At 56.2% G+C, this 115,343-nt stretch carries 92 protein-coding genes, 1 tRNA gene and 1 pseudogene (2 of these 94 running past the window's edge); 44 read left to right on the plus strand and 50 right to left on the minus strand.

Annotated elements, in window-relative coordinates:
• Positions 1-857, minus strand: the 5' portion of a protein-coding gene (locus FHG12_RS02625) for a cytochrome P450 (protein ID WP_139514142.1). The gene continues 523 nt to the left of window position 1, outside the view; 857 of the gene's 1,380 nt are visible here — the first part of the coding sequence; the start codon lies at positions 855-857; the stop codon falls past the left edge of the window.
• A 195-nt stretch (positions 858-1,052) separates the two neighbouring features.
• On the opposite strand from FHG12_RS02625, the gene FHG12_RS02630 reads away from it, so the two are divergent.
• A complete protein-coding gene (locus tag FHG12_RS02630) occupies positions 1,053-1,364 on the plus strand; it encodes a hypothetical protein (RefSeq protein ID WP_139514143.1) in 312 nt (103 codons plus the stop codon).
• A 166-nt stretch (positions 1,365-1,530) separates the two neighbouring features.
• Here FHG12_RS02630 and FHG12_RS02635 read toward each other — a convergent pair whose 3' ends face one another.
• Positions 1,531-2,511 carry a polyprenyl synthetase family protein gene (locus tag FHG12_RS02635; protein WP_139514144.1) on the minus strand — a complete coding sequence of 327 codons (981 nt, stop codon included), beginning with the start codon at positions 2,509-2,511 and terminating at the stop codon, positions 1,531-1,533.
• 124 nt (positions 2,512-2,635) lie between these two features.
• Here FHG12_RS02635 and FHG12_RS02640 point away from each other — a divergent pair, with 124 nt between their 5' ends.
• From FHG12_RS02640 to FHG12_RS02650, 3 genes are all read left to right on the plus strand, one after another.
• Positions 2,636-3,508, plus strand: a complete 873-nt coding sequence (locus FHG12_RS02640; protein WP_139514145.1) for an alpha/beta hydrolase family protein — start codon at positions 2,636-2,638, stop codon at positions 3,506-3,508.
• Positions 3,508-4,038, plus strand: a complete 531-nt coding sequence (gene folK, locus FHG12_RS02645; RefSeq protein ID WP_139514146.1) for a 2-amino-4-hydroxy-6-hydroxymethyldihydropteridine diphosphokinase — start codon at positions 3,508-3,510, stop codon at positions 4,036-4,038. Before FHG12_RS02640 ends, folK begins: the two co-directional genes overlap by 1 nt.
• A 92-nt stretch (positions 4,039-4,130) precedes the next feature.
• On the plus strand, positions 4,131-4,481 hold the full coding sequence (locus FHG12_RS02650) for a hypothetical protein (protein WP_139514147.1): 351 nt from the start codon (positions 4,131-4,133) through the stop codon (positions 4,479-4,481).
• Positions 4,482-4,591: 110 nt separating this feature from the next.
• Here the strand turns inward: FHG12_RS02650 and fabD are convergent, their stop codons facing one another.
• The 3 genes from fabD to FHG12_RS02665 form a co-directional block, all read right to left on the minus strand.
• The gene (gene fabD / locus FHG12_RS02655; RefSeq protein ID WP_139514148.1) at positions 4,592-5,479 is read right to left on the minus strand and encodes an ACP S-malonyltransferase; all 888 of its coding nucleotides are present in this window, start codon (positions 5,477-5,479) and stop codon (positions 4,592-4,594) included.
• A gap of 168 nt (positions 5,480-5,647) precedes the next feature.
• A complete protein-coding gene (locus FHG12_RS02660; RefSeq protein ID WP_139514149.1) occupies positions 5,648-5,959 on the minus strand; it encodes a hypothetical protein in 312 nt (103 codons plus the stop codon).
• Positions 5,960-6,044: 85 nt separating this feature from the next.
• Positions 6,045-8,870 (minus strand): T9SS type B sorting domain-containing protein, encoded by a 2,826-nt coding sequence (locus FHG12_RS02665; protein ID WP_139514150.1) that lies wholly within the window; start codon positions 8,868-8,870, stop codon positions 6,045-6,047.
• Between the two features lie 234 nt (positions 8,871-9,104).
• Here FHG12_RS02665 and FHG12_RS02670 point away from each other — a divergent pair, with 234 nt between their 5' ends.
• From FHG12_RS02670 to FHG12_RS02700, 7 genes are all read left to right on the plus strand, one after another.
• Complete coding sequence (locus FHG12_RS02670; RefSeq protein ID WP_139514151.1) at positions 9,105-9,872, plus strand: succinate dehydrogenase cytochrome b subunit; 768 nt, start codon at positions 9,105-9,107, stop codon at positions 9,870-9,872.
• Positions 9,873-9,916: 44 nt separating this feature from the next.
• Positions 9,917-11,830, plus strand: a complete 1,914-nt coding sequence (locus FHG12_RS02675) for a fumarate reductase/succinate dehydrogenase flavoprotein subunit (RefSeq protein ID WP_139514152.1) — start codon at positions 9,917-9,919, stop codon at positions 11,828-11,830.
• A 144-nt stretch (positions 11,831-11,974) separates the two neighbouring features.
• Positions 11,975-12,730, plus strand: coding sequence for a succinate dehydrogenase/fumarate reductase iron-sulfur subunit (locus FHG12_RS02680; protein WP_139517663.1), 756 nt, complete (start codon positions 11,975-11,977; stop codon positions 12,728-12,730).
• Positions 12,731-12,836: 106 nt separating this feature from the next.
• Entirely contained in the window at positions 12,837-13,364 is a 528-nt protein-coding gene (locus FHG12_RS02685) for an NADPH-dependent FMN reductase (protein WP_139514153.1), read from the plus strand.
• 652 nt (positions 13,365-14,016) lie between these two features.
• Positions 14,017-14,751, plus strand: coding sequence for an MbnP family protein (locus FHG12_RS02690; protein ID WP_139514154.1), 735 nt, complete (start codon positions 14,017-14,019; stop codon positions 14,749-14,751).
• A 27-nt stretch (positions 14,752-14,778) separates the two neighbouring features.
• Positions 14,779-15,837 (plus strand): cytochrome-c peroxidase, encoded by a 1,059-nt coding sequence (locus FHG12_RS02695; RefSeq protein WP_139514155.1) that lies wholly within the window; start codon positions 14,779-14,781, stop codon positions 15,835-15,837.
• A 65-nt stretch (positions 15,838-15,902) separates the two neighbouring features.
• Entirely contained in the window at positions 15,903-16,904 is a 1,002-nt protein-coding gene (locus FHG12_RS02700; RefSeq protein ID WP_139514156.1) for a hypothetical protein, read from the plus strand.
• 1 nt (position 16,905) lies between these two features.
• Here the strand turns inward: FHG12_RS02700 and FHG12_RS02705 are convergent, their stop codons facing one another.
• A complete protein-coding gene (locus FHG12_RS02705; RefSeq protein WP_139514157.1) occupies positions 16,906-18,183 on the minus strand; it encodes a voltage-gated chloride channel family protein in 1,278 nt (425 codons plus the stop codon).
• 198 nt (positions 18,184-18,381) lie between these two features.
• Between FHG12_RS02705 and FHG12_RS02710 the strand changes: the two genes are divergently transcribed.
• Both FHG12_RS02710 and FHG12_RS02715 read left to right on the plus strand, forming a co-directional pair.
• Positions 18,382-19,506 (plus strand): cytochrome-c peroxidase, encoded by a 1,125-nt coding sequence (locus FHG12_RS02710; RefSeq protein ID WP_139514158.1) that lies wholly within the window; start codon positions 18,382-18,384, stop codon positions 19,504-19,506.
• A gap of 180 nt (positions 19,507-19,686) precedes the next feature.
• A complete protein-coding gene (locus tag FHG12_RS02715; protein ID WP_139514159.1) occupies positions 19,687-22,206 on the plus strand; it encodes an outer membrane beta-barrel family protein in 2,520 nt (839 codons plus the stop codon).
• Between the two features lie 352 nt (positions 22,207-22,558).
• Here FHG12_RS02715 and ftsZ read toward each other — a convergent pair whose 3' ends face one another.
• The 14 genes and pseudogenes from ftsZ to mraZ all read right to left on the minus strand — a co-directional run.
• Positions 22,559-24,064, minus strand: a complete 1,506-nt coding sequence (gene ftsZ, locus FHG12_RS02720) for a cell division protein FtsZ (protein ID WP_139514160.1) — start codon at positions 24,062-24,064, stop codon at positions 22,559-22,561.
• Between the two features lie 105 nt (positions 24,065-24,169).
• Positions 24,170-25,540 (minus strand): cell division protein FtsA, encoded by a 1,371-nt coding sequence (ftsA, locus tag FHG12_RS02725; protein ID WP_139514161.1) that lies wholly within the window; start codon positions 25,538-25,540, stop codon positions 24,170-24,172.
• Positions 25,541-25,627: 87 nt separating this feature from the next.
• Positions 25,628-26,341: a cell division protein FtsQ/DivIB gene (locus FHG12_RS02730; protein ID WP_230471263.1), complete on the minus strand. Its 714-nt coding sequence runs from the start codon at positions 26,339-26,341 to the stop codon at positions 25,628-25,630.
• Positions 26,342-26,375: 34 nt separating this feature from the next.
• A complete protein-coding gene (murC, locus tag FHG12_RS02735) occupies positions 26,376-27,800 on the minus strand; it encodes a UDP-N-acetylmuramate--L-alanine ligase (RefSeq protein ID WP_139514163.1) in 1,425 nt (474 codons plus the stop codon).
• Positions 27,797-28,942 carry an undecaprenyldiphospho-muramoylpentapeptide beta-N-acetylglucosaminyltransferase gene (gene murG / locus FHG12_RS02740; RefSeq protein WP_230471264.1) on the minus strand — a complete coding sequence of 382 codons (1,146 nt, stop codon included), beginning with the start codon at positions 28,940-28,942 and terminating at the stop codon, positions 27,797-27,799. The genes murC and murG overlap by 4 nt, the downstream gene beginning before the upstream one ends.
• Before the next feature lie 62 nt (positions 28,943-29,004).
• Positions 29,005-30,198, minus strand: coding sequence for an FtsW/RodA/SpoVE family cell cycle protein (locus tag FHG12_RS02745; RefSeq protein ID WP_139514164.1), 1,194 nt, complete (start codon positions 30,196-30,198; stop codon positions 29,005-29,007).
• A gap of 27 nt (positions 30,199-30,225) precedes the next feature.
• Positions 30,226-31,599 carry a UDP-N-acetylmuramoyl-L-alanine--D-glutamate ligase gene (murD, locus tag FHG12_RS02750; protein WP_139514165.1) on the minus strand — a complete coding sequence of 458 codons (1,374 nt, stop codon included), beginning with the start codon at positions 31,597-31,599 and terminating at the stop codon, positions 30,226-30,228.
• Positions 31,600-31,631: 32 nt separating this feature from the next.
• Positions 31,632-32,852, minus strand: a complete 1,221-nt coding sequence (gene mraY, locus FHG12_RS02755; RefSeq protein ID WP_139514166.1) for a phospho-N-acetylmuramoyl-pentapeptide-transferase — start codon at positions 32,850-32,852, stop codon at positions 31,632-31,634.
• 70 nt (positions 32,853-32,922) lie between these two features.
• Positions 32,923-33,138 carry a hypothetical protein gene (locus tag FHG12_RS02760; RefSeq protein WP_139514167.1) on the minus strand — a complete coding sequence of 72 codons (216 nt, stop codon included), beginning with the start codon at positions 33,136-33,138 and terminating at the stop codon, positions 32,923-32,925.
• A 5-nt stretch (positions 33,139-33,143) separates the two neighbouring features.
• Positions 33,144-34,631, minus strand: a complete 1,488-nt coding sequence (locus tag FHG12_RS02765) for a UDP-N-acetylmuramoyl-L-alanyl-D-glutamate--2,6-diaminopimelate ligase (RefSeq protein ID WP_394348433.1) — start codon at positions 34,629-34,631, stop codon at positions 33,144-33,146.
• Between the two features lie 35 nt (positions 34,632-34,666).
• Positions 34,667-36,973: a penicillin-binding protein gene (locus FHG12_RS02770; RefSeq protein WP_139514168.1), complete on the minus strand. Its 2,307-nt coding sequence runs from the start codon at positions 36,971-36,973 to the stop codon at positions 34,667-34,669.
• The gene (locus FHG12_RS21050) at positions 36,957-37,721 is read right to left on the minus strand and encodes an FtsL-like putative cell division protein (RefSeq protein ID WP_174805786.1); all 765 of its coding nucleotides are present in this window, start codon (positions 37,719-37,721) and stop codon (positions 36,957-36,959) included. The genes FHG12_RS02770 and FHG12_RS21050 overlap by 17 nt, the downstream gene beginning before the upstream one ends.
• Before the next feature lie 145 nt (positions 37,722-37,866).
• Positions 37,867-38,808 (minus strand): 16S rRNA (cytosine(1402)-N(4))-methyltransferase RsmH, encoded by a 942-nt coding sequence (gene rsmH, locus FHG12_RS02780; protein ID WP_139514169.1) that lies wholly within the window; start codon positions 38,806-38,808, stop codon positions 37,867-37,869.
• Positions 38,809-38,827: 19 nt separating this feature from the next.
• Positions 38,828-39,278: pseudogene (mraZ, locus tag FHG12_RS02785) on the minus strand (division/cell wall cluster transcriptional repressor MraZ); the annotation flags it as partial.
• A 298-nt stretch (positions 39,279-39,576) separates the two neighbouring features.
• Between mraZ and FHG12_RS02790 the strand changes: the two are divergent.
• The 3 genes from FHG12_RS02790 (at position 39,577) to FHG12_RS02800 (ending at position 42,891) form a co-directional block, all read left to right on the plus strand.
• Positions 39,577-40,032, plus strand: coding sequence for an HYC_CC_PP family protein (locus tag FHG12_RS02790; RefSeq protein WP_139514171.1), 456 nt, complete (start codon positions 39,577-39,579; stop codon positions 40,030-40,032).
• 92 nt (positions 40,033-40,124) lie between these two features.
• Positions 40,125-42,419, plus strand: coding sequence for a TonB-dependent receptor (locus FHG12_RS02795; RefSeq protein ID WP_139514172.1), 2,295 nt, complete (start codon positions 40,125-40,127; stop codon positions 42,417-42,419).
• A 97-nt stretch (positions 42,420-42,516) separates the two neighbouring features.
• Positions 42,517-42,891 carry a heavy-metal-associated domain-containing protein gene (locus tag FHG12_RS02800; protein WP_139514173.1) on the plus strand — a complete coding sequence of 125 codons (375 nt, stop codon included), beginning with the start codon at positions 42,517-42,519 and terminating at the stop codon, positions 42,889-42,891.
• A 90-nt stretch (positions 42,892-42,981) separates the two neighbouring features.
• Here FHG12_RS02800 and FHG12_RS02805 read toward each other — a convergent pair whose 3' ends face one another.
• Positions 42,982-43,581, minus strand: a complete 600-nt coding sequence (locus tag FHG12_RS02805) for a hypothetical protein (RefSeq protein WP_139514174.1) — start codon at positions 43,579-43,581, stop codon at positions 42,982-42,984.
• Between the two features lie 228 nt (positions 43,582-43,809).
• On the opposite strand from FHG12_RS02805, the gene FHG12_RS02810 reads away from it, so the two are divergent.
• On the plus strand, positions 43,810-44,547 hold the full coding sequence (locus FHG12_RS02810; protein WP_139514175.1) for a LytR/AlgR family response regulator transcription factor: 738 nt from the start codon (positions 43,810-43,812) through the stop codon (positions 44,545-44,547).
• Here the strand turns inward: FHG12_RS02810 and FHG12_RS02815 are convergent.
• The 13 genes from FHG12_RS02815 to FHG12_RS02875 form a co-directional block, all read right to left on the minus strand.
• A complete protein-coding gene (locus FHG12_RS02815; RefSeq protein WP_139514176.1) occupies positions 44,528-46,651 on the minus strand; it encodes an ATP-binding protein in 2,124 nt (707 codons plus the stop codon). The genes FHG12_RS02810 and FHG12_RS02815 overlap by 20 nt on opposite strands.
• Positions 46,652-47,035: 384 nt before the next feature.
• The gene (locus FHG12_RS02820; RefSeq protein WP_230471265.1) at positions 47,036-47,779 is read right to left on the minus strand and encodes a fatty acid desaturase; all 744 of its coding nucleotides are present in this window, start codon (positions 47,777-47,779) and stop codon (positions 47,036-47,038) included.
• Positions 47,780-47,821: 42 nt separating this feature from the next.
• The gene (locus FHG12_RS02825; RefSeq protein WP_139514177.1) at positions 47,822-48,670 is read right to left on the minus strand and encodes a 4-hydroxy-3-methylbut-2-enyl diphosphate reductase; all 849 of its coding nucleotides are present in this window, start codon (positions 48,668-48,670) and stop codon (positions 47,822-47,824) included.
• 272 nt (positions 48,671-48,942) lie between these two features.
• Positions 48,943-49,470: a hypothetical protein gene (locus FHG12_RS02830; protein ID WP_139514178.1), complete on the minus strand. Its 528-nt coding sequence runs from the start codon at positions 49,468-49,470 to the stop codon at positions 48,943-48,945.
• Between the two features lie 18 nt (positions 49,471-49,488).
• The gene (locus FHG12_RS02835; RefSeq protein WP_139514179.1) at positions 49,489-50,331 is read right to left on the minus strand and encodes a phytoene/squalene synthase family protein; all 843 of its coding nucleotides are present in this window, start codon (positions 50,329-50,331) and stop codon (positions 49,489-49,491) included.
• Between the two features lie 37 nt (positions 50,332-50,368).
• The gene (locus tag FHG12_RS02840) at positions 50,369-51,847 is read right to left on the minus strand and encodes a phytoene desaturase family protein (RefSeq protein WP_230471266.1); all 1,479 of its coding nucleotides are present in this window, start codon (positions 51,845-51,847) and stop codon (positions 50,369-50,371) included.
• A gap of 221 nt (positions 51,848-52,068) precedes the next feature.
• Positions 52,069-52,584 carry a sigma-70 family RNA polymerase sigma factor gene (locus tag FHG12_RS02845; protein WP_139514180.1) on the minus strand — a complete coding sequence of 172 codons (516 nt, stop codon included), beginning with the start codon at positions 52,582-52,584 and terminating at the stop codon, positions 52,069-52,071.
• Positions 52,585-52,871: 287 nt separating this feature from the next.
• On the minus strand, positions 52,872-53,774 hold the full coding sequence (locus tag FHG12_RS02850; protein ID WP_165699285.1) for a MerR family transcriptional regulator: 903 nt from the start codon (positions 53,772-53,774) through the stop codon (positions 52,872-52,874).
• A 13-nt stretch (positions 53,775-53,787) separates the two neighbouring features.
• Positions 53,788-54,288: a sterol desaturase family protein gene (locus FHG12_RS02855; protein ID WP_139514182.1), complete on the minus strand. Its 501-nt coding sequence runs from the start codon at positions 54,286-54,288 to the stop codon at positions 53,788-53,790.
• A 118-nt stretch (positions 54,289-54,406) separates the two neighbouring features.
• Positions 54,407-55,225, minus strand: coding sequence for an enoyl-CoA hydratase/isomerase family protein (locus FHG12_RS02860; RefSeq protein WP_230471267.1), 819 nt, complete (start codon positions 55,223-55,225; stop codon positions 54,407-54,409).
• A 186-nt stretch (positions 55,226-55,411) separates the two neighbouring features.
• A complete protein-coding gene (locus tag FHG12_RS02865; protein ID WP_139514183.1) occupies positions 55,412-57,637 on the minus strand; it encodes a ComEC/Rec2 family competence protein in 2,226 nt (741 codons plus the stop codon).
• Positions 57,638-57,732: 95 nt separating this feature from the next.
• The gene (locus FHG12_RS02870; RefSeq protein ID WP_139514184.1) at positions 57,733-58,179 is read right to left on the minus strand and encodes a GNAT family N-acetyltransferase; all 447 of its coding nucleotides are present in this window, start codon (positions 58,177-58,179) and stop codon (positions 57,733-57,735) included.
• 196 nt (positions 58,180-58,375) lie between these two features.
• The gene (locus FHG12_RS02875) at positions 58,376-59,467 is read right to left on the minus strand and encodes a PhoH family protein (protein ID WP_139514185.1); all 1,092 of its coding nucleotides are present in this window, start codon (positions 59,465-59,467) and stop codon (positions 58,376-58,378) included.
• Positions 59,468-59,597: 130 nt separating this feature from the next.
• Here FHG12_RS02875 and FHG12_RS02880 point away from each other — a divergent pair, with 130 nt between their 5' ends.
• From FHG12_RS02880 to FHG12_RS02905, 6 genes are all read left to right on the plus strand, one after another.
• Complete coding sequence (locus FHG12_RS02880; protein ID WP_139514186.1) at positions 59,598-60,374, plus strand: SAM hydrolase/SAM-dependent halogenase family protein; 777 nt, start codon at positions 59,598-59,600, stop codon at positions 60,372-60,374.
• A gap of 141 nt (positions 60,375-60,515) precedes the next feature.
• On the plus strand, positions 60,516-60,815 hold the full coding sequence (locus FHG12_RS02885; protein WP_139514187.1) for a putative quinol monooxygenase: 300 nt from the start codon (positions 60,516-60,518) through the stop codon (positions 60,813-60,815).
• A gap of 90 nt (positions 60,816-60,905) precedes the next feature.
• Positions 60,906-61,442, plus strand: a complete 537-nt coding sequence (gene hscB / locus FHG12_RS02890) for a Fe-S protein assembly co-chaperone HscB (RefSeq protein WP_139514188.1) — start codon at positions 60,906-60,908, stop codon at positions 61,440-61,442.
• Positions 61,443-61,460: 18 nt separating this feature from the next.
• Positions 61,461-61,542, plus strand: a tRNA-Leu gene (locus FHG12_RS02895).
• 101 nt (positions 61,543-61,643) lie between these two features.
• Positions 61,644-63,734, plus strand: coding sequence for a tetratricopeptide repeat-containing sensor histidine kinase (locus tag FHG12_RS02900; protein WP_139514189.1), 2,091 nt, complete (start codon positions 61,644-61,646; stop codon positions 63,732-63,734).
• A 244-nt stretch (positions 63,735-63,978) separates the two neighbouring features.
• Entirely contained in the window at positions 63,979-64,704 is a 726-nt protein-coding gene (locus FHG12_RS02905) for a LytR/AlgR family response regulator transcription factor (RefSeq protein ID WP_139514190.1), read from the plus strand.
• 63 nt (positions 64,705-64,767) lie between these two features.
• Here FHG12_RS02905 and FHG12_RS02910 read toward each other — a convergent pair whose 3' ends face one another.
• Positions 64,768-67,770, minus strand: coding sequence for a glycosyltransferase family 117 protein (locus FHG12_RS02910; protein ID WP_139514191.1), 3,003 nt, complete (start codon positions 67,768-67,770; stop codon positions 64,768-64,770).
• A gap of 293 nt (positions 67,771-68,063) precedes the next feature.
• Between FHG12_RS02910 and FHG12_RS02915 the strand changes: the two genes are divergently transcribed.
• Together FHG12_RS02915 and FHG12_RS02920 are read left to right on the plus strand one after the other, a co-directional pair.
• Complete coding sequence (locus tag FHG12_RS02915; RefSeq protein WP_139514192.1) at positions 68,064-70,487, plus strand: prolyl oligopeptidase family serine peptidase; 2,424 nt, start codon at positions 68,064-68,066, stop codon at positions 70,485-70,487.
• 586 nt (positions 70,488-71,073) lie between these two features.
• Entirely contained in the window at positions 71,074-71,496 is a 423-nt protein-coding gene (locus FHG12_RS02920) for a BLUF domain-containing protein (protein WP_139514193.1), read from the plus strand.
• A 34-nt stretch (positions 71,497-71,530) separates the two neighbouring features.
• Here the strand turns inward: FHG12_RS02920 and FHG12_RS02925 are convergent, their stop codons facing one another.
• Positions 71,531-72,004, minus strand: a complete 474-nt coding sequence (locus FHG12_RS02925; RefSeq protein ID WP_139514194.1) for a MaoC family dehydratase — start codon at positions 72,002-72,004, stop codon at positions 71,531-71,533.
• 246 nt (positions 72,005-72,250) lie between these two features.
• Here FHG12_RS02925 and FHG12_RS02930 point away from each other — a divergent pair, with 246 nt between their 5' ends.
• Positions 72,251-73,756, plus strand: a complete 1,506-nt coding sequence (locus FHG12_RS02930; RefSeq protein ID WP_139514195.1) for a pyridoxal phosphate-dependent decarboxylase family protein — start codon at positions 72,251-72,253, stop codon at positions 73,754-73,756.
• A 32-nt stretch (positions 73,757-73,788) separates the two neighbouring features.
• On the opposite strand, the gene FHG12_RS02935 is transcribed toward FHG12_RS02930, so the two are convergent.
• From FHG12_RS02935 to FHG12_RS02960, 6 genes are all read right to left on the minus strand, one after another.
• Entirely contained in the window at positions 73,789-74,706 is a 918-nt protein-coding gene (locus FHG12_RS02935; protein WP_139514196.1) for a DUF6929 family protein, read from the minus strand.
• Between the two features lie 38 nt (positions 74,707-74,744).
• Complete coding sequence (locus tag FHG12_RS02940) at positions 74,745-76,775, minus strand: RICIN domain-containing protein (RefSeq protein ID WP_139514197.1); 2,031 nt, start codon at positions 76,773-76,775, stop codon at positions 74,745-74,747.
• Between the two features lie 149 nt (positions 76,776-76,924).
• On the minus strand, positions 76,925-77,137 hold the full coding sequence (locus tag FHG12_RS02945) for a hypothetical protein (RefSeq protein WP_139514198.1): 213 nt from the start codon (positions 77,135-77,137) through the stop codon (positions 76,925-76,927).
• A gap of 640 nt (positions 77,138-77,777) precedes the next feature.
• On the minus strand, positions 77,778-78,425 hold the full coding sequence (locus FHG12_RS02950; RefSeq protein WP_165699286.1) for a response regulator: 648 nt from the start codon (positions 78,423-78,425) through the stop codon (positions 77,778-77,780).
• A 340-nt stretch (positions 78,426-78,765) separates the two neighbouring features.
• Complete coding sequence (locus FHG12_RS02955; protein WP_139514200.1) at positions 78,766-80,070, minus strand: amidohydrolase family protein; 1,305 nt, start codon at positions 80,068-80,070, stop codon at positions 78,766-78,768.
• An 81-nt stretch (positions 80,071-80,151) separates the two neighbouring features.
• Positions 80,152-83,202, minus strand: coding sequence for an amidohydrolase family protein (locus tag FHG12_RS02960; protein WP_139514201.1), 3,051 nt, complete (start codon positions 83,200-83,202; stop codon positions 80,152-80,154).
• A 200-nt stretch (positions 83,203-83,402) separates the two neighbouring features.
• Here FHG12_RS02960 and FHG12_RS02965 point away from each other — a divergent pair, with 200 nt between their 5' ends.
• Positions 83,403-83,618 carry a hypervirulence associated TUDOR domain-containing protein gene (locus FHG12_RS02965; RefSeq protein ID WP_139514202.1) on the plus strand — a complete coding sequence of 72 codons (216 nt, stop codon included), beginning with the start codon at positions 83,403-83,405 and terminating at the stop codon, positions 83,616-83,618.
• A 96-nt stretch (positions 83,619-83,714) separates the two neighbouring features.
• Here the strand turns inward: FHG12_RS02965 and FHG12_RS02970 are convergent, their stop codons facing one another.
• Entirely contained in the window at positions 83,715-85,298 is a 1,584-nt protein-coding gene (locus tag FHG12_RS02970) for an amino acid permease (RefSeq protein WP_139514203.1), read from the minus strand.
• A gap of 302 nt (positions 85,299-85,600) precedes the next feature.
• Between FHG12_RS02970 and FHG12_RS02975 the strand changes: the two genes are divergently transcribed.
• The 4 genes from FHG12_RS02975 to FHG12_RS02990 all read left to right on the plus strand — a co-directional run bounded on the left by FHG12_RS02975 (position 85,601) and on the right by FHG12_RS02990 (position 92,672).
• Positions 85,601-86,086 (plus strand): hypothetical protein, encoded by a 486-nt coding sequence (locus FHG12_RS02975; protein WP_139514204.1) that lies wholly within the window; start codon positions 85,601-85,603, stop codon positions 86,084-86,086.
• Between the two features lie 317 nt (positions 86,087-86,403).
• Positions 86,404-87,780, plus strand: a complete 1,377-nt coding sequence (locus FHG12_RS02980; RefSeq protein ID WP_139514205.1) for an MBL fold metallo-hydrolase — start codon at positions 86,404-86,406, stop codon at positions 87,778-87,780.
• A gap of 109 nt (positions 87,781-87,889) precedes the next feature.
• Positions 87,890-89,107: an exonuclease SbcCD subunit D C-terminal domain-containing protein gene (locus FHG12_RS02985; protein ID WP_139514206.1), complete on the plus strand. Its 1,218-nt coding sequence runs from the start codon at positions 87,890-87,892 to the stop codon at positions 89,105-89,107.
• A gap of 133 nt (positions 89,108-89,240) precedes the next feature.
• A complete protein-coding gene (locus FHG12_RS02990; RefSeq protein ID WP_139514207.1) occupies positions 89,241-92,672 on the plus strand; it encodes an SbcC/MukB-like Walker B domain-containing protein in 3,432 nt (1,143 codons plus the stop codon).
• Between the two features lie 2 nt (positions 92,673-92,674).
• Here the strand turns inward: FHG12_RS02990 and FHG12_RS02995 are convergent, their stop codons facing one another.
• Entirely contained in the window at positions 92,675-93,730 is a 1,056-nt protein-coding gene (locus FHG12_RS02995; RefSeq protein ID WP_139514208.1) for a DUF6687 family protein, read from the minus strand.
• A gap of 66 nt (positions 93,731-93,796) precedes the next feature.
• Complete coding sequence (locus FHG12_RS03000; protein WP_230471268.1) at positions 93,797-94,123, minus strand: HNH endonuclease; 327 nt, start codon at positions 94,121-94,123, stop codon at positions 93,797-93,799.
• A 239-nt stretch (positions 94,124-94,362) separates the two neighbouring features.
• On the opposite strand from FHG12_RS03000, the gene FHG12_RS03005 reads away from it, so the two are divergent.
• The 5 genes from FHG12_RS03005 (at position 94,363) to FHG12_RS03025 (ending at position 99,168) form a co-directional block, all read left to right on the plus strand.
• Positions 94,363-94,812, plus strand: coding sequence for a hypothetical protein (locus FHG12_RS03005; protein ID WP_139514209.1), 450 nt, complete (start codon positions 94,363-94,365; stop codon positions 94,810-94,812).
• A gap of 152 nt (positions 94,813-94,964) precedes the next feature.
• Complete coding sequence (trxA, locus tag FHG12_RS03010) at positions 94,965-95,270, plus strand: thioredoxin (protein ID WP_139514210.1); 306 nt, start codon at positions 94,965-94,967, stop codon at positions 95,268-95,270.
• Positions 95,271-95,453: 183 nt separating this feature from the next.
• A complete protein-coding gene (locus FHG12_RS03015) occupies positions 95,454-97,757 on the plus strand; it encodes a TonB-dependent receptor (protein WP_230471269.1) in 2,304 nt (767 codons plus the stop codon).
• A gap of 35 nt (positions 97,758-97,792) precedes the next feature.
• Complete coding sequence (locus FHG12_RS03020) at positions 97,793-98,641, plus strand: DUF4249 domain-containing protein (protein ID WP_139514212.1); 849 nt, start codon at positions 97,793-97,795, stop codon at positions 98,639-98,641.
• 83 nt (positions 98,642-98,724) lie between these two features.
• Positions 98,725-99,168, plus strand: coding sequence for a lipocalin-like domain-containing protein (locus tag FHG12_RS03025; RefSeq protein ID WP_139514213.1), 444 nt, complete (start codon positions 98,725-98,727; stop codon positions 99,166-99,168).
• A gap of 69 nt (positions 99,169-99,237) precedes the next feature.
• Here the strand turns inward: FHG12_RS03025 and FHG12_RS03030 are convergent, their stop codons facing one another.
• From FHG12_RS03030 to FHG12_RS03040, 3 genes are all read right to left on the minus strand, one after another.
• The gene (locus tag FHG12_RS03030; RefSeq protein ID WP_165699287.1) at positions 99,238-100,059 is read right to left on the minus strand and encodes a purine-nucleoside phosphorylase; all 822 of its coding nucleotides are present in this window, start codon (positions 100,057-100,059) and stop codon (positions 99,238-99,240) included.
• Between the two features lie 79 nt (positions 100,060-100,138).
• Positions 100,139-101,893 (minus strand): signal peptide peptidase SppA, encoded by a 1,755-nt coding sequence (sppA, locus tag FHG12_RS03035; protein ID WP_139514214.1) that lies wholly within the window; start codon positions 101,891-101,893, stop codon positions 100,139-100,141.
• A gap of 86 nt (positions 101,894-101,979) precedes the next feature.
• Positions 101,980-103,317 carry a replication-associated recombination protein A gene (locus FHG12_RS03040; protein ID WP_139514215.1) on the minus strand — a complete coding sequence of 446 codons (1,338 nt, stop codon included), beginning with the start codon at positions 103,315-103,317 and terminating at the stop codon, positions 101,980-101,982.
• Between the two features lie 102 nt (positions 103,318-103,419).
• Between FHG12_RS03040 and FHG12_RS03045 the strand changes: the two genes are divergently transcribed.
• Positions 103,420-104,358, plus strand: a complete 939-nt coding sequence (locus tag FHG12_RS03045; protein ID WP_139514216.1) for a DMT family transporter — start codon at positions 103,420-103,422, stop codon at positions 104,356-104,358.
• 85 nt (positions 104,359-104,443) lie between these two features.
• Here the strand turns inward: FHG12_RS03045 and lpdA are convergent, their stop codons facing one another.
• Positions 104,444-105,838 carry a dihydrolipoyl dehydrogenase gene (gene lpdA, locus FHG12_RS03050; protein WP_139514217.1) on the minus strand — a complete coding sequence of 465 codons (1,395 nt, stop codon included), beginning with the start codon at positions 105,836-105,838 and terminating at the stop codon, positions 104,444-104,446.
• A gap of 236 nt (positions 105,839-106,074) precedes the next feature.
• On the opposite strand from lpdA, the gene FHG12_RS03055 reads away from it, so the two are divergent.
• Positions 106,075-106,827: a tetratricopeptide repeat protein gene (locus FHG12_RS03055; protein WP_139514218.1), complete on the plus strand. Its 753-nt coding sequence runs from the start codon at positions 106,075-106,077 to the stop codon at positions 106,825-106,827.
• 8 nt (positions 106,828-106,835) lie between these two features.
• Here FHG12_RS03055 and FHG12_RS03060 read toward each other — a convergent pair whose 3' ends face one another.
• On the minus strand, positions 106,836-108,080 hold the full coding sequence (locus FHG12_RS03060) for an NAD(P)/FAD-dependent oxidoreductase (protein WP_139514219.1): 1,245 nt from the start codon (positions 108,078-108,080) through the stop codon (positions 106,836-106,838).
• Positions 108,081-108,181: 101 nt separating this feature from the next.
• Here FHG12_RS03060 and fabG point away from each other — a divergent pair, with 101 nt between their 5' ends.
• The 6 genes from fabG to dnaK form a co-directional block, all read left to right on the plus strand.
• Positions 108,182-108,931 carry a 3-oxoacyl-[acyl-carrier-protein] reductase gene (gene fabG / locus FHG12_RS03065; RefSeq protein WP_139514220.1) on the plus strand — a complete coding sequence of 250 codons (750 nt, stop codon included), beginning with the start codon at positions 108,182-108,184 and terminating at the stop codon, positions 108,929-108,931.
• A gap of 113 nt (positions 108,932-109,044) precedes the next feature.
• Positions 109,045-110,220, plus strand: coding sequence for an MFS transporter (locus FHG12_RS03070; RefSeq protein WP_139514221.1), 1,176 nt, complete (start codon positions 109,045-109,047; stop codon positions 110,218-110,220).
• A 147-nt stretch (positions 110,221-110,367) separates the two neighbouring features.
• Positions 110,368-112,443, plus strand: coding sequence for a VWA domain-containing protein (locus tag FHG12_RS03075; RefSeq protein WP_230471270.1), 2,076 nt, complete (start codon positions 110,368-110,370; stop codon positions 112,441-112,443).
• Positions 112,444-112,506: 63 nt separating this feature from the next.
• Positions 112,507-112,989, plus strand: coding sequence for a hypothetical protein (locus tag FHG12_RS03080; protein ID WP_139514222.1), 483 nt, complete (start codon positions 112,507-112,509; stop codon positions 112,987-112,989).
• A gap of 122 nt (positions 112,990-113,111) precedes the next feature.
• Positions 113,112-113,855 carry a pseudouridine synthase gene (locus FHG12_RS03085; RefSeq protein WP_139514223.1) on the plus strand — a complete coding sequence of 248 codons (744 nt, stop codon included), beginning with the start codon at positions 113,112-113,114 and terminating at the stop codon, positions 113,853-113,855.
• Between the two features lie 420 nt (positions 113,856-114,275).
• Positions 114,276-115,343, plus strand: partial view of a molecular chaperone DnaK gene (dnaK, locus tag FHG12_RS03090; protein ID WP_139514224.1) — the 5' portion only. Its footprint extends 870 nt past the window's final position; 1,068 of the gene's 1,938 nt are visible here — the first part of the coding sequence; the start codon lies at positions 114,276-114,278; its stop codon lies off the right edge, out of view.

A 115,343-nucleotide genomic window follows, 5' to 3' on the forward strand; every position in this document is an offset into this window, starting at 1 on the left:
AGCAAATGCCACACCCACGAAAGGGCATTGGCCGAGGTTTCGTGTCCTGCCACGAGCAGAATGGCAGCTTCGTCGAGCACCTGCGTTTCCGTCATGGGCTGGCCGGAATCTTCGTAGCGGGCATCGAGCAGCATTTGCAGCAAGTCGTCGTGCGTTTCGCCGCTGCGCTGACGCTCCCGGATGTACTTCAGCATCAGGCGGCGCAGTTCGGCGGCATACTGGTCGTGACGGCGATACTGGCCGGTTACGGTAAGCCACGGAAACAAATACGGCTGCCGAACGCTGCGCACGTAAAACGCCTGTATCGCCGTGATGAGCCACGCCATTCGCTGCAATTCGGCCTCGGGCAGATTGCTGCTAAACACCGAGCGCGCAATGATGCGAAACGTCAGGGTCGTCATCATCTCGTGCACCGGCGCTTCCACAGCCCCACCCTGCTGCGCGGCCTGTTTTTTCAGCGGGTCCAGGCAATCGTCGATTACGCTCAGCATCAGGTCAGTAAGCGCGGCAACGCGCTGGCGGTGAAAGCCGGGCTGAATCAGGCGGCGCTGTTGCAGCCAATAGTTGCCCTCGCTGGTCAGCAGGCCGTGCCCCATGTAGCGGGCAAAGCCCAACGACATCCACGACTTCGGGAAGTTGCGGTGGTTTTTCTGCAAAACGTGCTGAATCAGGCCCGGATCGCGGGTCAGCAGCGATTTCTGCACGCCGCCCAAATACATGATCAACGAATCGCCAAGCTCGTTGAGGTACGAGTCGAGCATTGGCAACGGATTGGCTGCCAAGGCCATAGAGTTGCGCAAGGAGCGCAGGCGCGGCACCACCGGCAACCGTCCAACAACAGGTGAAGTAGCGGGCATAAGGAAATTGTGAGGGCTATTCCTAAAGGTAAATACAAGCCCCGAACGCTGCTAGTGTGTCTTGGTCTGGCTGAGCCGATTGCGGCTGGGCTTCACCTTTTTGAGATGCCTTGCGTACACTTCCCAACAAGCGCCGCCTCACGAGCGCCGCCGATGCTCTCGCTCCTTTCTCCAACACCAACTTCTTTCCCGCTTATGTGGATTCAGCAAAAACCCAACACCCCTGCTCCCGTCGATGAACTTCAGGGCCGCACCGTCGGATTGAAATTCGAGTGCAATAAGTGTCACACCGAAGTATTTACAGACCTGATTGGCGTGCCCGCACCCGACTTGCTGGCCAACTCAATGGAAGACGACGGGCAGTATGAAAAAGAAGAAGTAAAGTGCCCCAGCTGCGACATGACGCACGAAATCACCGTGAAAAGCACCTTCGACGGCGTGATGTTCGACGTTTCGGAAGTAGCACAAGGCAGCGTAAGCTACCAGGTAGCCGAACCGGAAGTCTAGTCTGAACCACGGATCGCGGCAACTCTGCCGAGAAGCAGCCGACCCCTGTCAACTCATAAAAAGAGTTGTCCTGGATATCCAGGACAACTCTTTTTATAATCACTTGATTATCAATTTATTACCCAATACAAGGCATTGCCTGCTGTAGCCCGATCTTACGATACCGCTACTTCTCCCGCTCGATGGTGTAGTTGATCAACTGCTCTAGCGAGGTGCGAGAGGGTGACTCTGGAAAATTGCGCAGCAACGTCAGGGCCTCGTCGCGGTAGCGTTGCATGGTAGCAATGGCGTAGTCTAGGCCACCGGATTTCTTCACGAAATCAATTACGGCTTGCACGCGGTCTTTGCGGCCGTCGTTGTTTTGCACGTTGAAAATAACGCGGCGCTTCGTGAGCCAATCGGCTTGCTGCAAGGCATATATGAGCGGCAACGTCATCTTTTTCTCTTTGATGTCGATGCCGACGGGCTTGCCGATTTCGTCGGTGCCGTAATCAAACAAGTCGTCCTTGATCTGGAAGGCAATGCCGACTTTCTCCCCAAACAGGCGGGCCCGCTCAATGGTGGCTTTGTCGGCGCCGGCCGAAGACGCTCCTACCGCGCAGCACGACGCAATCAGCGAAGCGGTTTTCTGGCGGATGATTTCGAAGTACACGTCTTCTGTGATGTCGAGGCGGCGCGCCTTTTCGATTTGCAGCAACTCGCCTTCGCTCAACTCCCGTACCGCATTCGACACGATTTTGAGCAGATCGTAGTCGTCGTGCTCCAGCGACAATAGCAGGCCTTTCGACAGCAGGTAGTCGCCGACCAGAACCGCTATCTTGTTCTTCCACAGGGCATTAATGGAAAAGAAGCCCCGGCGGTAATTCGACTCATCTACCACATCGTCGTGCACCAGCGTAGCCGTGTGCAGCAGTTCGATGAGCGCCGCGCCCCGGAAAGTAGCTTCGGGCAGTGGGTCGCCGCCGCAGATTTTGGCCGTAAAAAACACGAACATCGGCCGGATCTGCTTGCCTTTGCGCTTCACGATGTAGCCCATGATCTTGTCGAGAAGCATCACCCGGCTTTGCATGGAAGCGCGGAATTTGCGCTCAAATTCCTCCATGTCGGCCGCAATAGGGGCCTGTATTTGATCCAGGGATACTTTCATCGACGGGTAAAGGCGGTGCAATGATACGGGGCGGCGCAACGGTTTCCTAACCTCGCAGTATCCGTAGCGGTTTTAGCCTCGTACTTTCACTACGATTTGTTCACCCGCACTTTTGCTGAAGAAAATGTCCGTCGATACGTCACCTGTTGTTGTTGAGTTTCTGCTGAGCAGCACCCGCCACACCCGCCCCTTCGCCGCCGACGCTCGCTACGTGCCCACTGGCCAGCCCAAACCAGTGGTGGTGTTTGTGCACGGCTTTAAAGGCTTCAAAGACTGGGGCCATTTCAACGTGCTCGCCGACTATTTTGCCCACCACGGCTTTGTGTTCGTGAAGCTGGACCTGTCGCACAACGGCGTGGTGCCCGGCGGCACCGGCGACCTCGAGGACATGGAGGCTTTCGGTCAGAACAATTTCAGCCTGGAGCTTGACGACCTGGGCATCTTACTGGATCGCCTGCACGAGCCAAATGGTACGCCCGTTCCGGCAGCAGAAATGGATTTGTCGCGCTTGTATTTGGCGGGCCACAGCCGCGGCGGCGGGCTGGTGATGCTGAAAGCGGCCGAAGACGCACGCGTGCGGGCCGTAGCCGCTTGGGCACCCATCAACGACATCGACCAACGCTGGTCGGAGGACATCATGCGGCAGTGGAAGGAAAACGGTGTGCAGTACGTAGACAACTCGCGCACCGGCCAGCGCATGCCCATGTACTATCAATTGGTAGAAGATTATTTCGCCAACAAGCAGCGCCTCGACATTCCGCGCAACGTGCGCGAAAAGCTCCGCCAGCCCTTATTTATTATCCACGGCGATCAGGACGAAACGCTGCCAGTAGAAATGGCGCATGCCCTGAAAAGCTGGAAACCCGAAGCTGAGTTGGTGATCGTGCCGGGGGCCGGGCACATGTTCGGCGGCAAACACCCCTGGGACGAAAACCACCTCCCTGCGCAGGCGCAGGAAGTTGCCGACCGCACCATTGCCTTCTTTCGCGGGCTATAATGGCAGAAGCTAATTTTTCCACGGCTTACCTCCTGCTTGGTGGCAATCTCGGTGACCGAGCCGCCACTCTACGGACAGCTATTCAGCTGCTAAACGCGTCGGCCGGACGTGTGGTGGCGGTATCGGGAGTATACGAAACGGCGGCTTGGGGCCTAGAAGATCAGCCTGCTTTTCTCAACCAAGCCGTGCAGCTCGCAACGACCTTACGCCCCGAGCAGTTGCTGGCGGCATGTTTGCAAATAGAACAGCAAGCCGGCCGCGAGCGCCGCATCCGTTGGGGCGCCCGCACCCTCGATATTGATATCTTATTGTATGACAATGAGATAGCAGATACACCTCAGCTCCAAGTACCCCATCCGCGCCTGCCAGAACGCCGCTTTGCGTTGGTGCCGTTAGCCGAAATTGCGGCGGAAGTGCTGCATCCGGTACTGGGCAAAACCGTGGCGGAGTTGCTGGCGGAATGTGCAGATGAGTTGGAGGTAGTGCAGGTCGAGAAGAAAGTCGATAATGGTCGACTTGGCTCTCATTAAATTTGCATTTGCAAATCTGTACTCCATTGCCAGTATCAGATAACCCAATTAATTTAAAAACAAGGTTTAACTAAAAGCATGAATAGAAAAGCATGAATAGATTAGAAGGCAGGTTGAAAAAGGAATTATACTTAGACAAGTTTGTCTTCACTGGCCTCACAAATTTGAACACTGGGTTTGATGTACCTTCAATTAAATACTTTTCAGCGCTAGACTTCGAGATTGTTTTAAAACGAGTTCGACAGCTTGGCTTAGGAATTTATGGGATCGAGCCTTGGAAAAATGGTGAATATTACTGGGCTGTGACTTACGAAGAAGTTACAAATGACCCTACAGATCCTTCTTGGTATATCAAAGCGTTTGAAGATTTCAAAAAAGACGAAGAAGAATTGCAGTACGCAGCAACTTACTATATACCTGATGGGATTTTGACTGAAGAATAAACCAAAATTGCGTTGCTGGCGCACGCCAGCAGCACTACCAGGCTACGGAAACAAGAACGCCCCTCTGAAATTTTCGGAGAGGCGCTTCTTATAAAAGAAATCCCCGGCAGTTACACCGCTGCCGAACTCAACGCGGCGGCCGGAACAATCTTCTTCACCAAGCCTTGCAGCACCTTGCCGGGTCCGCATTCCACGAAATCAGTGGCGCCGTCCTGAGCCATGCGCTGCACGAGCTGCGTCCAGCGGACGGGCGCGGTGAGCTGGCGCACCAGGTTCTCGCGGATTTCGTCGGGGTCGCGGTGCGGGAGTGCGTCTACGTTTTGGTACACGGGGCAAATTCCGACCGAAAACTTGGTTGTTTCAATAGCCTGAGCCAGAGCCGCTTCCGCCGATTGCATGAGGGGCGAGTGAAACGCGCCGCCTACAGGCAGCGGCAAGGCGCGCTTGGCACCGGCGGCTTTGAGTTGCTCGCAGGCAATTTCCACGCCCCGCCGCGAACCCGAAATCACAAGTTGGCCGGGGCAGTTGAAGTTGGCAGCCACTACCACATCGCCGCCCTGGCTGATTTCGGTGCAGATGCGCACGACCACATCATCGTCGAGGCCGAGGATGGCGGCCATCGTGCCGGGCTCTACCTCGCAGGCAGTTTGCATGGCTTGAGCGCGCTGAGCTACGAGCTGCAAAGCATCTTCAAACTTGAGCACCTGCGCGGCTACCAGCGCCGAAAATTCGCCCAACGAATGTCCCGCGACCATGTCGGGCAGCAGGTCGTTCATCACGGCGGCTTGCGCTACGGAGTGCAGAAAAATGGCTGGCTGCGTGACGTTGGTTTGGCGCAAATCTTCGTCGGTGCCTTCAAACAGGATGTCGGTCAGGCGGAAGCCGAGGATGTCGTTGGCCTGATCCATAAGCCGGCGGGCGATGGGCTGCTGCTCGTAGAGGTCGCGGCCCATGCCCATAAACTGGCTGCCCTGACCGGGGAAAATGACTGCTTTCATGAAATGGAAGTATGCAGAATGGGTGGGAAACACAGATTTGGCGGATGCTTTCTGGAGGGCAGGCCGCCTGTAGTCGGAGCGCAAACTGCACAAATCGGGCGTCATGCCCAAAAGGAATTGCGTATTAGTCTCCAACGGATAATATATAACTCATTTATAATCAATTATTTATCTATATGGCCGTTGGTAGGCCGTTCCGGTGCGTTTGTCCACTACAATGAGTCCTTCACGGGGCCATGTCAGTACGTTGCGCTTGAAAAAGACCAGCCATTCGGCCGGCTCTTCCTTCACCCGAATCGAATCGAGGAAATAGTCGCCGGCTATGGGCTGTTGTTTGAGGTAGAGCGTAGCCACCTTCACGGCCTCCTGCCGGGTCTGGACAATGGCTTCGCGCCGGGATACCGAGTTATCCGGGCTTGTGTTGACGCAGCCACTGAGCGCAAACGCCAGTCCTACTACGAAAAGCAATGCCTTGACCATGTTCAAAAAAATAAGGGCGACCTACTTGGGCCGCCCTTTTATAATCCTATCTCTTTCAAAAGGTTGCGAAAGAGCAGCTTGAAGTTTAGCGGTTGATCTGCACCCAACCCTTGAAGGTTTTCTTGGTGCTCTTCAGGTCGGCAAACTCCACTTCGGCCTGGTAGTAATACATGCCTTCCGCCACGGCCGGACCGCGCCCGCCTTCGTTGGCCGTACCGCCACCGTTCCAGTTGATGAGCGGATCGGCCGAGCTTTCGTAGATCTTGACGCCCCAACGGTTGAATACCGTGAAATGCGTCCGCCGGATGGGGCTGGCGACTTTCGGGCGGAACGTGTCGTTGATGCCGTCGCCGTTGGGCGTGAAGATGTTGGGCAGCAAGAACAACAAACAGTTGTCGTTGCACACCTCGTTGCTGCGGGCGCTGGCCTGTCCGCTGGCATCGACTGCCTGCACCTGGTAGCAACCGGCCAGTGTGGTAAGGTTGCGGTGAGCATAGCTGAGCACCTTCACCGAGTCAATCTGCCGATACGACCCGCCCTGCGTAGGACTGAAGAAGATGCGGTAGAAAGCAATCTCACGGTTGCAGTTGGGCGGCAGGTTGGTGTTCAGCGTCCAGGTAAGGAAGTTGGTGTAAACCTGCGAGTTGCCTGTGGTGGCCGGCAAATTGAACAGGTTGGCGCTCAGGCTGTCGCAGTTGGTAGCCTTCAGCGAGAGCACCGGCGTACACGGCACGGGCTGCACGCACACCTGCTGGCTCAGGTTGACGAGGTTGGTGGGCAAGCCAGTCCCGTAGGTACCGGTAGTGCGCACGTAGTAACACGCCGGCTGCCCCGTCACGAACGGCCCCGGATCGGTGTAGCTGCCGCCGGTGGCAGTGCCGGTTACCGTAGCCACTTGCACAAAGTTGCCGGCCGCATCCTTGCGAAACACCACTGTTGGGCTGAGCGTGTTGTTCCACGGTACATTGTGGGTCCAGCTTAAGGCCACGCGGCCATCGGACCCAATGGTGCCCTGCGCAAATATGCTCGAAGCGGGTCCGGCCGTCTCTTTCAGCTCTGTGTTAGTGGGCGAACTACTGAAGAACTCTAGTCGGTATGTATAGCCCGTAGTAAGCGTATTGATAGGACCGTTGACGAATACTGTATCGTTCAGATTACCAGTGGTATACACCTGCGTAAACGCCGTGCTCTGGCCGGTGGCCCGCAACAAACGGTAGCCGTATGGCTGTGCAAAGCCAGCGCTACTGGTGGGCTTGGTCCACTTCACGGTGATCTGGCCGGTGGTGGCGTCGGTTTTGTCTACGGTTACGTTGGTGAGCAGCGCTGAGCGGCCCGTCAGCGTAACACAGGTTTCCTGGGAGGCAATGCTTGCCCCACCGCCCGGCAGCGGGAACACGGCATAGATGCGGTAGCAATACGTTTTGCCCCGCTCCAGGCCCTGCCCGTTGCGGTCGTCGCGAAAGGCTTGCGTAGAGGCACTCACCGCCCCGATTTGCGTATAGCCTTTGTCAGCCGGGATGCCGGTTTCGCAAGGTCCGGGGGTCCAGTTAGAAGGTCCTTCCCGACGGTAAATCAGGATCTGGCTGGCATTCTGACACACGTAGCGGTCCCAATTCAATACCGCGATGGCGCTGCCGGGCTGCAAGGTGGCTTGCAAGTTCTGCGGCGGCGGTCCCACGACCGTGATGCGCATTACTTTCTCGTCGATCAGCGACTGACTGGATTGCGCAGGTTGGTCTTCCGCTCGGAAAAGAACCTGATAGGGTTCCGAACGCACATTTTCGCACTGCGGCGTCCAGCGGAACGTACCACTAGCCTGCGGCGGACCAGTTTGGTTCTGCACAAACGTAGCCGGCGGGAAAATGCCCCCAAAAGCCGTTAAGCGTATGGCTTGCCCGTCGGGGTCGGTGGCCGTGATGGTCTGCGCCGGAATGGGGGTGCCGGCCACTACGCACAAATCGGGCGGAATGGTGATCTCGGGACGACGGTTGTTGGTGGGCACCACCGTGATCTGCATATCGCGGATGACCGTGCCTACCAATCGCGGTCGGCCGACACCCCGCCGCCATTCCTTGATGACCAAGGCCACGTTGAATTCACCTACTCTAACAGGGGAGTTCCAGACAATCTGCCCGGTACGCGAGTCCACGGTAAAGATGGCATCGGCGCCCACCACACCTGGTGGCGTGCCTGAATAAGAAACCTGCTTGCCCCCTGGCGAAGCCGACTGAGCGCTTGGGTATACAAAGCCTGGTACTACCGCGTTGCGGGGAGTGCAATCGGTAACGGCCACAACTACTGCGTTAGCGGCTTGACTAGGCATTAACTCGTACGAAAGCGAGTCACCATCGGCATCAAAAGCGCCTGGATTGTGCAAAAAGACTTGGTTGGCGCTGGCGTTGTCAATTGCGGGCGCCGTCAGAACTGGTGAGCGGTTGACGCCCAAAGCCGGGTCAATGGTAATCGTAGTAGAAATATAGAAAGTTCGGTTGCCCGGATCCGTCATGTTGAGGATCTGCGCATTCCGGTTTTCTCCTATGTAGCTGACAGTATATTGTCCCGGGGCGTTGTAAGTATGCTCGAAGTAATAAATGTTGCGAAAAACCGTGGGCGAGATCTGGGTTTTGCTGAATCGGGGCACGCCATTTTGGAGTGTGCACGTCCCGTCGCCAAAGAAGATAGTGACATCCTTTTCATCAACATTGGATACCAGATTAGTCGCCTGATACAGCACCATTTTGAAAAACACACGGCGCGGGTTGGGATTGGCCGTCGTATCGGATTTAGCTTGAATGTCACCCGCCCGGATGTGCGAGGCCTGAGCAGCTGGGGTAAGCCCGAACAAGACCACTGCATTCACCAAAAGCACCAGTAACAGCCGCCCGATGTAATTAGGTAGCGGAAGGTTCATAGAATCACTAAGTTGAAAAGCAATAGTTGAGAAGAAGAAGGTAGGTAAAATTCCTTCGGACACCTAACAAAAATCCAGACCGCTAGGTTAGGTACTTATCCTGCACTTCTAACGGGTATGGCAATGGATAGATTCACTGTAGAGTAAACGTCCAGACCAGATTGTTTCGTACATGGGTGGCATGTACCTTTGACCAATACATCTGACCTACCCAAACCCCTTTTAGTTGCTTTTATGAGTTGGATTAGTAAAACGTTTTCCAGCAGCATCGGCCGCAAGATCATCATGTCACTAACGGGCTTATTTCTCTGCTCGTTTCTGCTCGTGCACCTGCTCATCAACCTGCAAATGCTTCGCCACGACGGGGGTGCAACGTTTAATTTTTGGGCTGAATTTATGGGCACCAACCCCGTGATTCGCTTTATGGAGATCATCCTAATGCTGGGTTTGGCGCTCCACTCGTACCAAGGGTTGGCTTTGGCTCTTAAAAACAAGAAAGCCCGTGGTGCTCAGGGATATGTAGTTAATCATCCGGAGCAGAATTCGCAGTGGTCTTCGCGCAACATGGCGCTGCTAGGTACCCTGCTGCTCATCTTCCTGATCGTGCATCTGATGAACTTCTGGGTTCGCTCCCGCTTCGACGCAATGGGAGGCTTGGCCGAAGTGAAAGTTCCGAACCTCGACCACCCCGTAGGCGACCTGTATTCGGTAGCCGCGGCCTCATTCAAAATTCCTTGGTACGTAGCACTTTACGCTGCGGCCCAGCTGGCTTTGGGTTACCACTTGTGGCATGGCTTCCGCAGCGGTTTCCAAACTTTGGGGCTCAATCATCGCAAGTACTCGCCTGCTATCCGCAGCGTGGGTTACACTTTCGCAGTGGTTGTGTCTTTGCTTTTCGCTGTGATTCCGGTTGTCATGTTTTTTAGCTCGGAATATCAGCCACGGCCTGCTACCGGTAACACCGTGGAGCAGTCGCTCAGCGCCATCACCCACGTGCGCTAGCCCACTTAACCTGATTGACCGCCCAACCCTCTATTTTTTATCCAATGACACTGGACTCAAAAATCCCTGAAGGACCCTTAGCCGAAAAGTGGGACAACCATAAGTTCAACGTGAAGCTCGTCAACCCCGCCAACAAGCGGAAGTACGACATCATTGTGGTGGGCACAGGCTTGGCTGGCGCTTCGGCAGCAGCTTCGCTGGCCGAGCTAGGCTACAATGTGAAGGCCTTCACATACCATGATTCGCCACGGCGCGCGCACTCGATTGCGGCGCAAGGTGGCATCAACGCAGCTAAAAACTACCAGAACGACGGCGACTCAGTCTTCCGTCTGTTCTATGACACCATCAAAGGCGGTGACTACCGCGCTCGCGAGGCCAACGTGTATCGCTTGGCGCAGGTATCGGTGAATATCATCGACCAGTGCGTGGCGCAGGGTGTGCCGTTTGCCCGCGAATACGGCGGACTGCTGGCCAACCGCTCTTTCGGGGGTGCACAGGTAAGCCGGACGTTCTACGCACGTGGCCAAACTGGTCAGCAGTTGTTGCTCGGTGCTTACTCGGCCCTCTCCCGGCAGGTTGCCTATGGAAAGGTAAAGATGTACACCCGCAGCGAAATGCTTGATTTAGTGGTAGTTGACGGGCAAGCCCGCGGCATTATCACGCGTAACCTCATTACGGGGGAAATCCAGACGCATGCGGCGCACGCCGTGGTGCTGGCTACGGGCGGCTACGGCAACGTATTCTACCTAAGCACCAACGCGAAGTATTGCAACGTTACGGCTTCGTGGCGGGCGCACAAGAAGGGAGCTTTCTTTGCTAACCCGTGCTTCACCCAGATTCACCCTACCTGCATTCCGGTGTCGGGCGATTACCAGTCGAAGCTGACGCTGATGTCGGAATCGCTGCGCAACGACGGCCGCGTGTGGGTACCCAAAGCCAAAGGCGACAAGCGCGACCCGCGCCAGATTCCGGAGGAAGAACGCGACTACTTCTTGGAGCGCAAATACCCGGCTTTTGGTAACCTCGTACCCCGTGACGTGGCCTCCCGCAATGCCAAACTCATGTGCGACGAAGGTCGTGGCGTGGGCACAACGGGCTTGGCAGTATACCTCGATTTCGGCGACGTTATTAAGCGCGAAGGGGCCGACAAGGTGAGCCAGAAGTACGGCAACCTGTTTGAGATGTACGAGAAGATCACGGGCGAAAACCCATATGAGCTTCCTATGCGCATCTATCCGGCGGTGCACTACACCATGGGTGGTCTGTGGGTTGACTATAACCTGCAAACGACCATTCCTGGCCTTTACGCTACGGGCGAGTGCAACTTCTCCGATCACGGTGCCAACCGACTCGGTGCTTCGGCTCTGATGCAAGGATTGGCTGATGGCTATTTCGTAATCCCTTATACCATAGGCGATTACCTAGCCAAGACGCCACCCGTTCCGGTTACGACGCAGCACCCTGCATTTGCCGAAGCCGAAGCTTTCGTACGGCAGCGCACGGAAAAGCTGCTGAGCATCAAGGGCAACCGCACGCCCAACGAGTTCCACAAAGCGCTGGGCCACATTATGTGGGAATACTGCGGCATGGCGCGCAATGCCGAGGGCTTGCAGCACGCCAAGCGTGAAATTCAGAAGCTGCGGCAGGAATTCTGGCAGGATTTGAAGCTAACCGGCACCAACGAAGAGCTAAATCAGATGTTGGAAAACGCTGGCCGCGTTGCCGACTTCATCGAACTAGGTGAGCTGATGGTAGACGACGCCCTGCACCGCAACGAAAGCTGCGGCGGCCACTTCCGCGAGGAATACCAGACGCCCGAAAACGAGGCTTTGCGCGACGACGAGAATTTTGCTTACGTAGCGGCTTGGGAGTATACGGGTGATAATCAGCCCGAAAGACTGAACAAAGAAGAACTTGAATTCGAAAACGTAAAGCTCACGCAGCGCAGCTATAAATAAAGGAATGAGGAATGAGGAGTTAAGAATGAAGAAACTATGTTGTGTTCTCAGCCTTAGCTCCTACTTTCTGTCTAATTCTTCATTCTTCCTTCTTGATTCCTCATTCAAAATAAAATGGCTGGAAATAACCCGAATGCCAAACCCATGAACCTTACCCTGAAGGTGTGGCGGCAGAAAAACCGCAACGCTGAAGGGCGCATTGTGGAATATCAAGTGAAAGACATTTCGCCCGAAATGTCGTTTCTGGAAATGTTGGACGTGCTCAACGAAGATCTCCTCCACAAAGGAGATGAGCCAGTAGCATTCGACCACGACTGCCGCGAAGGAATCTGCGGCTCGTGCAATCTGTTTATCAATGGCCGTGCGCACGGCCCGGAGAAAGGCACTACTACCTGCCAGCTCCACATGCGCAAGTTCCACGACGGCGACACCATCACAATTGAGCCTTGGCGCGCCAATGCGTTCCCGGTAAATCGTGATCTAAGCGTCGATCGCTCGGCTTTCGACCGCATCATTCAGGCCGGCGGCTACGTGAGCGTGAACACTGGCGGCGCCCCCGACGGCAACGAAATTCCGATTCCGAAAGATATTGCGGATCGTGCTTTCGAAGCAGCTACCTGCATCGCGTGCGGCGCCTGCGTGGCGGCCTGCAAAAACGCTTCGGCTATGCTGTTTGTATCGGCAAAGGTTTCGCAGCTGGCATTGCTGCCTCAGGGCCATGCCGAGCGCAAAACTCGCGTTGAGAACATGGTAGCTCAGATGGATAAGGAAGGATTCGGTGCCTGCTCCAACATCGGCCAGTGTGCTGCCGAGTGTCCGGTGGGGATTTCGCTGGAAAATATCGCTATTCTGAACCGCGAATTTATCAGCGCCAAAGCGACCTCGAATAACCTCTCGTAGAGTTTGCGGTTTACGCACTACTGAAAAGCGAACTGGTAATCCGGTTCGCTTTTTTGTTGGTAAGAAGCACTACTCCCGCCCTTTCTTCATCTCTCATCGCCTTAGCATGATTACCATCATTGCCGGTACCAATCGGCCAAACTCTCGGGCTCGCCGTATTGCCAATGTATATGCGCACCTTCTGGCCGAACTCGGCGCCGAACATCAGATACTGGATCTGCTGGAGCTGCCCATCGATTTTGCCACGTCGGCGTTATATGCCAATACAGGCAAGCATGAAGAGTTTAACCGCTTAGTGCAACTTGCCAGCTCAGCCGACAAACTGGTATTTGTAGTTCCCGAATACAATTGCTCCTTTCCGGGCGTACTCAAAACATTCATCGACGGCTTGCCCTACCCCGGTGGCATCCGGGGGAAGAAAGCCGCTTTGGTGGGTCTTTCGACGGGCACGCAGGGCGGCATTCTGGCGCTCAATCATCTTACCGACGTGCTGATGTACCTCGGCACGACAGTGTTGCCTACCCGCATGCGCCTGCCCTTGGTTGACCAATACCTGACCGAGGAAGGCGAGCTTCAGCACGACTTATACAAGCAACTACTACGCGAGCAGGCTGCAGAGTTGCTGGCCTTTTAAATCGAAAAATCCAATTTCTGGCGAACGTCGTATCTGGGTGACGGCTGTGCAAAGTACTTGATGCCAGAAAATGATGCGCAGCTAGTACCTTTGCTCTATTCCGCTTTTAGCCGTTCGTTGTGAACCGATTGCTCGCTGGTTTTCTAACTGCCCTTATTCTACTCCAGACGTTTAGCCGGGAGCTGTTGGTAGTGGATTATCAGGTGCACAAGGAGCGTATTACGCAACTCTTTTGCGTGAACAAAAGCCGACCGCAGCTTCATTGCAATGGCAAGTGCCACTTAGCCAAGAAGTTGCGCAAGGCAGCAGAAAACGAAAGCAAAGCCCCAGCCGCTGGTTTTGCCAAGGTTAAGTTTGAAGCACTCCCGCTGGTGCGCTTTGCTTTCAGGGCGCCAATCGGTTGGCCGCGCACGCGGGCCATACGCTTCGCGCCTTTGGCCGCCGCACGATGTGCTTTCAGGCCGGCAAACAGCATCTTCCACCCGCCCGCTCAAGGTTGAAATTCAGCGAAGTCTTTGGCGTGTACCCACGGCACAAAGACGAAGTGTCAACTACAGATTTGATAGTTGATGTATCTGCTTGCATTTCAATTACTTAACTAGGTCTTATCAAAATGCTTTTACCTAAGCTTTGGCTTTTTATTACTTCCTTTTTGTGCGCGACTGTTTTGCTTAGCAGTTGCGGCGACAAAGACAACAGCTCCCCCGCTACCGAAACAGGCACGCTGGACTTGGAAATGGAGCATATTGTGGGCACGCAAGCGCTGGAACTGAATCGTGCTACGCCCTATACTACGACGGCCGGCGATCAGTTTAAGGTCACAACCTTTAATTATTACATTTCCAACATCAAGCTTAAGAAAGCCGATGGCACTGAATACGTGCAGCCGGATAGCTATTACTTGGTGAAGGAATCCATTGCGAATTCAAAGCGCCTTACGCTCGACAAAATACCTGTGGGCGATTACACGGGCATCACGTTCACCATCGGCGTGGACAGCGCGCGCAACGTGGCCGGCGCCCAGATGGGCGCTCTCGACCCTAGCAACAACATGTTCTGGGACTGGAATTCGGGCTACATTTTCCTGAAAATGGAGGGCACATCCGACCAAGCGCCTTCTAAAAGTTTGATCTTCCACGTGGGCGGCTTCAAGAAGCCTTATAATGCTATTCGAACTGTATCGCCGTCGCTGAACGGCAAAACGGTGTTGGTCCGCACCGACCACAGCCCGGAAATGCACTTTCACGTGGATTTGCTGAAGCTCTTTACCGGTATTCGTTTCGCCGATGCCAGTAGCAACAGCCACAGCGCCGGCCCCAGTGCAGTGCGGATAGCCGACAACTATGCGGCGGGCATGTTTACGGTCGATCACATCCACGCCAACTAGCTTTTCCTACCATCTAACTGCAGGAAGATGAAAAGGACGCTGACGGCGTCGCTGGCCTTCTGGGGGCTGGCGGGGCTGCTCGTAGCGAGCTGCCAATCGGAGGCAGAAGTAGCGCCCTCAGAAGCGGTGCCCGGCTCCGTATTGCCCGCTAATTTTCCGGCCCCGGCCTACGCTCTGGACCAAAACCCGCCGAGCCGAGAGGCATTTGAGCTGGGACGGATCTTGTTTTACGAGCCGATGTTATCGCGCGATGGATCGGTTTCGTGCGGCAGTTGTCACCAACAGTTCGTGGCCTTTGCCAACGCCGATCACCGGGTTAGCCACGGCGTAGCCGGCCGCTTGGGCACCCGCAATGCGCCGGCTTTGCAGAACCTGCGGTGGAAGCGCGACTTCTTCTGGGATGGTGGGCCCAAAAACCTCGAAACGTTGCCGCTGGCACCCCTTACCAACCCTTTGGAAATGGACGAAACGCTCGAAAACGTGTTGCACAAGCTCAACAATATCACCGAGTATCAGCAGCGCTTTTTCAAGCTTTACGGAAGGCAGCCCATTGATTCATACCAATTTTTGCGTACGCTGGCCCAGTTTACGGCCGGCCTGACTTCTGCAAACTCGCGCTACGATCAGTATGTGCGCCACGAGCCGGGTGGCGAGCTCACTGCGGCCGAGTTGCGCGGCCGCGCCGTGTTAGCGCAGAAATGCGCTGCGTGCCACAGCACCGATCTGTTCACCGACGATTCGTTTCACAACAATGGCCTCGACCGCCAGTTTGCGACGGACTCGGGGCGGGCGCACGTCACGGCGGTGCGCGCTGATGTTGGGCTTTTTAAGGTGCCTTCGCTGCGCAATGTGGCCCAGACGGCGCCCTACATGCACGACGGCCGCTTTCAAACCCTGGCTCAAGTGCTAGAACATTACGACCACGGCGTGGTCGAATCCCCCACCCTCGACCCAATCCTGCGCCGCTCCGATGGGCAACTAGGCATTCCGCTTACCAGACAAGAAAAAAGCGACCTAGTTGCCTTTTTCAACACCCTCACCGATCAAGAATTTTTAAAGGACAAGCGCTTGTCAGAGCGGCCTTAAACATTGAAAACCTCACACAAATAAATTTCACAAGTATTTAATAATCAGGTACTTACACAAAAGTAATGAAAAGGATTTTACTTATTCTAGGCTTGAGCTTAGGCCTGCTTCTGCCAACCCAGGCCTGCGACATATGCGGCTGCTTCATGGGCATTACGCCCTACGACAACCAAAGCGGCGTTTCGCTTATGCACCGCTACCGCATTTTCAACGGCTACCAGGATTACGGACAGAGTTCGAAGTTCTTTCCGGGCGGCGTCCGGCCTTTTTTTCCTTCTCACCTCAACAGCGACAACGGCTACGAACACGAGCACCACGGTGATCCTACTGATTATGAGGCGTTTCGGGTGCTGGAGTTGCGCGGTAAATATTTCATGTCGCAGCGCGTGGAAGTGAATGCATTTGTGCCTTTCGTGATGAATACCTCGCAGATCAACAGCAAGCAGTTCAACGCTTCCGGCATCGGCGACATGACGGTTTTTGCCGGCTATCACCTGATTCGGGCCATCGAAACGGCGGGCGTGCAAAGCCGGCTGATCGTGGGTGGAGGCGTGAAACTACCCACTGGCAATTTCCGCCAAGTGAGCGCCGACGGGCATCGCTATCCGCTGCTCAACCAGGTAGGCACCGGCACCACCGACGGTTTTGTGTACGCCAACTACATCGGCAGCTTCCATAATGTGGGCTTGAGCGTCAATTCCAGCTACCGCCGCTCGACGCGCAATGCGTTTGAAAATAGCCTGGCGCCCAGCACGACCACGTTCGCGAGCCTGTTTTACCGGTTGCCGTTGGGCACCAATTGGCAGGTGTATCCGTCGGCGCAGTTTTTCTACGAAAAGACGAAAGGCGAAATGCTGGAAGGCCACCTCACCGGCGAACACGCCATGAACAATGCCCTGCTCGGCCCCGGCCTCGATGTTTATTACAAAAACCTTTCGCTGAATGCGAGCGTGCAGCTACCCGTGTACACCGGCGCCACCGACCACCCGGCCAGCGCTGGGCGCATGGTGCTGGCCGTAGGCTACAGCTTCAACCAGACTAAATATTTGTTTAAGCGCAAATCGTAGGCTAATGCAAATCGCGCAGGCGTTTGCCTTGCTGGCGCACCCATAGTCCGTGCTTACTCTGCCCAATCATCTGGGCAGAGTAAATGCCGCGGTGACCCGAAAACAGATAGCTCACCACGCAGGCCAGCCCCACGTACAGGCCGCACTCGTGGCCAAACAGCTCGACGGCCATAAACGTGCAGGCCAGCGGCGTATTGGCTGCGCCGGCAAACACCGCCACAAACCCCATGCCCGCCAGCAACGGCATGGGCAGCGGCAAGGCGCCCGAAAGCGCGTTGCCAAGCGTAGCGCCCACGAAAAACAACGGCGTCACCTCGCCACCTTTAAAGCTGGCCCCGAGCGTAAGTGCCGTCAGCAAGATCTTGAGCGCGAAGGCGTAACCAGACACGGGTTCCCAAAAAGACTGTACGATAGTCGGTATGCCCAACCCGATGTAGCGCGTTGTGCCCAGCGCCCAAACTAGCAGCGCGACCAGCACCCCTCCTACTGCCGGCCGCAAAGGCGGCCACGCAATGTAGCGCTTGAATAAGCGCCCGACGGCATGCGTAGCCACGCCAAACAGCCGTCCGGCCAACCCAAACGCAATACCCGCCGCCGCCGCGCTAAGCAGTCCAGTTATGCTGTAAGTCGGGGCGTGCAACAACGGATAGTGCGTATGGCCCACGCCCCAGGCCCGCGTAACGTAATCGGCACAAATGGCGGCCAAAAAACTGGGCAGAATGGCATCGTAGCGCAAGCGGCCAATCAGGAATACTTCCAGGCCAAACACCGCACCCGCCAGCGGCGTCCCGAATACGGATGCAAAACCTGCGCTAATGCCCGCGATGAGCAGCAGGTTACGATCGCGTGCATGCAGGCGGAAGAGCTTGGTCAGTTGGTCGGCCAGGGCGGCGCCCATTTGCACGGCCGTGCCTTCTCGCCCCGCCGAACCACCAAAAAAGTGCGTAAGTAGCGTTCCGAGTAGCACCAGCGGTGCCATGCGCAGGGGTACTACAGCTTTGGGCGAGTGAATTTCGTCGAGCAGCAGGTTGTTGCCGCCTTCCACACTCCGGCCCAAATAATGGTAGAGCAGCCCCACTAGCAAGCCGCCCACCGGCAGCAAAGCAATAATCCAGAGGTGCGACTCGCGCCACTGCGTCACCCAGTCGAGCGCTACCAAAAAGCCTGCCGAGGCCGTACCCGCCAACGCGCCTACCACCGCACAAATGGCCAACCAGCGCACCGCAAACAGCAGCAGAGGCCGGTACTCGGCCAGCAAAGCAGTAAAATATCGGCTCATGGACGAGCAAGTTGCAGAACACCGATGTAATTATCTGGAGCCGTTGGGCGTTGCAAGAAAAGAATACTTTTAAGGCCCAGAAGGCATTTATGTAATTTATTGATTATCAATACTTTATATTTTAGCGAAATCAACAACAATTCGTGCAAAACACGAAGTTTTGGTACCTTAAAGCTGGCTTGAGCCACTTTCCTTTCTATGATCGTCACTGCTAGGTTGTTGCGTTGGGGATTGCTGGCTCCTTGGGGCGTGGCGCTGGCGCTCAGCGCCTGCACGTCCAAAGGAACGGAGGAGCCCGCGCCGGACCTCGGAACGGCTCCTACTCCTTACAGCTTGGTACTGCCGGCCAAATTCCCACCGGCTGCCATTCCCGCCGACAACGCGCTCACCGAAGAAGGCGTGGCGTTGGGGCGGATGCTGTTTTACGAGCCCCGCTTATCGCGCGACAACACGATGTCGTGCGGCAGTTGCCACCAGCAAAGCAAGGGTTTCACCGATGGCCGCGCGCACGCGTTGGGCGTCGATGGCACGCCGCACCCGCGCGGGGCCATGTCGCTAACGAATGTGCTGTGGGAACCACAACTTAACTGGGACGGCGCCGCCACTAGTCTGGAAACGCAAGCGCGCATTCCCATCGAAAATACCATCGAACTGCACCAGCCGCTTGCCGACGGCGTGCGCAAGCTGCAAGCAACGACCACATACCCCCCGCTTTTCAAGAAAGCTTTCGGAACGCAGGAAATCAGCGAGCAGAACGTCCTGAAAGCGCTGGCCCAATTTGAGCGCACGCTGATTTCGGCTGATTCGCGCTTCGACCGCTACAACAACGGCGAGCGCACGGCCCTCAGCCGCGAAGAAGTGCAGGGCCTCGTGCTGTTTACCACCCATCCCGATCCGAACCAAAACCTGCGCGGCGCCAACTGCTTTCACTGCCACGGCGCCCCATTGTTTACGGCCCGTGATTTCTTCAACAACGGCCTCGACCTGAGCTTCGCCGACCAAGGCCGGGGCGCCGTTACGGGCCAAAGCTTCGACAAAGGCAAGTTCCGAGCGCCTTCCCTGCGTAATATCGCCCTGACGGCGCCCTACATGCACGACGGCCGCTTCCAGACCCTGGCAGAAGTGCTGGACCACTACAGCGAACACGTCGAGCGGGCCAGCCCCAACATCGACCCGAATATGCTGGACGGCACCAACGTTCCGTTTGGCACGCAGCTCAACCTTACCGCTACCGAGAAAGCTCAGGTCGTAGCATTCCTGCACGCCCTCACCGACTCCACATTTATCCAAGACAAACGGTTTTCAGATCCGTTCAAACCGTAATTAACATTTTGATAATCAATTATTTATCTTTAATATAGATAATTGCTCGTTATTTATATTCTGCCTTTCTAATACTTTTGCCTGCCGCGCAACCGTTAGGGCAAAAGCTCGTCCGTTTGTTACGTTTATCTGCTGGCTCGGCTTGTTGTTATCGTTTTATAATTTCTCCTCTACCCTTTAATGAAACATCCTTTACTACTGCTCATGCTACTGAGCAGCACAGGTAGCCTGCGTGCCGTCGCGCAAACTACACCGTCTGCTTCCCGACCTACTTTATCCACTCTTCCGACGGCAAAAGGCAACGGCCGACTTACGGGCACGGTCGTCAATGCCAAGAACAACCAACCGGTGGAATATGCCACGGTGGCGCTGCTCGACAAGGCCACGGACAAGCCGCTTGATGGTGGCGTCTGCGATGAAAAAGGCCATTTTTCGCTGACTAAAATTGCGGCGGGCGACTACAAAATCAGCATCAGCTTTGTTGGCTTCCAATCCAAAGTAATTGACAATGTGCGCGTTGCTGATGCCGACGCGACCGTCAACCTAGGCCAGATCAGCTTAACGCCGAGCGTACAGCAGTTGAAGGAAGTAAAGGTAACCGGCGAGCGTGAGTTGGTCGAAAACAAGGTCGACCGCATCGTATACAACGCCGAAAAAGACATCACCAATACCGGTGGCACCGCCGCCGACGTGCTTCGCAAAGTTCCGCTCCTGACCGTTGATCTCGATGGCAACGTGCAGATGCGGGGCTCTTCCAACTTGCGCGTGCTCATCAACAACAAGCCCTCGACCATTGTAGCCGCGTCGGTGGCCGATGCCTTACGCCAGATTCCAGCCGATCAGATTAAATCGGTGGAGGTAATCACTTCGCCTTCAGCCAAATACGATGCCGAAGGAACGGGGGGTGTTCTCAATATCATTCTGAAGAAAAATAGCTTGCCCGGCGTCAATGGGTCGGTGGGCGCCTCAGCAGGCACGCGGAGCAGCAACCTGAACACCAACCTCAATGCCCGGCGTGAGAAATTCGGGCTGAATGCCAACGCAGGTTCCTATCTGTTCTACAACCGCGGGCGCGGTGAAACGGCCCGCACCACGTATCTACCTAATAACCTAGAGGCTTCGCTAGAGCAAACCAGCACCAGCCGCACAAACGGCGCCAGCCTGTATGGCCAATTGGGCTTCGACTACGACCTGACCGCCAAGGACGCGTTCTCGCTGAGCGGCCGCGGCAACCTGTTCCGGTTCCGCAACACCTCCGACCAGTTTTCAGCCTATACGTCTCCGCTCACGCCCAGCGACGTGTACGACCGCGATGTGGCCAACCGCAACCAAAACCGCAACATCGACCTCAATTTCGGCTACACGCGCACGATGAAGCCGCGTCAAGAGCTGAGTTTGCTGGCGCTCTACAGCATCAGCAAAGGCAACTCCGACTACGGCCTCGACCAGTTTCGGGACCAAACCCGGCTGGATTATCGCGAGAAAAGCTTCAACGACAACCGTAACCGCGAAGCGACGCTGCAAGCCGATTACATGCAGCCCGTGGACAGCACCGGCACGCTGGAAATCGGGACCAAAATGATTCTGCGCGACGTAGGCAGCGATTATCAGATTCTGGCCGACAGCCTGAAAGGCACTGGTTATTTGCTGATTCCGTCGCGCACCAACGAGTTTCGCTACCAGCAAAACGTGTATGCGGGCTACCTGACGTATGCGTTCACCTGGCAGAAAGTGTACACTTTCAAGGCAGGCGGGCGCCTGGAAAACACCCACATCAACGGCGATTTTCTGACCAGTGATGCTACCGTGAGCCAGTCGTACACCAACTTTGTGCCGAGCGTAATGGCCGCGCGGGATTTCGGAAAAACCAAAAACCAAAAGCTGAAGCTTAGCTACTCGCGCCGCATTCAGCGGCCGAATATCTATTTTCTGAACCCGTACGTCAACACCCAAGATCGGCGCAACGTCCGGTCGGGAAACCCCGAGCTGAATCCGGAACTAACAAACTCGTACGAACTGGGCTACAGCACCTATTTCAAAACGTCGTCTATCAACGCCTCGGCCTATTGGCGCCAGACGAACAACGCCATCGAGCAGATTTCGCAGACGGTGCCCAGTACCACGTTTTTCCCCGATGATCCGGCCGGTAGCACGTTGCTTTACAGCACGTTCCAGAACGTAGCCCGCAACGCCAATTACGGCCTGAACCTATACGGCTCAACCAAAGTGCTGACTAAAGTAACCGTCAACGGAAGCGTCAATGGCTACTACCAAGTCGTGCGTAGCGCGGCGCTCAACACCACCAATCGCGGCCTGATGTTCAATGGCAACCTGTCCACCTCGTGGCAGATCGGCAAGGGTTATAGTGCTCAGTTCAACGGGTTTATGAGTTCGCGCACCGTCACGCTACAAGGGCGCTCGTCGGGGTTCCGCTATTATGCTTTGGCCATGAAGAAGGAATTATTCGAGAAGAAAGGCAGCCTGACGTTGAATCTGGAAAACCCTTTTGGCCAGGCACTTGTATTTCGTAACTCGCTTGCTACCGATCAGTTTCGCTCGTTCAGCAACAATTATTACTACAACCGCTCTGTGCGGCTGAGCTTCAATTATCAATTTGGCAAAGCGGACAACCGGCCAAACCGTCCGAAGAAAAGCATCCAAAACGACGACCAGAAGCAAGGTGCCAGTAGCCAGCAATAGCGGGGCGCGCTTGCACAGGCGGTTAAGATTTTCTTTCGCTTATTCGCAATAACTCCTTTGGTATCAGATACTTTTGCACCATGAAGTGCTGGGTGGCTGCTCTTTTGCTTTTACTAACAACAGGTTTCCTAACAGCCTGTGCTACTGCTTCGACGAGTCACACGGTCGCGCCGGATCGAGAGGTCGCAGAACCCAGCCAAGGCGCTTTGCTCCGTGATTCTATAAAAGCTACTCCTCATTAATCACTCATACACATTTATAATCTATTGATAATCAACAACTTATACATACAACCATAAAAGAAAAAGCCGCTGATATGCTCAGCGGCTTTTTCTTTTATGGTTTGATTTGCTTAGTCCACGTTGTCGTGCAGGAAGCGATTGTCTCCCAGCAGCTCGTTGTCGTCCGACAGGTTGAACCGTGAGATGTTGCGCTCGCTTGAAGGCACTACGTTTTCGAGCTTTACCTGACGCCGCAAATACGCCGGCGTTTCCAACTGATCCTTGATGGCATCGTTGGTTAGGCCGTTGCTCAACTCCTGCAACCGGCGGCGGCGCTCATCGGCCCGCACGTCCAGCGACGGCCGGATTGGCGTCGGGGGTGCTGGTTGCGGCTGCTGAAACACAACAGGTTCCGGAGCCGGCGACGATGGAGCCGTTACCGGGGGCTCGTAGGTGTAGGGCGAGGTTTCCAGATCGAACTTTACGGGCTGCGGCTCAGGCGCCGCCGCTACCGGCGTGGGTACCGGAACTGGCGCTGGCGCAGGGGGAGCGAAAGTTGGCACCACGGAAGTTGCCTCCTGCCGATCCTTGTCAAACAGGTTGATCTGAGGCTCCGGCGTAACAGCGGATTCCGGTTTGCTGACCGAAAACTGCGTGTTGATGTTGTGTGCCTCGCGCGCAAAGCCCGTTGCGATTACCGTCACGCGAATGCTCTGGCCCAAGGTCGAGTCGATGCCATGACCGAAGATTACCTCGGCGTCCTGACCGGCTTTGTCCTGAATGTATTCCGTGATCTCGGTGAGCTCGTCCATTTCCAACTCGGCCTGATCGCCTGACATGATGGAAAGCAGAATTTTCTGAGCGCCATGAATGTCGGTGTTGTTCAGCAGCGGCGAAGCCAAAGCCTCCTCTGCCGAACGACGCGCCCGGTTTTCACCTTCCGTGATGCTCGAACCCATCACGGCAGCGCCCGAGTCCTTCATGACCGTTTTCACGTCTTCAAAGTCCACGTTGACTTCGCTGGTCACGGTGATGATCTCGGCAATAGACTTGGCGGCAGTGCTCAACACGTTATCGGCCTTGGCAAAGGCCGCCCGAATGGGCAGGTTACCAAAGATCTCGCGTAGTTTATCGTTAAGAATCACGAGCACCGTGTCGCAGTTCTCGCTTAGCTCTTTGATACCGTGCTCGGCCTGCTGGCGCTTCTTTTTGCCTTCAAACAGGAAGGGTGCCGTTACGATACCCACCGTCAGGATGCCCAACTCTTTGGCCACTTTGGCAATTACTGGAGCGGCGCCCGTACCGGTGCCACCGCCCATGCCGGCCGTGATGAATACCATTTTGGTACCGTTGCTGAGCAGTTCCCGGATTTGCTCCCGACTCTCGATGGCGGCTTGCTTGCCACGCTCGGGGTTAGCCCCGGCTCCAAGGCCCTCGGTCAGGTCGACGCCGATTTGCAACTTGTTGGGCACGGTACTGCTGTGCAGCGCCTGCTTATCGGTGTTGCAAATGACGAATTCCACGTCCTTAATGCCCTGGCTGAACATGTGGTTCACAGCGTTGGAGCCACCCCCACCAACCCCAATCACCTTGATGATGGAATTGGACTGCGCCGGAATATCGAATTTATAATTCATGAGAATGAATGGTCAAATTGTTAAAAGCCTAACTTGTTAAACGCTTTCAAAATACAATGTATTGATTATCAGCACCTTAACAATCAGACAATTTAGCCATTACGACTAATACTGCTTATCGTCGAAATCGTCAATCAACAGGCCTTTGGTGCGGCTGATGATGTCTTGGAAGAACTTGCCGGCCCCAGACGTTTTCTTGGGCTGAGCAGGTTGCGCGGGAGCTTGTGGTTGGGGAGCCGGCGTCGGAGTGGCAGCCCGTGGGGCTTCCTGTACCGGGCGGTAAGCAGGCTGCTCCTCTTCGTACGAACGCGTCACGCGCTCATCGATCGAGCGATAGCCAGCCAGCACGAGGCCGACGGTAGTGGCATACATCGGCGACTTTACAGCCTCAATTTTGCTCTTGCCTAAGTGCTCGTTGGGGTAACCGATGCGCGTATCCATGCCGGTTACGTACTCGGTGAGCTGCACCAAATTCTGGAGCTGCGAGCCGCCGCCCGTCAGCACGATGCCGGCAGCCAGTTTATCACCGTGGCCAGTACGCTGAATTTCAGCATACACCAACTCGATGATTTCTTCCATCCGGGCCTCGATGATGTGCGCCAGGTTTTTGAGCGAAATCTCCTTTGGGGCACGATCACGCAAGCCGGGAATGCTAACGATCTCGTAATCAGATGCTTCCTCAGCAATCGCTTTTCCGAATTTCACTTTCAGCTGTTCGGCCTGATTTTGCATCACGGCGCAGCCTTGCTTGATGTCGGAAGTGACAATGTTGCCGCCGAAGGGCAGCACTGCGGCGTGCCGAATGATGCCGTCTTTGAAGATGGCCAAGTCCGTGGTGCCGCCGCCGATGTCGATCAGCGCCACGCCAGCTTCTTTCTCCTCGTCGGAAAGCACTGACATAGAAGAAGATAACGGCTCCAGAATCAGGTTATCGATTTCCAGACCCGCCTTGGTTACGCACTTATTGATGTTGTTGATGGCCGTGCTCTGTGCCGTGATGATGTGGAAGTTACCCTCCAGCCGCACGCCCGACATGCCCACCGGATCCATGATATTTTCCTCGTAATCGACCTTGTAGTCCTGAGGCATTACATGGATGATTTCCGAGCCCGGTGGCGTCACCAAGCGGTACATATCGTTGGTCAGCCGGTTCACGTCGTCAACCGTGATTTCGTTATCGGCGGAAGCACGCGTGATGCTGCCGTTGTGTTGCAGGCTCTTGATGTGCTGCCCGGCAATGCCGACGTTCACCACGCCGATGTTGATGCCCGACTGCTCCTCAGCCTGCCGAATGGCGCGTTTGATGGCGTCCACGGTTTTGTCGATGTTCGACACGATGCCCCGCACAACGCCCTCCGACACAGCTTTACCCATGCCGAGGATTTCAAGTTTGCCAAACTCGTTTTTGCGCCCCACTAGGGCGCAAATTTTGGTGGTGCCGATGTCGAGGCCGACTACAATCTTATCGTTTTGCATGGGATGGGTACGGGCGAGAGGGTTGCGGTTGGATACGGTGTGATTTTATGTAACTAGCTGACTGATAGCAATATACAATAATTGCCATCATTCGCAGATGATTTGATCTTTAAACTCGACGTTGACGCGGTGGTACGTGTCCCAGCCTAGAACTGGCGGAATTTGACGGTAAAATACCATCAGTTTCGCAAATTTTTCCGAAATATTCTCAGGAAAACCAAATTCTACCCGCTGATCTCCTACTTGCTGGGTAAAGGAAACCTTGCCATTGGGCCCGATAAACACCTCCGCTACCTGCGCTCGCCAAAACGGATGCTCGTCGATGTAACGCAGCAGCTTGAGGTATTGCTGGCCTGTAGAATCCTGGAAAAATTGAGATTGCAACGGGGCTCCGCCCTGCCTCGAAATGGGTACGACGCGCGCCGTAAACAACGGCGACAAAGGCAGCTTCCTACCTTCGGCGTCGAGGTAGCTATCTTGGCGCGTATCGGCGTGTACGAGGCGGGCAATGGGGCGATTTTGGCGCACATCGGCGTGCAGGTTGCCGGCTAAGTCGCGGTATACCTGTGCCTCGCGCACAAAACTGTGGGCTTTGAGCCGCGCTTCAAGTGCCTTCAGGTCGAGGTCGTCCGGACGCGCTCCCTCGAGGCGCTGGTTGCCGTTGCGCGTGAGCAAAGCCGTCACTTCCTGTTCGCTGATGAAATAGTTGTTGAATTCGTTGCTGATGCTGACAATTACTTGGCCCACAGGGTGGTGGGCCTGCCGTACTCCGGCAAACACAGCCAACCCGGACAGCAGCACGAGGCATCCGGTAGCGAAAATTAAGTTATTTGCTTTACGCTTCAGCTCCATTCCAGCGAATATTTAAAATATTCTTTAATCGGGGTACCAGTTGATCAATATCGCCGGCACCAACGGTAGCCAGCACATCAAAATCGGTGTCTGTTTCTGCTGCGGCAACGACTTGGTCTTTCGTCTGCAACGATTTTTTGGGAGCCGTTATTTGGGACAAAATCAATTCGGAGGTGACGCCCGGAATTGGTAATTCGCGGGCAGGGTAAATGTCGAGCAGCACCACTTCGTCGGCAATGCTCAGGCTCTCGGAAAAGCCCGGTGCAAAGTCGCGGGTGCGGGTAAACAGGTGAGGTTGAAACACAGCGCGTAACCGCTTGCTCGGATACAATGCCCGTAGAGAACGCAGAAATGCCTCGATTTCGCGTGGGTGGTGGGCATAGTCATCAACATATACCTTCTCCTCCCCAGCCGTTACTATGAATTCGAAACGCCGTTTCACGCCTTTGTAAGCAGCTACGGCAGTTTTGAGAGTATCTGTTTGAACACCTTCGAGTTGCGCTGCAAAGGCGGCCGCCAACATATTTTCGACGTTGTGATAGCCCGGCACGGCCAGCACCAAACCAGCTACGTTGCCTTGGGGGCTGTGCAGGTCGAAATGAAACTCGTGGCCTCGGGCCGTAATGTTGGGCGCGTTTAAATCGGGGCCTTGCTCCGGGTTCAGGCCATACCGCACCACACGTACGCCTGCGGGAACGGCGTCGGCCACGCTAGCGTCGGCAGTGTGGTTGATGATAAGGGTGCCTCCGGGCTTGATCTGGCCCACAAACTGCCGGAAAGACGCTACCAGCGCGTCTTTGTCGCCGTAGATGTCGAGATGGTCGGCGTCGGTGCTGGTTACTATAGCGATATCGGGATGAAGCGTCAGAAACGAGCGGTCGTACTCATCGGCTTCTACTACTACCGCAGCTGCGTCTCCGGGTTTGGCCAGCAATAGATTAGAGTTGAGGTTTACCGCAATGCCGCCCAAGAACGCCGAGCAATTGACGCCCGCGTGGTGCAGCAAATGTGCTACCATGCTGCTGGTAGTAGTTTTGCCATGCGTACCAGCCACCGCGATTGTGCGCTGACCTTGCGTAAGCAAGCCCAACACCTGGCTGCGCTTGCGAATGTCATAGCCGCGTTCGCGCAGCCACGCCCACTCCTTATGATCCTTCGGAATAGCCGGCGTCAGGATCACTAACGTATCCTTTTGATTATCAATTACTTCCCTAGGGATACTTTCTATTGCATCATCGTAATGCACGGCGATGCCTTCCGCCGAAAGGGCTTCGGTCAGGGGTGTTGCGGTTTTGTCGTAACCACTGACGCGGTGCCCATTGGCTTGAAACCAGCGCGCCAGCGCCGACATGCCAATGCCGCCGATGCCGAGAAAATACACGTTTGGAAAAGCTGCTACGGGGTTCATCGGCGATCCATAAGGGCTAGAAGTTCATCCACAATGGTCGTCGTAGCCTCGCCATGAGCGAGTTGGCGCACGTTGGTGCGGAGCTGCTCCTGACGGTTTGAGTCAGCCAGGAGCCGTAGGGCTTCGTCGTAGAGCTTGGCAGGCGCGTCGGCATCGGAAACCAGCAGCGCGGCATCGCGCTTTACCAATGCCATAGCGTTTTTAGTTTGGTGGTCTTCAGCCACATTGGGCGACGGCACCAGAATGCTAGGTTTGCCTGTCAGGCACAGTTCGGAGACGGACAAAGCCCCGGCCCGCGACACCACCACATCAGCAGCGGCATAAGCAAGATCCATGCGCTGCACAAATTCTAGGGCCTTGATATTATCCGCTGCGAAAGGAGCTGCTTGCTCTGCCGCTTCGGGATAGTACAATTTACCGGTTTGCCACAACAGCTGAATTCCTGCCTCGCGTAGACGTGGCAAGGCCGCTGCCGTAGCTTGATTGAGCGTGCGGGCCCCTAAGCTTCCACCGATGACGAGCAACGTCTTTTTTTGTGGCGAGAGGTCAAAAAATTTCAGAGCTTCCTCGCGGCTGCCGCTGGCAATTTCTGTACGCACAGGGTTGCCTGTAAGCACGAGCTTTTCTTTCGGGAAAAACTTCTCCATACCTTCGTAGGCCACGCAAATGCGGTCGACGCGGCGGGCGAGGAGCTTGTTAACCAAGCCGGCGTACGAGTTCTGCTCCTGAATGAGCGCAGGAATGGCGCGCGAAGTAGCGGCCAGCAGCACTGGCGCCGAAGCATAGCCACCTACGCCGACTACAGCATCGGGTTGAAACTGTTCGATCAACTTTCCGGCCTTGCGGACGCTGCGCAGCACCCGTAGCGGGAACATCAGATTTTGCGGCGTCAGACGGCGCTGCAACCCGCTAATATCCAATCCTACAATTTTGTAGCCCGCCTCCGGCACCCGCGTCATTTCCATCCGGCCGTTTGCGCCCACAAACAGAATCTCCGCTTCCGGCTGCCGACGACGCAGCTCGTTGGCAATGGCCACCGCCGGAAATATGTGTCCTCCCGTACCCCCGCCGCTTATGATCACGCGGTAGGGATGCGCCGAGGGCAAGCCCGTGTTATAAAGCTGGGATTCTGGGTGAGGCACTTGGAAAGCGTTGAATGTTAATCTTTTATATAATGCTTTGACTTACAACGAGTTGGCTTTGACTAAGCGTAAGCCGATTTCTTCGGGATGCGCGCGGTATCGTCAGGCTCACCAGTCATGGGACGGATTTCGTGCTCACCACGGCTCACACTCAAGATGATGCCGATGCTTATTCCAGTGAAAATCAGCGAGGTACCACCCATGCTAAGCAGTGGCAATGGCAGACCAGTAATTGGCCCTAAGCCTACCGCTACGCCCATGTTGACCATCGCCTGCAAGACCAAACTAAAACTGACGCCCGCCGACAACAGCCCCCCGAAGGCCCCGTAGCTGTTCATCACCGTTTTGAGCCCTCGATAGAGAAAGGCGAGGTAGAGGAACAGCACAAACGCACCGCCCGCTAGGCCATATTCCTCAATAATTACGGCGTAGATAAAGTCGGAATACGGGTGCGGCAGAATGTTGCGCTCGGTGCTTTTGCCGGGGCCTTTGCCCGTAATGCCGCCCGTGGCAATGGCGATGTAGCTGTGTTCCAACTGAAAAGGAACGGGCTTGCTCTTGTCGGTGAAGCTCTCAATGCGCGACTGCACCGTTTTCCAGCGCTGGCCGCTGGCTAGGGCCACGCCGCCTACCACTACACCAATCACCACCATCACCAGCATTTGCTTCATCGGTACGCGGCCAATGAACATGAGCAGCAGGCAGGTCGCAAACAGTAAAGCTGCCGTGGACGCATTGGTAAGCGCGATCAGCCCGCAAATGATCATAATCCAGATCATAACCGGCATGAGCGTGGTTCGGAAATCATCAACGTTGTTTTGGCGGCGCGAAAGCATGGAGGCCAAGTGCGCGATCAGGGCCAGTTTGGCCAAGTCGGAGGGCTGGAAAGTTTGGTTGATGACCGGAATCGTGAGCCAGCGCGACGCATCGTTGAGCGTAGTGCCGCCCACAAAAAACGTAAACAGCAACAGCGGCACCGACAACAGCAGCGCGTACAGCGAGAGGCGCGAGTAATAGCGGTAGTCGATGCGATGTGCCAGCCACATCAGGGCCAACCCCATGAAAATCAGGCTGGAGTGCTTCAGCAAAATCATTTCGGTAGTGCCCGAACGGCCGTGCAGCTCATTTTTGTAGCCCAGCGTGCCGGTTGCCGAATACACGACCGCCATGCTGATCATCGAAAACAGGATCACGATGCCCCACAGCACCGGATCGCCTTTCAAGTTCTGCCGAAGCCAATTTTTTATCGTTTCCATAACTTCTTTTATATCAATTAGTTATGATTAATCGTTTGAGGCTTCGTCCATAACCTGCTGCACAACAGCCGTAAACTGACGCCCTCGGTCTTCGTAGTTTTTGAATAGGTCGAAGCTGGCGCAGGCTGGTGAAAGCAGCACTACATCGCCTTCGGTGGCCATTTCGGCGGCCCGCCGCACAGCGGTTTCCATCGATTGGGTTTCCTCGACGTGCGGCACCACCGCATCGAAGGCCGCGTGCAGCTTCGTGTTATCAACGCCCAAACAAATCAGGGCTTTGACGCGCTGCTGCGCCAGCGGAATAAGCGATGCATAGTCATTGCCTTTGTCGGTACCGCCCGCAATCCAGATGATGGGCTGCGGAATTCCGTCGAGAGCGTACCATGCCGCCTCCACGTTGGTGGCTTTGGAATCGTTGATGAAACGCGCCCCGTTTACTTCGCCCACGAGTTGCAAGCGGTGATCAGCGTTTTGGAAGGAAGCCAGCGCTCGCTCAATTTTTTCGGGAGTTACGCCAGCGACCCGCGCGGCCAGCACGGCCGCCAGCATATTTTGGCGGTTGTGCTGCCCAATCAGCGGCGAGCGTTCAACGCTCACCTCTTGGCCAGCATCCGGGAAAGCAGGCTCTAGGTTAGTGCACACGCAATCGACAGCCGTATAGTAACCCGCCAGTTGATAGTCTGGCCGGTGGTGCAGGCTGAAGGGCAACAGGTTGGTTTGGCAAAAGGCAGCCGCAAATTCGCGCTGCGTCACCTCGTCGTCGGCGTTGTAGATAAACCAGCCGGTGCTGTCCATGTTGCGCGTAATGCTCAGCTTGGCTTGAGCGTATTTTTCGAGCGAGTAGTCGTAGCGGTCTAGGTGGTCGGGCGTGATGTTGAGCAGCACCGCAATCCAGGGCCGAAACTCGCTGGTGTCGTCGAGTTGGAAGCTACTGAGTTCCACCACGTAGTAATCATTCTGATCTTCAATGACTTGCTCAGCCAGACTAAAGCCTACGTTGCCAGCCAAACCAACGCGCAACCCAGCTTTTTTGAGCAAATGATAAGTGAGCAGCGTGGTGGTAGTTTTGCCATTGGTGCCCGTGATGCAGATGCATTTGGCGCGTGTGTAACGACCCGCAAACTCGATTTCGGAGATAATCGGAATGCTCTTTTCACGCAACGCCTGAATCACGGGCGTTTTTTCCGGAATCCCGGGGCTCTTAATTACCTCATCCGCCGTCAGGATTTCCTCCAGCGTGTGCGCATTTTCTTCAAAGCGAATGCCAGCGGTTGTCAGCTTGTCTTTGTAAAGCTTCTGAATCGGGCCGCGGTCGGACACGAACACATTGTGGCCTTTGGCCTGCGCCAACAGCGCCGCTCCTACTCCACTTTCGGCCGCTCCGAGGATGACGATTTTCATGGGTTATATCGCACAGACACCTGTAAGGCGTCTTACCGCAGTTTTAAGGTTACTAAAGTCAAGACAGCCAGCATGATGCCCACAATCCAGAACCGCGAAACGATTTTGGATTCGTGGTAGCCTATTTTCTGGTAGTGATGGTGCAAAGGCGACATGCGCAGCAACCGGCGACCTTCGCCGTATTTGCGCTTGGTGTATTTAAAATAGGCCACCTGCACCATAACCGACAGATTCTCAATCAGAAACACACCACACAAGACCGGGATCAGCAACTCTTTGCGCACAATAAGGGCCAGCACCGCGATGATGCCGCCGATGGCCAGCGAACCCGTATCGCCCATAAATACCTGCGCCGGATAACTGTTATACCACAGAAAGCCAACGCAGGCCCCCACGAAGGCTGTACAGAAAATTACTAATTCCCCGGAATTAGGGATGTACATAATATCCAGATAATCAGCCAGTATCGAGTTGCCGCTTACGAAGGCAAAAATGGCCAGCGTAATGCCGATGATAGCAGAGGTACCTGCTGCCAAGCCGTCGAGGCCGTCGGTGATGTTGGCGCCGTTGCTCACGGCCGTGATAATCAGGATGACAATGGGGATGTAAAGAAAGCTGTAGAGGCCATTGAAATACGGCCCGGCGTAGCTGAACAGGTTGCCGTAGTTGAGCTCATTGTTTTTGGCAAACGGAATGGTCGTGATCATCAGCTTTACATCCTGATACACAGTGCTGGCGTCCACGGCCGACAGCTGGCCGTCGGGTAGCAGGTACTGGCGCACAGTCACGTCGTTGCTGAAAAACAACACCCAACCTACCGTAATGCCCAATCCAACCTGGCCCAACACCTTGAAGCGGCCGGCCAAACCTTCTTTGTCCTTCTTGACTACCTTGATGTAGTCGTCGACAAAACCGATCAAACCAAGCCAAATGGTACTCATAATCATGAGCACGATGTAGATGTTATCAAGCTTCGCGAAGAGCAAGACGGGCACCAGAATGGCAAGCAGAATGATAAGCCCGCCCATGGTTGGCGTGCCCTTTTTTTCCATCTGCCCCTGCAGGCCCAAGTCGCGGATGCTTTCGCCTACTTGCTTGCGTTGCAGAATCCGAATGAGGCTTTTGCCAAAAACCTGCGCGATGAGCAGCGAAGTAATCACGGCCATGGCCGCTCGAAACGAAATAAACTGGAATACGCCCGCGCCCGGCAGGTGATAGTGTTTGTAGAGATACGTAAAGAGGTAATAAAGCATGGGCGCAAGGTTCAGCGAGTGGCAGTTAGGATATTCCCAAACTGCAAAGGTTCAGCTTTTCTGATTTGGGTCAAACGTTGTGATTGTGCAGATTTTGGCTACTGCTGTCGTGTCGCATTAGGTAGCGCAATCCTTCGCGGTAGGTAGTATGCCCCCATACAAGGCGCCCAGCCCACTTGTCGGACTTGTCGAGCGTTGACGACGGCCGAGATTGCTCGGTCGATTGGTGCACAGGGGCGGTCCAGGAAGGCAGGGTGCGCGAAACGCGCCACGACAGGTATTGCATGATGATTATTTTCCTAGCAGCTCAAACATTTCCTCCAGCACTTTTTTGTCGTCAAAGGCCGAGCGCACACCCCGAATCTCCTGGTAAGATTCGTGGCCTTTGCCGGCTACCAGCACGATATCACCCGGCTGGGCCAGCGCACAAGCCATCTTGATGGCCTCACGCCGGTCGGGAACGGTAAATACTTTGCCCAAATCCTGGGGCTTCACTCCTGCCTGCATTTGGGCAAGAATATCATTGGGATCTTCAAATCTTGGGTTATCCGAGGTAAGCACCACTCGATCAGAGCCTTGTGCCGCCAGATTGGCCATTATCGGACGCTTGGCCGCGTCGCGGTTGCCGCCGCAGCCCACTACCGTAATTACTTGCTGCGTGGGCTGGCGAATTTGAGCGATGGTCGAAAGGACGTTTTCGAGCGCGTCGGGCGTGTGGGCGTAGTCCACAATGCCGGTGATGCGCGTTTTTTCGGCCACAATGGGTTCAAAACGGCCGGGCGCCGAAGTCAAGCCGGAAAGTACGGTAAGCACCTCCGTGGCATCTTCGCCCAGCAACACGGCCGCACCATACACGGCCAGGATATTATACGCATTAAACACCCCAATCAGCCGGAATTGCACGTCGCGGCCGTCTACTTCCAGATGCAGGCCGTGCACTGCGTTCTCGATCAGCCGGGCCCGAAATGTCGCCAGGCTGCGCAAAGAATAAGTTTCGCGGCGGGCGGCGGTATTTTGCAGCATCACCATGCCGCGCTTGTCGTCGGCGTTGGTTAAGGCAAATGCCTGTTTATCAAGCTTATCGAAAAAGCCTTTTTTAGCCTTCAGGTACTCGTCGAAGGTGCCGTGGTAGTCGAGGTGATCGTGGGTGAGGTTGGTAAAAATACCGCCTGCAAAGTGCAAGCCCGTTATGCGATGCTGCACGACAGCGTGCGAGCTTACCTCCATAAACGTGTGCGTGCAGCCGGCTTTTACCATTTGGGCCAGCAGCGCATTCAAATTGATGGCATCGGGCGTGGTGTGCGTAGCCGGAATCACCTGCTCGTCGATCTGGTTTTGCACGGTCGAAAGCAAGCCAACGTGGTAGCCTAACTCGCGAAACAGCTTGTGCAGCACGGTGGCGCAGGTGGTTTTGCCGTTGGTACCCGTCACGCCCACCAGTTTGAGCTGTCGCGAAGGATGGCCGTAAAACTCGGCTGCCATCAGCGCCATGGCTTCAGCACTGCTGGGCACCTGCACGTAGGTGGTTTCGGCGCTCAGGTCAGCGGGCAGATCTTCGCACACCACTACGGATGCGCCTTGCTCTACTGCTTTTGCAATGAATTGATGACCATCATGTTGCGCACCACGCAAGGCAAAAAACGCCAAACCCGGTCCGGCCTGCCGCGAATCCAGGGTCAGACCTTGCACGGCAACGTCGGCGGGCCCGCGTTGCGTGCGTACGGTCACGCCAGACAGCAGCGTGGAAAGAGAATGCTTAATGGAATTATCTTCGTTCAAAACTATCTGATAATCAGTTCTTTACAAAACAATTACTATGCCTTGGCTTTGGGCTTTTGCACCATGCGCGGCGTTTGCTGCGTGACCTGTTTCGGCGAGGCTGGTTTGGTCTTCGGGGCCGAGTCAGTTTCAGCCGGGGTAGTGTTCAAAAGGCCAGCGCCCACCAGCGTTGCGGGCCGAGGAGCGGGCCCCAGTACGGGAGTAGCAATGGTAGGCAGCGCCCCGATGGGTTGCAGTTCCAGCACTACGCCGGCCCCGCGCTGCAAGGGCATGCCCGCAGCCAGCGATTGCCGCCGTACGCGACCGGTGCCAATGGCTTTTACGCGCAAACCCCGGTTTTCAAGCAGAAACAGCGCATCGCGCAGCGTCATGCCGGTTACGTCGGGCACTCGATTTCGGCGCACCGGATTTACTTGCCAAGCCAACGCTTGCGTTCCCGAATCGACGGCTGTGCGCACCCACTCCTCGCCTTCAGCCTTCGAGTGGTTGCTGACGCCCAGCTTCTGACACACCAAAGTCAGTTCGTCCTGCATGCCGGCTTTCACAAAGGGCACCTGCGACTTGTTGACTGGTGCACGGGCCAGCAACGGCCGTTGGCTGGCGGCATCGCGGGCCATGGCCTTATCGGCAACTTCGCGGAAAATAGGAGCGGATACTTGGGCACCCGACCAGTTGCCGCCCTTGGGCGAGTCGACGACCACAATGCAGCTGTACTTGGGCTTGTCGGCAGGGAAATAGCCGCAAAAGCTGGTCGAGTAGGTTTTGGTATACTGACCGTTCTTGAATTTCCAGGCCGTACCGGTTTTGCCGGCGATCGTGAAGTCCGGGGTGCGGATGGCACGGGCGGTACCTTCCAGCACTACGCCTTCGAGCATCGAGCGCAGTTTGGTCAGGGTTTCGTCGGAGCAGATTTTCGGAATCAGCACGCGGGGCTCATAATGCTCCAGCACTTTGTCGTCCTGCTTGATTTCCTTCACAATCATAGGTTGCACCTTCACGCCGTTGTTGGCGATCGAATTATAGAAAGCCAGCGTCTGCAACGGAGCTAGTTTCAGCTCGTAGCCGATGCACATAGTCGAGAGCGACGTGCGGCTCCAGGAACGATCGGTCGGGTCTTTCACGTAGGGTCTCGCTTCGCCCGACATCTGGAAGCCCAGCGGCTTATCGAGCCCGAACTTCTTCAGATACTCGGCGTAGCGTTCGGGCTTCTTATTGAACTCGCGATCGATGAGCACGGCCACCCCGATGTTGGAGGAGTTTTCAATGACTTGCTTCACCGAAAGTCGGCCGTAGCCGTGCGTATCCGTCTTGACTGCCCCACCGATGTACATACGGCCGTTGCCGGTATTTACGGTGTCATCGAGCTCGATATCAGGGTTTTCTTCAAACAGGGCCATCATCGAGGCCAGTTTAAACGTGGAGCCCGGTTCGGTGCGGCCTTGGTCGGCGATGGCGTAGTTGTAATCCTCGCGATACACGCCTTCGGCCACTTTGCCCAGATTGGCGATGGCTTTGATTTCGCCGGTTTGTACTTCCATCAAAATCACGCAGCCGTATTGGGCATTGTTCGCCACAAGTGACTTATACAGAGCGTTTTCTGCAACGTCCTGCAGGTTAATATCGAGTGTAGTTTTGATGTCGTAGCCCGGCAGCGGCTTCACTTCTGAGCCGTCGTACAGCGGTTTGTTGCCGCCGGGCAGGCGCTCAAACAAGGCCTCGCCGTCTTTGCCGGCCAAGTCGCGGTTGTAAGTAAATTCTAAACCCGCACCGTTTTTGTCTTCGTTCACAAAGCCAATCGTGCGCTGTGCCAGGCCGCCAAATGGGCGGAAACGTTTGTCGACTTTTTCGAAAATGACGCCGCCCTTGTTTTTGCCGGCCCGGAAGATGGGCCACTGAGCTATCTGCTTCTTTTCCTGGAAGTTAATCTGCCGCGAGTTGAGCCGCAGGTAACGCACGGCCGGATCCTTAGAGCGTTTGGCGTTTACCAATCGGCGGCGGTATTCCTGGGGCGAGCGGTCGCCGAAAAAGCGTGACAGCAGCAACGACAACGAATCGACGCCGTGGGTAAACACCTTTTCCTCGACTACGGTTGGGTCCCAGGCAACGCGGTAAAATGGCAGCGACGTGGCCATAATGCTGCCGTTGTCGGAGAGAATGGTGCCGCGGGTAGCAAACACCGGTTGGTACACGATGCGACGCTCCTGCTCCAGGGCGCGCCACTTTTCGCCTTCCTTAAACTGAATGCGTGACACCTTCCAAACGATGGCACACGAAAACAGGCAGACGCCCAAAAACGCCAGCCGTACGCGGGTAACGATTGATTTTTTAACGCTTCCTTTCATGGCCGCGCTTTGCTGAATGAGTAGAAGGATTCAGAGTCATGGGTTTACGCCGTGGTGCTGCGGGTTTGGCAGCGGCAGGCGTTTCTAATGTGGCCGGATCGCCAATAGGCGGCGCTTCGGGTGCTTCGCCTTCTTCCAGCGTTTCGGGCGCCGCCGAGGCGGCTACCGAATCGGCTTTGGCACGAGCGGCCTGAGCAGCAACCGAGTCGGCGGTCAGCAACGGAACCCGGTCTAGAGCGGCTTCGTCGAGGCGACCGGCGGGTACGGAAATGTGAAAGGGCGGCGACGAGCTTTCTACCAAGCCATACGAAGCCACTTTGCGCGCCACTTCGCTTTGCTTGCTGGCCTCCATGTAGTCCGATTTCAGAGTGGTGTAATCGGCGCGCAAGTCTTCGGTTTCCAGCTTAAGCTTCTGGATGTTGCGGTTCATGCGGTACGCGTAGTGCGTATTGCCAATGTAGACGAGCACCAAAAACATGATGAACAGCACGTGCGGCAGGTAGCGAACCGGCAGGCCATCGCGAAACAAGCCGTCCATGCTGGTGAGCCGCTCGAGCAGCGTAAATACGCTCCAGTTGCTGCGCGGCCTTTGGGGGCGGGGCGCACGGGGCATTTCGGGCTCCGGTTCGGATGTGGGCTCGGGCTCGGGCTCCGGCAGACGCACCGGCTCTGGCTCAGGGGCAACCACTGCCCGGGGCACATTGGCCCGGGGCGTTGCGGTTGGAGGCTTGATGGTGTTGATGGCCATTTCGTCGAATCCGGAATTAAGAGTTCTGAATTAGAAGCTGGTCGACAATTTCCTCGGGAGCCACGCCAATGAAGCATTGCAGCTTTACTACAACGTTTTCATTATCAATGAGATATATTTTAAGATTATAAATCATAATCCAGAGTCAAAAGTCAGATTTAAAGGAGCTGCGCACAGCTACCCGCAACTTAGCGCTCCGTGCGCGGCTGTTGATGGCAATTTCTTCGGCCGAGGCCTCCACCGGTTTGCGCGTGAGCACGTCGAAGGGCCGGTGCTGATGTCCGAAAAGGTCTTTTTCGACTTCGCCGAAAAACTTGCCCTTGGCCATGAAGTTTTTCACCAACCGGTCTTCCAGCGAGTGATAGGACATGACCACGAGCCGACCGCCGGGGCGCAGTACCTGAGCGGTTTGCAGCAGCATTTCCTGCAAAGCGCTCATTTCGTCGTTTACCTCAATGCGCAGAGCCTGAAATACTTGCGCGAGGTACTTATTTTCTTTGCCGCGCGGCGTGCAGCTGGCAATCGCTTTTTTCAGATCACCGATGGTCCGGATGGCTTGGGCGCGCCGGGCTGAAACTACCGTTTGGGCCAGGGTGCGGGCATTCGTCACTTCGCCGTACATGCCGAAGATGCGGTGCAGCTCGGCTTCCGAATAGTCAGCGACTACGTCGGCAGCCGTGCGCTCGCCTTCAGGGTCCATGCGCATGTCCAAGGGCCCGTCGAAGCGGGTGCTAAACCCGCGCTCGGCCGTGTCGAATTGGTGCGACGACACGCCCAAATCGGCCAGTAGGCCATCGACGGGCAAGGCGTTGCGCTCGGCCAGCTCTTGGTGCAAGTCCCGGAAGTTGGCTCTGATAAACGTAAACTGTGGCTGGGCCAGCTTAGCGGCTTCTTGCTCGGCGTCGGCATCTTGGTCGAAGCTGTAAAGATGGCCCGTCGTGAGGCGCTCCAGCATCCGGGCCGAGTGGCCGCCGCCGCCGAACGTTACATCTACATAACGGCCGTCGGGGCGCAAATCGAGCGCATCGAGGCACTCCGCGAGCATCACGGGCCGATGGTAGGCCGTATCGTTGTGGAACGTGCTCATGCGGCAAGTGGGCCGACCGGCGGCGTTTCGTTGGTCAGGAATTTTTGCGCCAGCTTCGAGAAGCTCTGCTGATCTTTGATCAGGAATTCTTCGTAGCGCTCCGGATCCCAGATTTCGCAGCGGTTGCCCAATCCCACAATGATGGCTTCCTTCTCGATACCCGAATAGCGTAGCATTGTGCGCGGCAGCATAAAGCGCCCGATGTTGTCGAGTTCGACTTCCGTCATACCGCGGAAGAAATTGCGCTGAAACTGACGGTACTCCTCGTTGAACTCATCGAGCGCCATCACCTTATCGTGAATCACGCGCCACGCCGCCCGCGGGTAGAGCACCAGACACGGCTCAAAACCGCGCACCAGTACGAGTTGGCTCCCCGACGATTCGGGCAAATTAGCCTTGACTTTGGCGGGCAGCACCAAGCGCCCTTTCGGGTCAAGCTTGCACTCATATTCGCCAGAGAGAAGGTTCATAATTGCTGATTGGAATCAGAAAAGGGATAATAGCAAAAGTACGCAATGCCCCTCAAAAGGCAACCACGATTTACCATTTTCTACCACTACGTAAAACATCGTTTTTAGACTATTAGAAGCGGTTTTTTGCCATGGTTATATACAAGCGAGGTAAAAAGCGGGGAACTCCGGAACGGGTTTTGCCAAAATGTCAGGCTTGAGTTTTACCGTTAAAATGAAATTTCGATAGCTGAATTCTGCACTTGTGCACACCCCATTTTGCGCGGAGTAGTGGCAACTGTTGCGTACTTTTGTACTCGTGAAACGCCCCTTGTCTCATCGGCTCTTCAGTGCTATGCTGGCCCTGCTGGTACTCGCCTCTTCGGTGGGCCTGACGGTGCTGCAGCACACCTGCCGGGAAAGCGGTCGGAGCACGGCGTCGGTGGTTTTTAGTACGCCTCACCACCGTTGTCCGTCGCCTATGTCGGTGGCAAGCGCGGGTCACACTTCTGCCCCACACAAGGCACAACTCAAAGGCGCGTGCTGCGATTTCAGCACCCATTTCCACAAGCTGGATTCGTCCTCACCGCAGTTGGCTTGGGTGAAATCGCTGGTGCCCGATTGGGTGGCGGTGCCGCTGCCGGCCACTTGCTGGCCTGCGCTACCGCCGGCCGCAGTTGTAGCGCAAGCCACGCGCTGGTACGCCGCCGATAGTTCGCCCCCGCCCCGCGCCGGCCGTTTGTTGCTGGCATTTGTTTGCACGCTCGTCGTCTAGGCTTTTCGATTTGCGGCTTTGCCGCCTGAAGAGTGGTCCGGTGTGGTCCGGCCATTTCTTTTCCGAACGAAAAAGCTTAACTTCTTGACGACATGAATAGTATCACAGGGCCCCTGTTGTTGACGCTCGGTTTACTGCTGAGCAGCACGGCAGCGACTTTGGCTCAATCCGATGCCGTTGCGCCGCTCCGCGGGCAGGTTACGGATGCGGCTGCGGCCACCGCTTTGCCAGGCGCTACCGTGCGCTGGCGCGGCACTTCTACCGACGCCGCTTCCACGGACAACACGGGAGTATTCAGTTTGGCCCGCCCAGCACATAACGAATACAACCAACTCATTATCAACTATTTAGGCTATAAAGCCGATACTATAGCCATTCCCGCTGGCAGCAGCGCCTTTGTGCGCATTGCGTTGCGGCGGGCCACGGAGCTGGGCGAGGTAAAGGTCGAAGGCAGAGCAGTGGCCTATTCTGCGCTTACGCCCACCAACTCGCAAATGATTACCAGCCGCGATTTGACCAAATCAGCGTGCTGTAACCTGGCCGAAAGCTTCGAAACAAATGCCTCCGTGGAAGTTTCCACGACCGATGCCGTTTCGGGGGCCAAGCAGATTCAGCTGCTGGGCCTGGATGGGGCTTACTCGCTGCTTACCGTAGACAACCTGCCGGCCTTGCGCGGGCTTTCGACGCCTTATCGCCTAAGCTATTTGTCGGGCACCTGGATCGAGAGCATCGACATTATCAAAGGCATGGGTTCGGTGGTGAACGGCTACGAAAGCATTTCGGGCCAAGTAAACGTGCGGCTGAAAGAGCCCGAGAAAACCGACCGGCTGCTGCTGAATGCTTACGGCAACGACCTCGGCAAATTCGATCTTAACCTGAACGCCTCGACCCAGCTGACGTCGAAGCTGAGCACCGTGCTTATGCTTCACTCCGACCACTTGGGTCGCCGCGTCGATCGTAATAAGGATGGCTTTCTGGACCTGCCGCTCGCCACGCAGTACAATGCGTTTAACAAGTGGAAATACAAGTCTGACAAAGGCATTGTGAGCGAAGTGGGCTTGGGCGCGTTGCGCGAAACGCGTCAGGGAGGGCAAGTTGATTTTCGGCCCGACGCACCTTCCGGTTACTACGGTACTACGCTCACTACCGATCGCTACACGGGCTATTCGAAGACGTCGTACACGTGGCCGGGCCGCCCCTACCAGAGCCTGGGTTTGCTGCTTTCGGGCACAAACTACGCATTTGACTCAAAGTACGGCCTGCGCACCTACAACGGCTCGCAACGCACGGGCTTGGCTACCTTGCTGTTTCAGAGCGTGTTGGGCACTACGGCGCATACCTACCGCGTGGGCCTGAACTACCTGCACGACGACTACCGCGAGCTGTACCGCACGGGCTTTATCTACTCTACCGAAACCGACGCGGAGCGCTTCCGGCGCGAACACCGCAACCGGTTGGAGCGGGTGCCCGGCGCCTTCGCCGAGTATACGTACCAAAACACTCGTAATCTGACCGTTGTGACTGGCCTGCGGCTCGATCGACATAACCTGTACGGATGGTTCCTGACGCCGCGTTTGAACGTGAAATACGACGTCCGGCCAAACACGATTTTGCGCGTGGCGGCGGGCAGTGGCTTTCGCACAGCGAACCCACTGGCCGAAAACAGCGGCATGCTGGTCAGCTCACGTGAGTTCGTAATCAACCCCGACCTGCGGCCCGAAAAGGCTTGGAATCTGGGTGGCAGCTTCACGCAATATTTCACGGTAGCCGGCCGGCAGGCCACCGTGGTGGCTGATTACTACCACACGGAGTTTCAGAATCAGATTGTAGCCGACCCGTACACGTCGAGCTCCCTCCTGGTCATTGGCAACCTCGAACCTGGTGGGCGCTCGTTTTCGCGCAGCTTCCAAACCGAGGTGCAGGTAGAACCCGTGAAAGGACTACAAGCCAAGGCCGCTTACAAATACCTCGACGTGCGCACTACCTACGAAGGCCAGCTGCTGCCCAAGCCCCTTACAGCACCGCATCGGGTGTTTGCGAACCTGGGCTATGCTTCTGCCTTCGACAAGTGGCGCGCCGACCTGACCATGCAGTGGTACGGGCAACGCCCGCTGGCGCATACGCCCGGTGGCTTAGGCCATCAGCACGGCACCGGCGATGCTACACTGCCCAACGCACCGCGTTACGCCTTATTCAACGCTCAGATTACCAGAGCTTTCAAGCGCTTTGAAGTGTATGCCGGCGTTGAAAACCTAACGGATTATCGGCAGCGCAACCCCATTGCGGGGGCGTATGCACCGTTTGGACCGAACTTCGACGCTGCTATGGTTTGGGGACCAACCTATGGCCGCCTGACCTACGGCGGATTGCGCTTTAAAATCGAGTAAGCGCGGGATCTGCTTTCGGCAAACTCTTTGTTTAAGCATTGCCCGACTTGCTGCGGCAACGCCCGATTATTTGTAACACATTCATTGTCAGATTAATATGAAAACCTTTAAATCTTTCATCGTTGCGTTTCTGATGCTGGTCGTGGCACCGGCTTCGTTTGCCCAAACTGCAAAAGCCAAAGGCGCTTCTGAGCAGTTTCAGATGAAAACCTCGGCCGTGTGCGACATGTGCAAGGCGCGCCTCGAAAAGGCGATGGCTTACGAAAAAGGCGTGCAGGAGGCCAATCTTGATGTTCCCAGCAAAGTCCTGACCGTTACGTATCGCCCCGACAAAACCAACTCCGACGCCCTGCGCGCCGCCGTGCAGCGCACTGGCTACGATGCCGACGACAAACCAGCCGATGCCCGCGCCTACAACCGCCTCCCCGACTGCTGCAAGAAAACCAACAACGTGCACACCGACGCGCACTAAGCCACAATTGTAGCTGCACAAATTGCAAAAAGGCCCGGAATTCACTGAATTCCGGGCCTTTTTGCAATTATCTCATAATCAAGCACTTACTTAGTCCTTGATGGGTTGTTGCGCATACTGCACGTTGAATTCCAGGGAAGCGCTCAGCGCCAGCGGACGCGTTAGGCGGCGGCGGTTGGTACCGGATATTTCCAGGGTAAACCAGTCGGCCCGCAGGTACTCCAGCAGGTTAGGCTCGCCCTGCATCTCCATAGAAATATGCGAAGCGTGCACGTTGCGGCTGCTAAACGAAGCAATCGGGACTTTGCGGCTGTTGGCCGCCAAAAAGCAGTTGCCGGTTTCGAGGGCAGCCAGGGTGGGTGTGCCCCGGCCAATGTTGGTGCCCGCGCCGGGGTTCCAGTCGAGTTGGGCGCGGCGCAGCGTTACAGCCGTAACGCCCGGTCGGGTCAGCGGCGCCAAGCAGGCCAGCGAGCCCGGCAACGTGGTCTCACACAGGTAGATAAGATCCATGCCCGGATCGATGCGCAGGTTGATGGCCCGCGTATTGACGCCGAAGGTCGAACGCAACGAGCGGCGCAGGCCTTCGTGTTGGGCAATGGTCAATTCGACGCCCAATACAACGGGCATCTGGGTGGTGGGTGGCAAATACGGGCGGTTCATTCCCAACGAGTTAGCAATCTGGGTGTGCATCAGGAGCAAGCAGAGCAAACGGTGGTGTCGGGGGCGGAGCGTACGGAGGAAGATTGCAAAAAGATACGTGTGCTAGCAAGGGCAGGACGTTTGAAGTAGAGCAAGTGCTGGCAAAAGTAGACCAACACCCAAATAACAGGGGTCGAGATTGTTATCTTCCCATAAAAACTTGTTATAATTCGAGAAGAATTAACCTTTCTTTCACCTTCGCTCCCCACAAAACAGCTCATGAAGATTACCTGTCTGCTACTCGACGATGATCCGCTGGTGCTGGATTTGTTGCAGGCTTACGTGGCAATGACAGACGTTCTGGAAGTGAAAGCGGTCTTTTCCGATCCGCTGGAGGCGCACCGCTACCTACTCGACCACGAGGTCCAATTGTTGTTTTCGGATGTGACCATGCCTCACCTGAGCGGGCTGGACCTGGTGCGCTCGTTGCGCCAACCGCCGTTGGTCGTGCTCATGACCGCGCACCCGCAGTACGCCATGGAAGGCTTCAATCTGGATGTCATTGATTTTCTGCTTAAACCGATTTCGCTGGAGCGATTTCTGCGAGCCGTCAATAAGGTATCCAACATCCTACGCGCTACCCTGTCCAGCAGCGACGCCCAACAGGATATGCTTTCGGGCTGGGGCTCGTTTTTTATTCGCACCGATTCGCAGTTTGTGCGCCTGCATTACCGCGACGTGCTCTACATCGAGGCGCTGAAGGATTTCACCAAAATCAACACGGCGGATGGAAGGACGCACCTCACGCTGGTCAATCTGAAAAATCTGGAAGAGCAGTTGCCGCCCGGGCTTTTTGTGCGCACGCACCGCTCCTATCTTGTCAATTCGGCCCTGATCGAGTCGGTGAGCAATCTGGAGATCCGCGTTGGGGGCCACGTACTGCCCCTGGGCCAAACTTACCGCGAACGCGTAACAGAGCGGGTGGTCAATCGGAGCCTTATCCGGCGGCAGAATTAGCTTCGCTCTCCGTTTGCGCTTCCTGCTCAGTGGTTTGCAACGAATGCAGCGAAACCGAATCCTGAGCGGTGTGCAGCGTAAACCGGAACGTACTGCCCCACCCTACCCGGCTGCTAAACGTTAGCTCGCCGCCGTTGCGCTCCACAAAGTCTTTGCACAGCCGCAGGCCCAGACCGGTGCCCTTTTCCTTGTCGGTTCCGAGCGTGGAGTGCGGCTCGTCGGCCCCAAATATTTTTTCCTGGTCGGCGACCGGAATGCCTACGCCCGTATCCGTCACGGCGATTTCCCACATCGCGCTGCGCCGCACCGCCGATACCGTTACGGTGCCGCCTTCGGGCGTAAATTTGATGGCGTTGCTTAGCAGGTTACGTAGAATCAGGCGCGTCATGTTGAGGTCGGCGCGGACCACACTGGGTTCTCGTACCTCGTTGATTAACAATATGTTCTTGCGGTCAGCGTCACCCAGCAGAAAAGCCTGAGTTTCCTCGATGAGCGCATCCAGACGCAGCCGCTCACTGCGGGCTCCTTCGCCTTGCATCTGTGACGCCGACCAGTTGAGCAGGTTATCGAGCAGCCGCAACGTGCCGTCGAGCATGCGCGTCAGGCGGTCGGTGTGGGCTTGCATGCGCTCGGTAGGCACTGTGCCCATGTTGATCAGGGCCAGCAGCGAATATAAGGAGCTCAGGGGCGTACGCAAATCGTGCGAAATCACCGAAAAAAGCGTGTCTTTGGTTCGGTTGATGCGATCCAACTCCTCCTTTTGGCGTTGAATAGAGTCGTTTTTTCGCGCCAGCAAGCTGTTGATGCGCAGCTGCTGTTGCCGGTTACGGTACAGGGCCACTACCGCCGTCAGCAGGAGCACCGCAGCCGTAGCCAGCAGGTAGAGCAGTATTTTCTGGCGATACAGCGCCGCTTCCTGCAACTGCCGGTTTTTGGTTAAGAGTTGGATTTCGCGCTCTTTTTTCTCGGTTTCATACCGCAACTGCAATTCTGCGATCTGAGCCGAACGTTGCTCTGCGAACGTGCTGTCCTGCAGGTGGTTATACTGATTTAGCGCCTGCACTGACTTACGGTACTCGTGCGCGTGCTCGTACACAGCCGCCAGGTTTTGGTAAAGATTGCTAAGCAATACCTTCGAGCGGTCGAGGCGGGCCGCGGGAATAGCCTCCAACAGATAGTGGGCAGCCGAGGCTTGGTCGTGAAGCGAATCGTGGGCAGTAGCCAGTGCTTGCAAAGTCGTGGCGCGCAGACCGGGCGGAGTTGCTACGGGCATATTCTGAACGGCCTGCTTGTAGAAACCAGCCGCCAATTCGTAGCTACCCATTGCCTGATAAATGCTGCCCATGGTGCTGAACGTCCGTCCTGTGCGAGCGCTATCGTGGAGAGCCGAAGAGCCGTCTAAAGCCTGATGCAAGTAGTAAAGCGCCCGGCTGTAGTGGTGCTGTTGCGCCATCGCAAACCCAATGCGGTTGAGCGCTGTCACTTGCTCGGGGTCATCGCCCAATACCTTCCAAGTGGCAAAAGCACGCTCGTAGGCGGCCAGTGCCTTGGGCCACGCTTGCTGGCTGGCATACAACTCGCCCAGCAGGCCGAATACCCGTGCTTCGCCCGAAGAATTCCGTGATTTGGCAAAGGCCACCAAGGCTTTTTGGTACGTATCACGGGCTTGGCCAGTGTCGCCTTGCACAAACTGCGCGTGTCCGAGATAGCTAAGCGCCGTTGCAGCGCCTTGCGCATCGCCTAACTGCTGCTGCAACCGCAACGCGCGGCGGAAATGCAGCAAGGCCCGCCCATAATGGCGCAACGACAAATGGGCTGAGCCCACGGCGAGATACGCTTTGGCCATCTTTCGCGGATCGGAGCCGACCTGGGCGCGCTGCAGATTTCGTTTGGCTTGTTGCAGCGTGATGCTGGCTTCCGTGACGAGTGGCGCAGGCTGGGTTGAAGTCTGATAAGCTGTTTCCGGAGCTGGGGCCGCTATCAGGTTTTGCTCCTGCACATAGGAGAAAACAACCGTCAGGAAAGCCACCAGCAAGACCACAGTACCCCCCAGCAACAGCAGGCGGTAGTAGGATTTTGACAGCAAAAGGGACAACAACTTCATTATCTCAAATAGCTATGACAAGAGACTTAAGCCTGTCCGCACTCGATTAATTGGGCAGCGAATGATAAGGACAATTATCGGTATATCAACGCTTTAGAGTGGAATTGCTCGGTTTGCCCAGACGCTTATCAGAAGAATAAAATCCTTTCTAAAAATTATACTAGTGCGTCGCCTGCTACGGCAATATTTCTCCTTTTGATCTCTACATGAATTGTCAGGCAGCCGAGAGGGTGCACCATGTCTTTCGATATTGCGGCGGTAACACTACGGAGAACGGGCAATCTTTTTGTCTTGATAATTGCCCTGACACACAAAAGCCGCTTCAGCGCTGAGGCAGCTTTTGTGTGTCAGGGCAATTATTTGATTTTCAGTACTATATCATGCCTATCCTATTGCGTCTTTGGCGCGCCACAAGCGCCACCACGGCAAATAAGGCTGGTCGTGGTGCTCATAGTGATAGCCGAAGAAATAACAGCTCAGGAAGGCCCAGGCATGGTGCCGAAACTGACTGCGCGACTTATGCGGATTGTCGGTGGCGTGCTCACCCCGGTGCGGCAAGTAGGTGCCGAAAAAAAACAATTGCACAGTAGCCAGCACCGCTGGTATCATCCAGAAAGCGATGACGTTGGCCATCGGGAAGGCAAGCTTGAGCACGTTGTAGGTAAGGGCCATAAGCGCCACTTGCCACCACGTTACGTAGTTCCAGGCGAAGCGGGCCAGCCACGGCAGAAAACTGGCATGACGACCATCGTGGAAATCGGGGTCGTCTTCGGTGGCCACGTGGCGGTGGTGCTGGTGGTGCTTGGGCAGCATTCGCGGAAACCAGTTGAAGGCAAACAGTAAGGCCGTAACTGTCCCGATAAAATTGTTTAGCCGCTTGTGCGGGCTTACGACGCCGTGCATGGCGTCGTGGGCGGTGATGAACAAGCCCGTGTACAAATGCGTCTGGAGCAGCAGCAGCAGGTAAGGCCACGGCGTCAGCCAGTTGGGGCGGTAATAGGCCAGCAAATACGTCAGCAGGGCCGCCCAAGCCACCACAATTGCGCCCGCAATCAGCACGCCGGTATAGCCTACCGGCGTTGGCTTGAGGCGCACTAGTGCATTTGGCTCCGAAACTACCTGCATCATAGTTATTTTATACTTTTTTATAAGTTATTTATAATCAACAACTTACAAACTAAGCAGCGCATCGCGCACGTCTTCCATCAGCCACATGGGAGTACTGGTGGCCCCGCAGATGCCCACGGAGTCGCCGGGCTGGAACCACCCGGCCTGAATTTCCTCGACTTTAGAGATGAAATGCGTGCGCGGATTGGTGTCTTTGCACACTTGGTAGAGCACCTTTCCGTTGCTGCTTTTGGTGCCCGACACAAACACGATTTGGTCGTACTGCGCCGCAAACTTGCGCAAGTCTTTGTCGCGGTTGCTTACCTGCCTACAAATCGTGTCGTTGGCATTCACGGCGTAACCGCGCTGCTCCAGCTCGCCTTTGATGCGGTAAAAGCTATCGGTGCTCTTGGTGGTCTGGCTATACAGCGTGATGTTGGCCGGCAGCTCGTGGCGCAACAGCTCATCGATATTCTCAAACACGACGGCGTCACCGCTGGTCTGGCCGAGCAGGCCGCGCACCTCGGCGTGGCCGTGCTTGCCGTAGATAAAGATCTGCTCGCGCTTATCGTAGCTGGTTTTGATGCGGTTTTGCAGCTTCAACACCACTGGGCACGAGGCGTCGATCAGCGTTAGGTTGTTTTGAAGCGCCATCTGGTAGGTGCTTGGCGGCTCGCCGTGGGCCCGAATCAATACTTTTTCATTGCGAAGCTGCGCGAAGGTTTCGTAATCGATGATGCGCAGGCCACGCTTTTCCAGGCGCTCCACTTCTTCGTCGTTGTGCACGATGTCGCCAAGGCAATAGAGGTACGCTTCCTCCGCTAGGATGTCTTCAGCCATCTGGATGGCATAGATGACGCCGAAACAGAAGCCGGAATTGGGGTCGATACGGACGCTCAGATGGTGCGGCATAGCTCGGTAACCACGAAAGCAATCAGAAAGTTATAACTGAACCGGTGGCATTTGAAGATACGGAATCTCTCCCCCATACGGTTCAGCTATCTGAAACAGAATCAGGACCAAGATGCTGCGTATTTTTAGCCTTGAGCTTTCAGGCACTTTCTATGAACTCAGGCAGCGCTAAGAATTTAGTGCCGAAGCCGCTTCTACACAAACGCTTGATTATGAACTATATGCAAAAAGCCCCGCAGTGCGGGGCTTTTTGCATATAGTTCATACCTATTTTACTCCGTTATGCGCGCTAGTTGCTGCGCTTCGGCGCCGCTTACGTGGCTGCGCTCGATCAGGAAACCACGTACCGTGCGGAAGGCTTCCGCGTCCAGCCCCGATTTTGGGTGATTCAGCAACGCACTGAGCAGCACTTGTTTGTCTTCTTCTACGTGTTGGCTCAGGCCCAAAAAGCTCGGCAAGTTAGTCTCGACGCTAAAGCGCAGAAACCGCACTTCGGCATTGGTCGGGTTCAGCGCGACGGCTTGTTCAAACGTACGGCTGGCGTCCTGCACATACGTGAGCTTGTTGAACATAGAAGCATCGCGGGCCCGAATGGCTTCAGCCGCTCCTTTGTAAGCCAGCACCACGGCGTCGCGCTCGTTGTAGTCGGCCATGAGCTGATAAAACTTTTCGCCCGCCTTTTTGTCGGCAGCGGCTTGTTCATAATGACGACGCAGGTTGGGCAGGTGATAGGGCGAGCTAGCGGGCACGGCAGCGGGTAAGGTGAAAAGCAGCGAAAGAAAGATAACAAGCAGCTTCACGCGGCATAGAATTCGTGATCAGATGGCCCGCAGGCGAAAGCGAAAGTACGACCCCAGCAGCAATAACAGCTTGGTGTTGTCGGGAACGCGCACCCGGCCGCCCAAAATTCGTGCCGCAGGTAGCTGCCGGATCTTGTGGAAAAGCTTCAGATAATACACATAGGCCAAGTACACGCCCAGCTTCGCCGAGCGTGGCAGCTGCATAATGCCCACATACGCCGCATCAAAATCGGCCCGGATATCGGCCTCTATTTCACGCTTCACCTCGTCGTTGAAGGTTTCGTAGCAAACGCCCGGAAAATAGACGCGGCCCCGCTCTTCGTAGTCGGATCGGATGTCGCGCAGAAAATTCACCTTCTGAAAAGCGGCTCCCAAGCGGCAGGCGGGCTCCCGCAGCTGCTCAAACTGGGCTTGGTCGCCTTCGCAGAAGATGCGCAAACACATCAGGCCTACTACTTCCGCCGAGCCGTAGATGTATTCGTTGTACAACGACTGGTTGTAGCTCTGGTCTTCCAGATCCATTTCCATGCTCCGCAAAAAGGCGTCAATAAACTCTTTATCAATGCCGTAGCGGTGCACCATCAACTGGAAAGCGTGCAGCACCGGGCTCAAGCTAAAGCGCATATCGAGCGCTTCGTAAGTCTGGCGCTTGAAGTCGGCAAACAAGGCGGCTTTGTCGTGGTCGTGGAACGTATCCACGATTTCGTCGGCCCAGCGCACAAAGCCATATACGGCGTACACCGGCAGGTGAAAGCGCGCATCGAGTGTGCGAATACCCAGCGTAAACGACGTGCTGTAGCGCTTGGTAATCAGCTTACTACACGCCAAGCTGGTCTGATCGAAGAGGGCAACGTGGTCCAAAATCAGTTAGCAGTTAGCAATTCTTGTGAATCGTGTTTCATGAGTTCTCCTTCACAACTTCCTTGGCCACCACTTGCCCCGAAATAAGCGAAGGCGGCACTCCCGGCCCCGGCACCGTCAGCTGACCTGTGAAATACAAGTTACTGACCTTCTTGCTTTTAAGCGAGGGCTTCAGAATAGCCGTTTGCCGAAGCGTGTTGGCCAAACCGTAGGCATTGCCCTTAAAGCTATGGTAGTCGCTGACGAAATCGGCGTGGGCGTAGCTGCGCTTAAACACTACGGCGTCGCGGATACTTTGGCCCGTGAGACGCTCGAGACGGTCCATCATCAGATGGTAATAGCGTTCGCGCGTTTCTTCCGGATCGGCGAGGTCGGGGGCCACGGGCATGAGCAGAAACAGGTTTTCGCAGCCTTCGGGCGCTACCGACGCATCGGTTTTGCTCGGCACCGACGCGTAAAAAAGCGGCTTAGTAGGCCATTGCGGCTGCTCATAAATTTCTTGAGCGTGGCGGTTGAAGTCTTCGTCGAAAAACAGATTATGGTGCTGCAAACGCGCCAGTTTCTTGTTGACGCCCAAGTAAAAGAGCAGCGACGACGGCGCCATGGTGCGCGTATCCCAGTACTTCTGGTCGTAGTGGCGGTACTCAGGCGCGAGCAGGTGCTGCTCAGCATGATGGTAGTCGGCGCCGGCTACTATTACGTCGGCAGCCCGGAAGCCGCTGGCCGTGCGCACACCCGTAGCGCGGCCTTTTTCTACTACAATTTCCTGGACCTCTTGCGCACACTCAAGTACAACACCTTGCTCCTGAGCCACTTGCACCATGGCCTCCACAATCTTGTGCATGCCCCCCTGCGGATACCATGTGCCAAGGGCCAGATCGGCATAATTCATCAGCGAGTACAGGGCGGGCGTGTTCTGGGGCGTGGCGCCCAGAAACAGCACCGGAAACTCCATCAGCTTGAGCAGCTTCTCATTGTGAAAAAAGCGGCGCACGTGCTTGCTCATGCTTTGCAGCACGTCGAGGCGCACGGCATCTACGAGCAGGCGTGGGTCGGCAAACTCCATGAGCGACCGGCCGGGCATGTGCACAAATTTGTTGATGCCGACTTCGTACTTATAAGCGGCCTGCCGCAAAAACTCGTCGAGCTGCGCGGCGCTGCCCGGTTCCAGCTCCTCAAACATCTGGCGCAGGGCAGGCATTTGCGCCGGGATATTCAGGAAATCGTTTTCGCCAAAAATGACCGCATACGACGGATCGAGACGCACTAGCTCGTAGAAATCGGCGACTTTGTGCCCGAAACGGCCAAAGTACTGCTCGAACACATCCGGCATCCAATACCAGCTTGGGCCCATATCGAAGGTGAAGCCCTCAGCCCGAAACACGCGGGCCCGGCCGCCGGGGCCTTCGTTTTTTTCCAGCACCGTCACGCGATACCCTGCTTGGGCCAACGAAGTAGCCGCCGACAAACTGGCAAAGCCGGCCCCAATAACAATCGCTGATTTTGCTGCTTGCACTGATTACGCTGATTTGGTCGTCCCGATATGGCGGGCAAAGAAAGGAGGAAAAAGCCTTCCAATCGGCTTCGTATATAACTGTCTAATTATCAAATACTTGTAATCTACCCCAAATCAGCTGCAAGGGCTAGGAACAAGTCGGGCCGCGAGCGACTCAGCCAGTAGCTGATTCACCCGCGGCCCGCGATACGCCCGGGGCGGTTGTACTCTCTCCCTATTCCCTACACGCCGGGGGCGTATACCTTCAGAGCGTCTTTAAGCTCTTTACGGGCAATGTGAATACGGTTTTTGACCGTACCAATCGGAATCTGCAACTTCTCGGCAATCTCCAGATACTTGTAGCCGATGTAGTACATCATAAAGGGCGTACGGTAGTCGGCGCTGAGGCTGGAAATGGCTTCGTTGATGTCGGTGACCACAAAGTCGCTGGTGGCGCCGTTGTGGGTAATGTAGTTCTCGTCGGTGTTGAAGTACTGGAAATACTCCGTGCTGTCAATATTGCTATTGCGCTTGGTGATCTTGTTGTAGTTGTTGATGAAGGTGTTGCGCATGATGGTGTACAACCACGCCTTCAAATTGGTACCCGCTTTAAACTTGTCCTTGTTAAGCAACGCCTTGAGCAGAGTTTCTTGTACAAGATCCTTGGCATCGTCGGCATCACGGGTCAGGTTCATGGCCACGGGCTTTAGAGAGTAAGAAATCTTTTGTACTTGATCGGTAAATTCTAAAGAGGTCATACTGTTTAGCTTTTCGTGGCAAAAAGTTAAACAAATATACGAGAAGATTTAAAAGGTGGGCATAGCTGCCAAAAAATTCTTACCCCCTCCCGCCATTCGTTCGCCTTCCGGGCAAGGTACGTACCACTGCTGTGCTGCGCCGACTTCTGGAGGAGTATTCGCCAAGCACAGAAATTTGGTCTGTGAAACACAGATTTCGCACGATAAAAATCCAACTAAAAAAGCCGTCAGTACCACCAATTGGCGCACCGACGGCCCTACAAAAAAGTAAAAAAGACAAAAAAATATTACTGCGCTACCGTAGTAGGGCGCAACTGATCAGCTACGGCCAAGAAATCGGTCATCAAACGCAGCCGCACCATGCTGCTCGTGAGCACTAGGTTTTCTTGGTGAGCCAACGGGCCGTAGAGGTACAGCACCGTGTCGGGGCACAGACGGGCCACTCGGTCGATGTACGCTTGCACTTGGTCGCGCTCAGGCACGGCCGTCATAACGGTGCAGAGAGCGTAGGGCTTGTAGGTTTCGCACACGGCTTCCAGCTCCGCTGACGGAAGATTTTGCCCCAGGTAGAGCACGTGGTGGCCGCGGGCTCGCAAGGTGTAGTTCATGAAAAGCAACGCCAGTTCGTGCATCTCTCCTTCGGGCAAAAACAGCACCCACCGCAGCGACTCGGCCGGCTGCACCGGTACCAAAGCATCGGTAGCGGCCATCAGCTTCTGCCGTAAGATATTGGTTACCAAGTGCTCATGCGCCGGATTGACGGTGCCCGCTTGCCACATAATGCCAATGCGTGCCAGAAACGGATAGGCCACGTGCATAAAAGCCTTCTCAAAGCCCAGCTGCTGAATGGTCCAGACGAGTTGCTTGCACAGATGTAGCTCGTTCATTTCCAGCATCGAAGCCAGCATCGCATTGACCTGCTGCACATGGTCGTGGGCATCGTCGCAGCACGACATAACGGCCTGTGAAAGCTCTTGCTCGCTGAGTTGGGCCACGCGCGAAATGCGGTAGCCGCGGCCGCACAGCGTCGCCACGTTCAGCAAGCGGCGCAGGTCTTCGTCGCAATACGTGCGGATGTTGGTAGAGGTACGCACCGGCCGCAGGATGCCATAGCGCTGCTCCCACATTCGGATGGTGTGGGCCTTGATGCCGGAAAGGTTTTCTAAATCGCTGATCGAAAAGTGTCCCACAAGTTCTGTCCTGCTACGAATTCAGCGATGAAGCGCGCCGCATTTTGTTGGTTGGAGCTGGCTTACGCGCAGCCAGTGAAAAGTATCTTTTTGATACCCAGAGCATTCCAAATTCCTCTGAGCCATCGCGGCCGGTGGTTTTATGGTGCATTTTGTGGGCCATGTTCAGCGCCCGCAAATACGTATTGCGCGACTTGCGCCAAAACCGAAGTCGGCCGTGAATCAGCACGTCGTGCACGAAAAAATACACCGTGCCGTAGGCCGCGATACCAACGCCCACCCAAAACCGCCAGTCTTTCGCATCCGACCCGTAAATGATAAACAGCATCGACAGCGAGCCATAAAACAGGAAAAAGAAATCGTTGCGCTCGAACCGGTGTGGGTGCCGCACGTGGTGCGAGCGGTGCAAAAACCACAGGGCTCCGTGCAGCACGTATTTGTGCATGAACCAAGCCACGAATTCCATTCCCAAGAAAGTAGCCGTTGTAACGGCCGCGGCTGCCAGCGTTGTCATGCGTTGCTAACCAAGGCCATAGGCCAGATGTTTTTGATTGGAAGGCGAAAAAGAAAGTGAGCACAAACGCTTGACGAAGCGCTCGCACTCACCTATTAGGCACTGAAAAGACGCCGGATTAATTTTCCCAGGTAATTTTTTCCTTGTTGAGGAAGGCCGCAATACCCCGACGGCAGTCAAGGGAGCCGCGGGCTTCGGCGTTCATGTGAGCGGCATAGCGCAGGCTGTCCTCCAAAGGCATTTCGGGGATGCGGGCCAGCATTTCCTTGGTGATTTCCATGCTCTGAGCCGAGTTCTCGACGCACAATCGGCGCGCAAACTGGTACACTTGGTCGGCCAGCTCTTCCTGCGGCACCAAGAAATTGACCAAGCCAAAATCGGCGGCCTGCTGCGCGTTGATGATGTCGCCGGTGAGCAGCAACTGCTTGGTGCGGGCCTCCCCTATTTTGCGCAGTAAAAACACGCTCACAATGGCCGGCAAAAAGCCGATTTTTACCTCCGTATAGCCAAATTTGGCTTCCGGGACGGCAAATGCAAAGTCGCAGATGGTGGCCAGGCCGCAGCCGCCCGCCAACGCATGGCCCTGCACCTGCCCGATCACCACTTTGTTCAGCGTATAGATTTGGTGAAAAAGCTGCATCAGGTGCGTCGAGTCGGCTAGGTTATCGGTGTAGCCAAACCCTTGCAGCTCCTGAATGTAGGCCAAATCGGCACCGGCGCAGAAGACCTTGCCCTCGGCGCGCAGCACAATGACTTTGCACAGGTCATCTTCTTCGGCAAACGCAAACGCCTGTTTCAGTTCCGATACCATATCGGAACTCAACGCATTGCGCTTGTCGGGGCGGTTGAGCGTAACGTAGCCAATCGCGTCGCGGCATTCGTAGCGAATGTAGCGCAGCGCTTCCAGCTCCTCAGTAGGCATGTTGATGTTGTCCATGGTCGTCGTGGCTAAGCGATGCTGAAAGAATCGAGCGGTGCAGCAGATTCCGTTATCTACCTCACACTCAACGCCCTTTCAGCAGATCGGTAAATTCAAACGTAACAAAAATGGTGCTACGAAGAAACTATATAGCGCAACAGCTGAGTTGGACGTTGCGGCTACATCAAGATATACGTAAAATCTCTAGTCACGGACCTTTCTTGTGAAAGCGCCGCTTTTTGCTACGTCATATACCTGTAAACCAGCTTCTTGCAAAGCAACAGTTTGTTTTGCTGCATACCAGAACTTGCAGGAGGAGTCCAGCACCACCGTGGCCGTATGCCCAAACAGCACGGCGAGTTCTTCGGGGCGCACGCGGGCGTTGCGCCGAAGCACCACCACATCTACCGGGTACGGCTGCCGGGCCCCCTCCACTCTTCCCGAAACGAACGCCACGCGCAGCCCGTGCCAGACGGTCAGCACCAGCCCGTCGGTAGCGCATGTGGCAGGCACGGCCGTATCATGCCAACCCGCTTGATAGGCAACCTGTTGCATCTGGTGCTCCACCAGCCCCGGCTCAATATGATACGCACGTCCGGCTCCCGAGAGCGGCAAGGAGTCTGGAGTAACTATTTGTGAGACAGACCCTTGCCAAAATCCACATACCGACCGATGTGGCACATTGTACACAATAAACTGCGCTTCCTTGCCCAACTGACGCTCGGCCCACACCCGACTTCCGGTAAACATCGCGAGCAGAGCACACGCCACACCCAGCCACGGCAACCGGTGCAAGGCCAGAAAAGCGAGTAAAGCCAGAATCACGGCAAACAGCAGCCCCGTTTGCGCCGGGGTAAGGTGAATTCCGGTTATGAGAGCATTGGGCAATTGGCGGCCAATCCAGAAAATATATTCGTTGAACAGCCAAATGGTGCGCTCAAACAGCCACGCCACCGTCCGGGGCAGCCAATCGAGAAAAGCGGCAGCGGGCATTACAAGCTGAATAGCCGCCACAAGCCCTTTGATCGCCAGCAACCCAACGCCCACCACCACGGCCAACGACGAAATGGGCACCGCCACCAGATTAGACAGCAAAAAGCTGAGCGGAAACTGGTGAAAATAATACAGGCCTAACGGGAACGTAGCCACCTGCGCTGCCAGCGACAACGCCACAGCCTGCCACACCCAATCGGCTACCCAACCGGCCCATTTCCAACTTCGTTGCACCGCCTGCGATTGCCAGCTGCGCAGCCGACTAGCCGCTAAATCTTTGAAATCAACCCATTTGGCAATACGAGGCTGCAAATACACGATGCTTAGCACAGCTAGAAATGACAGCTGAAAACCTACATCGGCCAGCAGGTACGGGTTGTAGCAGAGCAGCACGAAAGCCGCCACGGCCAGCGTGTTGTACATGTTACTCTGCCGGTTGAAGGCACGCCCCATGATCACGAAGGTGAACATCGTGGCCGCGCGCAGCACCGACGCCGACGCACCCGTCACGAAGGCGTAGCCCCAAATTACCACCAACCCCACGGCCGCCGACCAATACCGAAAACCGCGTGTAGCCCCGAAAAACCGCGTCAACACCCACATGAACACCGTAAGCAGCAAGCCCACCTGCAACCCCGACACGGCCATGATGTGGGTGGTACCGGTGTTGGCATACGCCTGTTTGGTTTCCTGATCGACGTCGTCTTTGAGGCCCAATACCAAGGCCGAAGCCAACGCGTATTCGCGCGGGCTCTTGACGTAATGCCGAAATACGCCGTCCAGCGTGCGAGCCGTGCGCAGGCTAAGCGCTTTTACGTAGCTCGGCGGCTGAAAACCGAGGAGTCGGTATTGATCGGCACCAATAAACTGCTGATGAAAAATCTGGTGGTAGCCGAGGTAGCGCCGGTAGTCGAACTCGCCCGGATTGAGCGGCGACCTGGCCGGCTGTGGCGCGCCGCGCACCAGCCACACGTCACCGTAGCGGGGTGCTGCTCCAGCAGACCGGCGCATCACCGTAACCCGAACGCTGCCTTCCGCAGCGTGCCAACGGCCTCCTATTCGCACCGCCGAAATTCGTAACGTGGTGGCGTAAGTTGTCGGGCGCGGCGCCACATAATCGTCTACCACGGCGCTGTAAAATTCCACCGTGCCCGGCAAGCGGCCAAAATGCGTCGCCGCCCGCGATTCAGTTGCGTACTGCGTCAGGGCAAGACCGGCAGTGTACACGCAAAGCACGGCCAGCAAACCCGCTGCGTCCGTAAATACGGGCGCCAGTTGGCGGTTCGCCCACGTTTGCAACGCCATGAAAATCAACACCAAGCCGACCAGCGGCCACAGCATCGGCGGCAGCGCCTCTCCAACGTACAGATAGGTAAGAATGCCCGCCGCCAGCGCAAGCGTGAGGCGAACAAAGGCGTAGGGCGCCCAGCGAATCATGAGGTAGAAATAAAAAATAAAAGCACGCTGATAAGGAAATCTACTTGGAGGTGGCAGCTTCGCGCAGCCAATACATTATTACAAATATTTGACTATCAATTGTTTATAAGTTTATCGCGCCATTCCATTTGAAAATGTTCAATGTCGCATTCCGTAAACTGCTCGCCTACTTTCTCGAAGCCGTGGCGCTCGTAAAACGGGATGGCCCGAAGCTGAGCATTCAAATACACAGTAGCCTCAGGGTGAGCAACTTGCACGTCGCGCAGCACAGCGTTCAGCAGCGCGGCACCTGCCTGCTGGCTGCGATACTTGTCCAGCACCGCAAAGCGCTCTAGTTTCACGCCGTTGGCAGTGCGGCGCCAGCGCGCCGCGCCAACGGGGGTACCATCATCCGTCCGTACCAAGTAATGGTGCGCATCGGTGCGGTCGTGCTCGTCATTTTCGGCTTCGACTGGCACGCCTTGTTCCTCCACAAATACGGTGCGGCGAATGGTTAGCGCGGCTTCCAGATCTTCGGGCGCGGTGACGGACTGTGCATTCATAAACAACTGATTATAAACATTATACTGCGGATTGTGCTGCTCGTTTTAGTGTTCAGCTTCTTCCAGACGTACGACGCTACGAAAGTAATACCGTAGGAAAGACAAAAGAAAAGCCGCTTTGTGGAAAGCGGCTTTTCTTTTGTCTTAAGCTGAGTCGAACTCAGCCCTTAATCACAAAGGCTTGACAACCAAGATTTTACATCTGTTGCTCATGATTAACGGGCAGCTCTTGCATGCCGTCGTCTTCGCGGCGCACATCAGGGTGCTGGTCCGGACGGTCGTTGCGGGGGCGGTACTCGCGAATGGGCCGTTGGGCCTGATCGCGTTGCTGTTGCACGTCGAAACGGTCGTAGGCCTGCACAATCTCTTTCACCAAGCGGTGACGCACCACGTCGTCGGCAGTCATCTCGACAAATCCGATGCCGCGCACATCCTTCAGAATATCAAGGGCTTGGATCAAGCCTGATTTCTGCTTGGTGGGCAAGTCAATCTGCGAGCGGTCGCCGTTGACCATTACTTTCGCTGAAGGGCCCATGCGCGTCAGGAACATTTTGAGCTGCGAGGGCGTGGTATTCTGGGCCTCGTCGAGCAGAACGAACGCGTTGTTCAGCGTGCGGCCGCGCATGTAGGCCAGCGGGGCGATTTCGATGATCTTGTTTTCCTGGTAGAATTTCAGCTTTTCAGCCGGAATCATGTCTTCCAAGGCATCGTAAATCGGGCGCAGGTATGGATCGACCTTTTCCTTCATGTCGCCGGGCAAAAAGCCTAGGTTCTCCCCGGCTTCGACCACGGGGCGCGAAATGATGATCTTCTTGACCTCCTTATTCTTAAGTGCCCGCACGGCCAACGCCACCGACACGTAGGTTTTGCCCGTACCGGCCGGCCCAAGCGCAAAGGTCAGGTCGTTTTTCATGACGGCATCGACGAGGCGCTGCTGATTGGGCGTTTTGGCTTTGATAACGCCGCCTTTGGCCCCGAACACGATCACGTCGGCAATGGGCGCCGTGGCCATGATGCGCTCCTGCTGCTCGTCGTCGGCGGCGCCTATGTATTCGCTTATCGTGCGATCCGTGATTTGTCCGTACTGATGATAATGCTCGATGAGCGATGATAAAATCTCGTTGATTCGGGTAATAACGTGGGTTTGCCCCTGAATCTTGATCTCGTTGCCGCGCGAAATTATCTTGCTACCCGGAAAAGCGGCCGCAAGCTGGCGGATGTTCTGGTTATCAGGTCCCAGGAAATCGACGAGGGATACGTTTTCAAGCGTGATGACTTTCTCGACCAAACTGAGGTGTTTTTAACTAGGTGGAAATAAGGTAGAACCAGAAAGGGGGCCGTTAGTTCAAGGGATTTCGTCTACTTTTGCCGCCCTTACACAGGGTAAACAATAGTACGAATAACTCAGGATTTCCGGCATGGGGCTGCTTACGTTTCTGTCCGACTTTGGCTACCGCGACCACTACGTGGCCGCCGTAAAAGCGCGGATTCTGCATCTGGCCCCCACCCAACCCGTGCTGGACATTACGCACGGTATCGAACCCTTTAACATCGCGCACGCCGTTCACGTTCTAAATGCGGTCTTTCGTGATTTTCCGGCGGGTACGGTGCACTTGGTGGGCGTCAACGATTTGGGCGGGCCGCGCGGGGCGTGGCATGCCGCGCTGTTTGAGGGTCATTATTTTGTAGCTGCCGACAACGGTATTTTGGCCCTGCTCACCGACGGCCAGCCCGAAGAATTGGTGCGGTTGGCTGCTACGCCTACGTCCTCTCCCACCCGCGACGTACTCACGCCGGCTGCTGTGTACTTAGCTGGCGGTGGCGCTCTCACTGATTTGGGGCCGCCTCCTACCGAATATTATCAGTTGATGAACCGGCAGCTGCGCCTGCAAGATCACCGGATCACGGGTCACGTGGTACACGTCGATCACTATGGCAACTTGATTACGAATATCACCCGCGCTTCTGTCGAGGCGGTGGGCCACGGCCGCCCCTGCACCATTCACTTTGCCCGCGAAACCGTGCGCGACGTGGTGCCCCATTTCCAAGCTGCTGATCCCGGCGACGCCGTGTGCATTTTCAACAGCCAGAATATGCTGTGCATCGGCGTGAACCAAGGTAATGCGTCGGAGTTGCTGGGCCTGCATTTCGACTCGCAGGTTGATGTACGCTTTCCAGCTGAAAGCCAGGCTTGAGGCTTTGAATCGAAGCAATCAGTCTATATCTATTTGATTATCATGTATTTATGTTTGTTTTTATATTATGTTAAGTAATTTCGGACATCCTGGCAGTCATCCCGAAAGCCAAGAACCACTGCTTTTCAAACCGTTATAGTAATGATAATAAGGGTTGTGCGCATGACTTTCGCGCCAGAAAAAACCGGCGATTTCCTGACTCTATTTCGGTCTTCGGAAAATAAAATTCGCCAGATGCCCGGCTGCCGCTACTTGGAGTTGTGGCAGGATGCCGACGCGCCGCACATCTACTGCACTTACAGCCATTGGGACTCCATAGCCGACCTCGACGCTTACCGCCGTTCGGCGTTGTTTGGGCAGGTCTGGCCCGCGACCAAAGCGTTGTTTGCGGCCCCAGCGCAGGCTTTTTCGGTAGCCCGCGTGGCTGAAACCGGCGCTTAATCGGACGCGCTGCGTATACGTGCCAGAGTGCTCAAGTCGCTTGCAATGCCGATTAGCGGGCGCTCGCCTTCACTTGAATTCTACAACTACATGATTACCAATTACTTCGAGTTTTACAATTTACCCGAGACTTTTCGTCCCGACGAGGCTACGCTCAAGCGGCAGTATTACGCACTCAGCCGCGAGTACCACCCCGATTTTCACGCTACAGCCGCGCCCGAGCACCAGCAGGAAATCCTGAATCTGGCGACCCTCAACACCAACGCCTTCCGGACCCTCTCCGACCCCGACCAGCGCATGGCCTATATTCTGAGCACGCACGGCCTCTTGGAAGAAGGAAAACAAGAGCTTCCCAATGATTTTTTGATGGAAGTAATGGACCTCAACGAACAGCTGATGGAACTGGAGTTTGAGCCCGACCCAGAAACCGTCGCACGCGTTGAAAATGAGGTAGATGCCCTCTCCGAGACCCTCGATGCAGGCATCGAACCCGTGTTGGCTGGCTACGAAGGTTTGCCCCAAGATGTGCGCCCGCAAGCCCTGCAACAGGTCCGGACTTACTATTTGAAACGTCGATATCTCTTGCGCATTCGGGAAACTCTCGCTAAGTTTGCCACCCGTTCCTGAGTTGTGGGAACGAGATGAGCCCAGATGGCGGAATCGGTAGACGCGTTGGTCTCAAACACCAATACCGCAAGGTGTGCCGGTTCGACCCCGGCTCTGGGTACTCTAAAAGGACTTTGGCAGTTTTGCCAAAGTCCTTTTTGTTTTACGGCGCCTTGTTAAGTTTCTAGCTTTCAGGCTCGCTAAGGTTGTTTACTTTCACGTATGAACCGACGTCTGCCTGCGCTGCTGCTGTTGTTATTGGCTCTAGTTTCACTTCCTGGTTACTCCCAGAGTCCGCAAACCCCAAGGCTCAAACAAGCCCTTGCCCGTGCTACTTCCGACACCAGTCGGGCGCTGCTGTTGGCCGATCTGAGTGCCTCTTATCGGTACTCCCGCTTCGATTCGGTGCTGTGGTACGCCCGGCAGGGGGTGCAACTGGCCCAGCGCATCGACTACCCGAAGGGCGAAGGGCGCTGCCTGTCGCGCATTGGCATTTTGATGGGCGAGCGCGGCAACCTGCCTCAAGCGCTGCGCATCGACCTGAAAGCTTTGCAGCTAAATGAAAAAAGCCAAGACTTGGAAGGCACGGCGCGCACGCTCAACCAAACCGGACTCCTGTACTACGCACTCGATGATTTTCGGCCTGCGCTCAACTATTTTTTCCGGTCGAAGAAGATCTATGAGATGGACGAGCGCATCGGCGACGACTCGCAGCTCATCAGCGTATTAACCAACATCGGCGCCAGCTACGAAGGGCGCAAGCAGCTGGATTCGGCCCAGTATTTCCTGAACCGGGCATATGGTTTGGCGATTCGCTCGCACACCACCAACCAAAGCCCCTGGGGCAACCCCTTGCCGTATGTGCTGCGTGAATTAGGGTTGTTGCAGGCTTCGCTTGGGCGTGACCAGCAGGCGCTGCGGTACTACCGGCTCGGCGCCAAGGCTGCGGTACCCGAAAATGACTTGCGCAGCCGCTGCCGCTCCTACCAATACATGGCGGAGCTGTACCGCGAGCGGCACCAAACCGACTCCAGCGTGTACTACGCCCGCAAGGCACTGGCTGTGGGGCAGGCCCTGCCGTTTGTCGTGGGCATCGTCCGGACCAGTTCGCTGCTGGCGAACGCTTTTCAGGCCCGTGGCCAGCACGATAGCACCTTAAAGTATATGAACATCATGCTGGTGGCGCAGGACAGTTTATATAATCCCCAGAGAATCAAACAGTTAGACGCAATCGGTTTTGCAGAGCAACAGCGACTGCGGCAGCTCGAACAAGAACGGGAGCAATTTATCTCGCAGGTGCGCACGTACGCGTTGCTAGCCGGTGTGGGCGGGTTGCTGCTCATTGCACTGCTGCTGTGGTACAACAACCAGCAACAACAACGGGCTAACATCAAGCTGCAAGCGCTGAACGAGCAGGTTACGCAGCAGAAAGAAGAGCTTCGCGATCAGCGCGACAACCTAGCCCGCACGCTACAGGAACTCAAAGCCACCCAGAGCCAATTGGTACTGCGCGAGAAAATGGCTTCGTTGGGCGAACTCATGGCCGGAGTGGCGCACGAAATCCAGAATCCGGTGACCTGCGTGAAGAACTTTGCGGGCATCAGCGCGGGGCTGTGCCAGGAGCTGCGGGAAGAAATGGCGCGCCTGCCCTTTTCGATTGAAGATCAGGATCTTATTGATGACCTGTTGCAGAACCTGAGTCAGTATCAGGCCAAAATTGTGCAGAACGGGCAGCGGGCCGATTCCATTGTGCGCGATATGCTGGAATACTCCAGCGCCGGCCCCAGCCCCCGGCAACCCACCGACCTAAACGCGCTGGCCGACGACTATCTGCGCTTGACGTATCACGACTTGCGCGCCAAAAACCGCAATTTCAACGTGGCCCTCCTTCCCCAACTCGACCCCGCAGTGGGCTTGGTAAGCCTAGCCCGTCACGACATCGGCCGCGTGTTGGTCAGCCTATTTACCAACGCTTTATATGCGGTGCAGCAACGGCAGCGGCTGGCTGAGGAAGACTATGTGCCGCAGGTTTCGGTTAGCACCCGACGGGTAAACGACCACGTCGAAATCCGGGTGCGCGACAACGGCATGGGCATTCCCGAATCCGCCCGAGACAGCATTTTCCAGCGGTTTTTTACCACCAAGCCCACCGGCGAAGGCACGGGGCTGAGTCTGTCTTTAAGCCATGACATTGTCACCAAAGGGCATGGCGGCACCATCACCGTTGAGAGCCAAGAAGGCGAATACACCGAATTTATGCTCACGCTGCCGCTGCAACCAAAGCTGTCTATTCCGAGGGTTTTAGCTTACTGAAACAGACCTTAAATACAGTTTCTGCCCAGGCGCAGCTTGTGGAGGCATAAAACCGAACCGACTTGGCGGGCCTTTCGTCGGCCGAATAGCCCGGCTTGACGAAAAGCAGCAGGTAATCTGAAGTCGATATGGTTATTTTAACCTTGCAGCTTTCTATCAAGAAACGTTGAACAGACGATTTCACTTGCCGAACGTCTGGTTTTCCTCTGCGAACTCTAGATGTAGCTTCTTTCATTAACCCCTTATGCCCACCAAACTTTCGTGCGTTATCATCGATGATAACGAAATCAACCGCCTCACGCTCGAGCACTTTGTCGAGATGACCGAGACGTTGGAATTGGTGGCGTCGCTGGCTGATGGGGTACAAGGCATTAATTATTTGCGCCAAAATCCGCCGGTCGATTTGCTGCTATTGGACATCGAGATGCCGCACCTCAACGGTCTGGAGCTGGTCCGGATTCTGCCCGAGCCGCTACCCGATATTGTATTGGTGACTTCGCACAGCGATTTTGCCGTCACGGCTTACGAGCTCAACGTGACGGATTATCTAGTAAAGCCCGTCGATTATGCGCGTTTCAACCAGGCTATAAGCCGGGTGAGCACTCGCCGGGCGGCGTTGCAAGCCGAAAACGCCACGAATGGCTGGGCTTCTGCCGGCGACAACCGCTTGTTTGTGAAGGTAAACAACAAGCTGGTGCGCATCGACTTCGACGAGGTGCTCTACATCGAGGCCCTGTCAACTTACTCCATCTTGGTTACGCCCACGCAGAAGCACATCGTGTATTCGACGTTGAAGGCCATCGAAGACAAAATTCCTTTCGCGCACTTCACCCGGGTTCACCGCTCGTATATGGTTAATACCCAGCGCATTGACTCTATTCAGGATAATACCCTGCAACTGGGCGCGCACGAAGTGCCGATTGGCAAGTCCTACCAGGAAAACTTTTTGCGCAAACTGCGCAGCTTTTAATAGAGACCAAAAAACAAAGCGCCTGGCTTGCAGCCAGGCGCTTTGTTTTTCGGTTAGAACCAGTTATTGCCTCGGAAAATATTGTTCCGCGAGTTGCCCAAGTCGCGCGACCTGCGCTTGATTGCCGGTGTCGGCAGCCGCCTGATACAAATTGCGAAGCGTAATGAGGTTGGCCGTCACTTCCCGCTCAAAAATGGCTGCATCGTGGGTGCGGTAGTAAGCTAGGTTTTGCTCCGTACGGCTGGTCAGAGTGTCCATTATTTCGGCTGCGCGGGCTTGCTCGCCCACCTGCACCAGCGGCGCCACCAAGTTGGCTGAGTAATAATCATACGGCAAGGCCGCGTCGGGCATAACCGTCAGGCACTTATCTAGCACTTCTTTTGCCTTGGCTTTTTCGCCGGAAGCCAAATAAGCCGTGGCCAGCCGGGCAAATTTGTCGCGGTATTCGGCCAACGTGCGGCGCTGCGTTTCGTCGTAATACACGTGCGGGTTGTTGAGGTTGCGGTATGTGAATTTGCGCATCAACGAGTCGTAGGTGATGTCCTTGGCCACGTAGCCGACCTCAATGGCCGCCTGCGATTTGGGCTCGGGCGTGCGACACGGCAGCACCCGGTACGCCAGCCCTTCCATTTGCAGATACGGCTCCAGACCGCGGTACTCTTCTTGGTGCAAAGACGAGGAAAAATACACGGGCCGCTGCCAGTTGTTGGTCGCGAGCAGATCCAGAATGGCGAGGCTTTTCTTTTCCAGCGCACCTTTGCCCACATCCCACTGCATCCGCGACGCCAAGTGCGCACGGCGCTCAGCGGGCACAATGCCTAGGCGCTGCACGGCCGCCGTATCAACGGGCAGATAGAATTTGGTGGTCGGGAACGAGAGCATGGCAGGGCCACCATCTCCGTAGCTCACTTGCAACAACGGGCTGTTCTGGTCAACTAGCTGAATGAACTCCTTGAGATTCACCTCTTTTACCTCGGCGTTGGGCACGTAGGGCAAGTAGTCGTTGGTGCCTTGCTGATACTGCGCCGACTTTATTGAGAGCGGCAGCGGCTGCGAGGCGTAGCTGCGGCGCTTCATCTGGTTGAGGTACCAATCGGTGTTGAGGTAGCTGACCACGGCCACGCGCACGTCGCGGCGCACGCCTTCCACTTCCTGCGCATACCACAGCGGAAATGTGTCGTTGTCGGCTTCCGTGATCAGGATGGCGTTGGGGGCCACACTATTGAGCATGTTCTTGGCCCAATCGACGGAGGCATAGCGGCCCGAGCGGTCGTGGTCGTCCCAGCCTTGCGTAGCCATCACCGTGGGTACCACCAGCCCGAGCATCGTCACCAAGGCTACCCGCACCCGCTCCGCTTTGACCACCGCGCGCAGCATTTCAGCTAACCCTATGACGCCCAGGCCAATCCAGATGGCGAAGGCAAAGGTGGAGCCCGCAAAAGTATAGTCGCGCTCGCGCGGCTCAACGGGTGGCTGGTTGAGGTAGAACACAATGGCCAACCCCGTGAGCACAAATAACATGCTCACCACCAAGGCGTTGCGTTTATCGTATCGGATCTGAAAAAACAAGCCGGCCAAGCCTAGCAGCAGCGGCAGGGCAAAGAAGTTGTTGCGGGCTTTGTTATCGGCTAATGACTGGGGCAAACCGTGCTGGGTAGCGGTTGGCCACAACGCACTGGCCTGTTGCACGTCGCTTTCTCGGCCCACAAAATTCCACAAGAAATAGCGGCCGTACATGTGAAGTATTTGGTAGTTAAGCAGAAATCCCAGGTTTTGCGCCATCGTTGGCTTCCCCCCTTCCTGAATGCCGACCCACTTTTGGTATTCGCGTACCAAGTCGGGCGTGGCGCCGGCGGGGCCGCCGTAAATTCGTGGCAGGAGCATGTTGTCCTGCTCCGGATAGACCAGTTCCTGCCGATGATCGCTGACCACGTAGCGGTTGCCCTGCCGGATATAGTGCGGCGCACCTTCTTGTTGATCAATGGGTTGGGCAAATAAGTGCGGGCCGTATAGCAAGGGCCGGTTGCCGTACTGCTCGCGCTTCAGATAACTCACGAACGAGAGCACGTCGCCGGGCTTGTTCTCGTCGATGGTTGGGTTGTAGCTGCTGCGAATGGGCACTATTAAATACGATGAATACCCAATCAGCACAAACACGAAACAGAGCATAGCCGTGTTGAGCACATGGCTGCCGCGGCGGAAAGAATAGCGAAAGCCCCAGCCAATCAGCCCGACGAACAGCACCAAAAAGCAGAGCAGGCCGGAGTTGAAGGGCAGCCCGAAGTTGTTGACAACATACACTTCAAAGGCGCCGGCCAGCGTGGGCAGCCCCGGAATAACGCCCACCAGAATAGCCAACACCACGGCGCAGCTCAGCCCAAGCGTCAGTAAGCCGCCTCGGGTGCTGGGCTTTTTGGCGCGCCGGAAGTAATACACAAAGCCCAACGCCGGAATTGCCAGCAGGTTCAGCAGGTGCACCCCAATGGAAAGGCCCACCGCGTAGGCAATGAGAATGAGCCACTTATCCGAATCGGCTTCGTCGGCGCGGCGGTCCCATTTCAGCATGGCCCACACCACAAAGGCCGTGAACAGCGTGGACATGGCATATACCTCGGCCTCGACAGCATTGAACCAGAACGAATCGGAAAACGTGAACGCCAAAGCGCCCACCGCACCGGCTGCCTGAATCAGAGCGGTTTGGCCGAAATCAGGATCTTTTACAAATCCTTGATTATCAATCACTTGTAATTGCAAAAGCTTTCGCCCCAGCATCGTGATGATCCAGAACAGAAACAGCACCGTGAACGCGCTCGCCAAGGCCGACACGCCGTTGATCAGAATCGGGATGTAGGTGACATGGCCAAAGGACAGCAGCGAAGCCAAACGCCCCAGCAGCAAAAAAGTAGGCGCCCCCGGTGGATGCGGCACTAACAAATGGTGGGCGCTGGCCGTGAACTCGCCACAATCCCAGAAGCTGGCCGTGGGCTCGAGGGTGAGCAAGTAGGTACCCAAGGCCAGCAGGAATACCAACCAACCCAACAGGTTGTTTATATGTTTATACCTCATTTACAACTACTTAGAAAAGTGCATTGAAAAAGACATACTTAAAAAGCATAATTTTGTATTCCGGGAGGGCGAGGCAGCTCTGCCCTCCCAAACAGGATAGATGTACCTCCCTGCTAAAGGGTTGCTTAGCAGCGGCCTGCTTGCGCTCTCGGTTGATGCTTCGCTTCTTTTTACGCTTGTACTTTTTCGTTTCTCGCACAGTAGTTGCACGGTCGGGCGTGCTATCTTATCCTAGCTTTACCGGCCCGATATACGCGCATTAATTCTTGACCTTTCTTCGCTCTTTTGCTTATATGAGAAAAGCCTACCTTCTTTCCGGGGCCTTGTGGCTGGCCAGCCTAGCGGCTCACGCGCAAGACCTTACGTATCAAACACCCCCCAAAGCCATTGCGGCCCTAGCCAGCGCGGCGCCTACGCCCCGCATCAGCATTGCCTCCAACGGCCAATGGATGCTGCTCATGGATGTGCAAGGCATGCCCAGCATCGCGGAGCTCTCGCAGCCTGAGCTGCGCGTTGCGGGGTTGCGCCTCAACCCCCGCACCAACGGGCCCAGCCGCATCAGCTATGCCACGAGCCTGCGCCTGCGGCGTCTGCCCGACGGCAAAGAGCTGGTGGTACAAGGCTTGCCCGCCAAAGCGCGCATCAGCGAAGTGACGTGGTCGCCGGACAACACCAAAATTGCCTTTACGCACACCACCGACAACCACATTGAGCTGTGGACGGTGGATGTGGCCTCGGCGTCGGCCCGCCTGCTGCCCAATCTGTTTTTGAATGCGGTATTCGGCAACTCCTACCAGTGGGTGTCCGACAGCCGCACCATCATTGCCCGCGCCATTGTGGGCGGTCGTGGCGAAGCGCCCGTAACTACGGCGGCTCCAACCGGCCCTGTAGTGCAGGAAAACGGCGGCAAGAAAGCGGCGGCGCGCACCTACCAGGATTTGCTGAAAAGCCCCCTCGACGAGAAGCTGTTTGAATATTACGCTTCGGCCCAGACAGTGAAAGTGGACGTTGGCGGTCGGATGCAGCCGCTGGGCGAACCCGGCCTTATCCAGCAGGCTTCGCCCTCGCCCAACGGCCGGTATGTGCTGCTCAAAACCATGCACCGCCCGTATTCTTATACCCTGCCAGCCAGCAGTTTCCCCGTGAAAGTGGATGTACTGAGCATGGAAGGACTGATCGTGAAAGCCGTAGCCGATCTGCCGTTGGCCGATAACGTACCCACGAGCTTCGATGCCGTGCCCAACGGCCCGCGTGAGCATGCGTGGCGCGACGACGTGCCGGCTACCCTCTATTGGGTGGAAGCCCAAGACGGCGGCGATCCCAAAACGCAGGCTTCGGTCCGCGACAAGATCTTTACGCAGATAGCGCCATTCGACGCGCCAGCCACAGAGTTAGCCGCGCTGCCTATGCGCTACCGCGATGTACTCTGGAGCAACGCCAACCTAGCGTTGGTGGAAGGCTACCGCTGGGCCGACCGCAAGGAAATGACCTGGACGCTGAATCCTACGCTGTCGAAAGCGCCACTAACGGTGTTGTTCGATCGGTCGTCGCAGGACACGTACCACGATCCGGGTACGCCGTTTGTGCAGCGCAATGCCGCGGGCCGCTACGTGCTGGCCACTGACGCAAAGAGCGAAAATATCTTCCTGATCGGCAACGGCGCCTCACCCGAAGGCGATCGCCCTTTCGTGGATGAGTTGAACCTGAAGACCAAGCAAAGCACGCGCTGGTGGCGTTCGGAGGCACCTTACTACGAGGTACCCTTTACCATTCTCGACCTCAACAAGCAGGTGCTGGTGACGCGGCGCGAGTCGCAGCAGGAAAGCCCCAACTACTTTCTGCGCGACGTGCGGCACGCCAAGCTGACGCCGATTACCAGTTTCCCGAACCCGTACGCGTCGATCGGCAACCTCAGGAAGCAGGTGCTCAAATACAAGCGCGCCGACGGCGTCGACCTGACTGCAAATCTGTATCTGCCACCCAATTACAAAAAAGAAGACGGTCCGCTGCCCACGCTCATGGAGGCATACCCCGTGGAGTTTAAGGATAAGCAGGATGCCGGGCAGGTAAAAGGCTCACCTTACGCCTTTACGCGCCTGAGTTGGGGCTCGCCCGTGTTCTGGGTTACGCAAGGGTACGCTGTGTTGCAAGGCACTTCCATCCCGATTGTGGGCGAAGGCACCAAGGAGCCCAACGACACTTACACCGAGCAGCTCGTTGCTAGTGCCAAGGCCGCCATTGCAGAAGGCCAGCGCCTGGGCGTAGTCGATCCGAAGCGCGTGGGCGTGATGGGCCATTCGTACGGCGCATTCATGACTGCTAACCTATTGGCGCACAGCGATTTGTTTAAAGCAGGTATTGCCCGTAGCGGTGCCTACAACCGTACGCTTACGCCATTTGGTTTCCAAGCCGAAGAGCGCACGTATTGGGAAGCGCCCGAGGTGTACAACCAGATGTCACCTTTCAATTACGCCGACAAAATCAAGACGCCGATCCTGCTCATTCACGGCGAAGCCGACAACAACTCCGGCACGTTCCCGCTGCAAAGCGAGCGGTTCTACAATGCCCTGAAAGGCCACGGTGCCACGGTGCGCTACGTCACGCTGCCCTTCGAGGCGCACAGCTACGCCGCCAAAGAATCCATCATGCACATGCTCTGGGAAATGGATACGTGGCTGAACAAATATGTAAAAGGCGAGCCCGCACCGGCCAACTAAGCCGCTATCGTTTTTGAGGCTCCTAAATACCAAAGCGCCGTTCTGTAGTACTACAGAACGGCGCTTTGGTGTTGCAGCAAGCTGCATGTTCTCGTTTCAGAATGAGCTAAACCACCCAAATAAGCGGCAGCGAGAGTCCACGCAGCAGCTACCACCTTTTTGCGTATATAGCTGAACACTAGACACTTATTCTTAAGTTATACGTACAGCCTACAAAGCAGGGGTTCCGAAGTTGCTTTTGGCAACGATGGGTGCTGTAGTCACCGGGCCCTCCTTTTGCTTTATGCTGGTCTGGCCACCCGACCAGCATGCTCCCGCCTTTATGCTGTAGTTACAGCCCGGGCCGGCAGTAGCAGATGCGTGCTGGCCCCTAATGCCCACTTAACTGGTGTGGGAGTATTCTTGTACCGAACTCACCGCTTACCTCAGTGCGAGGTTGAGGCATACCAAGATGTTTGTCACACTGTGTCAGCGGCGCACCCGGCTTCACGGAGGAGTTTTACAGCGGCAAGCCTGGCCGTTCTATTTGCTCGGATAGTCTATAGCTGCACTGGGGGTGCAGCGCTTTCCCTTTATTTTTCTTGTTATGCTGTATTCGTTGATTTATACCAGCCAAGCCACTGTACCCCTGGATGAAGAGTCTCGGCGTTTGCTTTTGGCACAGGCTCGCTCCTTTAATACCGCGCGGCATCTGACGGGCGTCCTCCTTCATGCCGACGGCCATTTTTTGCAAATACTAGAAGGGGCGCAGGAAGAAGTTGAGGCACTATTTGACCGCATCCAACAAGACCCGCGCCACGAAGGCATCCGAGTAGTGGTGCGCGGTCCGGTGCGTAGGCGCGAGTTCCCGCACTGGGGCATGGGTTTCAGCCAGTTGAGCTATCCCATATTAGCCCGGCTACGCCAACTGGTGCGGCATTCCCAAGCCGCAGTCGACAGCACCCGCACCGCGCTTTCCCTGCGCGACTTGTTACAGCCTTTCGTGCTGCACGCGGTCGCTCGGGAATAGCAACGGACGCACCAGCCTGGCATCGCCGCCAGCGCTACGCCTGATCCTGAAAGTGATACAGGAAAGTGATTACCCCGGTGTAAGCGGGCTTTTTAGAATCCAGAATTTCCAGCGTTACGCTCAGGCGAGCCTTGGCAATGCCGCGCAGGTTGGCCACCGAGAGCAACGTGGCCCGCAGGCGCACCTGGCTGTTTACGGTCACGGCCTGGTTGAAGCGCAACTGCTCGATCTCGTAGTTGACCTGCATTTTCAGGTTCTCAATGGCCACGATTTGCTGCCACAGAAAAGGCAGCAGGGCCACGGTGAGGTAGCCGTGGGCAATGGTAGCCTGAAACGGCGACTCGGCCTTGGCGCGTTCGGCATCCACATGAATCCACTGGTGATCGAGGGTGGCATCCGCAAACTGATTGATCTGCTCTTGGGTGATGGTATGGTAGGCCGAAACGCCCATTTCGTGGCCCACGTGGCTTTCGAGTTCGGGGAGGCTGCGGATGGTCAGAATAGACATAGGACGAGAATCAGGGTGGAAAAAAAGAGCCGCAAACATACGCCCGGAACCGCTTTGTACGCACGCAGACTGCCGAGTAACAATAATTCTTAACTCAGGCCGCCGACAGCGGGGCCAACGGTTTCGCTCCTGCTGCCGATGGCCCCGTTGTCGGCAATAATCACATATGCCGCTTTCTACTTGACTATCAATCATTTATATTCAAGGCGCGCCGTTGTAACGGACTATAGCCCCGGCCGCACCACCATGACCAACACCCGAAAAGCGCCCATTGAGCTTGGCAAAGCCGAGTTCCAAGCAATTGGCCATCAGCTAGTTGATGCCATCGCCAATTTTCTCGATGCCATTGAGGAGCAGCCCGTAACAACCGGTGAGGCACCCAAGCAGCTTCAGGCGTTGCTGCCGCCGGCCTTGCTGCCCGAAAATGGCGCTTCGGCCACAGAAGTCCTGGCGAAAGCGACCAATCTGGTCCTAAACCATTCTCTGCTGAACGGGCACCCTAAATTTCTGGGCTACATCACGTCTTCCGCTGCGCCTCTTGGAGCGCTGGCGGATCTGTTGGCGGCGGCAGTTAATGCCAATGTAGGCGCACAGATATTGAGCCCCATTGCTACCGAAATCGAAAAACAAACTATTCGTTGGCTGGCCGAATTCATAGGCGTTTCGCCGACGTACGGCGGCATACTGGTCAGTGGTGGCAACATGGCCAATTTCACGGCCTTCGTAGCGGCCCGAACAGCCAAAGCGCCCGGCAATACCAAAGAAGACGGCTTAGGCAACGCGTCTTCGCAGTTGATCGTGTACTGCTCCAAAATGACCCATACGTGGGTAGAAAAAGCGGCCGTGTTGTTTGGGTTGGGCTCCAAAGCCATTCGGTGGATCCCAACCGACGCGGCCTATAAAATGGATCACCAAATTCTGGAGCAAACAATCCAAGATGATCTGCAAAAGGGCCATACGCCCATCATGGTCATCGGCACCGCTGGCGACGTGAGCACGGGCGTGGTAGACGATCTGCAAGCCTTGGCGGCCATTTGCAAAACCTACACCCTCTGGTTTCACATCGATGGGGCCTACGGCGCGCCGGCCGCTGTGCTTCCCGAGCTAAAAACCCTGTTTGCGGGCATGGAAGAGGCTGATTCCATTGCTCTTGACCCTCACAAATGGCTGTATAGTCCGCTGGAGGCCGGCTGCACGTTGGTAAAAAACGAGAACTACTTGCGCGACACGTTCAGCTCGCATCCCGTTTACTACAACTTCGATAGTACGGAAGAAGACGCCGTGCACAATTACTACGAATACGGTCTCCAAAACTCGCGGGGCTTTCGGGCCTTGAAAGTTTGGGTAGCGCTGCAACACGTAGGCCGAAGCGGCTATGTAGAAATGATCAGGCAGGACATAGAACTCGCCAACTACCTTTTCAGCCTAGCGGAAAAGCACCCCGAGCTACAAGCCATTACGCACAACCTGAGCATTGTTACGCTGCAATACGTTCCGAAAAGCATAACAAGGGACTCAGAAAACAACAAATTGTATATCAATGACTTAAACAAAGAACTATTAAACCGCCTGCAAGTCGGAGGCGAAGCATTTCTGTCGAATGCGGTGGTAAACGATAGGTATTGCCTACGGGGGTGCGTGGTGAATTTTAGAACATCAAAAAAGGATATCGAGGAGATTATCGAAATCATAGTCCGGGAAGGCAGAGAGCTGCACAAAAGCTTCCGGAATAGTTTGAATATGAGCGCCTAGCGCTTCATCGGGTGAGGCTGGCCGGGTGCTTGTTACAAACTTAACTTCACTACCACGGCCGTGGAGCCGCCCAAATCGTCGTCCGTAACGAGTAGCAACTGGTAGTGCTTGGGCCCCAGCACTTTCTGCACGGTTACGCTTTCTACTTTTCCGGTATAGGCCGCGCCCGTTGGCAAAACCAGATGGGCCAGTTGCAGGGGCACAGGAGTGGCAGCCCGCCGCGCCAGATCCAGTACGCCCACGAAGCTGCCGAGCACTTCGCCGTCGGCCACGGGGTCGCTGGTATCTTCCACGGAAGCGGTAACCAACAGCAGATCATGCGAATACGAGGCACCCGAAAACCCGGCTGGCTTGCCGTTGAGGTCTGGCAACTCGTAAAACTGCCGCTGTACTGCGGGTGGCTGCTCGGTTCGCTGCCGGATATAATCGAGGGTAGCGCCCAACGGCAAAAAGAAAACCAAGTTACCAACTGCCGAACCCACCGTACGCTGAAACAACAACAGCTCGGTATCCGTGGCCGCCGCCGCCTCCAGGTTAAGCGCAATGCCCGCCGGCAAATACTGCCGCAGCAAACCATATAAGTTGCTCAACGACAAGGGGTAAACTGTTGCGCCTGCGTCGGAGCCGCCGGGCAGCGTTACCCAAAAGCCTACCTCACGGGCCGGCGTTGCTCCGGAGCCGCACACGAGCAAGCCCTTCTCGCCTGCCGGCGTGGTGAAGGCCGTAAGGCATTCCAGATCGGGCTTCAGGGCTTTGGGGATGCGACCGGTGCTGAAATGCGCGGTTTCGAACAGCGTGATTTGTTCGCCTTTGGTCAGGGAATTGGCTTTGAAAGCGTACAGATACGGGGCATCGTCGCCGATGATATAAGCCGTATCACCGACCACCTCCACCCCGGAAGCCGACGGCAGATTGGGCAAGTTAATCTGTTGAAGGATAAGAGCTTGCATCGTTAGTTCGCCGTCGACTCCGGAAGAATAGAAGGGGTTTATCTGTTCGTAATCGTAAACTCCACGCGCCGGTTGAGGCGGCGGGTTTCCTCGCGGGCGTTGCTGGCACGTGGTTTCGAGCCGCCGTAGCCGACGGTTGTGATGCGGTTTTCGCCGATGCCGCGGGTCACGAGGTAGCGCTTTACTTCGGCTACGCGATCTTCCGAGAGCTTCAGATTTTTGTCGGCGGGCCCTACGTTGTCGGTGTGGCCTTCCAGCCGAATGTTCACCGCAGGGTTGTCGATCAGGGTGCGCGCCAAGCGGTTGAGCTCGCTGTAAGAAGCCGGCAACAAGTCGTACTTGCCCTGGGCGAAAATCAGCGTCGGCAGTTCCAGCCGCGACCCAACGGCCGCCGGCACCAGCAACAAGTCGCGGCTAACCGAGCCCACCATCCTAACGGTATCGGTAGCCGTCAGGAAACCTCCGCTGATGGCCGTAATTCGGTATTGGCCGGCGGGCAAGGAGAACTGGAAATTACCGCCCGATGGCTCGCTGCGGGCCGTAGCATTAAAAACGATGTTGTCGCCGAGGCGAACCACTTTTACTTCCGCCGCGATGGGTTTGCGCGTGCCGGCGTCCAGCACATGCCCCGTCAGCAACGTGCGCACCGCCACGGGCGGCGCTGCAGGCTTGGCCGTATCGGCGGGCGCCACCACCGGGGCCACTCCTACTTCGGCGCGGTACAGGTCGGTGGGGCCATTGGGCGTGCGGCTGGAGGCAAAGAAAGCATGTTTGCCGTTGGGTTCGAGAATAAAATATGCGTCAAATCCGGCCCCGTTGATGGGCGCGCCCAAGTTGCGCGGCTCGCTCCAGTTGGTCCAAGATTCGTCCAGACGATTGCTCACGAATATGTCGGCGCTGCCGTAGCCCGCGTGCCCATACGACGAGAAATACAGCCTTTTACCATCGGGCGAAAGCCACGGCGCAAACTCAAAGCCCGGCGAATTGACTATGCTTCCCAAGCTGCGCGGCTCAGTCCAGGAGCCATCGCCGGCAGGCAAACTAACGTACAAATCGTTAAGCCCTTGTGAATCAGCACGTTCTAATGAAAGAAGCAGTACCTTCTCGTCCGGGGTCTGAAAGAATGTGGTGGCCGTACCCGCCGAGTAATAGTTCTCAATATCAAGAGGTTGCGGCACGGCGGCTTTCCCCTTGGCGTTGCGGGCGACTTGTGACACGCCTTCGTCTCGGAAAGAGCCGTCGCGTTCGTACGTGCCGCGCACCACCAGCGTGTTGCCATTGCCCACGACAGCCATCACGCCGTTGTTTTGGGGCGTGTTGAGCGCGTCGAGGCGAGTGGCAGGGCCCCAGGTCTTGCCATTGTCGGCGGTGGTGCTTACCCAGATGTCGCCGGAATCGGTGTTGCCTTCGGTGTTGCCGGTGTACTTTGTGCGCGTCAGGTACAGCGTGCGGTTATCGGGCGTAATGACGGGTTGCAGCTCGTTGCCAGGCGTACTTACCGCCGAGAGCGCTTCGGGCGTGCCATACTGACTACCATCGACGGTGAGGCGCAGCTTAAACAAGCGCCATTGCTGCGTCGCTCGGTTTGCCGGCTTCTGCGAAACCACGGGGGTCCCATTGGCCTTGTCGGCCGTAGCGATGGCGGCACATTTATCATTGCCGCGGCTTACCAGCTGCAAGCTTCCCATCGGGCCGGCGGGCACCAGCGCCCACTGTTGGTACAAGCTACCCGACCAAGGACGCTGCACTAGCGCAGCATTTTCGGCCGGCCCTTCAGAAGTAAGGCATTTGCCGCTGTTTTTGGCCTCAATTCGGAAGAATACGCTGCCCGGCGTAACCCGTACGAAGCGCCACTGCTGGCTGGGCGAATGCGTAAACTCCCACTGCACCGTGGCGGCGCCCGCTTCCGCCGAAGAGTTTGTAACGTCCAGCGAAAGGCCACTGCTGCGGGCAATGATGCCGTACCACGCAGATTCGTCGATGGTAAAATCGACCTGCTGGGCCTGTAGCGGCCCGGTGGTCAGAAGGACGAACAGAAGAAACAGCGACCGGAAAAGCGAATGATTCATGCACGCAAAACGGATGGTACCGGCGGCAAGTTAGCCCAAATCTGAACCGATGGGCTACCCCGGCCTACAAAAGAGCAGACGCCGCACTTCATCTCGTCAGATGAGTACGGCGTCTGCGTATGAGGGTTAACTCAATGGTTTAGTAGAGTTTATGCATTGTTGCTGATATACTTGAAGCGAACAAAACGATCATTTTCGTAGATGGCCGCGAAGTGGCCACCAGCCGTGCTGGACGTGTTGCCCGACTTAGATTCAGCTTTGCGTTCCACGGGTTTGGCTGGAGCGGCAGTTGGAACTGCAGGATATGCGCCAGGAACCATACCGGGCACGTGCACAATGAAGGAGAGGATTTTTGAAGCCATGCTTGTTTTCAGTTAGAGTGTGAACGATGGGCGAAACGGGTAAAAGATCTTAAAAGTGAAAAGGTCAAATTTTCATTAACTAAGTACTAATTCGATCTGAACAAATGTAAAGATATTACCATTTGCTTGTATGATATAAAGGTAAATTTTTTCTTATAAAAATGTAAATACGTATTACCCCTGACTCGAAGTCCGCGGCAGCACTGATAGGAGGCTCCGTATTAGCACGGATAATTTCTTCGGTAGAGCAGATTCTTGCTAGCTCACCCCTTTTGCACCTCACTGGCTGCACCCAATCGCTCCAGCGTTGCCAGCAAGCATATAATATAAGCAATATATATTTACAATATTTTGATTGTCAATATTTTACACCATTGCTTCCAAACTCCATCAAACACATAAAAAGGCAATGCGGCTAAGCTCGATTGCCCGCAACTGTGGGTGCGTTGTTGCAAGCCCCAAATATTTTGCGTGCTCGAGATAACGGACCCAGCGAGGGCCATTAGCCTAAACGCGATTAGGCAGCGTCATACGAGCAATCGGCAAAAACAAAAACCGCAGCCCTATATATAGAACTGCGGCTATTCGGTCTTGGTTTTAGTCAATTTTCGGCTCGTCTGTAAAAGAGCGCCGAGACGGCTTAACTGATGAGCTTATGACGCATGGCATACTGAATCAGGCCCACCACCGATTTCGAGTTGGTCTTGGTCAGAATGTTCTTGCGGTGGGTCTCGACGGTGCGCTCGCTTATGAAGAGCGTTTCGGCAATGTGGTAGTTGGAGTACTCCTGCGCGATAAGTTTGAGAATCTCGCGTTCGCGGGTGGTAAGCGAGACCGGCACTTCTTCACGCGGCGGCAGCCGCAACGAGGCCAGCTCGTAATTCTGTAGCAGCGTTGCGCCTACTTCGCGGCTAAAAAACGTGCGGCCCGCCACAATCTGTCGGATGGCTTCGCCCAGTTCTTCGCGGGTCGTGTTTTTTAATACGTAGCCTGAGCCGCCCGCTTCGAGTACTTCCGTCACAGAAGCATGATCGTGGGTCATGCTCAGCACCAGCACGCGCACTTGCGGCGCCTGCTCCCGAATGAATTGGGTCAGTTCCACGCCCGACATCTCCGGCATGTTCAAATCGACCAGCGCAACGGTTATTTCTGGGTCCTGCTTTAGCTTTTGCAGGGCTTCCAAGCCGCTTTCTGCTTGCGCAACTATTTCAATATCAGACTCTTGCTTAAGAAGCATTTTAACCCCCTCAATTACCAACGGATGGTCGTCGACAATGAGGACACGCACGGGAATACTAGTTGCAGTAGGTAACAAATCACTCATAGAATACGGCTTTAAACAGTACTAGCAGCAACGCAAGAAGTCGTACTCCAAAGGCAAAAGCTTCTTGAGTAGTTTATCCAAGCTCAGCGCCTTATTATTTTTCCGTTTTGGGCGGAATGGAAAGATACAATAATCGTATAAGCTTTTGAAGGATTTTCCTTAACAAAAGCGCTACTGTTGAGCTTATATAATTAAGCTGAATTGTATTTATATACTTGATTTAAAGCATTTTACACAATATTCACTGCCCAAAAAAGCCGCTCCTTTCAGGAAGCGGCTTTTTGAGGCTGACAAAGGGCTGTGTTTACTTTAAACCGTACTTGCCGCGAAACTTTTTGTTGAGGTAAAGCTGCTTGTTGTCGAGGCTGAATGCGCGGCCATCGATGTAGGCCTGGGTCACGTTGTTGGTACGCATGTCGAGCAGGTCGCCGCTGCTCACGACGAGCGTTGCGCTTTTGCCAGCTTCCAGGCTGCCGAAATCTTTGTCTAGGCCCAAAATCTGGGCCGTGCTGAGCGTTACGGCCGTCAGGGCTTGCTCTTTGGTCAGGCCGTGGCCGGCGGCGGTGCCGGCAATAAACGCCAAGTTGCGCGATCCAGCAGTTTCCATACTACCTTCATAGTCAAGGCAATAGCGAATGCCAGCTTGTTGCAACAAGCTGGGCAGCTTGTAGGGCAAATCATAATCGTCGCCGGCGCGGCGCGGCAACGCGTGAATGCGCGACAGAACGACTGCGATGTCGTTTTGCTTCAGAAAATCCAGCATCATCCAAGCGTCCCGGGCGCCAACCACGGCTATTTTCTGCACGCCTTGCTGTTTGGCAAAGCGCACGGCCTCAATGATTTCCTTACCGTCGTCGGCGTGAACGAACATGGTCTTGGAGCCGTCGAACAAGCCGCTCAGCGCCGTTAGCCGCAGGTTTTCCTTGCGCCCAGCGGGCAGTTTGCGATAAGCAGAGGCTTCGCTCAGCAGTTGCTCTAGGTCGCGGAGTTGCTGCTGCCGGGCTTTCTCGCGACGCTCAAACGCTTGCGCATCTTCGGCCGGATTGAGGCGCACGAGCAGCGGCGGCCAGTTGACGTGCAAGCCGTCGTCGGCTTTTACGGCGGCGTCCTGCCAGTTCCAAGCATCGAGCTGCACAACGCTGCTCTGCCCCGAAATGACGCCGCCGCGCGGCGTTACCTGCGCCAGCAGCACACCGTTGGTACGCACGGTAGGCAAGATATCGGAGTCGGTGTTGTAGGCGACCAAGGCGCGCACGTTAGGGTTGAACGTGCCTACTTCCTGCTCGTCCACGGTAGCCCGAATGGACTCTACTTCCGTTAGACCCAGCGTAGTATTAGGCAGAATAAGGCCCGGATAGATTTCCTGGCCCTTCACATCCACCACCTGATACGCGCCGCGGTCTTGCCCGAAACCGCCCTGCGCACCGGCATACACGATGCGGCCTTTGTCGAACGCCACGGCCGCATCCGGAATGACCGTGCCGTTGCCGACGTGCAATGTGCCGCCCAGCAGCAGCATCGGCTTGCTCTGAGGCGCCGCCGGAATGGGCACCTGCGCGAAAGCCGGAACGGCGCTAAGCAAAGCCAATGAAAACAGTATGTGTTTCATTATAAATATTTTATGCTTCTACAAATTTTGATTCTAAAGCAGTATCCCTTCTTTTTTAAGGAGGGGAGCGTTTAGCTCTAGTTACTGATCCAGGTCTTTTTCTTCGCCCATGGTGTCGCAATGGAAATGGCCGGTGGCGCGGGCGACGGGCGTTTGGGTGGGCGCACCAGACTTCTTGGCATCCAGCATCTTCTGCACGATGCGCAGCCGTTCGCGCTTCAGGTCATCGCGCATTTTCTGGTCGCTTTCGAGGTCGAAAAATTGGCGGCCGTCTACAAAAGTGCGTTCCGGGCGGGCATAGATGCTCAACGGATTAGCGCTCCACAGCACCACATCCGCATCTTTGCCTTCCTTGATGGAGCCCATGTGCGATTCCAAATGCAGCATTTTGGCCGGGTTGATCGTGACCAGCTTCAGGGCTTCTTCCTCCGACAAACCGCCGTATTTCACCGTTTTGGCGGCTTCCTGGTTTAGGCGGCGCGACATTTCGGCATCGTCGGAGTTGATGGCCACGTTCAGGCCGGCGTCGTGCATAATGGCCGCGTTGTACGGGATGGCATCGCGCACCTCATTTTTATAAGCCCACCAGTCCGAGAATGTACTGGCGTTTACGCCGTGCGCCTTCATCTTATCGGCTACTTTATAGCCTTCCAGAATGTGCGTTAACGTGTTGACTTTGAAGCCCATCCGATCCGACACGTTCAGCAGCATATTGATTTCACTCTGCACGTAGCTGTGGCAGGTGATGTTGCGCTTGCCGTTCAGGATTTCCACCAGCGCGTCCAACTCTAGGTCGCGGCGGGGCGCCTCGGTTTTCTTCTGCTTGGCCTTTGATAGCTTGTTGTAAGTGGCCCAATCTTTTTCGTATTCCTTGGCCCGCGTAAACGCATCCACAAACACCTGCTCTACGCCCATGCGCGACTGCGGGAAGCGCAGCACGTTGCGTTCGCCGGCGTTCGACTGCTTCACATTTTCGCCCAAGGCAAACTTGATGAAGCTTGGCGCATCCTGAATTTTCATCTGCTCGGGGCCCATGCCCCAGCGCAGCTTGATCAGGGCCGACTGTCCGCCGATGGGGTTGGCTGAGCCGTGCAGGAGCTGCGAAGCCACTACGCCGCCCGCCAGATCGCGGTACACGTCAATATCCTCAGGATCAATCACATCGCCCACGCGCACTTCGGAGGTCACGGCTTGGGTGCCTTCGTTTACACCTTCGGCAATGGCAATGTGCGAGTGCTCGTCGATGATGCCCGGCGCGAGATGCTTGCCGGTACCGTCGATGCTGCGGCCCCCTTTCGGCACGGCCAGGTTCTTCCCGATTTTGGCGATTTTGCCGTTTTGCAGCAGCACGTCGGTGTTTTCGAGCTTACCTTCCTTCTCACTGGTCCAAACAGTTGCGTTTTTGATCACAACGGTTTCTTGCTGAGGCACTTCTGCCCGACCAAAAGCCACAAACGGGAACATCATCTGACCCAGTTGTACGGGCTCCGGGGCTTTGGCCGAATCGCGGCGCGCGGCCCGGCTGGCCTCCTCAAGCCGCTTTGCCGACCACTTCACCTGGCTGGCATCGGCCAGCTGCCCGTCGCCTTGAAAGGTCCGGTTATCGGCTGTGTAGAAGCCACTTAGCCGTACGGCGGTGCCTTTGCTTTTGGGCGTCGGGTTATACACGATCGTGGCCAGATCGCCGGATACGGCAATGGTGCCGCGCACCGAATCTTTGGGCGCCAGCAGCACGCGCAGCTCCGGCGTTTCGGGCTTGCCGGCTACCACCATACGCACGTCGGGTTGGTTACCAACCTTCAGGGTGTACACGCCGCGGTAGTCAGCGGGAAGCTGGCTGAGCTGGTAGCGCTCGCCTTGTACCCAGTTGTCCAGCAGCACGTTATCATCGGCAAAAATGCGCGTGGTGCAGACCAGGAAGTTAGCCGTAGCGCCGGGCTTCAGGTTCCCGACTTGGTTTTGCGCCTTGATGAGTTCAGCGGGCGTGGCCGTGAGGGCTTTCAGCGCCTGCTCCTCAGTGAGACCGTATTTGATGGCTTTTTTCAGATTGGGCAGGAATTTCTTCTTGTCCTTCAGGTCGGCGGCCGACAGCACAAACGGTACCCCAGCTTTGGCCAGTATGGCGGCGTTGGCGGGCGCCATTTCCCAGTGCTTCAGGTCTTCGAGCGGTACGCGCGAAGCGTCGTACACGTCGTCGACGTTGTAGGCATCAGGAAAATTCAGGCTGACAATAATAGGCGCTTTGGTGGCCTGAACGTCCTGCAAACGCTGGTATTCGTCGCCATGGCCCTTGATAATGTATTGAATACCAAACTCATCGCCCACTCTGTCGGCGCGTAGGGCGCTGAGCTTGTCGCGCACCTCGAAAATCTGCGGCAATTGGCGCTGCTGATTGAAGGCGCGCAACGAGAGGTTTTGCTCCTTGGCTGGGTTGCGTTGGTTCCAGTCGGCGTCCAGAAACGTCTGGCGCAGCAGGGCAATGCTACCCATCAGCGAGCCCGGATAATCTTGCGTGGAAGAGCCTTTGTCGAACGAAAACCCGGCCGCCGCCCGATCCAGAAGCACCACTTCGTTCTCCTTGCGGTTGGTGTTGAGCGTCACCAATGCCGCCGTGCCGCGCACAATGCCGTCGGGCGCTTGGGTAAGCACAGTTCCGAAGCCCAGTTTGCGGTAGACGTCGGCTTGATCATTGTTTACCTTAAATGACTCAGCAGCAGCCACTTCCGGGTGCACAGCCTGATTCCAGTCGTAGGCGCCGGTTTTCTGGCTTTCAAACTGCGGATCGCGGTCGCGGCGGCTGCGGCGTTCGGCGGGTTTTACTTCCGGCAGGCCGTAACTGGCATACAGATCGACGAAGCCGGGGTAGATGTACTTGCCTTTCAGATCGGTGACGACGGCTCCGGCGGGCACTTTTACGTTTGAGCCTACGGCCTCCACTTTGCCATCGCGGATGAGCAGCGTCGCGTCGTTGAGCCGGGTTTTGTAGTCCGTGAAGATCGTGGCGTGCGTGAAAGCGTACAGGCCCGGTCGCTGATCGTAAACGCCGTTGCGCGGGTACGTCGAGGGCTGGGCGTACGCACCCAGGCTAAGCCCGAATAGCCCGGTAGCCAGCCCCAGCTGGCGCAGATTCATGTGCATTGAGTTTGGGTAAAAGTGCTGACAAAAGAAGACGTTAAGCAGAATAAATGGGACCATGCAAAGGCCCGCTCCCAAATGTACCCAAAGAAACCAGGCTGCCTAGTACCGGAGCGCTCGATTTTACCTCAACATTTCGGCCTTAGCAGCAGTATGTTCAGTATTGTCAGCCACTACTTCAACCCCCACCCCACGCCATGCGCAAAGGCACCCAAGTCACCTGGAAATACGGCACCGGTACCGCCACCGGCAAAATTGAGGAAGTGCACAAAGAAGCCGTGACACGCAAGCTCAAAGGCAGCGACATCACCCGCAACGGCACCGCCGACAACCCGGCTTTCGTCATTGTGCAAGACAACGGCGATCGCGTCATCAAGCTGCAAAGTGAGGTAAAAGCCGCCACGAAGAAGTAAACACAACTAATTGATAATCAATAGTATAAAAAAGCTCCACCAGCCTCTGCTGGTGGAGCTTTTTTAGTTAGCTGAGCGGCGGTGCCGCGCTACTGGTTAGCGGTTATGTACATCGGGCTCAATGAACGCCTGCTCGTCCATTTCCTCGGGTACTACCACCACGCCTTGTTGCAGCTTGCTGTTTTTGCGCCCATAGATGAAATACACGATGAAGCCGAGCAACATCCAACCTATAGCCACCTTCAGCGTGAACGCGTCAAGAGCCAAAATCATAAGGGTACACACCAGAATACCCATAATTGGCACGAAGGGGAACACCGGCGACGAGAGCGGCGCCCGGAACGGGCGGGGCTGCGCGGGGTCGGAGCGGCGCATGATCCACACGCCGGCCGAGACCAGCACGAAGGCCAGCAGGGTACCGAACGAGGTCAGGTCGCCGGCCAGTGAGCCGGGTACGAAGGCCGCGAACGCCCCCACGAAAATGAGCAGTGCGATGTTCGACTTGTAAGGCGTGCGGAACTTGGGGTGCAACTCCGAAAACGCCTTTGGCATGAGGCCGTCCTTGGCCATGGAGAAGAACACGCGGCTCTGGCCCATGAGCATCACCAGAATTACGGACGAAAAGCCCAGCAGAATGGCCACCGTCACGGCCGTGCTCAGCCACTCGTAGCCGGGCATGTGCTCCTTGATGGCGTAGGTGACGGAAGCCTCGCCGCCCTTGGCCGGGTCGGCAAACTCGCGCCAGTTGGCCACCCCCGTCAGCACGTGGCCGAAGAGGATGTAGAGCACGGTGCAGACCGCCAGCGAGCCCAAAATGCCGATGGGCATGTCGCGTTTGGGGTTTTTGGCTTCCTGGGCCGCCGTGCTTACCGCGTCGAAGCCGATGAAGGCGAAGAACACGATGGCCGCCCCGCCCAACACGCCGCCCCAGCCGTGCTTGTTCCAGGCCGAGTATTCGCGCACGACGGCGCCGGCCGCGTTTTTCACGGGCTCCGCGTTTTCCGGGATCAGGTAGGGCGTGTGGTTGGCCGGATTCACAAACTGCCAGCCCACGGCGATGAATACCAATACAATCACCACTTTCAGCACCACCACTACGGCGTTGAACAAAGCCGATTCCTGGGTGCCTTTGATCAGCAGCAGCGACAGCGCCACGATCACCAGTAGCGCCGGCAGGTTGATCATGCCGTGCTCGGTTACGCCATTGACAACGGCACTTTCGAAGGGCGAGTGACTCAGATTATACGGTATACTCGTCCCGAAGACTGCTAAGAGCTTGTTGAGGTATTCGCTCCAGGCAATGGAAACGGTGGCGGCCCCCAGGGCGTACTCCATGATCAACGCCCAGCCGATGACCCAGGCCACAAACTCGCCCATGGTGGTGTAGGCGTAGGTATAGGCCGAGCCGGCAATCGGGATCATGGCGGCAAACTCGGCGTAGCACAAGCCCGCGAACACGCAGCCGATCGCGGCCACGATGAAGGCCAGCGTCACGCCCGGCCCCGAAGCCTGCGCGGCAGCAGCGGCGGTGCGCACAAACAGGCCCGCACCGATGATGGCGCCCACGCCCAGGGCCACGAGGTTGCCCGCGCCCAGCGTCCGCTTGAGGGTACCGTGCCCGGTGGAGTTGGCCTCCCCCAGCAACAGGGCCAACGGTTTTTTGGCGAAAATATTTGCCATACAGTAAGTAAAGAGAGAAGGAAAAAGGTGAGAGGTATGGAAATTCGAAAGTCGTTACAGAGAGCCCGAATATAGGCGATAATCAGCAATGGTGCGCCAAAGAGGCAACTGCGCCGGATTGGTTGCACCCCAGCGCTAAGGGCAGCCGTGCTTTGCGCCGGATACGGGCCATCGGGCAGGCAACTAGCGGGGCCAGGCAGTTATGTCCATGATCAGAAAATAACAGCGATGAATTTTACTTCATTAAACCTTGGGCGGCGGCCTCTATCTAACCGCCAAATTCCATTCAGAAAAATATCTCCATGAAAAAGATGCTCATGTTGCTCGCCGCCGTTACCCTGATGGCCGGTGCAGCTTCCGCTCAAACTTCCCCTACTCCTCCTCCACCCGCCGGCCAACCGGGCCAATACGGCAACCGCCAAGGTGGCGGCTACGCCCAACAAACCCCGGAGCAGCGCGCCGACCGCATGGCCCAGCGCCTGACCCAGCAACTAGGCTTAACGGCTGAACAGACCGAAAAGGTGCGTCAACTTTCGCTCGCCCAAAGCCAGGAAATGCAGGCTCGTCGCAGCCAGGCCACTGCCAGCACCGACCGCGAAGCCATGCGCACGGAAATGAAAACCATGCGCGACCAACAGGACGCGAAACTCAAAGAAATCCTGACTGCCGAGCAGTACACCAAGTACGCCCAAATGCGGGAAGAGCGCGGCGGAAACCGCGGCCCGCGCGATGGAAAAGAGGAAGGAAAGGTTAAAATCAAAAAGGATAAGAAGAAAGCCAAAAGCTAAATCTGCGCCTATCAGTTCCGAAAAGCTCCGGTCGTAAGGCCGGGGCTTTTTTTATGCTTTTCAGCCTGAAATCGGGTAAAAATCAAGCCCTAAGAATGAGGAACAAAGCCTATCATCTAATAGACAATGATCTTATAATCAATTAATTATAAATTATTCATAACTTTTCCTCCGTTCTGTTGTGCTTATCGCATTCGCTGCTTGCTTATATTTGAGAATATGCGTTCGGCAGCCGCCCGCGATGGCTGCCCCGGTCTCGGCCCTACCTCATTGGCCTTACTTGCCTGAGCCAAACGCTTCCACTACAACCTATCACCATGAGCCCCCTGCCTAGTAGTCCGTCCTCGGTTCAAATTCAGCAATTTTATGACAAGGGCTTGGCCCACGCCAGTTATGCCATCCGGTGCGGCCGCCAAGTAGCCATCATCGATCCGGCCCGCGATCCACAGCCGTACTACGACTTTGCCGACGAACACGAGGCCGACATTATCGCAGTAATCGAGACCCACCCCCACGCCGATTTTGTTTCTTCGCACCTCGAAATAGCCGAGGAAACCGATGCTACCATCTACTGTAGCAAGCTGGTAAAAGCTACTTACCCGCACAAAAACTTCGACGACGGCGACCGCATTCACCTCGGTGCCGTTGAGCTACACGCCATCAATACGCCCGGCCACTCCCCCGACAGCATTTCGGTGCTGCTGATCGACGAAATGGCCCAAACTCGCGCCGTATTTACCGGCGACACCCTGTTTGTAGGCGATGTAGGCCGCCCCGATCTACGGGAAGATCAGGCAGTTGGTGGCCACCAGCGCGAGCAGCTGGCCGCTCAGCTTTACGCCAGCACCCGCAACAAGCTGATGGCGCTACCGCCGGCCACGCGCGTGTATCCGGCCCATGGCCCCGGCTCGCTGTGCGGCAAAACCACTAGCACCGAGCTCGACAGCACCATCGGAAAGGAGCTAAAAACCAACTACGCCCTACAGCCCATGTCGCAGGACGAGTTTATCCGGGTGTTGCTGGAAGATCAGCCCTTTATGCCCAAGTACTTCAGCCACGACGTGGTGCTGAACAAGCAAGGCGCGCTTCCTTTTGAAGACAGCATTCGGGCTGTGCCACGCCTGCAACCTGATGCTTATTTGGAAACCGGCATTCCCATCATCGACACCCGCCCTGCCGCGCAGTTTCGGGAAGGCCATTTGCGCGGTGCCATCAATTTGCAGGACGGTGGCAAGTTTGAAACTTGGCTGGGCTCGATCATTGGGCCGAAGGAGCAGTTTTACCTTCTCGCCGACTCGCAGATTGCCTTGGATGCGGTCATTCGCAAAACGGCAAAAATCGGATATGAAATCAACATCAAAGGTGCTTTTCTGACGCCGCGGGACCTGCCTGCCACCAGCGCGCTGGCCAACATCGAGCACGTGCGCGAGCACCCCGAAGATTTCACCATCGTCGACATTCGCAACCGCACCGAAACCAAGGAATCCATTTTTGCAGATGCGCACCTGATTCCGCTGCCTGAATTGCGTGAACGAGCCCACGAGGTGCCCACCCACAAGCCCATTTTGGTACATTGCGCGGGCGGCTACCGTTCGGCGGCGGGCGCCAGCATTTTGCAGGCGGCTTTGCCCAACGCCGAAATCTACGATTTGGGAGAAGCCGTGACGGAGTTTCAGAAGCAGGCTGTGCACTAAATCCTGCTTGCCAAGCGCAAATACGCAGAGGTTCGCGGAGAGTAGGCTCTGCGAACCTCTGTTTTTTCTTGGGCCTGCCTCTGCGGGAAACCACGTATTTTTGTAGTCTATGCGAGTTCTTCATACCGCCGACTGGCATCTGGGCCAGCGCTTTATCAGTGGCCACGAGCGCACCGACGAGCACCGCTTCTTTCTGGAGTGGCTGGTGCAAACGGTGCGCGAGCAGAACGTGGAAGTGCTGGTGCTGGCCGGCGACGTCTTCGATACAGGTTCGCCTTCCAATGCGGCCCTGGAGCTGTATTACTCGTTTCTGATGAACATGCGCGGCACCAGCTGCCGCGACATCGTGATTGTGGGCGGCAACCACGACTCCCCGGCCACGCTCAACGCCCCGGCGCGCCTGTTGCGTCATTTGCGGGTGCACGTAGTCGGTTGCGTGCCCGATTGCTTTGAGGACCAGGTAATTATCCTGAACGATGCCCAGGACCAGCCGGGCCTGGTGGTGTGTGCCGTACCGTTTCTGCGCGACCGCGACGTGCGCCTGTCGGTGCCGGGCGAATCGGCGGAGGAGCGCGAAATCCGCATTCGACAGGGCATTGCTGATCATTACGCCCGCTTCACAGAGCTAGTGGCGGCGCACAAAGCCGCCGGGTTGCCAGTGCTGGCTACGGGCCATCTGTACGCCGCCGGCGGGGCCGCCTCCGATTCGGAGCGCACCATTCACGTCGGCAACCTGGGGCAAGTGTCTGCCGAGCATTTTCCAGAAGCATTTGACTATGTGGCACTTGGCCACTTGCACCGCCCACAGCGGGTAGGCGGCCGCGAGCACATTCGCTACTCGGGCTCCCCTATTCCGCTCTCGTTTTCCGAGGTCGATCATCCGAAGCAAGTCGTTTTGCTCGACATCACGCCCGGTTCGCTGAGTCTCGAAACGCTGGAGGTGCCCGGCGCCCGCAGGCTCATCCGGTGGCACGGCTCGCTGGAAGAAGTGCTGAACCACTTAACTACCTACGACAATACGGGTTACCAACTCCCCGCCTGGGTTGATGTGGAAGTACGCTCTGAGCTCACGCAACTCGAAGTAGCTGAGCAGCTTCTGAAAGTCATCGACCTGCTCGACCGTACGCAGTTGGAGGTGCTGGCCCGCCGCCATTTCCGCATCGTAACGCTCCGTCCTCTCGACGAGCCGGAGCCGCTCACCCGCGGCCTCGACGACTTCACGGAGCGCGAAGTCTTTGAGCGCCGCCTAGACGATGAGCCCGAAGAGTCGCGTGCTGAACTACTGAGCACGTTTGACGAGTTGTTGGAATTGATGCGGGAAGGATAGCCAGCAAGGCTGTAGTTTTCAGCTTTATCGAGCCCTGAATCAAACCTATATCTACGCAACTAATTATTTATCAATAACTTATATTACGTCATTAAGGGCTCTGAGTCCCGTTAGTTGACCCTGTTTCGCTTACATGAAAATTCTCCGCGTCCGTTTCTTTAACCTGAATTCCTTGCGAGGACAGCACGAGGTCAACTTTGGCAATTCGCCATTGTCCGACTCGGGCTTGTTCGCTATTACCGGGCCTACCGGCGCGGGCAAAACCACCATTCTCGACGCCATCACGCTGGCTCTCTACGGCCAAGTGCCACGCCACGACGGCAGCGGCTCGGAGCAGGTAATGAGCCACGGGACGGGCGAGAGTTGGGCGGAAGTGGAGTTTCAGGTCAATGAGCGGGTATACCGCGCCAAGTGGGGTCAGCACCGCGCCCGGCGCAAGCCCGACGGTCCGCTGCAGGACTCGAAAATGGAGCTCAGCGAACAGCAAATTGTAGACGGGGAAGAGACGTGGCCCTTTCTGGAAACGTACAAATCCAGGGTTCCCGGCAAAGTTGCCGAGCTGAGCGGCCTCGAATACCGGCAGTTTCTGCGCTCGGTGCTGCTGGCGCAAGGCGATTTTACACGGTTTCTGAAGTCGAGCCCCGGCGAACGGGCGCAACTTCTGGAGAAGATCACGGACACGCGCAAGTATTCCGACATCTCCGTTGCGGCTTTCCGCAAGGCCAAAGACGAAGCCCAGCGCGTGGAAGTCTTGCGTGCCGGCATGGCGGGGGTTACGCTGCTTTCGGCAGAGGAACTGGCCATATTGGAAACGGAGGTTCAAGATTTTAAGGCCCAGCTCGCCATTGCCAACCAGGAGCAACAACGCCTTATCGAAGCGCAAAATTGGCTGCGCAAACTGGAAGAACTCACGGCTCGTCAGAACCAGGGCCAAAGCAAATTGAGCCGCTTGGCCGGTGAAGCCGAAACGCTGGCGCCTGTGCGCCAACAGGTGCAGCGCCACGAGCAGGCCTTGCCCTTCCGAACGCCTTGGGCTTTGTTGCAACAAGCGGAAGGCCAAATACAACAGCTACTGCGCGAGGCGGAGAGCTTGCAACACCAACTGCCCCAGCTACAGGCGGAAGTAGCCACGGCCCAACAGGCCCGCGAGACTGCGCGGCAAGCCCGGACGGCGGCCTTGGCCGTGCAGCAAGAGCAGGAGCCCAAATTGCGGGAGGCCGAACAGCTCGACAGCCTCATGCGCCAAGCAGAGGTGCAGCTTCAGTCCGACCGCCAGAAGTACGACGAGCGTAACGAGCAATGCAAGCGCCAGAAAGCCGAACTCGAGCATCTGACGCAGCAAACCCACACCTTTCGGCAGCAGCTGAAGGAGTTGGCCAAATGGCTCGGCGAGCACACTCAACTGGCTGAGCTCACCAACGCGCTGCCCGAGCTAACGGCTAACCTCCAGGACTGGGATCACTTGCAAGCCGAACTAGGCCAGTTGCGGCAGCGACAGGCCGAGTCGGTGCGCCGGCTTCAGGATGCCGCAAATACCGCTGAACGTTACCAGCAACAGGCACTTACTGGGCAACAACGTCTGTCGGATATCAAAGCCCAACAACACGATACGGCGATGCGGCGCGACGAGTGGTTTCGGCGGCTCCAGCACCACGCGGCCGGTTTGCAGCACGAATACGACGCACAGCAGCAGCATTGGGATGATTTGCGCCGCTCCAATTCGCTCCAACAGCTTATTCTGTCGCACACCGAAACCCGCCAACTCCTGTCGCCGGGCGAGCCGTGCCCCGTTTGCGGCGCTACCGAGCACCCGTTTGCCGCAGGCTTACTGGGCGTGAGCGAGGAATCGTTGCAGCGCGACCAACAGCGCGAAGAAGAACTCAGTCAGCGCGTGCGCGCCTTGAATGCCCGTCTGAACCGCGCGTCCACATACGTAGGCATGCTCGAACAAGCGGGCGGCCAACTTGCGGATACGCCGCCGGCAATCATCCCTCTCCTGCCCGAATCGGAAGAGAAAGCAGCGGCCGACGCGGTCAAAAGCATCGTGCAACAGCTTCGGGAGCTGGACCAGCAACACGCCGCCGCAGAAGTGGCTCTGACACAGGCTGTTAGCCAGCAGGCATCTTTCCAACTGCAACAGCAAGACTATCAAGCGGATGCGGCCAAGATTGAAGCTGGCTTGCGCGACGCTGAAGAACGCGTGCCGGTGGTTAAGGAGCCGATTACCAGCCTTCTGAGCAGCTTTGGTCTGACCTTCAATGGCGAAAACGGGCGGGCACTCGTAGAGCGCTGCAAACAGCTGATTGCCGATTTTGAGCAAAAGAAACTCGCGCAGGCGACCGTCGAAAAGCAGCGGGACGAGAACCAGATCCGGTTGGAGGAACTAACCAAATCGCACACCGAAACCAACCAGTGGCTGCGCGAGCACAAGCACGACATTGTTGAAAAGCACACCGCGATTCAGCAGCAAAAAGCGAAGCGCCAGGCACTTTACGCGGGCCCCGACGTGGCGCAGGCTTTCCGGGAACTGGCCGCGGCCGTGCAGCAAGCCGACGCGCTCTTGCAACAAGCGGAGCGACAAGTTCAGGAGCACGAAAACCGCTTGGCCCGTACCGACGAGCAGCTGCGCCAGCGGCAGCAGGATGCGGCGCGGCGCCAACAGGAACGTGAACAGCAGTACGCGGCGCTGGTCACCAATCTTCAAACGGCGGGCCTCACGCCCGACCCCACTGCACTGGCAACGCTGCTGTTGCCCGATTCGGAAGTGCGTCGCCTTGCCGACCAGCTGCAAGCGCACGAGCGGGATGTGGCCGCCACCCAACAGGCCCTGACGGAAGCCGCCCATCAGTTTCAGATGGAACAGGCACGCGCGCTGACAAACGATCCTATCGAATCCGTTGATAGTCAATTAGTTGCCATAAGGCAGTTGATTGCTGATCTTAACCAGCAGCTTGGGCAGCGGCAGCAGCGACTCACCGATCACCAGCGCGGTTTGGAGCGGCACGCCGAAATGGCGGCTCAACTCGAACGGCAGCAGCAGGAAGCGCGCCGTTGGCGGCAGCTGGCCGACTTGATCGGTTCGGCCGACGGCAAGAAGTTCAGCGAATTTGCGCAGGGCCTCACGCTGGCCCGTTTGGTGGAGTTGGCTAATCGCCACTTGCAGCGCCTCACCGATCGCTACCGCATCACGCGCAACCCCGACGAGCACCTCGATTTGCTCATCACCGACCACTACCAAGGCGACAGCGCCCGCTCGATGAACTCGCTTTCGGGCGGCGAAAGCTTCTTGGTGAGCCTGGCGCTGGCCTTGGGATTGTCGGAGTTGGCAGGACGCAAAACGCAGATTGACACGCTGTTCATCGACGAAGGCTTCGGCACTCTCGACCCCGATACGCTGGACATTGCACTGTCGGCGCTGGAAATGCTGCAAGGCTCGGGCAAGATGATCGGCATCATTTCGCACGTCGAGGCCCTCAAAGAGCGCGTCACGACCCAGATCAACGTACGCAAGGGCGCTGGTGGCGTAAGCACGCTGCGGGTAGTTGGGTTCGGCGAAGCGTTGTAGCGCTACTGAGCGCCCGCTTCCCGTATCTCCGCCCACGACCAGTAACGTCGAGGTTGGATACCCGCGTACCGATGCCGAAAAAAGCCAACCACGTCCTGCTCAATGGTTTCGGGAGCGATAGAAGAGGCATAAATCGGCCGCTGATCGGGGTCGGCGTAGCGGTGCATCTTGCTGAGGCCTTTGCCCGAAAGGCGCAGCACGGGCCCCGTGTCCGTCACAGGGTCGAAAGTCCAACGGCGAACGGTTTGTTCGAGGGCGTTGAGGCGGGCAGCCAGCGCGTCCAACGGCAAACGCGGCAGCGTCGGGCGCGATTCGAGGTCAACCCAAGTGGTGTATTTGTACTCAAATTCATACCGATTGCCTTCGTAGATGCTTAGCACCATGTCGAAGCCCGCCGTGGGGCCAAACAAGGCATAATAAGGCACTGGCGCCGGCGTGCGCACGACGACCAAACCAATATCTTCATAAACAACTGTCTGTTTATCAGAACTTTGTAATACAGCTACTGCTTGGCGCACCCGCTTGTATTCGGGTTCCCAAACGGTATGGTCCAGCTCCGGATTTTCGAGGATCTCGCCGAAACGTGGCAGAAACCACTCAAATTTTTCCGCTGATGCTTCGTCTTCGCGGCGCCGCAATACGGGAGCGCCAAAGGGCGGATAAAACAGCTCTTTCTCCTTGGCATTCAGCCAGCACACGAGCGTCAGGGCGTGATCGGCGAGCGGGTCGTGCCAGTTTATCTCCCGAAAATCGCCCAACGTTGCTACCAGACGCAACAGATGCTCGTGGCGCAGCGCCTGCTCGGGATTCAGCATCGCCCAGACGCCTACAAAACCGTCAACATCGAAATGGTTGGCCGTCACCGCGTTGGCTACGTTTTCCAGCACTGGTGAAGAGTGGAGAAAGCGCAGTACCGAACCGGCACTGGTATCGTCGCGGAAGGGCTCGGGCGTGGCGGCCCCGCGCCAATGAGCCAGCACAAGCGCCGCTCCCAGCCCGGTGCTATCGACAATAATGGTGGGCTGGCGGCGCACCTGCGCGAAGGGAACAAACTTCATGTAGCGATTAGCAAGAACCAGAAAGCAAGTAACCAACAACGACGCAGTAGGTCACTACGAAGGCCGTTATTGCTTTCGGCGACGATTGGAAATGTGCTCTACGCGGCTGCGGCGAATCCAGTGCAGGTACTTTTGCAGCTCCTCGGCGCTGCGCAGCGCCTCGATGGTGGAATATTGCTTTGCCAAGATACGATTGGTCAGCAGCAAATGAACTGTACTGTGGCAGGGTTGGCACAAATCCACGACTGGCCCGTGGCGGCCCCCTTCCTCACGCGGTACCAAATGGTGCCGCGACACATACCGCACTTGCCGCTCGCACAATTGGCACTGCGGCTCATTTGGGCTTTGGGCAGCGAGCTGGCCCCGTCGGGCTTCGTTGGCACGTCTCGACATAAATACTAGGTTAGCAAGCAGTTATCTTAAATATTCTTGGCATAATCCCGAAAATAGCCAACCACAAAAAAAATATTCAAAATTGTATTAAGCGGATTAGATAAAATATATATTTGGTTGCGGAAACAGCACAATACGCTGTAAACCACGAACAACAGGTTGTAGTTCTCTCTCGGCAAAAGATGGATTTATGACCCTGAAAGCCCCAGTCCACATTTCACACCACTTATTGTTTAAATATGATCATTTCTACTCTCTCTTTTCCCTGTAACCTCAAAAATGCTCTGCGGGCAGGTGGCTTGCTGGTGGCCTTGCTGCTGCTGATGCCCTCGACTTCGCGGGCGCAGACTTGGATGGTATCGACCGACGTGTATGCTAAGATTGGCGTCATGGACAAGTTTGGGCAGCTCGGCGCGTACACCGCCAAATTCATCGTTACCGACCAGAGCTCCGGTAAGATCTACACCTTGGTGAAAGAAGTAACCAAAGGCCAGAATGGCGTCGACGTGCTATTCCCTTCGGAGGCTTCCGAAGCCGATTATTTTAAAACCGAAAGAGGAGAAGCCGCGAAATTCGTTCCCAACGCTTTCGTGTGGGAGTGCCAGGTAGGCGGCAAAAAAGTAGTAGGCGGCCGCTTTACTTTTTCCGAGACCGGCAACGATGTGACGGTCATTGACAAACGCAAGTAATTATCATACAATGACTTACGAAAGCCCGACGCAGCAGCGCCGGGCTTTTGCTATTGTGGGCTTGGGAAACTTCTTTGCCAAAATTTTACGTATGCTGGATAGGCGGTGAAAGCACCCGCCGAGAACTTGTATTCATTTCAGCAAGAAGTGCGATGGCTAAGAAATCATTTGCCGAACTCATTAGTAGCCCGGGCATGCCGGTGCTCGTCGATTTTTATGCGGATTGGTGCGGACCCTGCAAAACGATGGCGCCCATTCTGCAACAGGTAGCCGCACAGCACGAAGGCAAGCTCAAGGTGATCAAAGTGGACGTGGACCGCAATCCGGCGGCGGCCCAACAGTACCGGGTGCAAGGCATTCCTACGCTGATTTTGTTTCACAAGGGACAGCAAGTGTGGCGGCAGTCGGGCGTGGTGCCGGCAACCCAACTCACGCAGGCAGTGCAGGCGTATTTGTAGAACGCCACGGCTAACTCACTCTGTAGCTGCGTTCTGGCTCCCGAAAATTGATTACTATCTTACCACAAACTAACTAGCTTGGTAAGGCGTTGGGGAAGCGCACTTCTATACCTTTGCTACTGCTTCCTACTGCTGCCCCAACCGATGCGATTAACTCCGTTACTGTTCCGCTGCCTTATTTTTTTGGTTTTCTGGTCTGCACCCTTGGCGTTAGTTGCGCAGGGGCGCTTCCTGCTGAGCGGGTACGTACGCGCTTCCTCCGACCGTAGCATGCTGCCCGGCGCCTCGGTAGCCGTGCCGGCGCTCAACACCGGTACCACCGCCGACTCGACGGGCTTCTATGCCTTGCCCCTGCCGCCGGGCCGGCACCGGTTGGTCATTTCCTTCATTGGCTACGAGACGATAACCCGCGACATCAACCTGACGCAGAACCAGCGCCAGGGCTTTGCGCTTTCGTCTTCTAACAACGAGCTAGGCGAGGTAGTGGTAGAAGGCTCGGGCTCGCTGGAGCAGAAGCTTCAGACAACCCAGATGAGTGTGGAGCATCTTTCGGTGAAGGAAGCCAAGCTGCTGCCGGCCTTGTTTGGCGAAGTCGACTTGCTCAAAACCTTACAGCTCAAGCCCGGCGTGCAAAATGGCGGCGAAGGCACCTCGGGCCTCTTCGTACGCGGCGGCTCTTCCGACCAGAACCTAGTGCTTGTGGACGAAGCGGTGGTCTACAACCCGGCGCACTTGTTCGGCCTGTTTTCGGTGTTTAACCCCGATGCGGTGCAAAGTGTGGACCTTTTCAAAGGCGGGTTCCCGGCGCAGTACGGCGGCCGGTTGTCGTCGGTGGTGGATGTGAAGCTGCGCGAAGGCAGCCGCGAGAAGTACAGCGTGAGCGGCGGGCTGGGCCTGATTTCGTCGCGCCTGACGGTGGAAGGACCGATTGTGAAGAAAAAGGGATCCTTTATTCTGTCGGGGCGGCGCACCTACTTCGACATTTTTACGCGCCAGATCAACAAGATCAACGAAGGCAAGGCAGACTACAACCCTATTCCTAATTACTACTTCTACGACTTCAACGCCAAGGCCAACTACGCGCTTGGCGAGAAAGATCAGGTCTTCTTCAGCGGCTACTACGGGCACGACATATTCGGGTTCAATAGCTCCAACGGGTTCAATTTTGACTTTAGCTGGGGCAACGCCGTGGCAACGGCCCGCTGGAATCACGTGTTTTCGTCGAAGCTGTTCGTCAATACCACGGCTTCGTTTACGCGCTACCAGTACAACATCACCAACAAGCTCGATCAGTTTAGCTTCGGGCTGACGTCCCAAATCCGGGATTACGCCCTGAGGACCGACGTAGAGTACACGCCCAACAGCCACCACACCTGGAAATTCGGGGCCATTATCACGGCACACGACTTCGGAGTTGGGCGCCTGAAGGCCGGCAGCACCGACGGCCGGATTGACTTTGGCTCCGATGTAAGCTATCTGGGGCAGGAAGCCGGGGCGTATGTTTCCGATAACTTCAAATTCAGCAACAAGCTCCAGATCGATTATGGACTGCGGCTGTCGGGCTTTCACAGCGGCTCCGATACGTATGGTGGCCTAGAGCCCCGCGGCGCCGTGCGGTATTCTATTACGCCAACCACCTCATTGAAAGCCAGTTACGCCCTGATGTACCAGTACGTGCACCTGGTCACTAACACGGGTGCCACGCTGCCCACCGACATTTGGTACCCGTCGCGGCTTTCGGTGAAGCCCCAGCGCTCGCAGCAGGTGGCTACGGGAGTCAGTTTCTTACTGGGCAAAGGCAAATACTTGCTTACCAATGAGATATACTACAAGTGGGCGCACAACCAGATTGACTTCCGCGATGGGGCTCAGTTGTTTGCCAACGACAACCTCGACGCCGAGTTTCTGTTTGGCAAGGGCTGGGCGTACGGCAACGAGCTGTACCTGGAGAAAAAACAGGGCCGCACCACCGGCTGGATTGGCTACACGCTTTCTTGGTCGAAGCGGCGCTTCCCACCTCAGTTGGGCACGCAGGGCATCAACGGCGGGCGCACTTTTTATCCCACGTATGACCGCCGCCACAACCTGACCGTGGTAGCGCTGCACCAGCTTTCGGAGCGCTTCAACCTGACGGGCTCGTTTGTATATACCACAGGCTCAGCGACTACCTTGCCGCAGAGCCGGTACTTTTTTCAGGATGTGCAGGGCGTGGAATACACGGCCGTGCCGGTGTATCCTGACCGCAACAGCTACCGGCTGGCGCCCTACCACCGCCTTGATTTGGGCGTAGTATACAAGTTGCGCCCGCGCCACGGCGAATCCGATCTGACGCTGAGCATTTACAATGCGTACAATCGGCGTAATCCGTATTTTGTATACTTCGATCAGGTGAAGGACAAACAAACCAAACAGATCCTAAGCTACCGTGCCCGGCAGGTGTCGCTGTTCCCCGTGATTCCCTCGATTACCTATAATTTCAAATTTTAAAGAATAATCCGGTCGCGTTATACCGAATTTTTAAGATGCATAACTTGTTTATTATCAGGTATTTACAAAAGTATTTAGGCGGATTGTCGGCGCTACTTGTGCTGGCGTTTGCTACCGGCTGCGGCTTGCAAAAAGACATCGATGTGGAGTTGCCCGCCGGACCAGCGCAGCTAGTGGTGGAATGCTATCTGGAAAACAACCAGATTCCGCGCTTAACGGTCTCGGAAACAACGCCTTATTTGGCCGATCCCACCCCTGCCGTCCCGACCGACGCTACAGTGGTGCTCACCTACCCCGATGGCCATCGCGAAACGCTGACTTACGGCCCCGGAATCAGCCGCCAGGGCAAGGCTTACACGCACATCGGCAAGCAACGCCTGACGGTGAAGCCCGGCGACAAGTTCGTGCTCGACGTGACGGACACGCAGGGCCGCCACGTTACCGGCACAGCCATTGCCCCGACGGTGGTTACGATCGACACGCTAGAGTGGAAATTTAACGACAAGCCAGCTGAAGAGCGCCAGGCCTACGTGCTCAATACCTTTCAGGACCCCGCGGGCACGCTGGATTTCTACCGCTTTCAGATTCACCGCAACAGCCTCGCCAACGGTTCGGAAATCGATTATATGATTGAAGATCGCCTCAACGACGGCAAGAAAATCACCCTGGGCACGAGTTATCAGTTCGACTCAGGCGACACGCTCGTGGTTAGCCTTTACCACTTCGACCAGCCGTATTACCGCTACATGCAATCGGTGCAGAACGCGCGCAATGCCAACGGCAACCCTTTTGCCCAGCCCTCGGCCATCCAATCGACGGTGCAAGGCGGCTTAGGCGTGTTCACGGTGCTGAGCTACCAGCGCAAAACCATTATTATCAAATAAGCCTCCCCAAACAGGCACTTGCAACTCTGGCCGCAGACAACGACTCCAGAAGTTATTCCACCTTATCCGTTTTCCGATATCCTATGTACCGCACTCGTACTCAAGCCATTCTGTTGTCGTGCCTGCTGCTGACTACACTGCTAAGCAGCTGCGATCCAAGCTCTTGCGGTTGCGCGCCACCGCCAGCACCCCATGTTACGGCGGCGCAACTGCTTCATAAGTGGCAACAGAGCGAATTACAGATCGGTACGCCTTCGGTAGTTGTTAGGGACAACGACATCAAAAATCGCTATGCCATCGAGTTCCGGACCGATGGCACATACACCCAAACGCTGCTCGCCGATAACTCCACTTACACCGGGACGTGGATGCTGATGGAGCCCGACAACCGAATGCTGCACCTCACCGATCAAAAAGGTGATATTCAAGAATATACCATTATCAGCGTTAGCGATCAGACACTGGTATACTCGCGGCCGAACAAAGCCGGACAACAGGAATATTACAGCTTTAAGCTCGTGTACTAACTACCCCTGATACCCAGCAGAAAGGCCGCTACACAGGGTGTAGCGGCCTTTCTGATTTAAACGTCAAGCCTACTGCTGCGCCACGACGGCTTTTAGCAAGGCTGTAAGTCGGGGCTCGGCATCCGACGCGACCCGCAGTATATCAGCAAGTTGTACCCGCTTTAGTTTGCCGGGCGAACACAAATCGGTAATCACGGACACGGCCAGTACCGGCAAACCTAGGTGTACGGCAGCGATTACTTCTGGCACGGTACTCATGCCTACTGCGTCGGCCCCGATGGTGCGCAGGTAGCGGTATTCGGCCGGCGTTTCGAGCATGGGGCCGGGCAGGCTGGCGTACACGCCACGGCGCACTTTGTCGGCAAAGCCCAACTGCTGCGCCGCGGCTTCGGCCTGAGCCAGCAAACCAAGGTCGTAAGGCTCTAGCATATCGGGGAAGCGTGGGCCTAGCTCATTTAAGTTCTTACCAATGAGCGGATTAGTAGGCTGCAAATTGATATGGTCTTCGATCAGCATCAGATCGCTGTAGTTGTACTCGGGGTTGAGTCCACCGGATGCGTTACTCACAAACAGCTTCTGAATGCCCAGCAACTTCATGACGCGCACCGGAAACACGACCTGCTCCATGGCGTAGCCCTCGTAATAATGAAAACGCCCTTGCATTACCAGCACCCGCCGGCCGCCGAGCGTAGCCGCCAGCAAGTTGCCCGAATGGCTTTCGACCGTAGAAACCGGAAAGTGCGGCAACGAAGCATATGGCAAGGTCTGCACCACGTCGAGCTCCTCGACCAACGCCCCAAGGCCCGTACCGAGTATAATCCCAAATTCCGGTTGAAAATCGCCCAGAAGCGGACGGATGTAGTCGGCGGCTTCGCGAAGCTGCTGCATCATAAATAGTTGATTATAGGATAGTTACACAATATCCAAAACCAGGTTTTCCTGCTTTAAAGCAGGAAAACCTGGTTTTGGTTTACTGAATGTTCAGCTCGAAAGGCATGCGCGCTTGTACGCCGCTCATGGTCGAGAGGGTTTTGTACTGCTCGTACAGAGGATACAGCGGGCCCATTTCCTGCTTCACCATCCGCATGCGTACTTCCTCACTGATGCCGCTGAAAACGCTCTCAAACATTGTTTTCTGGCGCGGCAGGCGTTGTATGCTGTAGTCGTCGGCCTTCAGATGCGCCCGCCGGGCAGCGATGCGCATGGCGTCGTCGAAGGAGCCAAGCACATCGACCAGGCCGCGCTGCTTGGCTTCCGTGCCCGACCACACGCGGCCGGAGGCAAAGCGCTTCAGGCGCTCGACGGGCATGTGCCGGCCTTTGGCGGCCTTGGTAGTGAAGTCGGCGTAGATGCGATCGACTTCTTTTTGCAGCTGCTGCTTTTCAAACTCCGTGAGCGGCCGCGTAATGGTTGGCTGATCGGAAAATTTACCGGTAGTTACGCGGTCGGTGGTGATGCCGAGCTTGTCGCGCAGCAAGGGCTGGATGTTGGGCAGCACGCCAAATACGCCAATGCTGCCCGTAATCGTATTGGGGTGCGCCACAATGGTATCGCAGGCCATAGCAATGAAATAGCCGCCCGAAGCCGCCACATCCGACATCGAACACACGATCGGCTTTACGGCCTTAGTGAGCGCGACTTCGCGGTAGATGATGTCCGAAGCCAGCGACGAGCCGCCGGGCGAATTGACGCGCAGCACCACGGCTTTTACTTTATCGTCGAGGCGGGCCTTGCGGATGGCGTCGGCGAAGCGCGTGCTGCCGATGTTGTCGTTGCCTCCCTTGCCCGTCACGATGTCGCCTTCGGCATAAATCACCGCGATGCGGTTGTTGTTGCTGGTGTTTTCGTCGATGTCTTTGCTATAGTCATCGAGGCTGACGAGGCTGAGCCTGCTCTTTTTGGCAATGCCGACTTTCGACTTCATAAAGTCCAGCGCCTCATCGTAATAGCCCAGATCCGTAACAAGGCCCAAGCGCTTGGCATCGTCGGCGTTGTGCACGAGCATCGAGTCGCTGATCACCTTCAACCGCGCCGGCGCGATTTTGCGGGCGGCAGCTACGTGCTGTAACATGAAGTTATTCAGTGAGTTAAGAAACGACGAGGTTTGCAGCCGCGCCGAATCCGACATGTTCTCGCGGAAGTAAGGCTCCACCGCGCTTTTGAAAGAGCCCACCCGGAAGATGTAAGGCTCGATGCCCAGCTTGTTGAACAGGTTTTTGTAATAATAAGTCTCGGAGCTGAGGCCGTTGAATTCCAGCGAGCCTTGCGGGTTGAGGTACAGCTTATCGGCCACGGAAGACAAGTAGTAGCTCTTCTCCGAGGAAATGTCGCTGTACGCCACCACAAACTTGCCCGACTTCTTGAAGTCGAGTAGCGCGTCCCGAATTTCTTCCAGCGACGCCATGCCGGCCTGCACCAGCTCCACGTTCAAGAAAATGCCTTTGATGTCGTCGTCGTTTTTGGCGCGGCGAATGGTTGCTTTGAGCTGATCTAAGCCGGTATTGTCGGCTTGGCTGGAGAACAGGGCCGCAAACGAATCGCGGCTCTCACGTTCCGAAACAGGTTTATTGAGCTTGATTTCCAGCACCGAATTGCTCGCCACGCTCACATCTTTGTCAGACTTGGCGGCGGAAATCGCCACGGCAAACAGCACCAGAAAGCCCACCACAGCGAATAGCACGAGGCCCGTGAGCGTAGCCAGTACGTACTTAAGAAATTGTCTCATCAGAAAAGGGAGTTATAACCTGAGCTCAACAAATGTAACGGGCTTTTGGTGACAAGCACACGGAGCTTATGTGCTAGTTTGGGCTTTTAATACCCGTATTTATTGCCCCACCATCCTTTCAGCCGCTCGCGGATTTTGGCCTCGCTGCCGTTGTTGCCAGGGTTGTAGAAAACAGTGCCGCTGAGGACTTCGGGCAGAAATTCCTGGGCCGCGAAGTTGCCATCGTAATCGTGCGAATACTGGTACTTCTGGCCGTAACCTAGCTGCTTCATAAGCTTGGTAGGCGCATTGCGCAACGGAATGGGCACGGGTTGTACGCCTTGCTGCCGCACCAACGCCCGCGCGGCATTAATGGCGACATACGACGCATTGCTCTTGACGCTAGTTGCCAGATAGACAACAGTTTGCGCCAAGATTAAATCACTCTCGGGCAGTCCAATCACGGTGACGGCCTGAAAGCAGCTCTGCGCCAGAATCAGGGCGTTGGGGTTGGCATTGCCGATGTCTTCGGAAGCCAAGATGAGCATGCGCCGCGCAATGAACTTAGGGTCTTCACCGCCTTCCAGCATCACGGCCAGCCAATACAACGCGGCATTGGGGTCGGAGCCGCGCATGCTTTTGATGAAGGCCGAAATAACGTCGTAATGCATTTCGCCGCCTTTGTCGTAGCGTGCGAGATGCTGCTGGGCAAGCTGTTGCACCATCTCGTCGGTAATGACAAGCTCGCCCGTTTTGGCATCGGGTGTGCCGGCCTCTACTACGATTTCGACCAGGTTGAGCAGCTTGCGGGCATCGCCCCCCGAAATGGTGAGCAAAGCGTTGTAGTCGGCCACGCGCACCTTTTTTTGCTTCAGGATGTCATCTTCTGCTAGCGCTTTGTCCACCAACTCCGTCAGCACTTCTTTGCTAAGCCCTTCTAACACATATACTTGTGCCCGCGACAGCAAAGCCGGAATTACTTCGAAAGACGGGTTTTCGGTGGTGGCCCCAATTAGTGTAACCACACCTTGCTCCACGGCCCCCAGCAGTGCATCCTGCTGCGACTTACTGAAGCGGTGAATCTCGTCGATAAACAGCAGGGTGCCGCGGCGCGATTTGGCTTTCTCAATCACCTCGCGCACGTCTTTCACGCCCGCATTGATGGCACTCAGGGCCGCGAATGGCAGTTGCAGAGCATCGGCCATCAAATGCGCAAGCGTCGTTTTGCCCACGCCGGGCGGCCCCCACAGAATAAGGGAAGGGATGCGGCCGGCGTTGAGGTAGCGGCGCAACACACCTTGCGGGCCTACAAGATGCTGTTGGCCAGCGTATTCGGCCAGCGTGCGCGGCCTACGACGCTCGGCGAGCGGCGCACCGGGTCGCGGCCCAGTAGTGTGTTGGGTAGAAGCCGAAGGCTCGGAATCGAAGAGAGAACCAGTTGTCATAAGGAAAGTAACGGAAGCCTAGAAGCTTGCGAAGTCATTGTACGGCCGTTTGCACACGGCGCATGCGGCTGCAAGCTATTGCTTACGCTACATTTGTTGGCAATGAAAAATTCTCTCCGCGTACACGCTGCCCTGTTTGGAGCGACCTTTATTTATGCCGCGAATTACAGCCTTTCCAAAGACGTAATGCCGCAGTACGCGTTGCCATTTGGGCTGGTCACACTACGAATTTTGGGCGCCGCACTAGTGTTTAATATTCTGAGCCGGGTGGTAGCCAACGAACGCATTGAGGGCCGAAGCGATACCATCCGCTCCATCCTGTGCGGACTAATTGGCATTGCAGCCAATCAATTGTTGTTTTTCTCGGGTCTCAACCTCACCTCGCCCATCAACGCGTCCCTCATCCAGACGGTGTCACCGATAGTGGTAGTGCTGGCTTCGGCGGTGTTGCTGGGTGAAAAGATTACGCCGATGCGGGCCCTAGGCATTGTGCTGGCGGGCGTAGGTGCTGCCCTCATCATTTTGGGGCGTGCTCCGGGCGCAGCCCATCCCGGACAGGATACCCCCCTGGGCAACGCTTTTATTTTGCTCAACGCCACGGCCTTCGGAATTTACCTAGTCATCGTGACGCCGCTGATGCGTAAGTACCATCCTTTCACGGTGTTAGCCCGCATTTTTCTGGTGGGCGCCGTGGCAGTTGTGCCCTTCGGTTGGCGTCAGGCTGTCGCGATTGATTACCCACACCTACCGGTATTAATCTGGTCGGAGATTATTTATATGGTGTTGTTTCTCACCATTTTAGCTTATCTGCTCAATAACTGGGCACTCAAGCACGCCAGCCCCGCTCTGACAGGCGTGTACATTTATTTGCAACCTGTACTAGCCGTAATTATTGCTGTGAGTCTAGGCAAAGACACCTTCACCGTGACCAAAGCCCTGCAAGCCTCGCTAATTTTTATCGGGGTGTTTTTGGTAAGCAAGCGGCCCAAACAACAGGTAGCGTCCACAATAGAAGTTCCCTTCGAGCCCATACAGGACTGAGCGCTGCTCCCAACAGCTATCCGAGACAGAAAAAGCCCGTTAGAAATATTTCTAACGGGCTTTTTCTGTCTCGGATAGCTGCGAATTACAAGTGAATCACCTCGTTGTACGCCGCCGCTGCCGCTTCCATGATGGCTTCCGACATGGTGGGGTGCGGGTGCACCGACTTGATGATTTCGTGGCCCGTAGTTTCGAGCTTGCGCGCTACCACTACTTCGGCAATCATCTCGGTGACGTTGGCCCCGATCATGTGGGCGCCGAGCCATTCGCCGTATTTGGCGTCGAAAATGACCTTCACAAAGCCGTCTTTCGAACCGGAAGCCGAGGCTTTGCCGGAAGCGGAGAACGGGAATTTGCCTACCAGAATCTCGAGGCCTTGATCGCGGGCTTCTTTCTCGGTGAGGCCCACGGAGGCGATTTCAGGCTGCGCATACGTACAACCCGGAATGTTCTGATAATTAAGGGGTTCTGGGTGATGGCCGGTAATCTGCTCCACGCAGATAATGCCTTCGGCCGACGCGACGTGCGCCAGTGCCGGGCCAGGCACAATGTCACCGATGGCGTAGATGCCGTCCACGTTGGTCTTGTAGAAATCGTCAACGACGACGCGACCACGATCGGTTTTGATGCCGAGTTCTTCTAAGCCTAGGTTTTCCAAGTTGGTAGACACCCCGACGGCTGAAAGCACGATGTCACACTCTACCTGCTCTTCACCTTTCTGGGTTTTGATGGTCACTTTGCAGCCGGGGCCACTGGTGTCCACCTTTTCCACCGACGAATTGGTCATGACGGTGATGCCGATTTTCTTGAAGGATTTCTCCATCTGACGCGATACTTCCTCATCCTCCACTGGCACAATGCGCGGCAAGAACTCCACAAGGGTCACTTCCGCGCCCATTGTACGGTAGAAATAGGCAAACTCAACGCCGATAGCGCCCGAGCCGACTACTACCATCCGCTTCGGCATTTGCTCCAACGACATGGCCTTGCGGTACCCAATAATCTTCTGATTATCAATGGGCAAGTTAGGCAACTCGCGAGCGCGGGCGCCGGTAGCCAGAATGATGTGCTTAGCCTCTACGGTCTCTTTCGAGCCGTCGGCTTTGGTGACTTCCACCTTGCCAGGAGCCAGCAGTTTGCCGGTACCCAACACGGTTTCGATTTTGTTCTTTTTAAACAGGAAATTGATGCCTTTGCTCATGCCATCGGCCACGCCGCGGCTGCGCTTGACCACGGCATTGAAATCGAAGCCCGGCTGGCCGGCTGTCAGGCCATATTCGTCGGCGTGCTTGAGGTATTCAAATACCTGCGCGCTTTTGAGCAGCGCTTTCGTCGGGATGCAGCCCCAGTTGAGGCAGATACCGCCGAGCGACTCGCGCTCTACCACGCCTACTTTTAGCCCGAGCTGCGAAGCCCGAATAGCGGCTACGTAGCCGCCGGGGCCGCTGCCGATAACGACCAGGTCGTATTGCAATGCCATGTTAGTGTATTGGTTGATTGAGAAGAATAAGAACCGCGCCGGACGCGGACCGCTAGGGCGCGACAAAGATAGGCAGCCCGCGCAACTCGCCCCAATGCCGGGCGCGCGGAATGCGCAGGCTTTGTGTAATAACAAAAAAAGGCGGTCAGAAGGTGTCCAACATTCCGATCAAGTCGTAGAAAGCGCCATAACGAGGCCTGTACAAGGTTTTTGTTCTTCCCGACGACTTTCACCCTATGAGATCAACTATACTTCCGCTCCTTTCGGGCGCGCTGGTCTTGCTGCTCACGACGCAATGCGCTACCACCGTAGAGACCGAAAAACCCAGGACCCTCACCTCGCAGCGGGAAATGCAACACGAGCCCGGCAACCCGCGCTACATCGACTCGACGGGTGCCGCCGCTACGGCACCCGATGCCAAGCTGTCGGCTACTTCAACGGTTGCTCCCCCACGGGCCGCACCCGCCGCAGCTAAAACGGCCGTTCCGGTTGATTATAAGGCAGAAATACGGGCAGCCGATGTTAGGCTTAAGGCGTCGCCGCGCGACGCAGATGCGCTTTTGGCGCGCGCCAAAGCCAAGAGCAACCTCAAGGACTACCGTGAGGCCATGCTCGACTATAACGCCACGCTGCGCATCACGCCCACCAATGCTGATGCGTACTACAACCGGGGCCTGACGCACCTCAAACTGAAGGAATACAACGCCTCCATCTCCGACTTTTCCAAAGCCTTAAAGTATCGCCCTGATGATAAGGAAGCATTTTTTGGCCGGGGCACTGCCAAAATGCAGATGTTCAATTTCAAAGGTGCCATCCCGGACTTTACCCGCGCCATCGAGCTCGACCCGGCCTACGCCGACGCGTACGAAGCGCGGGGCATCAGTTATTCGTCCATCAACAAGCCCACCGAGGCCCGCGCCGACTTGGAAAAAGCCGCAAAACTTAACCCAAAGATTACCAAGACGTTACGGCGCTACTCAAACAAGTAGGCCATATACTATTTACGGCCAAATAGCAGCTTGAGGTAAAAGCTGGGTTGCCGCAGACGTTCGCGTAAGTCCAAGTCCATAAACATGTTAGACAAGGTTTCGGCTAACGTAGGATTGTTGGCCGCACGGTTGGCCACGAAGTTGAAGAGCCACGGATAAGCCAGCAGCCGCTGCATCGCGCGGCTCAGGCGTAATTCCTGCCACAAGCGCCGATACACCGCCGCATCGTATTTTTGCAAGTATCTGACTGTCAAATCATTGCAAGCAACAGCTTGCGCGGCCCAATCTGCGGCGTGCCTTCCGCTTACCATGGCATGGCTGATGCCTTCGCCCGTAAACGGGTCAATGAGCGAGGCCGCATCGCCGAGTAGCAAGTAACCGTCGCCGGACAGCGTGCGCCGTTTCGAGCCTAGGGGCAAGCCGAACCCGCGCACGGGCCCAAGGCGCTCGGCGCTCGCAAAGCGCTCGCGCAGCGCTGGATGCGTTTCCAGGATTTCGTGAAGCCGCTCGCGCAGGTTGATTTTCTTTTCTGATACGGCTTTGGTCAACATACCTACGCCCACGTTGGCTTCGCCGTTGGGCAGCGGGAAAACCCAGAGGTAGCCGGGCAGAAAATCTTTGATAAAATGCAGCTCGATGAAGTTGTCGGCGTTGAGGCCCTGCACGTTGCGGTAGTAAGCGCGCAGGCCGGCGCAGTGGTGGTCGGGCTCTAGTTTGTGGCCGCCGATCTGGCGCGCAAACGCCGATTGCGCCCCGTTGGCCACCAATAGCAAACGTGCTGAAGCCACGACATTTCCATCGGCGGTGCGGAGTAGCCACCGCCCTTCGGCCGTGCGCTCGTGCTGCGTAATCTCCACGCCTTCAAGCAGTTCTATTTCAGGCCGCAGGCGCACTTCTTCGATCAGAAAATTATCGAAGTCGAGGCGTTTGGCGATATGGCCCGCGGCACGATCGGTGGATTTGTCGAAATGCGGCTTGAAGGGCACGGCCAGTTGCTGGCCGTTGGGAGCGTAAAAGTTGATGCCCCAGGAAGCCACCTGAATAGGCGACGCCGCTAAACGAGCAGGCAACTGCTCATCAATTCGCCGCAACTCATTGATTACCTTGCCACTAAGCGCATCGCCGCAGATTTTGTCGCGCGGAAAGGTGGCGCGGTCGAGGAGCAGCGTGCGGTGGCCCGCGTTGGCCAGGTGCAGGGCCGCCGTCGCGCCGCCGGGGCCCGCGCCTAAAATGCAAATGTCAACTTCCCGCATACACAAGCTTGCGCAGCGCAGATATATCCTGAGTGGACTTCGCGCTACATTTCGTCGGATGAAAGCGCAAGCTAAAGCTTACGCTACTTACCTTCGTCACCATGACAAAAATGCTCGACGGAAAAACCGCCCTCATCACGGGCGCTTCCAAAGGAATCGGCCGCGCCATTGCCGTGTATTTCGCCCAGCTTGGTGCCAACGTGGCGTTCACGTACCTCTCCAGCGTAGAGAAAGGCCAGCAGCTCGAACAAGATCTTGGCGCCCACGGCACCAAGGTAAAAGGCTATCGCTCAGATGCTTCTGACTACGCCCAAGCCGAGAAGTTGGTAGAAGATGTAGTGGCTGAGTTTGGCAAGCTGGATATTCTGGTCAACAATGCCGGCATCACGCAGGACGGCCTGCTCATGCGCATGAGCGAGCAGCAGTGGGACCAGGTGCTGAACGTGAACCTCAAATCGGTCTTCAACCTGACCAAAGCCGCCACCAAACCCATGATGCGCGCCAAAGCCGGCAGCATCATCAACATGACGTCGGTGGTGGGCATCAAAGGCAACGCGGGCCAAGCCAACTACGCAGCTTCGAAAGCCGGTATTATCGGCTTCACGAAGTCGGTGGCGCTGGAACTGGGCTCGCGCAACATTCGCTGCAACGCCATCGCGCCGGGCTTCATCGAAACCGAAATGACCGACGCCCTCGACCCGAAACAAGTAGACGAGTGGCGCAAAGCCATTCCACTCAAGCGCGGCGGCTCGCCCGAAGACGTCGCCAAAGCCACGGCTTTTCTGGCGTCGGATGAGTCGGCCTATATCACCGGCCAAGTGTTGCAGGTAGACGGCGGCATGCTGACATAAGCCAGCCTTTTTGAACAAGAATAAAGCAGGTCGGGTTGTTAGGCTTCGGTTTATGGAGCTTAACAGCCCGACCTTTTTTTACGGCGCGGCCCGAAGCGTCACCAAAGCTTTCCATGAAATCAAAACTCGTACTGGTACCCCTCACGTTGGGCGGGCTGGCCATTGGCATGACGGAATTCGTCATGATGGGCATTCTGCCCGACATCGCGCAAGCCATGCACATCAGCATCCCGACGGCGGGGCACTTTATTTCGGCGTACGCGCTCGGCGTGGTGGTCGGGGCGCCGTTGCTGGTGGCTCTTACCGGCAAGCTGCCGCCCAAGCAGATTCTGGCGTTGCTGATGGGCCTGTTTGCCATCGGCAACGGGCTTTCGGTGCTGGCGCCCAGCTATGAAATCATGCTGCTGACGCGGTTTATTTCCGGCTTGCCACACGGGGCTTTTTTCGGCGTGGGCGCCGTGGTGGCGGGCCGCTTGGCAACACCGGGTAAGGAAGCGCAAGCCGTTTCGATCATGTTTGCGGGCCTTACCATCGCCAACATCATCGGCGTACCGATCGGCACGTATCTGGGCCACAACTTCAGCTGGCGTATCCCCTTCATAATCATTGTGTTAGTAGCACTGTTCACGGTGTGGAGCGTGCGGCAGTGGCTGCCCGATCTGCCGGCGAAAGTAACGCGGCTGCAAGATGAGTTTCACGCCTTTACCAAGTTGGAGCCTTGGATGATCATTGGCATTACGATATTGGGCAACGGCGGCTTTTTTGCGTGGTTCAGCTACATCGTGCCGCTGTTTACCGACGTTACGGGCTTCAGCAATACTGCGGTAACCTTCCTGATGGTGCTGGCCGGTGTGGGCATGGCGCTGGGCAACCTGCTGGGCGGCTGGCTCACCGACCGCATGTCGCCGCTGCGGGCAACCTCATGGCTGCTGATGGCCATGGCGGTAGCCCTATTGATTATCCCTGTCGCGGCGCACTATCAGATTCCGACACTACTGATGACAATGCTGACGGGCGCCCTGGCATTTTCAACGGCAGCGCCGATTCAGATGCTGATGATTCGGGCAGCGAAAGGCTCCGAGATGCTGGCTTCTTCGCTTAGTCAATCAGGCTTTAATACGGGCAATGCGCTGGGTGCTTATCTAGGCGGGCTGCCCATTGCGGCGGGCCTGGGCTACACGTCGCCTGAATTTGTGGGTGCAGCGCTGGTTGCAGGCGGAATTTTATGCTGCGTGGCACTGGTAGCCCGGCGACGAAATAAGGTCAAGCTGGAACTTGTGACAGGATAAGATATCGGAGGCAGTATCTGAAGCGGCTGCTCCTTTGCCGCAACTTCCTAACTTCGCCCAAGCTACTGCCATGCTTTGGCAGCTAACCGCAGCAAGCAACCAAACCGCTCGCTTCGGGGTTCTTAGTGCTCTATTCCTGTATCGCCTTTGATATCCTTCGCCTCCTCTCCTTGGCTGATTCTGCTGTGCCTGGCCGCCGGCGTGGGCTATGCAGCTCTTCTGTACTCGGCGAAAGCGCCTTGGAGCAAGCCGCTGAACTACGGACTGGCTTTGCTGCGCTTTTTGGTGGTAAGCTTTCTGTGCTTTCTGCTGCTGTCGCCGTTCGTCAAAACGACGACTACCACTACCGAAGACCCTACTGTGGTGCTGGCCGTCGATAACTCGCAGTCGGTAGGGCTGTTTACACCGGTCCCGACGTTGCAGCAAACGACTACCGGCTTGGAGCAGCTCAGCCAAACGCTACGCGGCCGCGGCTTCAAGGTCGAGATTCAAACCCTGGACCCTTCAGCTCACCCCTCGCGGCCCGACTCCATCCGCTTTCAAACGGCCGCTACCGACCTGGACGGCATGCTCAGCAACATTCAAGATGCGTATGACGGCCGCAACCTGGCGGGCGTGGTGCTGGTGTCGGATGGCATTGTCAATCAGGGCCGTTCGCCGGTGTATTCGGAGTACAACTTCCCAATTTACAGTGTGGCCGTGGGCGATACATTGCCCAAAAAAGACCTGAGCTTGCCGACGCTCAACTACAACCGCGTGGCTTTCAGCGGCAACCGTTTCCCGATTGAGGCAGAAATTGGCTACGACGGCTTTGGCGGCGGCACGGCCACTGTGCAGCTGCGTGAAAACGGCCGTGTGTTGCAAACCAAGCAGGTAAACCTACCCGCGGGCCGGCGACGTCAGAAAACTACGTTTCTCGTAACGGCTCCCGCGCCCAGCAAGCGCCGGTACGAAGTACTGATCACGCCGAAAGCGGGCGAGTTTACCACGCTTAACAACTCCAAATTTGTTTACGTCGAAGTGGTGAAAGGCAAGTTGCGCGTGCTGCTGGCTGGCGCCGCGCCCCACCCCGATTTGAAAGCGCTGCGGGCCGCTATTCTGCAAAACGACAACTTCGACCTGACTACCTACCTGCCCGGCATCGCGCCGCTGAAAGCGCAGGATTACGACGTAGCCATCCTGCACCAACTGCCGGCGCAGGGCGGCGTAGGTGCCGAAGTACTGGCTCAGGTTCGTGCGAAGCGCATTCCGGCGTTTTATATTCTGGGGCCGCAGTCTGATTTGAGTGCGTACAATGCCTTGGGTACGGGCCTGAGTCTCACGCCGCGCGCCCAGCAAACGGATGAGGTAACCCCCGTTTTGAACCAAGCCTTCTCGCGGTTTTCGTTTGAGGAAGAAGCTCTGCGGCGCTACGCGACCTATCCGCCGGCGCCGGTGCCTTTTGCCGAGTACCGCTTGGGCGGCGGCGCTGAAGCGGCTCTTTTTCAGCAAGTTGGCCGATTGAAAACCCAAAAGCCGCTGCTCGTATTTGGCGGCTCACCGGAGCATCGGCAGGCGACACTCCTGACCGACGGCAGTTGGCAATGGCGCCTTACCGAAGCCGCCGACCACGACGACCGCCCCGAAGCCTACGACCGCCTCATCATCCGGACGTTGCAGTTGCTCACCCAAAACGCCAACAAAAAGCGCCTCGATGTATACCCCACGCAAGACGCCTTTACCACCTCCGACGACGTGACCTTTGGCGCCGAGACCTATAACGCTATTTTCGAACGCATTTACGGTCAGCAGATTACGCTTACGCTCACCGACGAAAAAAACCGCAACCGTACCTTCACTTTCACCACCAGTGACGACGCGGCACCCCTGCACCTGGGAGCGTTGCCGGGCGGCCTCTATCGCTACGCCGCCCGCGCTACCCTCGGTGGTCAGCCCCAGCAAGACCGGGGCGAGCTGCTGGTGCAGGAGCAGCAACTCGAAGCGCTTGATGCCCGCGCCAACCACAACCTGCTGCACCAGCTTTCCCGTCGCAGCGGCTCGCGCCTCTACTACCCATCTCAGTTTCAACAGCTTAGCCAGGACATAGAAAAGGCTGATTATAAGCCCGTTATCTACAGTCAGGACGACATCAAGGATGTAATCAACCTAAAGTGGCTGTTCTTCCTGATCTTGGCTTTGCTCGCCACCGAATGGGCTACCCGCAAATACTCGGGCAGCATCTAACTCGCTGAAATTCATTTTGTTTGCAGCTTGTTTCAGAGCCGCAAAGTCAGCATTCCCTCCCGTATGAAATTGTATTTGTTTGGCCTGCTCGCCGCGGCCTCTTTCCTGTCAGCCTGCAAACCTTCGGTTGAGAAGCGGGCCCAATCGGCCGTTTCGGAGTTCATCAGCAACGGCATGAGCAACACGCGCTACTATCAGGCGGGGCGCTTTACGTGTCGGCCCTACACCCGCAAAGATTCGCTGGCTTACGTGGCCAGCCTGGCGCAGCTCAACGCGCTTGCCGATCGGCCCGCCGACTACATCCCAGTTGCCAATGCCCCGGCTCAGGCGGTAGCGGCGCCGGCCGCAGTCCCGGCGCCTATTCCCGCCGATTCGGTACGCATTGGTACTTTTGTCAGCCACACTTACAAAGAGCAAAACGGCACCGGCTTCACTATGCGCGACAGCGGGGAGTTCGTGGTATCTCCGAAAGGCGTGGTTCGGCCCCTGCTTGCCAACCATGTACTGCAAGCGCGCTTGAAACAAGCAAAAAGCACTCAAAGATAACTAATTGATATACAATTAGTTATACAACACCTTCCATTCTATACTTTTGCACAGAAGTTCCGCGCAAAATTCAGAATGCCAGTTGATTAGCGTAGTATACAACGAATTCCTTCCCTTTTCCCATGCGTTACATCCTCGTCAACAAGCCCTACGAAGTACTCACCCAATTCACCGACGAGAATGGGCGGACCACCCTCAAAGAATTTGTGCCGGTGCCGGGTGTGTATCCCGTCGGCCGGCTTGATTACGACAGCGAAGGCCTCGTGCTGCTCACCGACGACAAACCGCTGCAAAACCGCCTTTCGGAGCCGCGCTTCAAGGTGCCCAAAACCTACTGGGTGCAGGTAGAAGGCGAGCCTACCGAAGAAGCGCTGGCTACGCTGCGGCGCGGCGTCGATATGAAAAGCAGCTTTACCGCGCCCGCCGAAGCCAAAATCATCCCCGAGCCCGCCGAGTTGTGGGAGCGCAGCAAACCCATTCGCTTTCGGGCCAATATCCCGACTAGCTGGCTGGAAATCACGATTTCGCAGGGCATGAACCGGCAGGTGCGCAAGATGACCGCGGCCGTGGGCTTCCCAACGCTGCGCCTCGTGCGGGCTCGCATCGCTCACCTTGGCATCGAAGGCCTGGCGCCGGGGAAATGGCGGGAGTTGACACCAGAAGAAATCAAGAAGCTAAAAGCTGCTTTTTCGGCGACCAAAGACCCGGCGGAGCGCCGTGTAGCCCCAAAAACTCTCAAAACGGCCGCCCCAAATGCAGTAGCACCTAAAAAACCCGCTGGCAGCAAACCAAAGCCTACGGGCGCAGGTCGCACAAACAAGCCTACCCGTAACCCCGGCGCAGCCCGCAACGGCAAGCGGGGATGAAAAAGGCCAGTCAATAATGGTCATCTCAGCAGGCTCGTTTTCTCTTCCTCACGCGTGTCATCCTGACAAGTTCCTTCCTTCGTCAGGATGAAACCTGATTTAGGTATTTAGAGCATAAAGCCAAGTTATGGTGCTGCATTCGGGTATCTGGCTATAAAGTAATTGCTGTCCAGCTATTGGCTTCTGCAAGCTATCTGGTGAGTCCTAGTCTTACTACCGCCAATTCTTCCGTTATCCCTTCCCAATGATTTCCCGTGAAAGTCACTCCGTCGGGATTCTGGGCGTAGCGTGGCGCTTTGGTGACAATCTGTCACGGGAAAAGGCAGTTTTTGGCCTTGGTACGTTGCTTGTACCTACCCCACCGCGAGCAAATCGCATCCAAAACCAGACACCTTAACTCTTTAACGATATCCATTTAATATGGGAAAGATAATCGGTATTGACCTCGGCACTACCAACTCGTGCGTGGCCGTTATGGAAGGCAACGAGCCGGTGGTGATTCCGAACAGCGAAGGTCGCCGCACAACCCCCTCGATTGTGGCGTTCCTCGACAATGGCAAAGGCGAGCGCAAAGTTGGTGACCCAGCTAAGCGTCAGGCCATTACCAACCCGAAGAATACCATTGCTTCTATTAAGCGCTTCATGGGCCGTCGTTTCTCGGAAGTAACTGAGGAAACCAAGCACGTAGCTTATGAGTTGGTGCGTGGCACCAACGATACGGTCAGTGTGCAAATTGGTGACCGTCAATATACTCCGCAGGAAATCTCGGCGATGGTGCTTCAGAAAATGAAGCAGACTGCTGAAGATTACCTCGGCCAGCCCGTAACCGAAGCAGTTATTACTGTTCCGGCTTATTTCAACGATGCTCAGCGTCAGGCTACCAAAGAAGCTGGTGCCATCGCGGGCCTCGATGTAAAGCGTATCATCAACGAGCCGACGGCCGCTGCACTGGCTTACGGCTTGGATAAAAAGCATAAAGACCAGAAAATTGCTGTGTACGACCTAGGTGGTGGTACTTTCGACATCTCCATCTTGGAGCTAGGCGACGGCGTGTTTGAAGTCCTGAGCACTAACGGCGACACCCACCTCGGTGGCGACGACTTCGACCAGGTTATCATCAACTTCTTGGCCGAGCAATTTCAGCGCGACGAAAACATGGACCTGCGTCAGGATCCCATGGCTCTGCAGCGCCTGAAAGAAGCCGCCGAAAAAGCCAAAGTGGAGCTTTCTAGCTCAACCGAAACCGAAATCAACCTGCCTTACATCACCGCCACGGCTACTGGCCCGAAGCACTTGGTGGTAAAGCTGAGCCGCGCCAAGTTTGAGCAACTCGCTGATTCTCTGGTGCGTCGTTCGATGGACCCTTGCAAAAAGGCGCTCCAAGACGCTGGCTTGTCGACTTCGGATATCGACGAGGTAATCCTCGTGGGTGGTTCGACGCGCATTCCGCGCATTCAGGAAGAAGTAGAGAAATTCTTCGGCAAGAAG

This window comes from Hymenobacter jejuensis (assembly GCF_006337165.1).
Taxonomy (GTDB): Bacteria; Bacteroidota; Bacteroidia; order Cytophagales; family Hymenobacteraceae; genus Hymenobacter; species Hymenobacter jejuensis.

What these genes read in the sequence shown, in the direction of transcription:
- FHG12_RS02630 (WP_139514143.1), top strand. Translation starts at nt 1,053, where the DNA reads ATGTGGATTCAGCAAAAACCCAACACCCCTGCTCCCGTCGATGAACTT.
- FHG12_RS02635 (WP_139514144.1), bottom strand. Translation starts at nt 2,511, where the DNA reads ATGAAAGTATCCCTGGATCAAATACAGGCCCCTATTGCGGCCGACATG.
- FHG12_RS02640 (WP_139514145.1), top strand. Translation starts at nt 2,636, where the DNA reads ATGTCCGTCGATACGTCACCTGTTGTTGTTGAGTTTCTGCTGAGCAGC.
- folK (WP_139514146.1), top strand. Translation starts at nt 3,508, where the DNA reads ATGGCAGAAGCTAATTTTTCCACGGCTTACCTCCTGCTTGGTGGCAAT.
- FHG12_RS02650 (WP_139514147.1), top strand. Translation starts at nt 4,131, where the DNA reads ATGAATAGATTAGAAGGCAGGTTGAAAAAGGAATTATACTTAGACAAG.
- fabD (WP_139514148.1), bottom strand. Translation starts at nt 5,479, where the DNA reads ATGAAAGCAGTCATTTTCCCCGGTCAGGGCAGCCAGTTTATGGGCATG.
- FHG12_RS02660 (WP_139514149.1), bottom strand. Translation starts at nt 5,959, where the DNA reads ATGGTCAAGGCATTGCTTTTCGTAGTAGGACTGGCGTTTGCGCTCAGT.
- FHG12_RS02665 (WP_139514150.1), bottom strand. Translation starts at nt 8,870, where the DNA reads ATGAACCTTCCGCTACCTAATTACATCGGGCGGCTGTTACTGGTGCTT.
- FHG12_RS02670 (WP_139514151.1), top strand. Translation starts at nt 9,105, where the DNA reads ATGAGTTGGATTAGTAAAACGTTTTCCAGCAGCATCGGCCGCAAGATC.
- FHG12_RS02675 (WP_139514152.1), top strand. Translation starts at nt 9,917, where the DNA reads ATGACACTGGACTCAAAAATCCCTGAAGGACCCTTAGCCGAAAAGTGG.
- FHG12_RS02680 (WP_139517663.1), top strand. Translation starts at nt 11,975, where the DNA reads ATGAACCTTACCCTGAAGGTGTGGCGGCAGAAAAACCGCAACGCTGAA.
- FHG12_RS02685 (WP_139514153.1), top strand. Translation starts at nt 12,837, where the DNA reads ATGATTACCATCATTGCCGGTACCAATCGGCCAAACTCTCGGGCTCGC.
- FHG12_RS02695 (WP_139514155.1), top strand. Translation starts at nt 14,779, where the DNA reads ATGAAAAGGACGCTGACGGCGTCGCTGGCCTTCTGGGGGCTGGCGGGG.
- FHG12_RS02700 (WP_139514156.1), top strand. Translation starts at nt 15,903, where the DNA reads ATGAAAAGGATTTTACTTATTCTAGGCTTGAGCTTAGGCCTGCTTCTG.
- FHG12_RS02705 (WP_139514157.1), bottom strand. Translation starts at nt 18,183, where the DNA reads ATGAGCCGATATTTTACTGCTTTGCTGGCCGAGTACCGGCCTCTGCTG.
- FHG12_RS02710 (WP_139514158.1), top strand. Translation starts at nt 18,382, where the DNA reads ATGATCGTCACTGCTAGGTTGTTGCGTTGGGGATTGCTGGCTCCTTGG.
- FHG12_RS02715 (WP_139514159.1), top strand. Translation starts at nt 19,687, where the DNA reads ATGAAACATCCTTTACTACTGCTCATGCTACTGAGCAGCACAGGTAGC.
- ftsZ (WP_139514160.1), bottom strand. Translation starts at nt 24,064, where the DNA reads ATGAATTATAAATTCGATATTCCGGCGCAGTCCAATTCCATCATCAAG.
- ftsA (WP_139514161.1), bottom strand. Translation starts at nt 25,540, where the DNA reads ATGCAAAACGATAAGATTGTAGTCGGCCTCGACATCGGCACCACCAAA.
- murC (WP_139514163.1), bottom strand. Translation starts at nt 27,800, where the DNA reads ATGAACCCCGTAGCAGCTTTTCCAAACGTGTATTTTCTCGGCATCGGC.
- FHG12_RS02745 (WP_139514164.1), bottom strand. Translation starts at nt 30,198, where the DNA reads ATGGAAACGATAAAAAATTGGCTTCGGCAGAACTTGAAAGGCGATCCG.
- murD (WP_139514165.1), bottom strand. Translation starts at nt 31,599, where the DNA reads ATGAAAATCGTCATCCTCGGAGCGGCCGAAAGTGGAGTAGGAGCGGCG.
- mraY (WP_139514166.1), bottom strand. Translation starts at nt 32,852, where the DNA reads ATGCTTTATTACCTCTTTACGTATCTCTACAAACACTATCACCTGCCG.
- FHG12_RS02760 (WP_139514167.1), bottom strand. Translation starts at nt 33,138, where the DNA reads ATGCAATACCTGTCGTGGCGCGTTTCGCGCACCCTGCCTTCCTGGACC.
- FHG12_RS02770 (WP_139514168.1), bottom strand. Translation starts at nt 36,973, where the DNA reads ATGAAAGGAAGCGTTAAAAAATCAATCGTTACCCGCGTACGGCTGGCG.
- FHG12_RS21050 (WP_174805786.1), bottom strand. Translation starts at nt 37,721, where the DNA reads ATGGCCATCAACACCATCAAGCCTCCAACCGCAACGCCCCGGGCCAAT.
- rsmH (WP_139514169.1), bottom strand. Translation starts at nt 38,808, where the DNA reads ATGAGCACGTTCCACAACGATACGGCCTACCATCGGCCCGTGATGCTC.
- FHG12_RS02795 (WP_139514172.1), top strand. Translation starts at nt 40,125, where the DNA reads ATGAATAGTATCACAGGGCCCCTGTTGTTGACGCTCGGTTTACTGCTG.
- FHG12_RS02800 (WP_139514173.1), top strand. Translation starts at nt 42,517, where the DNA reads ATGAAAACCTTTAAATCTTTCATCGTTGCGTTTCTGATGCTGGTCGTG.
- FHG12_RS02805 (WP_139514174.1), bottom strand. Translation starts at nt 43,581, where the DNA reads ATGCACACCCAGATTGCTAACTCGTTGGGAATGAACCGCCCGTATTTG.
- FHG12_RS02810 (WP_139514175.1), top strand. Translation starts at nt 43,810, where the DNA reads ATGAAGATTACCTGTCTGCTACTCGACGATGATCCGCTGGTGCTGGAT.
- FHG12_RS02815 (WP_139514176.1), bottom strand. Translation starts at nt 46,651, where the DNA reads ATGAAGTTGTTGTCCCTTTTGCTGTCAAAATCCTACTACCGCCTGCTG.
- FHG12_RS02820 (WP_230471265.1), bottom strand. Translation starts at nt 47,779, where the DNA reads ATGATGCAGGTAGTTTCGGAGCCAAATGCACTAGTGCGCCTCAAGCCA.
- FHG12_RS02825 (WP_139514177.1), bottom strand. Translation starts at nt 48,670, where the DNA reads ATGCCGCACCATCTGAGCGTCCGTATCGACCCCAATTCCGGCTTCTGT.
- FHG12_RS02845 (WP_139514180.1), bottom strand. Translation starts at nt 52,584, where the DNA reads ATGACCTCTTTAGAATTTACCGATCAAGTACAAAAGATTTCTTACTCT.
- FHG12_RS02855 (WP_139514182.1), bottom strand. Translation starts at nt 54,288, where the DNA reads ATGACAACGCTGGCAGCCGCGGCCGTTACAACGGCTACTTTCTTGGGA.
- FHG12_RS02860 (WP_230471267.1), bottom strand. Translation starts at nt 55,225, where the DNA reads ATGGACAACATCAACATGCCTACTGAGGAGCTGGAAGCGCTGCGCTAC.
- FHG12_RS02865 (WP_139514183.1), bottom strand. Translation starts at nt 57,637, where the DNA reads ATGATTCGCTGGGCGCCCTACGCCTTTGTTCGCCTCACGCTTGCGCTG.
- FHG12_RS02870 (WP_139514184.1), bottom strand. Translation starts at nt 58,179, where the DNA reads ATGAATGCACAGTCCGTCACCGCGCCCGAAGATCTGGAAGCCGCGCTA.
- FHG12_RS02880 (WP_139514186.1), top strand. Translation starts at nt 59,598, where the DNA reads ATGGGGCTGCTTACGTTTCTGTCCGACTTTGGCTACCGCGACCACTAC.
- FHG12_RS02885 (WP_139514187.1), top strand. Translation starts at nt 60,516, where the DNA reads ATGATAATAAGGGTTGTGCGCATGACTTTCGCGCCAGAAAAAACCGGC.
- hscB (WP_139514188.1), top strand. Translation starts at nt 60,906, where the DNA reads ATGATTACCAATTACTTCGAGTTTTACAATTTACCCGAGACTTTTCGT.
- FHG12_RS02900 (WP_139514189.1), top strand. Translation starts at nt 61,644, where the DNA reads ATGAACCGACGTCTGCCTGCGCTGCTGCTGTTGTTATTGGCTCTAGTT.
- FHG12_RS02905 (WP_139514190.1), top strand. Translation starts at nt 63,979, where the DNA reads ATGCCCACCAAACTTTCGTGCGTTATCATCGATGATAACGAAATCAAC.
- FHG12_RS02910 (WP_139514191.1), bottom strand. Translation starts at nt 67,770, where the DNA reads ATGAGGTATAAACATATAAACAACCTGTTGGGTTGGTTGGTATTCCTG.
- FHG12_RS02915 (WP_139514192.1), top strand. Translation starts at nt 68,064, where the DNA reads ATGAGAAAAGCCTACCTTCTTTCCGGGGCCTTGTGGCTGGCCAGCCTA.
- FHG12_RS02920 (WP_139514193.1), top strand. Translation starts at nt 71,074, where the DNA reads ATGCTGTATTCGTTGATTTATACCAGCCAAGCCACTGTACCCCTGGAT.
- FHG12_RS02925 (WP_139514194.1), bottom strand. Translation starts at nt 72,004, where the DNA reads ATGTCTATTCTGACCATCCGCAGCCTCCCCGAACTCGAAAGCCACGTG.
- FHG12_RS02930 (WP_139514195.1), top strand. Translation starts at nt 72,251, where the DNA reads ATGACCAACACCCGAAAAGCGCCCATTGAGCTTGGCAAAGCCGAGTTC.
- FHG12_RS02935 (WP_139514196.1), bottom strand. Translation starts at nt 74,706, where the DNA reads ATGCAAGCTCTTATCCTTCAACAGATTAACTTGCCCAATCTGCCGTCG.
- FHG12_RS02940 (WP_139514197.1), bottom strand. Translation starts at nt 76,775, where the DNA reads ATGAATCATTCGCTTTTCCGGTCGCTGTTTCTTCTGTTCGTCCTTCTG.
- FHG12_RS02945 (WP_139514198.1), bottom strand. Translation starts at nt 77,137, where the DNA reads ATGGCTTCAAAAATCCTCTCCTTCATTGTGCACGTGCCCGGTATGGTT.
- FHG12_RS02955 (WP_139514200.1), bottom strand. Translation starts at nt 80,070, where the DNA reads ATGAAACACATACTGTTTTCATTGGCTTTGCTTAGCGCCGTTCCGGCT.
- FHG12_RS02960 (WP_139514201.1), bottom strand. Translation starts at nt 83,202, where the DNA reads ATGAATCTGCGCCAGCTGGGGCTGGCTACCGGGCTATTCGGGCTTAGC.
- FHG12_RS02965 (WP_139514202.1), top strand. Translation starts at nt 83,403, where the DNA reads ATGCGCAAAGGCACCCAAGTCACCTGGAAATACGGCACCGGTACCGCC.
- FHG12_RS02970 (WP_139514203.1), bottom strand. Translation starts at nt 85,298, where the DNA reads ATGGCAAATATTTTCGCCAAAAAACCGTTGGCCCTGTTGCTGGGGGAG.
- FHG12_RS02975 (WP_139514204.1), top strand. Translation starts at nt 85,601, where the DNA reads ATGAAAAAGATGCTCATGTTGCTCGCCGCCGTTACCCTGATGGCCGGT.
- FHG12_RS02980 (WP_139514205.1), top strand. Translation starts at nt 86,404, where the DNA reads ATGAGCCCCCTGCCTAGTAGTCCGTCCTCGGTTCAAATTCAGCAATTT.
- FHG12_RS02985 (WP_139514206.1), top strand. Translation starts at nt 87,890, where the DNA reads ATGCGAGTTCTTCATACCGCCGACTGGCATCTGGGCCAGCGCTTTATC.
- FHG12_RS02990 (WP_139514207.1), top strand. Translation starts at nt 89,241, where the DNA reads ATGAAAATTCTCCGCGTCCGTTTCTTTAACCTGAATTCCTTGCGAGGA.
- FHG12_RS02995 (WP_139514208.1), bottom strand. Translation starts at nt 93,730, where the DNA reads ATGAAGTTTGTTCCCTTCGCGCAGGTGCGCCGCCAGCCCACCATTATT.
- FHG12_RS03000 (WP_230471268.1), bottom strand. Translation starts at nt 94,123, where the DNA reads ATGTCGAGACGTGCCAACGAAGCCCGACGGGGCCAGCTCGCTGCCCAA.
- FHG12_RS03005 (WP_139514209.1), top strand. Translation starts at nt 94,363, where the DNA reads ATGATCATTTCTACTCTCTCTTTTCCCTGTAACCTCAAAAATGCTCTG.
- trxA (WP_139514210.1), top strand. Translation starts at nt 94,965, where the DNA reads ATGGCTAAGAAATCATTTGCCGAACTCATTAGTAGCCCGGGCATGCCG.
- FHG12_RS03020 (WP_139514212.1), top strand. Translation starts at nt 97,793, where the DNA reads ATGCATAACTTGTTTATTATCAGGTATTTACAAAAGTATTTAGGCGGA.
- FHG12_RS03025 (WP_139514213.1), top strand. Translation starts at nt 98,725, where the DNA reads ATGTACCGCACTCGTACTCAAGCCATTCTGTTGTCGTGCCTGCTGCTG.
- FHG12_RS03030 (WP_165699287.1), bottom strand. Translation starts at nt 100,059, where the DNA reads ATGATGCAGCAGCTTCGCGAAGCCGCCGACTACATCCGTCCGCTTCTG.
- sppA (WP_139514214.1), bottom strand. Translation starts at nt 101,893, where the DNA reads ATGAGACAATTTCTTAAGTACGTACTGGCTACGCTCACGGGCCTCGTG.
- FHG12_RS03040 (WP_139514215.1), bottom strand. Translation starts at nt 103,317, where the DNA reads ATGACAACTGGTTCTCTCTTCGATTCCGAGCCTTCGGCTTCTACCCAA.
- FHG12_RS03045 (WP_139514216.1), top strand. Translation starts at nt 103,420, where the DNA reads ATGAAAAATTCTCTCCGCGTACACGCTGCCCTGTTTGGAGCGACCTTT.
- lpdA (WP_139514217.1), bottom strand. Translation starts at nt 105,838, where the DNA reads ATGGCATTGCAATACGACCTGGTCGTTATCGGCAGCGGCCCCGGCGGC.
- FHG12_RS03055 (WP_139514218.1), top strand. Translation starts at nt 106,075, where the DNA reads ATGAGATCAACTATACTTCCGCTCCTTTCGGGCGCGCTGGTCTTGCTG.
- FHG12_RS03060 (WP_139514219.1), bottom strand. Translation starts at nt 108,080, where the DNA reads ATGCGGGAAGTTGACATTTGCATTTTAGGCGCGGGCCCCGGCGGCGCG.
- fabG (WP_139514220.1), top strand. Translation starts at nt 108,182, where the DNA reads ATGACAAAAATGCTCGACGGAAAAACCGCCCTCATCACGGGCGCTTCC.
- FHG12_RS03070 (WP_139514221.1), top strand. Translation starts at nt 109,045, where the DNA reads ATGAAATCAAAACTCGTACTGGTACCCCTCACGTTGGGCGGGCTGGCC.
- FHG12_RS03080 (WP_139514222.1), top strand. Translation starts at nt 112,507, where the DNA reads ATGAAATTGTATTTGTTTGGCCTGCTCGCCGCGGCCTCTTTCCTGTCA.
- FHG12_RS03085 (WP_139514223.1), top strand. Translation starts at nt 113,112, where the DNA reads ATGCGTTACATCCTCGTCAACAAGCCCTACGAAGTACTCACCCAATTC.